The 114,906-nt window shown below is 60.6% G+C and carries 103 protein-coding genes, 1 tRNA gene and 2 pseudogenes (1 of these 106 only partly in view); 55 read left to right on the top strand and 51 right to left on the bottom strand.

The genetic code is table 11. From position 1 onward, the window contains the following. The 4 genes from CQ002_RS13555 to CQ002_RS13540 all read right to left on the bottom strand — a co-directional run. Positions 1-105 carry the beginning of a hypothetical protein gene (locus CQ002_RS13555; protein WP_034109208.1) on the bottom strand. It extends 849 nt beyond the left edge of the window, so only the first 105 of its 954 coding nucleotides appear in the window; it begins with the start codon at positions 103-105; the stop codon falls past the left edge of the window. 20 nt (positions 106-125) lie between these two features. Further along, the gene (locus CQ002_RS13550; RefSeq protein WP_034109207.1) at positions 126-1,841 is read right to left on the bottom strand and encodes a proline--tRNA ligase; all 1,716 of its coding nucleotides are present in this window, start codon (positions 1,839-1,841) and stop codon (positions 126-128) included. Between the two features lie 193 nt (positions 1,842-2,034). Further along, positions 2,035-3,567: an AmpG family muropeptide MFS transporter gene (locus tag CQ002_RS13545; protein ID WP_105162797.1), complete on the bottom strand. Its 1,533-nt coding sequence runs from the start codon at positions 3,565-3,567 to the stop codon at positions 2,035-2,037. A gap of 43 nt (positions 3,568-3,610) precedes the next feature. Continuing rightward, entirely contained in the window at positions 3,611-3,925 is a 315-nt protein-coding gene (locus CQ002_RS13540; RefSeq protein WP_052211153.1) for an MGMT family protein, read from the bottom strand. Positions 3,926-4,118: 193 nt separating this feature from the next. Here CQ002_RS13540 and CQ002_RS13535 point away from each other — a divergent pair, with 193 nt between their 5' ends. The 10 genes from CQ002_RS13535 (at position 4,119) to CQ002_RS13490 (ending at position 12,783) form a co-directional block, all read left to right on the top strand. After that, on the top strand, positions 4,119-5,126 hold the full coding sequence (locus tag CQ002_RS13535) for a DUF481 domain-containing protein (RefSeq protein WP_105162796.1): 1,008 nt from the start codon (positions 4,119-4,121) through the stop codon (positions 5,124-5,126). Positions 5,127-5,232: 106 nt separating this feature from the next. Continuing rightward, the gene (locus CQ002_RS13530; RefSeq protein WP_105162795.1) at positions 5,233-5,964 is read left to right on the top strand and encodes a HugZ family protein; all 732 of its coding nucleotides are present in this window, start codon (positions 5,233-5,235) and stop codon (positions 5,962-5,964) included. 66 nt (positions 5,965-6,030) lie between these two features. After that, positions 6,031-6,507, top strand: a complete 477-nt coding sequence (locus CQ002_RS13525) for an FxsA family protein (RefSeq protein WP_025854816.1) — start codon at positions 6,031-6,033, stop codon at positions 6,505-6,507. Positions 6,508-6,754: 247 nt separating this feature from the next. Beyond that, a complete protein-coding gene (groES, locus tag CQ002_RS13520) occupies positions 6,755-7,051 on the top strand; it encodes a co-chaperone GroES (RefSeq protein WP_003175874.1) in 297 nt (98 codons plus the stop codon). 50 nt (positions 7,052-7,101) lie between these two features. Further along, positions 7,102-8,748 (top strand): chaperonin GroEL, encoded by a 1,647-nt coding sequence (groL, locus tag CQ002_RS13515; RefSeq protein ID WP_034109202.1) that lies wholly within the window; start codon positions 7,102-7,104, stop codon positions 8,746-8,748. Positions 8,749-9,013: 265 nt separating this feature from the next. Next, the gene (gene colR, locus CQ002_RS13510; RefSeq protein ID WP_003175870.1) at positions 9,014-9,697 is read left to right on the top strand and encodes a two-component system response regulator ColR; all 684 of its coding nucleotides are present in this window, start codon (positions 9,014-9,016) and stop codon (positions 9,695-9,697) included. Continuing rightward, the gene (locus tag CQ002_RS13505) at positions 9,687-10,967 is read left to right on the top strand and encodes a HAMP domain-containing sensor histidine kinase (protein ID WP_069078240.1); all 1,281 of its coding nucleotides are present in this window, start codon (positions 9,687-9,689) and stop codon (positions 10,965-10,967) included. The genes colR and CQ002_RS13505 overlap by 11 nt, the downstream gene beginning before the upstream one ends. Positions 10,968-11,154: 187 nt before the next feature. Continuing rightward, complete coding sequence (locus CQ002_RS13500) at positions 11,155-11,835, top strand: class I SAM-dependent methyltransferase (RefSeq protein WP_034109200.1); 681 nt, start codon at positions 11,155-11,157, stop codon at positions 11,833-11,835. A gap of 4 nt (positions 11,836-11,839) precedes the next feature. Then, the gene (locus CQ002_RS13495; protein ID WP_034109199.1) at positions 11,840-12,559 is read left to right on the top strand and encodes a lipopolysaccharide kinase InaA family protein; all 720 of its coding nucleotides are present in this window, start codon (positions 11,840-11,842) and stop codon (positions 12,557-12,559) included. Beyond that, a complete protein-coding gene (locus tag CQ002_RS13490; protein ID WP_034109198.1) occupies positions 12,556-12,783 on the top strand; it encodes a hypothetical protein in 228 nt (75 codons plus the stop codon). The genes CQ002_RS13495 and CQ002_RS13490 overlap by 4 nt, the downstream gene beginning before the upstream one ends. A gap of 156 nt (positions 12,784-12,939) precedes the next feature. On the opposite strand, the gene CQ002_RS13485 is transcribed toward CQ002_RS13490, so the two are convergent. The 5 genes from CQ002_RS13485 to CQ002_RS13465 form a co-directional block, all read right to left on the bottom strand. Continuing rightward, entirely contained in the window at positions 12,940-15,975 is a 3,036-nt protein-coding gene (locus CQ002_RS13485; protein WP_105162794.1) for a multidrug efflux RND transporter permease subunit, read from the bottom strand. A gap of 3 nt (positions 15,976-15,978) precedes the next feature. Next, on the bottom strand, positions 15,979-17,109 hold the full coding sequence (locus CQ002_RS13480; RefSeq protein ID WP_069078242.1) for an efflux RND transporter periplasmic adaptor subunit: 1,131 nt from the start codon (positions 17,107-17,109) through the stop codon (positions 15,979-15,981). 146 nt (positions 17,110-17,255) lie between these two features. Further along, positions 17,256-18,353 (bottom strand): DUF1513 domain-containing protein, encoded by a 1,098-nt coding sequence (locus CQ002_RS13475; protein WP_034109195.1) that lies wholly within the window; start codon positions 18,351-18,353, stop codon positions 17,256-17,258. Between the two features lie 2 nt (positions 18,354-18,355). After that, positions 18,356-19,420: an imelysin family protein gene (locus CQ002_RS13470; RefSeq protein ID WP_034109194.1), complete on the bottom strand. Its 1,065-nt coding sequence runs from the start codon at positions 19,418-19,420 to the stop codon at positions 18,356-18,358. Between the two features lie 31 nt (positions 19,421-19,451). After that, entirely contained in the window at positions 19,452-20,879 is a 1,428-nt protein-coding gene (locus CQ002_RS13465) for a di-heme oxidoredictase family protein (protein WP_105162793.1), read from the bottom strand. 140 nt (positions 20,880-21,019) lie between these two features. Here CQ002_RS13465 and CQ002_RS13460 point away from each other — a divergent pair, with 140 nt between their 5' ends. Continuing rightward, positions 21,020-21,583, top strand: a complete 564-nt coding sequence (locus tag CQ002_RS13460; RefSeq protein WP_034109192.1) for an NAD(P)H nitroreductase — start codon at positions 21,020-21,022, stop codon at positions 21,581-21,583. A 135-nt stretch (positions 21,584-21,718) separates the two neighbouring features. Here CQ002_RS13460 and CQ002_RS28855 read toward each other — a convergent pair whose 3' ends face one another. The 8 genes and pseudogenes from CQ002_RS28855 to gap all read right to left on the bottom strand — a co-directional run bounded on the left by CQ002_RS28855 (position 21,719) and on the right by gap (position 30,674). After that, the gene (locus CQ002_RS28855; protein WP_371919454.1) at positions 21,719-22,474 is read right to left on the bottom strand and encodes a methyl-accepting chemotaxis protein; all 756 of its coding nucleotides are present in this window, start codon (positions 22,472-22,474) and stop codon (positions 21,719-21,721) included. A gap of 102 nt (positions 22,475-22,576) precedes the next feature. Continuing rightward, positions 22,577-23,716: pseudogene (locus CQ002_RS28850) on the bottom strand (HAMP domain-containing protein); the annotation flags it as partial. 280 nt (positions 23,717-23,996) lie between these two features. Then, positions 23,997-24,398 (bottom strand): YbaN family protein, encoded by a 402-nt coding sequence (locus CQ002_RS13450; protein ID WP_034109190.1) that lies wholly within the window; start codon positions 24,396-24,398, stop codon positions 23,997-23,999. A 95-nt stretch (positions 24,399-24,493) separates the two neighbouring features. Next, on the bottom strand, positions 24,494-25,102 hold the full coding sequence (locus CQ002_RS13445) for a biliverdin-producing heme oxygenase (protein ID WP_069078246.1): 609 nt from the start codon (positions 25,100-25,102) through the stop codon (positions 24,494-24,496). 132 nt (positions 25,103-25,234) lie between these two features. After that, positions 25,235-27,799: a TonB-dependent receptor gene (locus tag CQ002_RS13440; protein WP_105162792.1), complete on the bottom strand. Its 2,565-nt coding sequence runs from the start codon at positions 27,797-27,799 to the stop codon at positions 25,235-25,237. 115 nt (positions 27,800-27,914) lie between these two features. Next, complete coding sequence (locus CQ002_RS13435) at positions 27,915-28,883, bottom strand: FecR domain-containing protein (RefSeq protein ID WP_069078248.1); 969 nt, start codon at positions 28,881-28,883, stop codon at positions 27,915-27,917. Between the two features lie 74 nt (positions 28,884-28,957). After that, the gene (locus tag CQ002_RS13430; RefSeq protein WP_069078249.1) at positions 28,958-29,476 is read right to left on the bottom strand and encodes an RNA polymerase sigma factor; all 519 of its coding nucleotides are present in this window, start codon (positions 29,474-29,476) and stop codon (positions 28,958-28,960) included. A gap of 196 nt (positions 29,477-29,672) precedes the next feature. After that, entirely contained in the window at positions 29,673-30,674 is a 1,002-nt protein-coding gene (gene gap / locus CQ002_RS13425; protein ID WP_034109185.1) for a type I glyceraldehyde-3-phosphate dehydrogenase, read from the bottom strand. 221 nt (positions 30,675-30,895) lie between these two features. Between gap and edd the strand changes: the two genes are divergently transcribed. The 4 genes from edd (at position 30,896) to CQ002_RS13405 (ending at position 36,022) form a co-directional block, all read left to right on the top strand. Next, a complete protein-coding gene (gene edd, locus CQ002_RS13420) occupies positions 30,896-32,722 on the top strand; it encodes a phosphogluconate dehydratase (RefSeq protein ID WP_034109184.1) in 1,827 nt (608 codons plus the stop codon). Next, entirely contained in the window at positions 32,719-33,675 is a 957-nt protein-coding gene (locus CQ002_RS13415) for a glucokinase (RefSeq protein ID WP_069078251.1), read from the top strand. Before edd ends, CQ002_RS13415 begins: the two co-directional genes overlap by 4 nt. Before the next feature lie 153 nt (positions 33,676-33,828). Continuing rightward, positions 33,829-34,563 (top strand): response regulator, encoded by a 735-nt coding sequence (locus CQ002_RS13410; protein ID WP_105162791.1) that lies wholly within the window; start codon positions 33,829-33,831, stop codon positions 34,561-34,563. Between the two features lie 31 nt (positions 34,564-34,594). Next, positions 34,595-36,022 carry an ATP-binding protein gene (locus CQ002_RS13405; RefSeq protein ID WP_199777319.1) on the top strand — a complete coding sequence of 476 codons (1,428 nt, stop codon included), beginning with the start codon at positions 34,595-34,597 and terminating at the stop codon, positions 36,020-36,022. Positions 36,023-36,083: 61 nt separating this feature from the next. Here the strand turns inward: CQ002_RS13405 and CQ002_RS13400 are convergent, their stop codons facing one another. Then, positions 36,084-37,013, bottom strand: a complete 930-nt coding sequence (locus tag CQ002_RS13400; protein WP_034109180.1) for an AraC family transcriptional regulator — start codon at positions 37,011-37,013, stop codon at positions 36,084-36,086. Positions 37,014-37,341: 328 nt separating this feature from the next. On the opposite strand from CQ002_RS13400, the gene CQ002_RS13395 reads away from it, so the two are divergent. Both CQ002_RS13395 and CQ002_RS13390 read left to right on the top strand, forming a co-directional pair. Then, positions 37,342-37,683, top strand: a complete 342-nt coding sequence (locus tag CQ002_RS13395; protein ID WP_010208042.1) for an antibiotic biosynthesis monooxygenase family protein — start codon at positions 37,342-37,344, stop codon at positions 37,681-37,683. A gap of 45 nt (positions 37,684-37,728) precedes the next feature. Continuing rightward, the gene (locus tag CQ002_RS13390) at positions 37,729-37,974 is read left to right on the top strand and encodes a hypothetical protein (protein ID WP_034109179.1); all 246 of its coding nucleotides are present in this window, start codon (positions 37,729-37,731) and stop codon (positions 37,972-37,974) included. A 125-nt stretch (positions 37,975-38,099) separates the two neighbouring features. Here CQ002_RS13390 and CQ002_RS13385 read toward each other — a convergent pair whose 3' ends face one another. The 5 genes from CQ002_RS13385 to CQ002_RS13360 all read right to left on the bottom strand — a co-directional run bounded on the left by CQ002_RS13385 (position 38,100) and on the right by CQ002_RS13360 (position 45,245). Further along, entirely contained in the window at positions 38,100-38,732 is a 633-nt protein-coding gene (locus tag CQ002_RS13385) for a flavin reductase family protein (protein WP_034109178.1), read from the bottom strand. Positions 38,733-38,884: 152 nt separating this feature from the next. Beyond that, positions 38,885-40,204, bottom strand: coding sequence for an MFS transporter (locus CQ002_RS13375; protein WP_034109177.1), 1,320 nt, complete (start codon positions 40,202-40,204; stop codon positions 38,885-38,887). 272 nt (positions 40,205-40,476) lie between these two features. Further along, the gene (locus CQ002_RS13370) at positions 40,477-41,802 is read right to left on the bottom strand and encodes a sigma-54 dependent transcriptional regulator (protein WP_105162789.1); all 1,326 of its coding nucleotides are present in this window, start codon (positions 41,800-41,802) and stop codon (positions 40,477-40,479) included. Further along, a complete protein-coding gene (locus CQ002_RS13365) occupies positions 41,796-43,562 on the bottom strand; it encodes an ATP-binding protein (protein WP_034109175.1) in 1,767 nt (588 codons plus the stop codon). Before CQ002_RS13365 ends, CQ002_RS13370 begins: the two co-directional genes overlap by 7 nt. Positions 43,563-43,721: 159 nt before the next feature. Then, positions 43,722-45,245 (bottom strand): fumarate hydratase, encoded by a 1,524-nt coding sequence (locus tag CQ002_RS13360; protein WP_010208051.1) that lies wholly within the window; start codon positions 45,243-45,245, stop codon positions 43,722-43,724. A 229-nt stretch (positions 45,246-45,474) separates the two neighbouring features. Between CQ002_RS13360 and CQ002_RS13355 the strand changes: the two genes are divergently transcribed. Both CQ002_RS13355 and CQ002_RS13350 read left to right on the top strand, forming a co-directional pair. Then, a complete protein-coding gene (locus CQ002_RS13355; RefSeq protein ID WP_105162788.1) occupies positions 45,475-46,407 on the top strand; it encodes an iron-sulfur-binding ferredoxin reductase in 933 nt (310 codons plus the stop codon). 30 nt (positions 46,408-46,437) lie between these two features. Beyond that, on the top strand, positions 46,438-47,187 hold the full coding sequence (locus CQ002_RS13350) for an enoyl-CoA hydratase-related protein (RefSeq protein ID WP_105162787.1): 750 nt from the start codon (positions 46,438-46,440) through the stop codon (positions 47,185-47,187). 102 nt (positions 47,188-47,289) lie between these two features. Here CQ002_RS13350 and pyk read toward each other — a convergent pair whose 3' ends face one another. Further along, positions 47,290-48,741, bottom strand: coding sequence for a pyruvate kinase (gene pyk, locus CQ002_RS13345; protein ID WP_025854788.1), 1,452 nt, complete (start codon positions 48,739-48,741; stop codon positions 47,290-47,292). Between the two features lie 173 nt (positions 48,742-48,914). On the opposite strand from pyk, the gene CQ002_RS13340 reads away from it, so the two are divergent. Together CQ002_RS13340 and CQ002_RS13335 are read left to right on the top strand one after the other, a co-directional pair. Then, positions 48,915-49,289 carry a hypothetical protein gene (locus CQ002_RS13340; protein WP_034109172.1) on the top strand — a complete coding sequence of 125 codons (375 nt, stop codon included), beginning with the start codon at positions 48,915-48,917 and terminating at the stop codon, positions 49,287-49,289. 225 nt (positions 49,290-49,514) lie between these two features. Then, on the top strand, positions 49,515-49,874 hold the full coding sequence (locus CQ002_RS13335; protein WP_034109171.1) for a PilZ domain-containing protein: 360 nt from the start codon (positions 49,515-49,517) through the stop codon (positions 49,872-49,874). A 77-nt stretch (positions 49,875-49,951) separates the two neighbouring features. On the opposite strand, the gene CQ002_RS13330 is transcribed toward CQ002_RS13335, so the two are convergent. Genes CQ002_RS13330 through CQ002_RS13305 form a run of 6 tightly spaced genes read right to left on the bottom strand, consistent with a single transcriptional unit; the run spans position 49,952 to position 56,622 of the window. Then, the gene (locus CQ002_RS13330; protein WP_105162786.1) at positions 49,952-51,283 is read right to left on the bottom strand and encodes a DUF58 domain-containing protein; all 1,332 of its coding nucleotides are present in this window, start codon (positions 51,281-51,283) and stop codon (positions 49,952-49,954) included. 7 nt (positions 51,284-51,290) lie between these two features. Continuing rightward, the gene (locus tag CQ002_RS13325; RefSeq protein ID WP_034109169.1) at positions 51,291-52,286 is read right to left on the bottom strand and encodes a MoxR family ATPase; all 996 of its coding nucleotides are present in this window, start codon (positions 52,284-52,286) and stop codon (positions 51,291-51,293) included. Continuing rightward, positions 52,283-53,452 (bottom strand): DUF4350 domain-containing protein, encoded by a 1,170-nt coding sequence (locus CQ002_RS13320; RefSeq protein WP_034109168.1) that lies wholly within the window; start codon positions 53,450-53,452, stop codon positions 52,283-52,285. Before CQ002_RS13320 ends, CQ002_RS13325 begins: the two co-directional genes overlap by 4 nt. Further along, complete coding sequence (locus CQ002_RS13315) at positions 53,449-54,966, bottom strand: DUF4129 domain-containing protein (protein WP_105162785.1); 1,518 nt, start codon at positions 54,964-54,966, stop codon at positions 53,449-53,451. The genes CQ002_RS13320 and CQ002_RS13315 overlap by 4 nt, the downstream gene beginning before the upstream one ends. Next, positions 54,953-55,933 carry a stage II sporulation protein M gene (locus CQ002_RS13310; RefSeq protein ID WP_105163162.1) on the bottom strand — a complete coding sequence of 327 codons (981 nt, stop codon included), beginning with the start codon at positions 55,931-55,933 and terminating at the stop codon, positions 54,953-54,955. Before CQ002_RS13310 ends, CQ002_RS13315 begins: the two co-directional genes overlap by 14 nt. After that, complete coding sequence (locus CQ002_RS13305; protein ID WP_034109166.1) at positions 55,930-56,622, bottom strand: RDD family protein; 693 nt, start codon at positions 56,620-56,622, stop codon at positions 55,930-55,932. Before CQ002_RS13305 ends, CQ002_RS13310 begins: the two co-directional genes overlap by 4 nt. 167 nt (positions 56,623-56,789) lie before the next feature. Between CQ002_RS13305 and sbcB the strand changes: the two genes are divergently transcribed. Further along, complete coding sequence (gene sbcB / locus CQ002_RS13300) at positions 56,790-58,217, top strand: exodeoxyribonuclease I (protein ID WP_034109165.1); 1,428 nt, start codon at positions 56,790-56,792, stop codon at positions 58,215-58,217. Between the two features lie 89 nt (positions 58,218-58,306). On the opposite strand, the gene mvaT is transcribed toward sbcB, so the two are convergent. Beyond that, complete coding sequence (gene mvaT / locus CQ002_RS13295) at positions 58,307-58,681, bottom strand: histone-like nucleoid-structuring protein MvaT (protein ID WP_005790963.1); 375 nt, start codon at positions 58,679-58,681, stop codon at positions 58,307-58,309. A gap of 350 nt (positions 58,682-59,031) precedes the next feature. On the opposite strand from mvaT, the gene purU reads away from it, so the two are divergent. Both purU and CQ002_RS28320 read left to right on the top strand, forming a co-directional pair. Continuing rightward, a complete protein-coding gene (gene purU / locus CQ002_RS13290; protein ID WP_015885632.1) occupies positions 59,032-59,880 on the top strand; it encodes a formyltetrahydrofolate deformylase in 849 nt (282 codons plus the stop codon). An 86-nt stretch (positions 59,881-59,966) separates the two neighbouring features. After that, positions 59,967-60,137 (top strand): hypothetical protein, encoded by a 171-nt coding sequence (locus CQ002_RS28320; RefSeq protein WP_164403693.1) that lies wholly within the window; start codon positions 59,967-59,969, stop codon positions 60,135-60,137. 14 nt (positions 60,138-60,151) lie between these two features. Here the strand turns inward: CQ002_RS28320 and CQ002_RS28845 are convergent, their stop codons facing one another. Continuing rightward, the gene (locus CQ002_RS28845; RefSeq protein WP_371919453.1) at positions 60,152-60,916 is read right to left on the bottom strand and encodes a methyl-accepting chemotaxis protein; all 765 of its coding nucleotides are present in this window, start codon (positions 60,914-60,916) and stop codon (positions 60,152-60,154) included. Between the two features lie 93 nt (positions 60,917-61,009). After that, positions 61,010-62,041: pseudogene (locus tag CQ002_RS28840) on the bottom strand (cache domain-containing protein); the annotation flags it as partial. A gap of 204 nt (positions 62,042-62,245) precedes the next feature. Here CQ002_RS28840 and CQ002_RS13280 point away from each other — a divergent pair. Further along, a complete protein-coding gene (locus CQ002_RS13280; protein WP_069078766.1) occupies positions 62,246-63,724 on the top strand; it encodes a helicase HerA-like domain-containing protein in 1,479 nt (492 codons plus the stop codon). Positions 63,725-63,728: 4 nt separating this feature from the next. On the opposite strand, the gene CQ002_RS13275 is transcribed toward CQ002_RS13280, so the two are convergent. Beyond that, a complete protein-coding gene (locus tag CQ002_RS13275; protein ID WP_105162784.1) occupies positions 63,729-64,184 on the bottom strand; it encodes a DUF721 domain-containing protein in 456 nt (151 codons plus the stop codon). 305 nt (positions 64,185-64,489) lie between these two features. Between CQ002_RS13275 and secA the strand changes: the two genes are divergently transcribed. The 3 genes from secA to CQ002_RS13260 all read left to right on the top strand — a co-directional run bounded on the left by secA (position 64,490) and on the right by CQ002_RS13260 (position 69,531). After that, positions 64,490-67,225 carry a preprotein translocase subunit SecA gene (gene secA, locus CQ002_RS13270; RefSeq protein ID WP_034109162.1) on the top strand — a complete coding sequence of 912 codons (2,736 nt, stop codon included), beginning with the start codon at positions 64,490-64,492 and terminating at the stop codon, positions 67,223-67,225. Between the two features lie 123 nt (positions 67,226-67,348). After that, positions 67,349-68,566, top strand: coding sequence for a bifunctional glutamate N-acetyltransferase/amino-acid acetyltransferase ArgJ (gene argJ / locus CQ002_RS13265; RefSeq protein ID WP_034109161.1), 1,218 nt, complete (start codon positions 67,349-67,351; stop codon positions 68,564-68,566). 20 nt (positions 68,567-68,586) lie between these two features. Next, positions 68,587-69,531 (top strand): Nudix family hydrolase, encoded by a 945-nt coding sequence (locus CQ002_RS13260; protein WP_034109160.1) that lies wholly within the window; start codon positions 68,587-68,589, stop codon positions 69,529-69,531. A gap of 117 nt (positions 69,532-69,648) precedes the next feature. Here CQ002_RS13260 and CQ002_RS13255 read toward each other — a convergent pair whose 3' ends face one another. The 3 genes from CQ002_RS13255 to CQ002_RS13245 are packed head-to-tail and all read right to left on the bottom strand — an operon-like array spanning position 69,649 to position 73,230. Continuing rightward, the gene (locus CQ002_RS13255) at positions 69,649-70,227 is read right to left on the bottom strand and encodes a cob(I)yrinic acid a,c-diamide adenosyltransferase (RefSeq protein WP_105162783.1); all 579 of its coding nucleotides are present in this window, start codon (positions 70,225-70,227) and stop codon (positions 69,649-69,651) included. A 2-nt stretch (positions 70,228-70,229) separates the two neighbouring features. Next, on the bottom strand, positions 70,230-72,266 hold the full coding sequence (locus tag CQ002_RS13250; protein ID WP_034109158.1) for an ATP-binding protein: 2,037 nt from the start codon (positions 72,264-72,266) through the stop codon (positions 70,230-70,232). A gap of 46 nt (positions 72,267-72,312) precedes the next feature. Further along, positions 72,313-73,230, bottom strand: coding sequence for a putative 2-dehydropantoate 2-reductase (locus CQ002_RS13245; protein WP_098467306.1), 918 nt, complete (start codon positions 73,228-73,230; stop codon positions 72,313-72,315). 123 nt (positions 73,231-73,353) lie between these two features. On the opposite strand from CQ002_RS13245, the gene CQ002_RS13240 reads away from it, so the two are divergent. Both CQ002_RS13240 and CQ002_RS13235 read left to right on the top strand, forming a co-directional pair. Further along, positions 73,354-73,839 (top strand): YajQ family cyclic di-GMP-binding protein, encoded by a 486-nt coding sequence (locus CQ002_RS13240; protein WP_010208088.1) that lies wholly within the window; start codon positions 73,354-73,356, stop codon positions 73,837-73,839. A 135-nt stretch (positions 73,840-73,974) separates the two neighbouring features. Then, positions 73,975-74,817: a mechanosensitive ion channel family protein gene (locus CQ002_RS13235; RefSeq protein WP_034109156.1), complete on the top strand. Its 843-nt coding sequence runs from the start codon at positions 73,975-73,977 to the stop codon at positions 74,815-74,817. Between the two features lie 192 nt (positions 74,818-75,009). On the opposite strand, the gene CQ002_RS13230 is transcribed toward CQ002_RS13235, so the two are convergent. Further along, positions 75,010-76,308, bottom strand: a complete 1,299-nt coding sequence (locus CQ002_RS13230) for an OprD family porin (protein WP_034109155.1) — start codon at positions 76,306-76,308, stop codon at positions 75,010-75,012. Positions 76,309-77,181: 873 nt separating this feature from the next. Between CQ002_RS13230 and CQ002_RS13225 the strand changes: the two genes are divergently transcribed. Together CQ002_RS13225 and CQ002_RS13220 are read left to right on the top strand one after the other, a co-directional pair. Next, positions 77,182-77,607, top strand: a complete 426-nt coding sequence (locus tag CQ002_RS13225) for an HIT domain-containing protein (protein WP_034109154.1) — start codon at positions 77,182-77,184, stop codon at positions 77,605-77,607. A gap of 3 nt (positions 77,608-77,610) precedes the next feature. Next, complete coding sequence (locus CQ002_RS13220) at positions 77,611-77,817, top strand: SlyX family protein (protein ID WP_015885618.1); 207 nt, start codon at positions 77,611-77,613, stop codon at positions 77,815-77,817. Positions 77,818-77,886: 69 nt separating this feature from the next. Here CQ002_RS13220 and CQ002_RS28710 read toward each other — a convergent pair whose 3' ends face one another. Next, positions 77,887-78,489, bottom strand: coding sequence for a cold-shock protein (locus tag CQ002_RS28710; protein WP_025854767.1), 603 nt, complete (start codon positions 78,487-78,489; stop codon positions 77,887-77,889). A 416-nt stretch (positions 78,490-78,905) separates the two neighbouring features. On the opposite strand from CQ002_RS28710, the gene CQ002_RS13210 reads away from it, so the two are divergent. The 21 genes from CQ002_RS13210 (at position 78,906) to nadA (ending at position 97,296) form a co-directional block, all read left to right on the top strand. Beyond that, positions 78,906-79,379 (top strand): Dps family protein, encoded by a 474-nt coding sequence (locus tag CQ002_RS13210; RefSeq protein WP_034109153.1) that lies wholly within the window; start codon positions 78,906-78,908, stop codon positions 79,377-79,379. Positions 79,380-79,559: 180 nt separating this feature from the next. Then, positions 79,560-79,916 carry a ribbon-helix-helix domain-containing protein gene (locus tag CQ002_RS13205; RefSeq protein WP_080758321.1) on the top strand — a complete coding sequence of 119 codons (357 nt, stop codon included), beginning with the start codon at positions 79,560-79,562 and terminating at the stop codon, positions 79,914-79,916. 166 nt (positions 79,917-80,082) lie between these two features. Continuing rightward, positions 80,083-80,304 (top strand): FmdB family zinc ribbon protein, encoded by a 222-nt coding sequence (locus CQ002_RS13200; RefSeq protein WP_010208103.1) that lies wholly within the window; start codon positions 80,083-80,085, stop codon positions 80,302-80,304. Between the two features lie 107 nt (positions 80,305-80,411). Beyond that, the gene (gene aspS / locus CQ002_RS13195) at positions 80,412-82,187 is read left to right on the top strand and encodes an aspartate--tRNA ligase (RefSeq protein WP_025854764.1); all 1,776 of its coding nucleotides are present in this window, start codon (positions 80,412-80,414) and stop codon (positions 82,185-82,187) included. A 150-nt stretch (positions 82,188-82,337) separates the two neighbouring features. Further along, positions 82,338-83,084: a YebC/PmpR family DNA-binding transcriptional regulator gene (locus tag CQ002_RS13190; RefSeq protein WP_034109151.1), complete on the top strand. Its 747-nt coding sequence runs from the start codon at positions 82,338-82,340 to the stop codon at positions 83,082-83,084. 158 nt (positions 83,085-83,242) lie between these two features. Then, positions 83,243-83,767, top strand: a complete 525-nt coding sequence (gene ruvC / locus CQ002_RS13185; RefSeq protein ID WP_025854762.1) for a crossover junction endodeoxyribonuclease RuvC — start codon at positions 83,243-83,245, stop codon at positions 83,765-83,767. A gap of 67 nt (positions 83,768-83,834) precedes the next feature. Beyond that, entirely contained in the window at positions 83,835-84,446 is a 612-nt protein-coding gene (gene ruvA / locus CQ002_RS13180; RefSeq protein ID WP_025854761.1) for a Holliday junction branch migration protein RuvA, read from the top strand. Beyond that, positions 84,447-85,505: a Holliday junction branch migration DNA helicase RuvB gene (gene ruvB / locus CQ002_RS13175; RefSeq protein WP_034109150.1), complete on the top strand. Its 1,059-nt coding sequence runs from the start codon at positions 84,447-84,449 to the stop codon at positions 85,503-85,505. A 139-nt stretch (positions 85,506-85,644) separates the two neighbouring features. Continuing rightward, on the top strand, positions 85,645-86,100 hold the full coding sequence (gene ybgC, locus CQ002_RS13170; protein ID WP_025854760.1) for a tol-pal system-associated acyl-CoA thioesterase: 456 nt from the start codon (positions 85,645-85,647) through the stop codon (positions 86,098-86,100). A 1-nt stretch (position 86,101) separates the two neighbouring features. Then, positions 86,102-86,797: a protein TolQ gene (gene tolQ, locus CQ002_RS13165; RefSeq protein ID WP_010208111.1), complete on the top strand. Its 696-nt coding sequence runs from the start codon at positions 86,102-86,104 to the stop codon at positions 86,795-86,797. Positions 86,798-86,820: 23 nt separating this feature from the next. Then, complete coding sequence (gene tolR, locus CQ002_RS13160) at positions 86,821-87,273, top strand: protein TolR (protein ID WP_161634127.1); 453 nt, start codon at positions 86,821-86,823, stop codon at positions 87,271-87,273. Further along, positions 87,273-88,346, top strand: a complete 1,074-nt coding sequence (gene tolA, locus CQ002_RS13155; protein ID WP_034109149.1) for a cell envelope integrity protein TolA — start codon at positions 87,273-87,275, stop codon at positions 88,344-88,346. The genes tolR and tolA overlap by 1 nt, the downstream gene beginning before the upstream one ends. 17 nt (positions 88,347-88,363) lie before the next feature. Then, a complete protein-coding gene (tolB, locus tag CQ002_RS13150) occupies positions 88,364-89,644 on the top strand; it encodes a Tol-Pal system beta propeller repeat protein TolB (protein ID WP_034109148.1) in 1,281 nt (426 codons plus the stop codon). A gap of 55 nt (positions 89,645-89,699) precedes the next feature. Further along, a complete protein-coding gene (pal, locus tag CQ002_RS13145; RefSeq protein WP_003209827.1) occupies positions 89,700-90,200 on the top strand; it encodes a peptidoglycan-associated lipoprotein Pal in 501 nt (166 codons plus the stop codon). A 6-nt stretch (positions 90,201-90,206) separates the two neighbouring features. Then, a complete protein-coding gene (ybgF, locus tag CQ002_RS13140; RefSeq protein ID WP_034109147.1) occupies positions 90,207-91,043 on the top strand; it encodes a tol-pal system protein YbgF in 837 nt (278 codons plus the stop codon). A 164-nt stretch (positions 91,044-91,207) separates the two neighbouring features. Further along, a complete protein-coding gene (queE, locus tag CQ002_RS13135) occupies positions 91,208-91,855 on the top strand; it encodes a 7-carboxy-7-deazaguanine synthase QueE (protein ID WP_025854757.1) in 648 nt (215 codons plus the stop codon). Between the two features lie 16 nt (positions 91,856-91,871). After that, the gene (gene queC / locus CQ002_RS13130; RefSeq protein ID WP_034109378.1) at positions 91,872-92,546 is read left to right on the top strand and encodes a 7-cyano-7-deazaguanine synthase QueC; all 675 of its coding nucleotides are present in this window, start codon (positions 91,872-91,874) and stop codon (positions 92,544-92,546) included. A 63-nt stretch (positions 92,547-92,609) separates the two neighbouring features. Next, positions 92,610-92,685: transfer RNA gene (locus CQ002_RS13125), tRNA-Lys, on the top strand. A gap of 315 nt (positions 92,686-93,000) precedes the next feature. Beyond that, a complete protein-coding gene (locus CQ002_RS13120; RefSeq protein ID WP_105162782.1) occupies positions 93,001-94,287 on the top strand; it encodes an OmpP1/FadL family transporter in 1,287 nt (428 codons plus the stop codon). Positions 94,288-94,404: 117 nt separating this feature from the next. Then, a complete protein-coding gene (locus CQ002_RS13115) occupies positions 94,405-95,982 on the top strand; it encodes a lactate dehydrogenase (protein ID WP_234010356.1) in 1,578 nt (525 codons plus the stop codon). Positions 95,983-96,237: 255 nt separating this feature from the next. Then, on the top strand, positions 96,238-97,296 hold the full coding sequence (nadA, locus tag CQ002_RS13110) for a quinolinate synthase NadA (RefSeq protein WP_105162781.1): 1,059 nt from the start codon (positions 96,238-96,240) through the stop codon (positions 97,294-97,296). A gap of 115 nt (positions 97,297-97,411) precedes the next feature. Here nadA and CQ002_RS13105 read toward each other — a convergent pair whose 3' ends face one another. The 12 genes from CQ002_RS13105 to arcD (CQ002_RS13050) all read right to left on the bottom strand — a co-directional run bounded on the left by CQ002_RS13105 (position 97,412) and on the right by arcD (CQ002_RS13050) (position 111,907). Beyond that, the gene (locus tag CQ002_RS13105; RefSeq protein ID WP_034109144.1) at positions 97,412-97,900 is read right to left on the bottom strand and encodes an RDD family protein; all 489 of its coding nucleotides are present in this window, start codon (positions 97,898-97,900) and stop codon (positions 97,412-97,414) included. 95 nt (positions 97,901-97,995) lie between these two features. Continuing rightward, the gene (locus CQ002_RS13100; RefSeq protein WP_034109143.1) at positions 97,996-98,208 is read right to left on the bottom strand and encodes a cold-shock protein; all 213 of its coding nucleotides are present in this window, start codon (positions 98,206-98,208) and stop codon (positions 97,996-97,998) included. A gap of 395 nt (positions 98,209-98,603) precedes the next feature. Further along, positions 98,604-99,728 (bottom strand): glycine cleavage system aminomethyltransferase GcvT, encoded by a 1,125-nt coding sequence (gene gcvT / locus CQ002_RS13095; RefSeq protein ID WP_105162780.1) that lies wholly within the window; start codon positions 99,726-99,728, stop codon positions 98,604-98,606. Positions 99,729-99,767: 39 nt separating this feature from the next. Further along, complete coding sequence (locus tag CQ002_RS13090) at positions 99,768-101,144, bottom strand: L-serine ammonia-lyase (protein WP_034109141.1); 1,377 nt, start codon at positions 101,142-101,144, stop codon at positions 99,768-99,770. Positions 101,145-101,303: 159 nt separating this feature from the next. Further along, positions 101,304-104,153, bottom strand: coding sequence for an aminomethyl-transferring glycine dehydrogenase (gene gcvP / locus CQ002_RS13085; protein WP_105162779.1), 2,850 nt, complete (start codon positions 104,151-104,153; stop codon positions 101,304-101,306). Positions 104,154-104,163: 10 nt separating this feature from the next. Continuing rightward, positions 104,164-104,547: a glycine cleavage system protein GcvH gene (gene gcvH / locus CQ002_RS13080; protein WP_034109139.1), complete on the bottom strand. Its 384-nt coding sequence runs from the start codon at positions 104,545-104,547 to the stop codon at positions 104,164-104,166. Between the two features lie 395 nt (positions 104,548-104,942). Beyond that, positions 104,943-106,451: a sigma-54-dependent transcriptional regulator gene (locus CQ002_RS13075; protein WP_034109138.1), complete on the bottom strand. Its 1,509-nt coding sequence runs from the start codon at positions 106,449-106,451 to the stop codon at positions 104,943-104,945. Positions 106,452-106,635: 184 nt separating this feature from the next. Beyond that, positions 106,636-106,998: a DUF5064 family protein gene (locus CQ002_RS13070; protein ID WP_034109137.1), complete on the bottom strand. Its 363-nt coding sequence runs from the start codon at positions 106,996-106,998 to the stop codon at positions 106,636-106,638. Between the two features lie 18 nt (positions 106,999-107,016). Beyond that, entirely contained in the window at positions 107,017-107,946 is a 930-nt protein-coding gene (gene arcC, locus CQ002_RS13065; RefSeq protein WP_105162778.1) for a carbamate kinase, read from the bottom strand. Between the two features lie 172 nt (positions 107,947-108,118). After that, complete coding sequence (locus CQ002_RS13060) at positions 108,119-109,129, bottom strand: ornithine carbamoyltransferase (RefSeq protein WP_016973242.1); 1,011 nt, start codon at positions 109,127-109,129, stop codon at positions 108,119-108,121. Between the two features lie 69 nt (positions 109,130-109,198). Beyond that, the gene (gene arcA, locus CQ002_RS13055) at positions 109,199-110,455 is read right to left on the bottom strand and encodes an arginine deiminase (protein WP_034109135.1); all 1,257 of its coding nucleotides are present in this window, start codon (positions 110,453-110,455) and stop codon (positions 109,199-109,201) included. A gap of 24 nt (positions 110,456-110,479) precedes the next feature. Further along, positions 110,480-111,907 (bottom strand): arginine-ornithine antiporter, encoded by a 1,428-nt coding sequence (gene arcD / locus CQ002_RS13050; RefSeq protein ID WP_034109134.1) that lies wholly within the window; start codon positions 111,905-111,907, stop codon positions 110,480-110,482. Positions 111,908-112,353: 446 nt separating this feature from the next. Here arcD (CQ002_RS13050) and arcD (CQ002_RS13045) point away from each other — a divergent pair, with 446 nt between their 5' ends. Then, positions 112,354-113,781, top strand: a complete 1,428-nt coding sequence (gene arcD, locus CQ002_RS13045) for an arginine-ornithine antiporter (RefSeq protein ID WP_034109133.1) — start codon at positions 112,354-112,356, stop codon at positions 113,779-113,781. Then, a complete protein-coding gene (locus CQ002_RS13040) occupies positions 113,778-114,641 on the top strand; it encodes a DNA-3-methyladenine glycosylase (RefSeq protein WP_105162777.1) in 864 nt (287 codons plus the stop codon). The genes arcD (CQ002_RS13045) and CQ002_RS13040 overlap by 4 nt, the downstream gene beginning before the upstream one ends. Positions 114,642-114,906: the final 265 nt, after the last annotated feature.

Genomic DNA, 114,906 nt, shown 5'->3' with positions numbered 1-114,906 from the left:
CTCCTCGTGCTCACTGCGTTGCGACATCTGGTTGGCGCAGCCGCTGACCAGCAGGGCGCCGCACAAGGCGGCGCCCCCCAGGGCTCTGGTGTTTCGCTTGAACATGACTTCTCTTGATCTGGTTTTCAGCGACGAATACGCGCCTGAAGGAAAGACAGCACGTCAGCCACCGGCAACGGTTGGGCTTCGGCTTCGGTCCGGCTCTTGTATTCCAGATTGCCATCGGCCAGGCCGCGGTCACTGACCACGATCCGGTGTGGGATGCCAATCAGTTCCATGTCGGCGAACTTGATGCCCGGGCTGGTTTTCTTGTCCCGGTCATCGAGCAGCACTTCGAAACCAGCCGCCGTCAATTCGGCATACAGCTTGTCGGTGGCTTCGCGCACTTGCTCGGTTTCATAACGCAGCGGTACCAGGGCGATCTGGAACGGCGCCAGGGCGTCACTCCAGATGATGCCCTTCTCGTCGTTGTTCTGCTCGATGGCAGCCGCGACCACGCGGGACACGCCAATGCCGTAGCAACCCATTTCCAGGGTGATCGGCTTGCCGTTCTCGCCCAGCACTTCGCACTTCATCGCCTTGCTGTACTTGTTGCCCAGCTGGAAGATGTGCCCGACTTCGATGCCGCGCTTGATTTCCAGGGTGCCCTTGCCATCCGGGCTTGGGTCACCGGCGACCACGTTACGCAGGTCGGCCACGGTCGGAACGGGCAAGTCACGCTCCCAGTTCACGCCGAAGTAGTGCTTGTCGTCGATGTTGGCACCGATACCGAAGTCGCTCATCAGCTCGACCGAGCGGTCGATGATGATCGGCAGCGGCAGGTTCAGCGGGCCGAGCGAACCGGCACCGGCGCCGATGGCGTCGCGCAGTTCGGCGTCGGTGGCCATGACCAGCGGGCTGGCCACGCCAGGTTGCTGGGCAGCCTTGATTTCGTTGAGTTCGTGGTCGCCACGGATCACCAGGGCGATCAGCTTGCCTTCTTCTTCGGCGCGCACGATCAGGGTCTTGATGGTCTTTTCAATCGGCAGATTGAATTTTTCCACCAGGGCCGCGATGGTCTTGGTCTCTGGCGTATCCACCAGGCGCAGTTCTTCAGTCGGCGCAGGACGGGAGGTTTCCCGCGGCACCGCTTCGGCTTTCTCGATGTTCGCGGCGTAGTCGGAGCCGTTGCTGAACACGATATCGTCTTCGCCGGACTCGGCCAGCACGTGGAATTCGTGGGAACCGGCGCCGCCGATGGAGCCGTTATCCGCTTCAACCGGGCGGAATTTCAGGCCCAGGCGCGTGAACACGTTGCAGTAGGCGGTGTGCATGCGGTCATAGGTGACCTGCAGCGACGCCTGGTCAGCGTGGAACGAATAGGCGTCCTTCATGATGAATTCGCGGCCGCGCATCAAACCGAAGCGTGGGCGGATTTCGTCACGGAACTTGGTCTGGATCTGATACAGGTTCAGCGGCAGTTGCTTGTAGCTGCTCAGCTCGTTGCGCATCAGGTCGGTGATGACTTCTTCATGGGTCGGGCCGGCGCAGAAATCGCGGCCATGACGGTCCTTGAAGCGCAGCAACTCCGGGCCGTACTCTTCCCAGCGCCCGGATTCCTGCCACAGTTCAGCCGGTTGAGTGCTCGGCATCAACACTTCCAGAGAGCCGGCGGCGTTCATTTCTTCACGAACGATGGCTTCGACCTTGCGCATCACCTTCAAGCCCATGGGCAGCCAGGTGTACAGGCCGGAGGCCAGTTTGCGGATCATGCCGGCACGCAGCATCAGCTGGTGGCTGATCACGACCGCGTCGGAAGGCGTTTCTTTCTGTGTGGCGAGCAAATATTGACTGGTACGCATGGTAGGCCGTTGTCGGTTGCTTGGACTTGAAATGACCTTGGATTGTACGGGCGGTTGCTGCCGGAGTACAGGCGCGAGGTCGTAGTGTGTTTTTGTAGGGGCTGGCTTGCCTGCGAGGCCAGCGCCGCGGTGTATCGGTTACACCGCGGTGATGCTACCGCAGGCTAGCCAGCGCCCATATTGACCGGGCGTGTCAGCCTTCAGCGGGCGGGTTCAACCGGATACGCCGATTTTCCTGATACCAGTGCAAGGCAATCAGCAGCAACGTGGGTACGCCCAGCATGCAGGTGATCAGGAAGAAGTTGTGGTACCCGAACTTCTCCACCATTACCCCCGAGTACCCACCGATCAGGCGCGGCAACAGCAGCATGATCGAACTGAGCAGGGCATATTGGGTGGCGGAAAACTTCAGGTTGGTCAGGCTCGACAGGTAGGCGACGAACGCCGAGGTCGCGAGGCCGGAGCTGAAGTTGTCCAGGGAGATGGTAAAGATCAGCATCTGCAGGTCGGGGCCCATGTCCGCGAGCATCACGAACAGCAGGTTGGTGCCCGCCGATGCCACGCCGCCGATGAACAGGATCGGCAGGATACCGAAGCGCACGATCAGCAAGCCGCCCATGCCGGCGCCCAACAGCGTCATGATCAGGCCGAAGATCTTGCTGACCCCGGCGATCTGGTCCTTGGTGAAGCCCTGGTCTATGTAGAACACGTTCGCCATCACGCCCATGACGGTGTCGGACATGCGATACGTGGCGATCAGCCCCAACAACAGCAACGCCTGCCAGCGGTAGCGCAGGATGAAGTCGTTGACCGGCGTCAGCACCGGGGCCAGGCCGCGGCGCCCCATGGCCGAGAGGCACAGGGCGGTCAGGATGATATAGAGGATGGCGCGCAGGAAGGCGCGGTCTTCCATCAGCAGCTGCCACAGGCTGACCCCGTGGAAGAGCACGCTGGCAAAATCGGTGTTGAACAGTTGGGTGAACATCGCCGGTACCGACACCAGCAACACGATCAGCACAAATACAGAGACCAACTGATGCACGAAGCTGTAGCGCCCAGCTTGCAACTGGGTGCGCAATGGCACATTGGGTTCGCGCATGAACAGCGTGGTCAGCAGTGCAGGAATCATCAGCACGCCGAACAGCACATAGGTGCCGGTCCAGGCCGAGTGCTTATAGTTGAAGCCGGTGGAGCCGAACCCTTCGGCAAAAAACAGTGCGCCCGCAGTGGCCAGCAGGGCGGCGATGCGGTAACCGGACATATAGCTGGCGGCCAGCGCGGCCTGGCGGCTGTCGTCGGCGATTTCCAGGCGGTAGGCGTCGACGGCGATGTCCTGGGTGGCGGATGCGAAGGCGACGATGACGGCGATGGCGATCAGCCAGGACAAGTGTTTCTGCGGGTCGCAAAAGCCCATGCCGATCAATCCGAGGATCACCAGCGACTGGGCCAGCACCAGCCAGGAACGGCGGCGCCCGAGTTTGCCGAGCAGTGGCAGGCGCCATTGGTCGAGTAGCGGCGACCAGACCCATTTAAAGGCATACGCCAGACCGATCAGACTCGCATAGCCGATGGTCTCGCGAGCCACACCGGCCTCACGCAACCACACTGAAAGCGTCGAGAACACCAACATGTAAGGCAAGCCGGCGGCAAAGCCGAGCAACAACAGCACTAACGTCGAGGGGCTGGCATAGGCGGCGAGCGCGGCGCGCCAGGTTTTACGGGGCATGGGCTGGAGTCTGCCTCAGGTTTGCGGAAACAAAGCGCGCACTCTAACCGCTGTGCTCTACCGGGCGCCAGCCATGACGCTGAATATCCACGCGATTGTTGCGGACCGTGACGCCTTCATCGCGCAAACGCGCGCGTTGTTCGTCACCCGAGGCACTGCCCACTGGCAGACTTATCCGACCACCGGCACCCAACACGCGGTGCCACGGCAGCCGGGTGTCGTCAGGAAGCTGGCTCAGCGTGCGGCCCACCCACCGTGCCGCACGGCCGAGGCCTGCCAGGTGGGCCAGTTCGCCGTAGCTGACGACGCAGCCTTCGGGCACTTGCGCCAAGGTCAGGTAGAGCGCGGTACGGCGCATCTCGGCGGGACTTTGTGGGGTATCGGCAGGTGGGGTCACGGTGGGGCGATCCGTTTAGAATGTCGGTCAATCTGTAAGAAACGTCTGTAAACATGGCGATGAGAATTGAACTCAATATAAATACTTGAGTCAGTCCTAGCTATCTAACACGATAATCGCCCTTTTTCGCCAACCTTGAGCTCCTTATCCGCTTATGTTGTCCAGAACCCTGCTGTGCCTCGCTGTCTTCAGCGCCTCCACGCCCTTGCTGGCCGATACCGTCTGGTTGAAGAACGGTGACCGCCTCACCGGCAAGATCAAGGTCTTCGACGGTGGCAAACTGCTGATCCAGACCGATTATGCGGGGGCCATTCCGGTCGACTGGAAACAGGTGAAGACCCTGGAAAGCGACCAGGAACTGCTGGTCAAGCAGGACGCCTACACCGGCGAGAAGGCCAAGTCGCTGAAACCAGCGGAGGACGGCAAGGTGGTGCTGGCCAATGGCGAAGCCCCCAAGACCGTCGAGTTGGCCAGCATCCAGCAAATGCTCAAGCCCAAGCTTGTGATCGAAGACCTGGTTTGGAAGGGCAATGTGGACATGGCGCTGGACTACAAGCGCGCGGACAAAGACACCAACGACTACGATATCGACTTCAAGACCACGGCCCGTCATGGCCAATGGCGCCATACCGGCCAGGGTGAGTACAACCGTGAATTCCAGGACGATGTCACTACCACCGACAACTGGGCCCTGGAATACGACCTTGACCGCTTCCTGACCGAGCATTGGTTCTGGCAGGGGCGCTTGACCTACAAGCGCGACAAGGTTGAAGACCTGTCCCGCCAGCGCACCGTCGGTACCGGCCCGGGTTATCAGTTCTGGGACGATGAGTTGGGTGCGTTCTCCCTGGGGTCGCTGCTTAACCGCACCGACTACCAATATTCCGATGGTGGCAAGGACAACTTCTATTCCCTGGCCATGAAGTGGAATTACAACCGCTACCTGGTGGGCAAGACCGTTGAGTTCTTCACCAATGGCGAAGTGGGCAGGCCCCTCGGTGGGCCGTCGGCGTACTCCCTGGATGCGGAAATGGGCCTGCGCTACAAAGTCACCGAATGGGCCTCGCTCAACCTCAAGGCCGAGCGCGACATTATCAGCGGCGACTCCGACAGCAGCCTGAGCAAGACCCGCTACACCGCAGGCTTCGGAGTGGCCTGGTAACACCGCCAGGCAAAACCTGCTTGGCAACCTTTGCCGATAATGATTACCTTGCGTTGAGAGCCATTCCCATAGGCCATGGGGGGCTGAATACCCGAGGAGTCAAACGTTGAGCGCACAGGTTGCCAAGAACGCCCGAGAGCTGTTGCTCAAGGAATACCGTGGGGCGCTGTCCACACTGTCCAAAGCCATGCCTGGCTTCCCTTTCGGTTCGGTCGTGCCGTATTGCCTCGACGAGCAGGGCCGCCCGCTGATCCTGATCAGCCGTATTGCCCAACATACCCATAACCTGCAAAAGGACCCCAAGTGCTCGTTGCTCGTGGGTGAGCGTGAGGCCGATGACGTGCAGGCCGTTGGGCGCCTGACGTACCTGGCCGAAGCCGAGAAACTGCAAGAGGGCGATACCATCGAGGCAGCGGCTGAGCGTTATTACCGCTACTTCCCCGATTCGGCCAACTACCACAAGGCCCACGACTTCGATTTCTGGGTACTCAAGCCGGTGCGTCATCGCTACATCGGTGGCTTCGGCGCGATTCACTGGGTGGACCAATTGACCCTGGCCAACCCGTTCGCCGGCAAGGCTGAACGCAGCATGGTCGAGCACATGAACAGCGATCACACCAAGGCCATTGCCCACTACGTCGAACTGGCCGGCCTACCTGCCACCGAGCCCGCGCAGCTGGCCGGTATCGACAGTGAAGGCATGCACCTGCGAATTGGACAGTCGCTGCACTGGTTGCCGTTTGCAGAGTCTTGCAACACGCCGACACAAGTCCGCGAAGCCCTGGTTTTATTGGCTCACGCCGAGGTCTGGCCGAAAAAAGAGGCCGTTGACGCTTGAATTCACGAAATGGCGACGTCATCTAAGGTGGACTGGCAAGGCATTCTTGCGTTGAGGAACCATTTGATGCGCCCTTTTTTGTTGCTCTTTCTGCTATTCCCGGTGTTGGAGCTGTTCGTATTCGTTCAAGTCAGCGGTGCGATCGGGTTTTTCCCAGCCCTGCTGCTGATTATTCTCGGCTCGATGCTCGGCGTCCTGGTGCTGCGTGTCGCCGGCCTGGCCACGGCGCTGCGTGCCCGTGAAAGCCTGAACCGTGGCGAACTGCCCGCCCAGACCATGCTTGAAGGCCTGATGATGGCCTTGGCCGGTGGCCTGTTGATCCTGCCAGGCTTCATCAGCGACGTGGTCGGCCTGGTCATGTTGCTGCCCGTCACCCGCAAGCTGCTCGCCGGCAAGATGCGCCAGCGTGCCGAAGAGGCTGCGATCCGCCAGCGAGCGTTCGCCGACGACCTGCAACCCCGTGGCGGCCCGGCTCCGCGCCAACCGTTGGGGCGCGAAGGTGATGTGATCGAGGGTGAGTTCGAACACCGCGACAGCAAGTAACCGCTTCACTGGCACGGCACCTTCGGGTGCCGTGTTGCATTTATGGGTCGACGGACGCAAAAAAATTCATCCCCGACCCCTTGTAATAAGCTTATGCGCCCTTATGTAACGGTCACCGCAAGGTTTCTGGTGGCGACACCAGACAGACTTCCGCGTCTTGCTTGGCGAGGCGCGACCGGCACAGCCGGAATACAACCCGCCGGTACAGACACCGGCCGATGAAAAACACAATTAGGAGAGATCGACAATGAGCAAGCTTCGTCCTCTGCACGACCGCGTCGTAATCCGTCGCAGCGAAGAAGAAAAGAAAACCGCTGGCGGTATCGTTCTGCCAGGTTCGGCTGCTGAAAAAGCCAACCACGGTGTGATCGTCGCTGCAGGCCCAGGCAAGACCCTGGAAAACGGTGATGTGCGTGCGCTGGCCGTTAAAGTCGGTGACAAGGTTGTATTCGGCCCTTACTCCGGCAGCAACACTGTGAAAGTCGACGGCGAAGACCTGCTGGTTATGGCTGAGAACGAGATTCTCGCTGTTCTGGAAGACTGATTTCCCCGCTCATTTTCCCGTTACTACAAAGTATTTAAGGAATATCGATCATGGCTGCTAAAGAAGTTAAATTCGGCGATTCCGCCCGCAAGAAAATGCTCACCGGTGTCAACATCCTGGCTGACGCAGTAAAAGCGACCCTGGGCCCGAAAGGCCGTAACGTGATCATCGAGAAGAGCTTCGGCGCTCCGACCATCACCAAGGACGGCGTTTCCGTCGCCAAAGAAATCGAATTGGAAGACCGTTTCGAGAACATGGGCGCGCAGCTGGTCAAAGACGTTGCCTCCCGTGCCAACGATGACGCAGGCGACGGCACCACCACGGCTACCGTCCTGGCTCAGTCGATCGTCAACGAAGGCCTGAAAGCCGTCGCTGCCGGCATGAACCCGATGGACCTCAAGCGCGGCATCGACAAGGCGACCATCGCCGTTGTTGCCGAGCTGAAAAACCTGTCCAAGCCATGCGCTGACACCAAGGCTATCGCTCAGGTAGGCACCATCTCCGCCAACTCCGACAGCTCCATCGGCGACATCATTGCCGAAGCCATGGAAAAAGTCGGTAAAGAAGGCGTGATCACCGTTGAAGAAGGCACTGGCCTGGAAAACGAACTGTCGGTTGTAGAAGGCATGCAGTTCGACCGCGGCTACCTGTCCCCGTACTTCGTCAACAAGCCAGAAACCATGGTTGCCGAGCTGGAAAGCCCGCTGATCCTGCTGGTCGACAAAAAGATCTCGAACATCCGCGAAATGCTGCCAGTCCTGGAAGCCGTTGCCAAAGCCGGCCGCCCACTGCTGATCGTTTCCGAAGACGTTGAAGGCGAAGCCCTGGCGACCTTGGTTGTGAACAACATGCGTGGCATCGTTAAAGTCGCAGCCGTCAAGGCTCCAGGCTTCGGCGACCGTCGCAAGGCCATGCTGCAGGACATCGCCGTATTGACCGGCGGTACCGTCATCTCCGAAGAGATCGGCCTGAGCCTGGAAAGCGCCACCCTGGAAAACCTGGGCAGCGCCAAGCGCGTGACCATCTCCAAGGAAAACACCATCATCGTTGACGGTGCTGGCGTTGACGGCGACATCCAGTCGCGCATCAACCAGATCCGCGCCCAGGTTGCCGAGACTTCCTCGGACTACGACCGTGAAAAACTGCAAGAGCGCCTGGCCAAGCTGTCCGGCGGCGTAGCCGTTATCAAGGTTGGCGCTGGTTCCGAAGTTGAAATGAAAGAGAAGAAAGCCCGCGTTGAAGACGCCCTGCACGCAACCCGCGCAGCCGTCGAAGAAGGCGTGGTACCTGGCGGTGGCGTTGCACTGATCCGTGCCCTGGAAGCCTTGGTTGACCTCAAAGGCGACAATGCTGACCAGAACGTCGGTATCGCTGTTCTGCGTCGCGCCGTTGAATCCCCACTGCGCCAGATCGCTTCCAACAGCGGCGACGAGCCAAGTGTTGTGGTCAACGAAGTGAAGAACGGCAAAGGTAACTACGGTTACAACGCTGCCACTTCCGAATACGGTGACATGGTTGAGATGGGTATCCTGGACCCAACCAAAGTGACCCGTTCGGCGTTGCAAGCAGCCGCTTCTATCGCTGGTCTGTTGCTGACCACCGAAGTGGCGATTGCTGACAAGCCGAAGGCTGAAGGCTCGGCTGGCGGCGGTATGCCAGACATGGGCGGCATGGGTGGCATGGGCGGCATGATGTAAGCCAGCCTTACCCCTGTACTGAAAAAGCCCCGCCTGCAGTGATGCAGGCGGGGCTTTTTTATGCCCAGGTTTTGCCAGGCATAACGGGGCATTATCCTGACAACCTTTGTGTGGGCGCTGAGTGAAGCGATAGTGAAAAACGCGTGAAGCCAATGAATGGGTTGAAAAAACCTATAGAGTCGCGCCACTGCCCTAGTCGTAAGCCACACTTGGCCTTAAGCTGCGCGAGCCAACACGGCTGTTACCGCGTACGGAGACACTGCCCATGCGAATTTTATTGGTTGAAGACAACCGCGATATTCTGGCCAACCTGGCGGATTACCTGGGTTTGAAGGGCTATACCGTAGATTGTGCGCAGGACGGTTTGTCAGGCCTGCACTTGGCGGCCACCGAGCACTACGACCTGATCGTGCTCGACATCATGCTGCCTGGCATCGATGGCTACACCCTGTGCAAGCGCCTGCGCGAAGACGCACGCCGTGACACGCCGGTGATCATGCTCACCGCCCGTGACCAGTTGGACGACCGGCTGCAGGGCTTCAAGTCCGGCGCGGATGATTACCTGCTCAAACCGTTTGCCCTGTCGGAGCTGGCCGCGCGCATCGAAGCCGTGCTGCGCCGTGCCCAGGGTGGCGGTCGCCGTGCCCTGCAGGTGGGTGACCTGAGCTACGACCTCGACACCCTGGAAGTGACCCGCGAAGGGCGCCTGCTCAAGCTCAACCCGGTCGGCCTTAAGCTGCTGGCGGTGCTGATGCAGAAGAGTCCGCACGTGCTGCGCCGCGAAATTCTTGAAGAAGCCCTGTGGGGCGACGACTGCCCGGACAGCGATAGCTTGCGCAGCCATGTTCACCAATTGCGCCAAGTGATCGATAAACCGTTCGCCAAACCCCTGCTGCAAACGGTGCACGGCGTCGGTTATCGCTTGGCCGAGGGTCGAGATGGAGTTTAAGCAAAGCCTTGCTCAACGGATCATCATCGCCTTTGCCTTGATGAGTGCGTTGGTGGCGGGCGCCTTCGCCATGGGCATCGTTGCCACCGTGCACCTGGTGGAAGAGAAGTTGATCTCGGCCGGGCTGGGTGGTGATTTGCAGCGCCTGCTGTTGATGGACACGATGGAGGACTGGCGGCATCGGCCTGAGCCGGACCAGCTGTTTTATTTCAGCGGCGGGCCAGGCGACTTCGAATTGCCCAAGGACCTGCGCCACCTTGAGCCCGGCTTTCATGAAGTGTTCCGCGAGGCGTTGTCGTACCACGCCATGGTCGAAGTGATCGATGGCCGGCGCTACGTGTTGCTGCAGGATCAGAGCGATTTCGAAGAGCGCGAGCGCGTACTGTTTGCGGTCGTGCTGGTGGGCTTCGTACTCAGCCTGGCGCTGGCGGTGTTCCTCGGCTGGGTGCTGGCGCGCAAGGTGATGGCGCCGGTGGTGCGCCTGGCCCGCCAGGTACGTCACCGTGACCAGTTGCTGGGCCTGGCACCGCCCTTGGCGCCGGACTACGCGGCGGACGAAGTGGGCGAGTTGGCCGTGGCCTTCGATGCCACGCTGGGACGCCTGCGTCAGGCATTGTCCCGTGAGCAGATGTTTACCAGCGATGTCAGCCACGAATTGCGCACGCCGTTGATGGTGCTGGCCAGCTCCTGCGAGCTGTTGCTGGAAAACCCTGCCATCGACCAGCGCGGGCGTAACCAGGTGCAGCGTATCGCCCGGGCGTGCGAAGAGATGCGCGAACTGGTGCAGACCTTCCTGATGCTTGCCCGTGCCGAACACGACAACGCTTCTATGTCGCCCCAGGTGACGCTGCCGCAGGTGGCCGACGATTTAATCGGCATCTGGCGTGAGCAAATCGAGCGTAAAGGCCTGGAGCTGATCTACCAACCGGGTAACCCGTTGGACACGCGCTACAACACCACCTTCCTGCACGCGGTAATGGGCAACCTGTTGCGCAATGCTTTGCACTACACCGAACACGGGTTTATCCGCCTCACCTTGGAACCCAGCGGTTTCGTGGTGGAAGACTCCGGCGTAGGCATTCCTGAAGACAAGCGCGAAGCGATGTTCGAGCCTTTCGTGCGCGGCAACGAGAAGCGCGGTGAAGGCCTGGGCCTGGGATTGTCGCTGGTGCAGCGTATCTGCGAGAACCAGGGCTGGAGCGTGAGCCTCAGTACCATGGAGCCCAATGGCTGCCGCTTTCATGTGCAATTGAGTCAGGTCAACGCCTGACGCCAACCCCTGCCGCTATCCTGCCAGAGATCGCCGTTATTCGGCGAAGATGGCCCCGTGATATCAACTGTGTCTGTAAAGTCTTGAAATGTATGGGATTGGACAGGACAACTTTTTCACACCTGGTTGACCAGTTGCTCACAGTTCACTGCTTAAGGTTGTAGGCATCAGTAACTGGAGATCAGTGATGTCTACCCCGATCAAACTTGAGTTTTCCGAAAAGTACGACGACGAGCACGCGCAAAATTATTTGCTCAAGCATCAGGACAATCTGGCTCGCCGGCTGTCCCACAAACGCGACGAGCAATTGGCGCGCGGCGCGCTGGCCATGGCGGGTGAGCCGGGGCTGGTGTTGGACTTGCCATGCGGTGCCGGTCGTTTCTGGCCGCTGCTGGCGGAAAAGCCTAACCGCGTGATTATCGGTGCCGACAATTCGGCGTCGATGTTGAAGGTCGCGACGATCGCGCAACCGGCGGACGTGGTGAAACGGGTACGGCCCTTGCAAACGTCTGCCTTCGATATCGATTTGCCAGATAACTCGGTCGACAGCATCTTTTGCATGCGCCTCATGCACCACATTGGTGATCCGGCGCACAGGCTGGCGATATTGCGGGAGTTTCAGCGTGTTACCCGCGACAGCGTGATCATTTCGCTGTGGGTAGATGGCAATTTCAAGGCCTGGAAACGCAAGCGCGCCGAAGTCAAACGTCGTAAAAGAGGTGAGCAGGAAGGTTACCAAAACCGGTTTGTGTTACCGGCTGCTACTGTTGAAGCAGAATTCGAGGAAGCCGGTTTTCGTGTTCAGGAGTCCCTGGACTTCATACCGCTCTACGCCATGTGGCGAGTGTATGTATTGCGCAAGAGGTAACAGGATGGCAGTTGAGTGCGTAGCAGGTAGTCACGTAGCTCCCGAAGAGCGATTTGATTATTTCTGGCGCCAGCAGGGCGAGTGGGTCGAGGAGCCCAACCGTCGGCGTGGTGGTGAAAGTGGCGTGCAACGGATAATGGGGCCCAATGGCCGCTTGCTCTACAGCAAGCGCCAGACCGGGCATATCTACCGCAGTTGGTTGCACCCCTTCGGTCGTCCCACTGTGCTGCGCGAACGCGATGCCATCAAGGGCCTGCGCCTGTTGGATGTGCGTGTTCCGGAAATGGTGTTTTGCGAGGCGCGCCGCGACCCCGAGCATCAGTGGAAGGCACTGTTGGTCACTGCCGCCCTTGATGGTTTCGATGAAATCGAAAACTGGTACGCCGCCGGTGGCCGCGAGCAGTACGGCGAGGGGGTGCACGAGCGTCTGCTCAAGGAGCTGGCCTCGACCTTGGCGCGGATGCACAAGGGCCGCTGGCAGCACGGCTGCCTGTACATCAAGCACATTTTCGTGCGGGTGACGGGTGAGGGTGATGCGGCCAACGTGGAAGTGGCGTTGCTGGATTTCGAGAAATGCCGTCAGCGCTTGACCGCTTATCGGGCCGCGTCCCATGACATGCTGCAATTGCGCCGCCATTCGTCGTGGAACGATACCGACTGGAAGAAACTCAGCTACTTTTACGAGACGGCGTTTGGCAGCGCTATCAAGGGTTTAACCAGATGAAGCTAGAAATAGCACGAGGTTTGTTCCTGGTCGGGGCGTTAGGCGTTGCAGCCTTGGCGCTGGCGGCCTGGGAACAGCCTCGCACACAGGTCCTCAGTGCAACGCAGGGTGGCGGGCAATGCCTGTTGCCGCGTGTTGCCAAGGCGAGTGTGGCGGCCAAGCCTGATCATGAGCTGTTGCTGTTCATGTTTGGCATGTCTCAAGGCATGAGGCCGCAGAGTTGAAACGATTCAAACCCAAATGAAAGGGCCTCGCAGTGCGAGGCCCTTTTTTTGCGCCCGGACATGGCGTTTTACGCATGCACGCGAGGGCGCGCCGGGTTGTTGCTCGCGAACATGAATCCACCGGCATACGCGGCGTTTTCGTTAACGACCTCGCGCCTACAGCGGAATGTGTTTGTCAGGCTTGGCCAGCAACGTATAAACACAGGGCAATACAAACAGGGTGAACAAGGTTCCAATCGACATCCCTGTTGCAATCACCATACCGATATCGAACCGGCTGACCGCGCCCGCGCCCGTTGCGAAAATCAGCGGCACCATGCCGAACACCATCGCTGCGGTCGTCATCAGCACCGGACGCAGGCGAATCGCCGCAGCTTCTTCCACCGCCTGGCGGGGCGTCAGGCCCTTGTCCTTGCGCAGCTGGTTGGCGAACTCCACGATCAGGATCCCGTGCTTGCTGATCAAGCCGATCAGCGTCACCAAACCAACCTGCGTGTAGATGTTCATGCTCGACCAACTCAGGAACAGCGGAATCAGCGCCCCACAGATCGACAACGGCACCGTCACCAGGATCACCAGTGGGTCACGGAAGCTCTCGAACTGCGCCGCCAGCACCAGGAAGATAATCGCCAGGGCCAGGCCAAACGTTACCCACAGCGCCGTGCCTTCCTGGATGAATTGCCGGGACGCGCCGCTGTAGTCGAACGCATAGCCAGGCGGGGTTTCTTCAAGGGCGATCTGGCGCACGGTGTCGATGGCCTCGCCCATGCTGACAATGGGAAACCCCGAGATCAGCGCCGAGTTGAGTTGCTGGAACTGGTTCAACTGCCGAGGGCGGGCGCGGTCTGTCACGGTTATCAGGGTCGAGAGTGGCAACAACTCCGCCTTGGCGTTTTTCACGTAATAGTTGTTCAGCCACTCTGGGTTATCGCGGTAGGCACGCTCGACCTGGGCAATCACCTTGTAGCTGCGCCCGTCCAGGGTGAACCGGTTGATTTCTGCCTCCGCCAGCAAGGTTGCCAGGGTGCCGCCGAGGTCCTGCATCGACACGCCCATCTGCGCCGCCTTGGCGCGGTCGATGTCCACCACCACTTCGGGCTTGTCGAACGCCAGGTCGATATCGACGAAGGCAAACTTGCCCGACTCCATCGCGCGTTTTTTCACGCGATTGGCCACCTCGAGCAACGACTCATAATCGTTGGCTGTATTGATCACAAAGCCGAACGGCAACCCTTCACCCGTGCCTGGCAAGGAGGGCAGGTTGAAGCCGAACACCTGCAGGCCGGGAATCTGCTCCAGGCGCTTTTGCACCTCGGGCAGGATTTGCATCTGGGTGCGGTCGCGTTCGTTCCACGGCTTGAGCAGGAAACCGCCGATGCCCGATTGCACGCCGTTGAAGCCGTTGATCTGGAACGACGAGTAGTACTCCGGAAACGCTTTGAAGATCTGGATGAACTCGTCGGTGTAGGTGTTGAGGTACTCCAGGTTAGTGGGCTGCGGTGCGCTGGCAATCATGAAGATGATGCCCTGGTCTTCGTCAGGCGCCAGCTGCGTCTGGGTGAACTTGAGGAACAGCGGGATCAGGCACAGCACGATCAGTGCAAACACGATCACCACGGGCCGCGTGTTCAGGGTGCCGTGGAGCATGCGCTGGTAGCGGCGCTTGAGGCTGTCGAACATCCGGTCGAGGCGGTGTGACAGGCCTGAAGGGTTTTCATCGTGGCGTAACAACACCGCGCACATCATCGGCGACAGCGTCAGGGCGACGATGCCGGAAATGATCACCGCCCCGGCCAGGGTCAGGGCGAACTCCTTGAACAAGGCACCGGTGAGCCCTTCGAGAAAACCAATCGGGGCATACACCGCCGCCAGGGTGACGGTCATCGACACCACCGGCAAGGCAATCTCCCGCGCGCCTTCCAGCGCCGCATCCAGGGGCGTCTTGCCTTCCTCGATATGCCGGTGGATGTTTTCCACCACCACGATGGCATCGTCCACCACCAGGCCGATGGCCAGGACCATCGCCAGCAGGGTCAGCAGATTGATCGAATAGCCCATCAACTGCATGAAAAACAGCACGCCGATCATCGACAGCGGGATGGTGATCACCGGAATCACCACCGAACGCAGGGCGCCGAGGAACAGGAAGACCACCACGATCACGATCAGCACCGCTTCAAACAGGGTCTTGACCACCTCGTTGATCGACGCCTGGATAAACAGCGTGGCGTCGTAGGCAATTTCTGCCTTGAGGTTGGGCGGCAGCTGGGACTCCAGTTCCGGCATGATCTTGCGCACTTCCTTGATCACATCCAGTGGGTTGGCACTGGGGGTGGCCTTGATGCCGATGTACACCGACGGCGTCCCACCAAACGAGCTGATGGCGTTGTAGTTCTCCGCGCCCATTTCGACCCGCGCCACGTCTTGCAGCAGCACGCGGCTGTCGCCATCGGTTTTGACGGTGATCGCGCCAAAGGCCTCTGCGGACTTGAGGTCGGTGTTGGCGTTGATGCTGGTGACCACGAACTCGCCCTTGACCTCGCCAGCGGCGGAAAGGAAGTTGTAGCGGCGCACGGCGTCGGTGATGTCGCTGGCGCTGAGGCCGAACCCCGCGAGTTTCACCGGGTCGAGCCAGATACGCATGGCGAATACCTGGTTGCCGAGGATTTCCGCTTCGGCCATGCCGGGCAGGGTGGCGAGCTTGGGTTGGATCACCCGAGACAGATAGTCGGTGATCTGCGGGTTGCTCAGTTGCTCGCTGGAAAAGCTGATGTACATCAGCGCCGAGGCGTCGGCAGCCTCTTTGCTCAGCACCGGGTCCTCGGCGTCTTGCGGCAGTTTGTTCTTCACCTCGTTGGCCTTGGCCAGCAGCTCGGTAAACAGCCGGTCGCTGTTGGCGCCAATGCGCGCGTAGATCGAGATCACCGAGAAGTTCTGGCGGCTCACCGAGGTCATGTAGTCGATGCCTTCGGCGCTGGCCAGGCTTTGCTGCAGGGGCTGGGTGATATAGCCCTGGATGGTCTCGGCATTCGCACCGGGGTAGGCGGTGGTCACCGTGATCAGGGCGTTTTCCATGCTCGGGTATTGGCGCAGCGGTAGCTTGCTGTAGGCCTGGAAGCCCAGCAGCACGATCAGCAGGCTGACCACCATGGCCAGCACCGGACGGCGGATGAACACGTCTGTGAACTTCATGGCTCAGTGCCCTGCCGGCAGGTTTTTGTCCGGGCTGATGGCAATGGGCGTGCCGTTGTCCAGTTTCAACTGGCCGGCGCTGACCACCTGCTCGCCGGCGTTCAAGCCTTTGGTCACCAGCACCAGGCCACCGCGTCGCTCACCCGTCTCGACGAATCGTCGTTCGGCGATCAGCACGGGTTTGCCACTGGCATCCTTTTCCACTTCACCGCCGTCGGTTTTTTTCTCGGCCACGGCGTACACCGAGTTGCCGTAGAGGGTGTAGGTAATCGCACCTTCGGGCACCACGATCTGCGGAGCGGGATTGGGCAGCAGCACATCCAGGCTCGTGAACATGCCGGGCAACAGCTTGCCATTCGGGTTGGCCAGGGTGGCGCGCACCAGCACATTACGTGTGCTGTTCTCGACCTTGGGGTTGATTGCGCTGACGCTGCCGGGAAATTGCTCGCCAGGGTAAGCCGAGACTTCTACCTGTACCGCCTGCCCGAGGGCGACCTTCGGCACCGCGTGCTCGGGAATGTAGAAGTCGACATAGAGGCTGCTGATGTCCTGCAAGGTGGCGATGACTGTGCCGCTGGCCAGGTAGTCACCCACGTCCACCTGGCGGATGCCGATGGTGCCGCTGAACGGCGCGACGATGTGTTTTTTCGCCAGCGAGGCCTTGAGCTGATTGACCGTGGCCTTGTTCTTTTGCAGTTGCGCAGAGAGGCGGTCGAACTCGCCTTTGGAGATGGCCTGGCTACCCACCAGTTGGCTGCCGCGACCGTAATCCAGTTGGGCCAGGCCCAGATCGGCCTGTGCGGTTTCCAGCAGGGCGCTCTCCACCGCGCTGTCGAGTTGCACCAGGGGCTGCCCGGCCCTGACCTTCTGCCCGGATTCGAACTGCACGTCCTTGACTGTGCCGGCCACCTCCAGGCTCAGGTTGACCCCTTGCAACGCTTTGAGCGTACCCACAGAAGGCAAGCGCAGTTGCCAGGGCTGCTCAGCCGCCGTCGCGACGGCCACGCTGACCGGCGGTTTGGGTGTAGAGAACACCTGAATCTGCTGATAGATGGAAAAGGCTTTATAGCCTCCCAGCAGCAGGACAATGAGCAGGACGACACCCAACATGATCAGCATGCGACGGCGCAGCATATTCCGATTCCTTGGAAAAACTGGGGCAGACGAAGACAGACAAGCCCGGAACATTACTCCGAGTGTAGTGGGGATTCCAGACGGTATTCCTGGCAGGCAACGGACCTGTAGGCGCCCTGCAAGCCGCACGCCTACAAGGCATCACGTCAGATCAGATGGAGATGGTTGTCCCAGAGCCCCGCGGGCAATTCCAACGGTTTTGCTACCAGTTGTTTCTGGCGGCAATCGTAGAAACGGCAACGACCCTGGCCCGACGTCACGACAAAGCCATCCTCTACGGCACCCACACCCGCACAGTCCGGCAGCGGCCCATCCAGGCGCAGCGCACCGCTGTCCATGTCCCAGATAAAGAAGCGGTTGCCCCGCGGTGCGGTGAGCGCCACCAGGCGCAGTTCACTGTGCACTGCAACGCTGGCGGTGTAGTGCCCCATGGCCTGCAACTGCTCATCGGCCACCGGGAAGGCCACGAACGGTTGTCCCGGCCGCTTGATCGCCAGCAATTCGGAACGCTCTTGGGACGGCCCCATGAACTGCTGCCCGGTGAGGATGGTGCCATCATTGGCAATCCCCATGTGGCGCACGCTGTTCATTTGCTGGCCGAGGGTTTCCTTGCTGATCAGGCTGCCGTCGCGGTGCATCAGCACCAGGCTCGGTTCCATGGCGTTGAGGTTCATCTCCACGCGGCTTTCGGCTTCGGTGCGAATGCCGCCGTTGGCCACCACCAGGGTTTCGCCATCGGGCATCCACGACACTTGGTGCGGGCCGATACCGTGGGTGGAGATTTCGCCGCTGTGCACCAGCCGCTCGCCTTCGAACCTGTACACGCCGAGCAGGCCACGGCCGGGGTCGGACGTGTCGTTTTCGGTGGCGTACAGCCAGTCGCCGCTCTTGTGAATGACCGCGTGGCCATAGAAGTGACGATTGGCATTGGAGGTGATGGTTTGCAGCAGCGCGCCATCACGCAGGTCGATCAGGTAACTCTCGGTGCCCGGGCGACGGGCGACAAACAGTGCGATCGGCAGTGTCGGGTGGTTGATGATGTCGTGGCAGCGCTGGCCGACCTGGGTGGCAAACACCTGCTTGCCATCCAGGCGAAAGCCCACGGCGTAGTGCTTGCCGTCCGCGTCATCCCGCGCCGACAGCAACAGCGGCCCCTTGTCTTTGCCTTTGAACAGCGTCCAGCCACCCAATGTGAGGGCGCTGAGCAGCACGCTACCAACCGCCAAAGCCTGTCGCCTGAGCATCATCAGTCACCGTCGTTGGCATTGAAGCCCAATTGGATGCCCAGCGCCTTGGCCAGTTCGCCTTCGTGCAGGCGGTGGACGACGTTGAGGCTGTCGTAGATATCGTTGAGCTGCTGGCGACCGGCGTCATCGGCCAGCAGTTCATTGAGGGTGCGCTGGTTGCTGGCGAACAGTTTCAGCGACGCGGCATAGGCCGCGTCGATCTTGTCGGCCAACGGCTTCTGCTCGGACGGCAGCAGGCCACGCAGGCCTTTGTTGTCGACGCCGACCCACACGGTCTGGGCCGCTGCGAGGCTGGCCTCGAGGCTTTGCAGGGACGACTGGCTGCGCCACGCATCGGCCTGGAACGGTTGTGGAATGCCCTTGGTCTGGCGGCCCATCGGCGTGCCGAGTTTTTTCTTCAGGGTGTCCAGTGCGGTCACCTGGACGCGCAGCAGGTCGGCGATGGCTTCGTGGGAATCGGCGTAGCGCTGGTTTGGAAACTTGGTCATCTGCGCGAGCATTCCGTCGGTGCTGTTCCAACTGGCCAGGATCTCTTCGGCCAGGGCCTTCTGCCGGTCACCGATGGCCACCAACAGTGGGCAGTAACGGGCCTTCTGGGCGTCGTCGGCGAGGTCGGTCTTGGCGTCATAGAGGATGTATTCGTAGGCCGACAGGCCTTGCACCACCACGCTGGACTTGGCCAGGGCGGCGCCGTCGATCTGCGGCTGGGCGCTAACCAGTTGCTCGACCTGACGTCCTACCAGGTTCTTCTTGTCCGGCCAGAACTGTACCTGCCAGGCGCGGTTGCCCTCGGCCAGCGGCCCGATCAGCAGCGGTTGCAACTCGGCCCAGGCCTTTTGTGCGTGGAGGAAGTCGGCACGCGCGGTGTCCAGGCTTTCCTTGCCCTGGCAGTAGGCCAGGGCGCTGACGGCCAACTGGCGGTCAGCTTCGACCCAACGGCTGTAGGTTGGCAGGATCACTTGCTTGGCGATGGCCGCCGAGGTCACCGCTTGCGGGTCCTGGGGCGAGCAGGCACCGAGGGCGAGGGCGGCAAGGCTGGTGAACAACAACTTGGGACGGAACATGTCGAGCTCCCTTCTGTAATTGGGGCAAAGCTTATAAAGAATTCAGGAACGCCAGCAACTGAGCGCGCTGCTCGGCATTGAAGGACAACACATGCTGGCGCGCCGCGTGTGCTTCACCGCCGTGCCATAGCACGGCTTCGAGCAGGTTGCGGGCGCGGCCGTCATGCAGGAACTGGGTGTGGCCACTCACGGTTTGCGTCAGGCCGATGCCCCACAACGGCGGCGTGCGCCAGTCGCGGCCACCGGCCTTGAATTCGGTGCGGTTGTCGGCCAGGCCGTCGCCCATGTCGTGCAATAGCAGGTCGCTGTAGGGGCGGATGACCTGGTTGGCCAGTTCCGGTTCGGCGGCGTTGGCGGACGTGGTGAACGCCGGCGTGTGGCAACCCTGGCAGCCCGCTTGATAGAACAGGTTTTTCCCGGCCAGCACCTGCGGCGTGTTGACGTCACGGCGTACCGGCACGGCCAGGTTACGCGTGTAGAACAGCACCAGGCGCAGGATATTGTCGCTGACTTCCTGCTCGCCATCGGCGCCGTTGCCGTTGGGGGCCTGTTTGCAGGCCACCTGGGCGTCGGTGCAGTCATCGAACGGTCTCAGGGTGGTGGTGAGGCCCATATCGCCAGAGAACGCGTGAACATTTTGTTGATTGAGGTTGGGTTGCCCGGCTTTCCAGCCAAAACGCCCCAGCACGGTTTTCTGCTGGGCGTCGTCCCAGACCCAGTTGGCGCGGCCGACGATGGCTTCTTTGTCGGCGGTCTTCGGGTCGGTGTTGCGCAGGATATCGGCGTCGCTGATGGCTTCGAGCAGGCCCAGGCCGATCATCGGCGGGGCGATGCGAGCCGAGAAACGGGTCTGCGGGTGCATCGGGCCGTAGCCCAATTGAGTGATCTGCAGGTCTGGCTTTCGCAACTCGACCACGGTGCCGTCCTTGAACGTGACGTTGACCGGCGTGTAGTCGACCCGCACCTTGCCTTCGGGTACGACGCCGGGCACCGCCATGTCTTGCAGTTGCCCGCCGTAGACGGGCTCGGGTACTACCCCAATCTGCTCGATGGCCTTGGCATACGCCGGTGCATCCGGAATCGACAGGCGCACCAGCATTGACACCGCATTGGTGGCGTCGGGCAGCGGCGGGTGCCCGCGGCCGTCCTTGATATGGCAGTTCTGACAAGCGTTGGTGTTGAACAGCGGGCCCAGGCCATCGCGCGCAGTGGTGGTGGACGGCGCAATCACCCACGGGCTGCGAAAGAAACTGTTGCCGACGCTGAAGTCCAGGCGCCGGGTGGGCGACAGGTTCGCCGAGGGCAGGGAAAACGCGTTCTGGTCGCGCTTGTTTACCGTCGCAGCGCCGCCCGCCCGTGATTCACCCGGCTCAGCCTTGGTAAACCTTGGCGCGTCATCGCAGGCTGCCAGGCTCAAGGCCAGTAGCGCTGCGGACAGGCGAAGTAGCGAACGGAACATCGAGTTTCCTGGACCACGGCAGAAAATAGGGTCGCAAAGTCTAACAGGGCGGGGCTCAATGAATAAGAGCAATTATCGTTTGATGGCATCCCGATTCATTCCCGCTAGAATGACCGCACATTTTTTTCTGGAGGTGGCCAATGCAGGCTCTCGACGCTTTGCTCAACCGTGTTTCCGTGCCGCGCCTGCTGGAACCGGCACCGACCCAGGAGCAGCGCGACGTGCTGTTCGCCGCTGCCATGCGCGCGCCCGACCACGGCCAGTTGCGCCCTTGGCGTTTCCTGACGGTTGAAGGGGCTGCTCGCGAGCAGATGGGCACGCTGCTGGCCGAGGCCGCACGCCTGCAGGACGCCGACGCACCGCAAGCCGCCATCGACAAGGCCCAGAATGGCCCGTTGCGCGCGCCGCTGGTGGTGGTGGTGATTGCCCGCCTGCAAGAACACTTCAAGGTGCCCAAGTCCGAGCAACTGCTGGCTGCGGCGTGCGCGGCCCACGGCATCCTGCTGGCGGCGTATGCCCAAGGGATTGGTGCGGTGTGGCGCACTGGCGAATTGTCCTACTCGGCCCACGTTGCCAAAGGCCTGGGGCTGGCGGCGGATGAGGAAGTGATTGGCTTCCTTTACCTGGGAACGCCGCAGAACCCGCCGCGTACCGCCGCTAAAGAAGACCTGACGCAGTTTGTCAGCGCCTGGACCGGTCTCTAGACCAGCGCCAGCCTGCTCTCCGTGGGAGCTGGCTTGCCTGCGATAGCATCGACTCGGTACTTTTAGGTACACCGGCTTGCCTGCATCGCAGGCAAGCCCGGCTCGCACATGGATCTCAGTGGTTTTGCAACCGAGTCAGACCCTGAACTGATCCATCAGCTTCATCTGCTGGCTGGCCAGGGCATTGAGTTGACTGCTGATGGCCGCCGACTCGGTGGCTTGGCCGGTGAGGGTTTCGGTCACGGTGCGGATCGCCGAGACATTGCGGTTGACCTCTTCGGCCACGGCGCTCTGTTGTTCGGCGGCGCTGGCGATCTGCAGGTTCATGTCGCTGATCACGGTGACGGCATCGCTGATCTTGCCCAGGGCTTGCACTGCCTGATGGATCTGCCCGGCATTGCTCTGGGCCTGGTTCTGGCTCGAATGCATGGTGGCAACCACGCCACGGGTGCCACTCTGGATGCGTTCGATCACCACGCGGATCTCTTCCACGGAGTCCTGGGTGCGTTTGGCCAAGTTGCGCACTTCGTCGGCCACTACCGCAAACCCACGGCCGCTTTCCCCGGCGCGCGCCGCTTCGATGGCGGCGTTGAGTGCCAACAGGTTGGTCTGCTCGGCGATGCTGCGAATCACCTCCAGCACTGAGCCAATCTGCTCGCTGTTGACCGCCAGGGCTTCGACTTCGCCCACGGCCTTGCTGACTTCTTCGGCCAGGGAGGTGATATCGCGGGTGCTCTGCTCAATGATCGACATACCTTCACGCGCCGACTGATCGGCGCCGCGTGCCGCGCTGGCGGCATTCGAGGCGCTGTTGGCCACGTCGTGGGCGGTGGCGCTCATTTCATTGGACGCGGTGGCCACTTGGTCGATCTCGCGGAATTGCACCTGCATGCCTTCGCTGGTCTGGCGCGCGATGGCGGAGGACTGGTCAGCGGTGCCACGGGCTTCGGTGATGCTTTGCTTGATCTGCGCGATGGTCGGTTGCAACTTGTCGAGGAAGCGGTTGAACCAGTTCACCAGTTCGCCCAGCTCGTCCTTCTTCGCGTACGCCAAGCGCTGGGTGAGGTCGCCGTCACCGCTGGCGATGTCCTTGAGCATGGCGGCCACGCTGTTGATCGGCCGGGTGACGCCGGTGGCGGTGAGCCAGATCAGCAGCAAGCCGAGCAGGCCGGCGGCAGCGGCCACCAGCAGCGTCTTGAGGGTGCCGGCTGCCTGCGCATCGTCGAGTACCGCGTGCAGTTTGACGTTGTCGGCGAGCATCACGGCTTTGGGCAGCTTGATCACCACGCCCCAGGATTTGGCGTCGGCAATCGGCTTGACCGGGTACACCGCGCGAATGGTGCCGTCCTGTTCGCGGATCATGCGGTTGTCGCTCGCCAGCCGCTGCACGATTTCCTTGCCTTCGGCACCGAGGGTGTCGATCAGGTTCTTGCCGACCTTGGCCGGTTCACCGCTGTAGGCGGCAATCAGCCCGGTGCTGGAAAGAATCTCCAGGTGCGCTGCGCCATTGAACAGATCTCTCTGTGCGGCGTCGGTGCTGGCTTGCAAGGCGTTGAGAGCGATGTCGACACCCACCACGCCAATGACGTTACCGTCCACGATCAGCGGCAGCGAGATGGTGGTCATCAGTACGGGTTTACCGGCTACGGTGTCTTCGTACGGGTCCAGCAGGCAAGTGTTGCGGGTGTCGCGTGGGCAGGTGTACCAGATGTTGTAGGGCGTGCCGCTGAGGTTGAGGGTGGTCTTGGTCAGGTCGTCCTCGACCATGATGGTGTTCAGGCCTTCGCCACCGGCACGGCTCCAGTAGCTGGAGAAACGGCCCTTCTCGTTGGAGACGCGGGCCTTGTCATCGATGAATTCGCTGTCCTTGCCATCCAGGCCATTGGGCTCGAATGAGAGCCAGATACCCAGCACCTTGTTGTTGCGTTCGAAGGCCGTTTTCAGGCTCTGGTTGAGTGCTTCGCGCAGTGCGCCGGGTTCCAGCCCGCGTTGTGCCGCGAGCTTGCGCAGGTCCTTGATCTGGTCGGCCAGGGCGGTCACGGCCACCAGGCTGTCGCCAAAGGTTTTCTGCAACTGCACTGCTTGCTCGGCAGCCTTGGCCTGGAGCAGTTGCTCCACGCTGGCGGTGAGCATGCGCGAGCTGGCGTCGCTCACCAGGCGATCGTTCTGGTTGGTGTTGTAGATATTGATGCTGACGACCAGCGCAATCACCCCCAGCAGGCAAAGGCCGGACAACAGCACGAATTTCAAGCGGATGGAGAGGGTGTCGAACATAGGTTCACTCGCGAATGGACGTGTTGGATGGCACGCAGTGCAGGCCAAGTCCATTCAGCGCTCTGTCTGAAACATCGGCGTCACAAATCAATTCATGAGAAACAGTCGATGAGCGGTAGGAAAAAGCCTACACGCAGCGCTATATGGGCTGTGCGAGCCGCTCCGGGCGTGACCAGATCCACAGGTTGCCCAGGCTCATACCGGCAATTGCCAGGTAGATCGGCCAGCCGTGATCGAGCATCACCAGCATGAGAAAGGCGCACAGCAGCATGCTCACGGTGGCGCTGACCTTGGCCCGGCGCGCGATGATTTTGCCGTTGCGCCAATTGAACAGGATCGGCCCGAACAGCCGATGGTTTTCCAGCCAGGCGCTGAGGCGCGGCGAGCTTTTGGTGGCGGCCCAGGCGGCGAGGAGGATGAATTCGGTGGTGGGCAACCCCGGCACGACAATCGCCACCAACCCGATGCCCAGGCTGACGTAGGCCAGCAGGCCGAAGAGGATCCGGGCGATTTTCGAGGTGGATTGGGTTTTGCCGGTCATGTGCAGGGATATCACAGAAAATCAATATGAAATGAGATCTGAGTGTGGGAGCGAGCAAGCCCGCTCCCACATGTTCATCGCATTCCAACCAAGGGTCAGGCCAGTTCAGGGGCCGTAGCGTACGCCTGTTCCAGCAATACGGTGAAGCGCACGAACGCGTCGATGGCGCCTTTTTCCACTGCGGCTTCTTCTTCGGGGCTGAATTCCAGCGCATCCAGGGTGCGGGTGAAGCTTTTCCAGCCCTCGGCACGACCACCGGCCGGCTCACCCAGGTGACGGGCACCGAAGGTTTCGCTCAGGCCCAGGCCCACGGCACGCTTGATCAGGAATGCGGCGCCCAGCTTGGAGCCTTCGGACACGAACAGCCAGCCCAGGGCTTCGGCCTTGCTTGGGTTCTTCACGGCACCGGCGACCGGCGCAGGCACTTCAGTGTCCAGATCGCCCAGGTCCAGCCTGGCGGCTTCAGCGCGGCAGCGCTCGGCCAGGTCCGGCACGATCTTGATCAGTTCAGCATCGTTGTAAAGCGCTACCAGTTCCGACTGGAACAGGTACTGCGCCACCACGAAACGGGCGAAATTGGCCTGGGTTTCAAACGGGGCGTGGGCCTTGACCAGGGCGTCGAGCTTGGTGTGTGGCTCGTTGGTAATCTGGTTCAGGCGCTGGGAGCGCAGGCTTGCACGTTCTGCGGTAGGGGAAGCGGTCATGAAAAAGTCCTTGAGAAGGGAAGCGCCTTGGTGCCCGAAAGAGAGCTGTTATCAACTAGACGAACAAGAAGACGCGGCACAGTAAAAAATCCTCACCTCGTCGATGAAATTCGACGAGGTGAGTGGGCGTCGTCAAATGTCCCAGATCACGTTGATCGCAAAGTTGCGACCGGGTTGGGTCAGGCGGTCAAGGTTGGCCGGGGAGGTCACACCGGCTTCCCCGACGCCGTCGTAGCTGCGCACGTCATCCCAGTTCCAGTACTTCTTGTCGGTGAGGTTGTAGAGGCCGCCATTGACGGTCACGTCGTTGGTGATCTTGTAGAAGGCGGTCAGGTCGAGGACGCCGAAGCCTGGGGTCTTGAAGGGGGCAGTGGTGCTGCCATCAGGCGCGTGGAACGTGGTGCTGTCGACGCGATTCTGCTTCTTCACCAGGGTCCAGCTCAGCAGGCCACCGTAGTGGTCCTGGTCGTAGCCCAGGCCGAATACGCCCTTGAGCGGGTTGACGCTGTTGAGCGGTTCGCCATTGTCGTCGTTGCGGCCGTAGGTGTAGCCAACCAAACCCTGGGTGTACAGGCCTTGCGGGGCGCCGAACGCGTCGAGGTTCAGGCGCCCCCTGGCTTCGATCCCCTTGATGGTGGCGTGCTTGATGTTGTTGGCTTCGAATTGCTGTGCGGTACCGCCGGCGACGGAGGCGTCCTCGTCGATGAAGTCGCGGTATTTGTTGTAGAACACGGCGATATCAAACGAACCAGACTCGAAGTGGCCGCGAATCCCGGTCTCCACGCCTTTGCTGCTTTCCGGCTTGAGATCCGGGTTGGGCTCGACGGTGTAGCCCTGCTGCAGGTTTTCAAAGCGGCCGTACAAGGCTTTGGCGGAAGGCGTGCGGAAGCCTTCAGCGTATTGGCCAAACCAAGTGTATTGGTCGGTCAGCGCATAGGTCAGGCCGAATTTTGGCGTGACGCGGTGCCAGGTCTTTTCCTTGTCGCTGTGGGCGTAGATCCGTGTCGGATCAACGGTGTTGAGGAACTCTTCAGTCAACTTGGGCTTGAGTTGGGTGTAGTCGTAGCGAACGGCGGGCAGGAAGGTCCATTTGTCCCAGGTGATCTGGTCCTGCGCGAACAGCGAGTAAGTGTTGATGGTCGGGTCCGGGAAATCGCTGGCCTTCTTCACGCTGTCGCTGGCCGTCGGGCTGGGTGCGCCGATGGCCGTGCAACCGCCGCCGACAGCCAGGCAAGTGGCGGAGCCTTCGCGCGAGCCGGTGACTTTCTGCTGCTTGAGGGTGGTGCCATAAGTGACTTGGTGGTCGGTGTCACCGATGCTGAAGGCCTTATCCAACTGGGCATCGAAGACCCATTGTTTTTCTTCGTAAAGGGTTTCGCGCGTGCGCAAGACACGCCGCGACGGCTGGTAGATTTCGGCGGTGGACTGGTCGGTCTTGGCGATCTGGTAATTGAGGCTGGTCTTGATCTGATCGGCAATTGGCGAGTCCAGGGCGAAGCGGTTTTCGATACCAAAACGCTCGCGGGTGATGGTGTCGTTGCCCGACCGCGCACGGTAGAAGTTGAAGCCGCGCCCGCCGGTGAACGGACCACCCACGGCATTCTTAAGATTGACGTCGCGATCGTCCTTGTACTTCTCGTAGGTCAGGCCCAAGCGATTGTCATCGCCATAGTTCCAGCCCAGCTTGGCCAGCACGTTGGTCGTGCGCGCATCCTCGGGGTTGGCACCGGTGCGCGCCAGGCCCGTGGCGTTGTTGCCATCGTAGGATTCCATTTCATGGCCGTTGCGCTGGCTCAGGTGCAGCAAGCCGTCGAGGTCCTGCACGCGCCCAGCGACGGTGCCGGAGGTCAGCCAGCTGTCGTCGGCGGAGCTGTATCCGGTTTTCAGGCGGGCACCGAAGTCCTGGCCGGGCTTGATGATGTCCTCGGGGTCGAGGGTGAAGTAGCTGACGGCGCCGCCGATGGCGCTGCTGCCGTACAGGGCCGAAGCCGGGCCGCGCAGGATCTCCACGCGCTTGACGATTTCCGGGTCGACGTAGTTGCGACGGGTCTTGGCGTAGGGGCCGTTGAAGAAGTTGTCCGGCACTTCCACGCCATCGACCTGGGTGAGGATGCGGTCGCCGTCGATGCCGCGAATGTTGTAGCCCGAATTGCTCGAGCGGCCACCGGCACCGCCGACCGAGACGTTGGGTTCATAGCGCACCAGTTCACGGATGGTATTCACGTTCTGGCGGTCCAGTTCCTCGCGCTCCTGCACGGTCACGGTGCTCGGTACGCTGCTGATGTTCTGCTCGTTGCGGGTGGCGCTGATAGTCACCTGCTGCAGGTTGAGGGTGCCGCCCGACGCGCGTCTTTCCAGCACGATGTTGTTATTGCCCAGTTTGCGGTAGCTCAGGTTGGTCCCCACCAACAGCCGGTCCAGGGCCTTTTCCGGCGACAGCGGCCCGCGTGCGCCAGGGGACGACACACCCTGGCCGAGTTCCGCCGGCAGGCCGACCTGCCAGCCGGTCACGGCGGTAAAGGCGTTCAGCGCAGAGACCAGCGGTTGCTGTTCGATGCTGAAGTTGTAGTTGCCGTGGCTGCGTGCGGCAGGTTCGGCGGCGGTGGCCGTCATCACGGGCGCACCCGCCAGCAGGATGGCTGCAGTCAGCAAGGACAGGACGGGCGAAGAGGACCGGCGGTTGAAACAAGAGGACATCGAGAGCGCTCCGGGGTACGAATCTTATAGTTGCGAACCGAGACAAATAGGAATCAGTTGCATTGGCTAAGACGAGACGTACCACCGTCGGCTATCGAGTAAAAATAATTCTCATTTAGTTCAAGATCACCAGCGCCGGGTATTCCGACAGCTTGGCCGAGGTGATGTGAGCCAGTGAACGCACGACGTCCAAGGGCTGGTCGAGGCGGTAATTGCCGGTGACCGCGACGCTGGCGAGTTGGTCGTTGGTGTTGACGATCCAGCCCGGGTAATAGCGGCGCAATTCGGCGAGCACCTCGCTCATCGGGCAGTTTTCGAAGATCAGCCGACCCTGCACCCAGGCCAAATCTTTGTTGGCGTCCAGTTTGGCGGGTTGGCCGAAACCCTTGGGCCCGATGCGGATACTCTCACCGGCCGTCAGGCGCACGCGGGCATCGTCGAAGGTATTGCTCAGGTCCACATCGCCGCGCTGCACTTGCACCTGTGCTTCGCCATTGAGGTAGCGCACGGCGAAGGCAGTATCGCGCACGCTGGCGCGGACGGGGCCGGCATCGATCTCCAGGGGCGCGCCATGGCTGGGCACGATGTCGAAGAACGCCTCGCCCTGGTACAGGCGTGCGATGCGCTGGTGGTCCTTGATGCTGCTGGAAAACGCCGAGTTGGTGTTGAGCAACACCTTGGAGCCGTCGTCCAATTGCAGGCGCTGGCGTTCACCGACCACGGTGAGGTGATCGGCTTGCAGGCGTACTGGCAGGTTGCTGAAGCTGAACAGGCCGATCAACAACACGGCGGCGGTGGCCAGTGGTTTCCAATGCGGTTTGATCCGGTGCCAGGCGCTGGGTTTGCGCGGCGCGGCCAGTGCGACGGCGGCGCTGTGTACGGGCGCGCCGCCCCAGGCGGCCTGGGCCTTGCCGAAGGCGTGGACGTGGGCGGGGTCGCTGGCCAACCAGGCTTCGAATTCGGCTTGCTGTCCGGGCTGCGGGCACTGCAAGACGATCAGCCAGTCGAGGGCTTGGTCCATAGCCGTGTCTTGCAACACCTCATGAGCGAGCTCATGGGGGCGCAGTTTATTCGGGTCCGTCACGGTGTTCCTCGGGTCTTCGCCACGTTCTATTCAACTTTCCTACAGCTTGGGTCGACGTTTCTGCCGGGTGAAGCTTAAGGCCGATCCAGCCGTTCGGCCACACCTACACAGATGGCCATGATCAATTTCAGTTCCTTTTGCACGGTACTCAAGGACACAGACAGCTGATCGGCGATCTCCTGGTAACTGCAACCGTGCAGGCGGCTGAGAATGAAAATCTGCTGTTGGCGGGCGCTCAACTGGCCGAGGCTGACACTCAGGGCCTCAAGCATTTGCTCGGCCTGGGTGGCGTCTTCGGGTGTGCTGATGGGGGCGGCAACGCTTTGCAGGACGTCCAGTGGAACATCTTCCTGCAACGTGCGGGCCTGGATGCGACGCGCGCGCAGATGATCCAGCGCGAGGTTGCGCGCGGTTTGATAGACGAACGGTTCAAGGTGATCGATCGGCCGCTCACTGAGGGCCCGGGTGACGCGCAGGTAGGTTTCCTGCAACAGGTCCTCGGCGGTGCTGTGGTTGTTCACCATCCGCTGCAAGGTGCGAAGCAAAATCACCCGTTGGGTGAGAAAGACGTGGTTGAAGCGAGATTGGCTCACAGTGATACCAGACCGATTTGCAGTTAATGATAATGCTTATCATCAACTCAAATGGCAAGTGGCACTTTGAGCTGTTTTGCACAGGACAAATGTGGGAGCGGGCTTGCTCGCGAATGCATCACCTCGGTATTCAGATGAACCGAGGCGTCTGTATTCGCGAGCAAGCCCGCTCCCACACAAGCCCACTCCCATTGGATTACTCGGCGTTGCACAGCGCCAGGCAGTTATCCAGCATACGGTTGGAGAAACCCCACTCGTTGTCATACCAGGCCAGCACTTTCAGCAGTTTGCCACTGGCCTTGGTGTGATTGGCATCGAAGATCGACGACAGCGGGTTGTGGTTGAAGTCACTGGAAACCAGCGGCAGGGTGTTGTAGCCGAGGATCTTCGAGTGCTGGCTGGCTTCCTTGAGCAGTGCGTTGACTTCGTCCGCCGTGGCGTCTTTCTTCAGTTGCACGGTGAGGTCCACCAGCGACACGTTGATCACCGGCACCCGCACGGCCATGCCGGTCAGCTTGCCTGCCAGTTCCGGCAGTACCAGGCCTACCGCTTCGGCGGCGCCGGTCTTGCTCGGGATCATGTTCTGGGTCGCCGAGCGCGCGCGGTACGGGTCGGTGTGGTAGACGTCGGTCAGGTTCTGGTCGTTGGTGTAGGCGTGGATCGTGGTCATCAAGCCGCTTTCGATACCCAGCTCGCGGTGCAGCACTTGGGCCACGGGCGCCAGGCAGTTGGTGGTGCACGAGGCGTTGGAGATGATCTGGTGGGATTGACGCAAAATGTCATGGTTGACGCCGTAGACCACGGTGGCGTCCGCGCCCTTGGCCGGTGCCGAGATAATCACCTTGCGCGCGCCAGCGGTAATATGGGCGGCAGCCTTGTCACGATCGGTGAACAGGCCGGTGCATTCGAACACCACGTCGATTTTGTGCGCGGCCCAGGGCAGGTCGGCCGGGTTACGAATGGCACTGACGGCAATCCGGTCACCATTGACGGTCAGGCTTTCCTGATCGTGGGCGACCTCTGCTTCGAAAGTGCCATGTACGGTGTCGTATTTGAGCAGGTGGGCATTGATCGAACTGTCGCCCAGATCATTGATGGCGACGATCTGCAAATCCTGGCGGTAGCCTTGGGTATACAGTGCGCGCAGGACATTACGGCCGATACGGCCAAAACCATTGATTGCGATACGAAGAGTCATTGGAAAGTGCCTGTCGTCGATTTGTTGTAAGAATTACAAGATTATTCGCATAAAAATAGAAAACAAGCCTTTTTAGTGGCAATATTTTGTTCAATCTACAACGAGTGACCTGAATCAACTGGTCCGATGATCCAAACGACTCCCTGCCATCCCATGCGCTGCGGGCGTTTGATCAGCATAGACACTCAGGTCGCCACATCCGTTAGCCTGGAGTTCTAAACATGCATCCCCGCGTTCTTGAGGTCACCGAACGGCTTATCGCCCGCAGCCGCGCCACCCGCGAGGCTTACCTTGCGCTCATTCGCGGCGCAGCCAGCGACGGTCCGATGCGCGGCAAGCTGCAATGCGCCAACTTTGCCCACGGCGTGGCCGGTTGCGGCACCGAAGACAAAAACAGCCTGCGCATGATGAATGCCGCCAACGTGGCAATTGTTTCTTCATATAACGACATGCTCTCGGCGCATCAGCCGTACGAACACTTCCCGGAACAGATCAAGAAAGCCCTGCGCGAAGTCGGCTCGGTCGGCCAGTTCGCCGGCGGCACCCCGGCGATGTGCGACGGTGTGACCCAGGGCGAACCCGGCATGGAGTTGAGCCTGCTCAGCCGTGAAGTGATTGCCATGTCCACGGCGGTAGCGCTGTCCCACAACATGTTCGACGCCGCGCTGATGCTGGGCATCTGCGACAAGATCGTTCCGGGCCTGATGATGGGCGCGCTGCGCTACGGCCACCTGCCGATGATCTTTGTACCGGGTGGCCCTATGCCGTCGGGTATCTCCAACAAGCAGAAGGCCGACGTACGCCAGCGCTACGCCGAAGGCAAGGCCACCCGCGAGGAGCTGCTGGAATCGGAGATGAAGTCCTACCACAGCCCCGGCACCTGCACCTTCTACGGCACCGCCAATACCAACCAGTTGCTGATGGAAGTGATGGGCCTGCACCTGCCAGGCGCCTCGTTCGTCAACCCGTACACGCCGCTGCGCGATGCGCTGACCCGCGAGGCCGCGCACCAGGTCACGCGCCTGACCAAGGCTAACGGCAACTTCACGCCGATCGGCGAGATCGTCGACGAAAAATCCATCGTCAATTCCATCGTCGCGCTCAACGCCACCGGCGGTTCCACCAACCACACGCTGCACATGCCGGCTATCGCCATGTCGGCAGGGATCATCCTGACCTGGCAGGACATGGCCGACCTTTCCGAGGTCGTGCCGACCCTGTCCCACGTGTATCCGAACGGCAAGGCCGACATCAACCACTTCCAGGCGGCGGGCGGCATGTCGTTCCTGATCCGCGAGCTGCTCGAGGCCGGCCTGCTCCACGAAGACGTCAACACCGTGGCGGGCAAGGGCCTGAGCCGTTACACCCAGGAACCGTTCCTGGTCGACGGCGAGCTGATCTGGCGCGAAGGTCCCATCGAAAGCCTCGACGAAACCATCCTGCGCCCCGTGGCCCGAGCGTTCTCGCCGGAGGGCGGCTTGCGCGTGATGGAGGGCAACCTCGGGCGTGGCGTGATGAAAGTGTCTGCAGTAGCCCTGGAACACCAGATTGTCGAAGCCCCCGCCGTGGTGTTCCAGGACCAGCAGGACCTGGCCGATGCGTTCAAGGCCGGCCAGTTGGAAAAAGACTTCGTCGCGGTGATGCGCTTCCAGGGCCCGCGCTCCAACGGCATGCCGGAGCTGCACAAAATGACGCCGTTCCTCGGCGTGTTGCAGGACCGCGGCTTCAAGGTCGCCCTGGTAACAGACGGGCGCATGTCCGGCGCGTCGGGTAAGATCCCCGCCGCGATCCACGTCAACCCCGAAGCCCAGAGCGGCGGGCCACTGGCGCGGGTGCGCGATGGCGATATCATTCGCGTGGATGGCGTGAAGGGCACCCTGGAGCTTAAGGTGGACGCCGGAGAATTTGCAGCGCGCGCGCCTGCCACGGGCCTGTTGGGCAATAACGTGGGGGCCGGTCGCGAGCTGTTTGCATTTATGCGCTTGGCCGCAAGCTCCGCAGAGCAGGGCGCCAGCGCCTTTACCTCTGCCTTGGAGACGCTTAAGTGAAGCTAGCGCTGGTCGGTGATATCGGGGGTACCAACGCCCGTTTTGCGTTGTGGCGAGATCAAGAGCTGCATTCGATCCGGGTGCATGCCACGGCGGATTACCCAAGCCCTGAGGACGCGATCAAGGTTTACCTCGACGAGGAAGGCCTGCAAATCGGCGACATCGGTGCGGTGTGCCTGTCAGTGGCCGGGCCGGTGAGCGGTGATGAGTTCAAATTCACCAACAACCACTGGCGCCTGAGCAAGACGGCCTTCTGTAAAACCCTGCAAGTGGACGAACTGCTGCTGGTCAATGACTTCTCGGCCATGGCCCTGGGCATGACCCGCCTCAAGCCCGACGAATTCCGCGTGGTCTGCGAAGGTACGCCGGAGCCATTGCGTCCTGCCGTGGTGATAGGTCCGGGCACCGGCCTGGGTGTCGGTACCTTGTTGGACCTTGGCGCTGGCCGCTTTGCGGCGTTGCCGGGGGAGGGCGGGCATGTCGACCTGCCCCTGAGCAGCCCGCGGGAAACCCAGCTGTGGCAGCACATCTATACCGAGATTGGCCATGTCAGCGCCGAAACCGCCTTGAGCGGTGGCGGGTTACCGCGCCTGTACCGGGCGATCTGCGCCGTTGACGGCCACACGCCAGTACTGGAAACGCCCGAGGCCATCACGGCCGCAGGCCTGGCCGGTGACCCGGTGGCCATGGAAGTACTGGACCAGTTCAGCATCTGGCTGGGCCGGGTCGCCGGCAACAATGTGCTGACCACCGGTGGACGCGGTGGCGTGTACATCGTGGGCGGCGTGATACCGAGGTTTGCCGACTTCTTTATCAACAGTGGCTTTGCCAGGAGCTTTAGCGACAAAGGTTGCATGAGCGACTACTTGCGGGGCATCCCGGTGTGGTTGGTGACCGCACCGTATTCCGGCTTGACCGGGGCTGGAGTCGCCCTGGAGCAGGCTTTTGCGTAGGCAGTGAGGCTTCCCTCGCAGGCTCGCCAGCGCCCTCGTTCGACCGCATGCATCCAGTTGGAATGGGGTGGATGTGGGAGCGGGCTTGCTCGCGAAGAGGGCCTCAAGGACAACAAATGACGTAAGCTTGGCCCTAACAACAAGGAGGACCCCGTGAGCGTAATCAGTAAATCCATTCTCCTCGTCGACGACGACCAGGAAATCCGCGAATTGCTGCAAACCTACCTCAGTCGCGCCGGTTTCCAGGTGCGTGGCGTGCCGGATGGCGCGGGGTTCCGCCAGGCGATGAACGAGGCGCCGTGCGACCTGGTCATCCTCGATGTGATGTTGCCGGACGAGGACGGCTTCAGCCTTTGCCGCTGGATCCGCCAGCACCCGCGCCAGGCGCAGGTGCCGATCATCATGCTCACCGCCAGTTCCGACGAGGCCGACCGCGTGATCGGCCTGGAATTGGGCGCCGATGACTACATCGGCAAGCCCTTCAGCCCTCGCGAGTTGCAGGCGCGCATCAAGGCCCTGTTACGCCGCTGCCAGTTTGGCCAGGAGCGTAGTACGGGGGGAGACGTGCTGGTATTCGATGAATGGCGCCTGGACATGATCAGCCATCGCCTGTTCCATGTGGACGGCGAAGAAGTGATCCTCTCCGGTGCCGACTTTGCCCTGCTCAAATTGTTTCTCGACCACCCACAGCAGATCCTTGACCGCGACACCATCGGCAACGCCACCCGTGGCCGTGACCTGATGCCGCTGGACCGTATCGTCGATATGGCTGTCAGCCGCCTGCGCCAACGCCTGCGTGACACCGAAAAGCCGCCGAGGCTGATCCGCACGGTGCGCGGCAGTGGTTATCAACTGGCAGCCAGCGTGGTTGCCGGCAATGCCCACTGAACATGTGACCGAGCACCGTCGCCGCCTCCCGGTGCCGCGCTCGTTGCTGGGGCGCATGCTGATGCTGACCCTGCTGGCCGTGTTGTTTGCCCAGGCGCTGTCCAGCGTGATCTGGGTATCGCAGCTGCGCGCCACCCAGCTCGAAGGCCTGGTCACCAGCGCCCGCAGCCTGGCGCATTCGATGACCGCCAGCGTGAGTTATTTCCGTTCGTTGCCGGTAGCGTATCGGCCATTGGTGCTCGACCAATTACGCAGCATGGGCGGCACTCGCTTTGTCGTGACCCTCAATGATCGTCCATTGGACATGGCCATCCTGCCGCAGACGCCGCGTAAGCAGGCGGTGCTTGAAGCGGTGGATGAGGTGTTGAAGCAGACCCTTGGCGCCGATGTGCATATCTCGGTGGAGTTCGTCAGCGCGGAAGACCTGCGCATCTTCAATGCCGGCTTGAAACTCGATGAACTACCGCGCTCCTGGGCGCACTACGCGTTGACCCTGGAACCGGTGAACCCACCGGTGCTGGTCACCCAGATCCAGCTCGCGCCTGGCGAATGGCTGTACATTGCCTCGCTGTTGCCCGAGCCCTACACCAGCCTCGAAGAACAAGGCCTGCCGTCCCAGCAGGTGTGGTTCATCGTGCTGACCAGCGGTTTCCTGCTGCTGTTCATCGGTTTGCTGGTGCACTGGCAGAGCCGGCCGCTCAAGCGCCTGGCGCGGGCGGCACGGGACATGTCGCTGGGCGCCGACGTAGAGCCAGTGGCCGAAGGCGGTGGCAGTGAAGTGGTGGAAGTGGGCCGCGCGTTCAATGCCATGCGTGAGCGCATCAGCCGCTACCTCACGGAACGCAGCCAATTGTTCAGCGCGATCTCCCACGACTTGCGCACGCCGATCACCCGGCTGCGCCTGCGCGTGGAGTTGCTTGAAGATGAAAACCTGCAGACCAAGTTCGGCCGTGACCTGGATGAACTGGAGTTGTTGGTGAAGGGCGCGCTGCAATGCGTGAAGGACACGGATATCCACGAAAACATCGAGCAGGTGGACCTGAACCACGTGCTCGACTGCCTGGTGGAGCCGTACCTGGCGCCCAACGGCAATGGCCGCGTCACCCAGCATGGACGGGCTCTGACGACTTACCCAGGCAAGCCACTGGCGCTCAAGCGTTGCATCGGCAACCTGATCGACAACGCGTTGAAGTATGGTCAGAACGCCCACCTGTACATTGAGGACGATGGCGCGGAGTTCGTCCTGCACGTGGATGACGAGGGCCCCGGCGTGCCGGAACAGCGTCTTGAACAGGTGTTTGAACCGCACTTCCGCCTGGCTGGCCAGCAACAGGGCTACGGCTTGGGCCTGGGGATTGCGCGCAACATTGCGCACAGCCATGGCGGTGAAGTGAGTTTGCAGAATTTGCGCGAGGGTGGCTTGCGGGTGACCTTGCAGCTACCCCGCGGATTAGACTGAATTCACGCTCACCCACTGTGTGAGCAGGCAAGCCAGCTCACACAGGTTGCTCTCCAACAGGTCAGATGGTTTGGCGTAACCGGGCCAGGTCTCTCAGGGGCGGCGCGCCAAACAACCGGCTGTACTCCCGACTGAACTGCGACGGGCTTTCATACCCCACGCGATACCCTGCGGCCGAGGCTTCCAGCCCTTCGGCAATCATCAATCGCCTGGCCTCCTGCAAGCGCAGTTGCTTCTGGTATTGCAGCGGGCTCATGGCGGTGATCGCCTTGAAGCGGTGGTGCAAGGTCGAGACGCTCAGGTTGACTTCCCGGGCCAGGTCATCGATGCGCAGCGGTTGTTCATAGTTGCCGTTCAGCCACTTGATCGCCTGGCTGACCCGATGGCTCTGGCTGTTGGCCACGGCGATTTCATACAGGCGATAACCCTGAGGCCCCCGCAACAGGCGATAGAGAATCTCGCGGTTGATCAGTGGCGCGAGCATGGCGATGTCTTTGGGCGTGTCGAGCAGGCGCGCCAGGCGCAACACAGCGTCGAGCAATTGGTTGTCGATACGGTCGACGTACATGCCACGGGAGGTCGGGCGCGATGGCACGCCCATCGGTCCTGCCTCTGCGATCAGGGCCGTCAACTGCGCCGGGTCGATATTGATGCGCACCGACAGGTTCGGGTCCTCTGGCGTGGCCTCGATGATCCGGCCGGCTACCGGCATTGCGACCGAGAACACTAGGTAATTGAGTGGGTCGTAGGCAAAGATCTCGTCGGCCAGGCGCACTTCCTTGCTGCCGCTGGCAAGAATGCACAGCGCCGGTTCCACCAGGACCGGCATGAAATCACGCGGTGTGTTGTGACGGTTCAGAAACAACGTGGTGATGGCCGTACCGTAGGAACCATCCTCCCAGGTATGCCGGTGCACGATGCTGGCCAGTTCGGCGCGCTGTTTTTCCATCTCGGCATCGAGGGGGATGGAGGTATGTTCGGGCGACGACATGGCGTGTCCTCTACTGGCTACTTCGATGGGGTCCAGCTTAACGGCGGCTTTCCAAACAGTGTTACGTCGATTCTGCACAATCCTTGCCTGATCCTGCGACACATCGTGAATCAGGCAAGCGCGATAGCTGTCATCTCCCTGAAACAAGGGCTTCGTGCATGGAATACACCGGCAGGTCGAACGTCCTGCTTACGCTTCTCGCAGGATTGTGCAATAAGCCGGCAGGAATCGACTAACCGCGTCCACACCCGCGCCGTTATCTTTGATCCTGTGGCAGCACACCCCCACAGTGCTTGCCGAGCATCACTTCTCAACGGGAGAGTCGAACATGTCCACCCCCATTCCCGCGAGCCATATGGCCTTTATCCGCGCCCGCACCGGGTGCAGCACCGAACTCGGTGCACGCTTGAGCAGTTTGATCGAACCTGGCCGTCAGGCTCAGGGTTGCCTGCAATTCTCGTTGCAGCATTCCCAGGTCGACCCCGATGTCTGGTTGATCTCCGGCTTCTGGAGTAGCGAGCAGGCGATGAGCGCCTACTTCAATTCTCCGGCACTGATGATCTTCACTGAGTTGTTGAACGACATGGTCGTGCGCAGCATGGACTTCCAGACCTTCACCGACGCATCCGCCGCACATGCCTACGGCGAGTACCTGCAACTCGCCGGCTGATCAGGTTTAGAATGGCCGACTTTTCCATTGGCCAGGACCTGCAACATGGCACGTAAACAATTCGCCTACCACGAAGCCGTATCCGCCGTTGTACCGGGTGAAGGGGGCTACAGCGCCGCCGTCGCCGTCAAGGCACTCGATGGCATGGGCGCACCGCAGTTTCACAAGATCCTTGATGGACAGAAGTTCAAGACCGCCTCCGATGCCGATGATGCAGCGACTGTGCAGCTTGAGTGCTTGGTCGATGTGGATGAAGACGGCCAACTGACCTGGGCAACTGCCGACAGCTGAAGAACGCAGCCGATTCAAATGTGGGAGCGGGCTGGCGCGCGAATGCGGCGGGTCAGTCGAGAGTGCTGTGACGGATCCACCGCTTTCGCGAGCAAGCCTGCTCCTACAGTTTTATTGCATTTCAGTCAGCGCGGTGTTGCGCCTGGCCGGTACATCTTGAACAGCGCTTGCGGCCCCAACTGGAAGTAATCCGCCGGGCCACCACCCCGCAAGATCGGCTCGGCGGCGGCGGTGTCGTAGACCCCGTCCTTGAGCAGCCACTTGGCAATGTGCACCGCGACCACCTCGCCCAGCACCAGCCAGCTCGGCACCAACGCCTGGTCGGCACGTTGCAACTGGATGATTTGCGTCACCTTGCACTCGAACGACACCGGGCTCTCGCCCACCCGTGGTACGCCAACGATCTTGGACGCCACCGGCGTCAGGCCGGACAACTCGAATTCGTTCACCTCTGGCGCTACGGCGGCGCAACTCTGGTTCATCTGTTCGGCCAGCGGGCGGGTCGCCAGGTTCCACACAAACTCGCCGGTCTGTTCGATGTTGTTCAGGCTGTCTTTGCGCCCGACACTGGAAAACCCAATGATCGGCGGAATGTAATTGAACGCATTGAAAAAACTGTAGGGCGCCAGGTTCAGGCGACCTTCACGGTCGTGTGACGAAATCCAGCCGATCGGCCGTGGACCAACGATGGCATTGAACGGGTCGTGGGGCAGGCCGTGGCCGTTGGCGGGTTCGTAGAAATGGATATCGTCGGACATGGCCTGTTCTGCTCTCGGTTTCGGAGCAGACATCATAACCAATGTGGAAGCGGGCTTGCCCGCGAATACGGTGGTTCAGTCTCTACAATCGTTGACTGACACACCGCTTTCGCGGGCAAGCCCGCTCCCACATTTTGAACTGCGCTCAACGGTTAGTCGGTGGTGATGCGTGAGTGTTTGCGGGTGTCTTTCATGGTCACGTAGACCACCAACGACACTGCAATGCACGCGGTCACGTACCAGTAGTAGCCGGTTTCCATGCCGATGCTCTTGAACCACAGTGCGATGTATTCGGCTGTGCCGCCAAAGATCGATACGGTCAGGGCATACGGCAGGCCTACGCCCAGGGCGCGGATTTCGGTCGGGAACAGTTCGGCTTTCACCACGGCGTTGATCGAGGTGTAGCCGCTGACGATGATCAGCGCAGCCATGATCAGGAAGAACGCGCCCCACCAGCTCTGGATGGTGTGCAAGGTGGTGAGGATCGGCACGGTGAACAGGGTGCCCAGGATCCCGAAGGCAATCAGGATCGGCCGACGACCGACTTTATCCGACAGCCCACCGACGATCGGTTGCAGGCACATGAACAGGAACAGCGTCGCTGCCGAGATGGTGGTGGAGTCGGAAATGCTCATGCCGACGGTGTTCACCAGGTATTTCTGCATGTAGGTGGTGTAGGTGTAGAACGCCAGGGTGCCGCCCATGGTCAGGCCGACGACGGTCAACAGTTCCTTGGGGTGACGCATCAAGGTACGCATGGCGCTTTCCTTGGCTTTTTCCTTCTTGGTGAACGACTCGGTTTCTTCCATGCCGCGACGCAGGTACAGCGCGACCACTGCACACAGGGCGCCGATGGCAAACGGGATACGCCAGCCCCAGGCATACAGCTGCTCGGTGGTCAGCAATTGTTGCAGCACGATCAGTACGCCCAGGGCGATGAGCTGGCCAGAGATCAGGGTCACGTACTGGAAGCTGGAATAGAAACCACGGCGTTCCTTGGTCGCCATCTCGCTGAGGTAAGTGGCGGAGGTACCGTATTCGCCCCCGACCGACAGGCCCTGCAGCAAGCGGGCGAATACCAGCAGGATCGGCGCGCCGATACCGATGATTTCATAGCCCGGGCTCAGGGCGATCAGCAACGAGCCGAAGCACATCAGGTAAACCGAGGCCATCAGGGCCTTTTTGCGCCCGACTTTGTCGGCATACAGCCCCATCAGCCAGCCACCGATCGGGCGCATCAGGAAGCCCACGGCGAAGATTGCGGCGGTGTTGAGCAGTTGGGCGGTGGTGTCGCCTTTCGGGAAGAAGGTTTTCGCGAAGTACAGCGAGAAGGCGGCGTAGACGTACCAGTCGTACCACTCGACCATGTTGCCGACGGAACCACTGAAAATCGATTTGATCCGGCTGGAAGTGGTGCGTTCTTTCGTCGGCGCGGCCGCCGACCCCAGAGGCAAGGTGTTGGAGTTATCCATTGAAGGATCCTTCATCTAGTTGTTTTTATGGAGCGTGCTTGCGCACTGCCTGGCTGGGGCTATAGCAGGAGCTGTGCCAGGTGGATGAAGGCCCGGTCTAGAAGGGGTACAGGATTTTTTTGAGCGGAAACTCGCTGATAAATTTCATGTGATGAGCGGAATTCCGCTTATGGCTGGCGTTCCCATCGCGGGCAGGCCCGCGCCTGCCTACTAACGTGCAAACACAGTCAAATGTGGGAGCGGACTTGCCCGCGATGGCGGCCTGCTGGGGGTTAGAGGAAGGTATCGCGCACTAACCCATGGCGCTGCATCTTTTCATTGAAGGTGCGCCGTGGCAGTTGCAACTCGGCCAGTACCGCCTTGATATCGCCTTTGTGCCGGGTCAATGCAGCTTTGAGGCAGTGGGCTTCGAAGGCCTCCTGCTGCGCGGCCAGGGATTGCCCGGCCTCGATACCCTCGGGTTCCGGCTCGCCAAGGCCGAGTACCTGGCGTTCAGCGACGTTGGCCAGTTCACGCACATTGCCTGGCCAGTCATGGCTGAGCAGGCGCCCCAGTTGCGTGCCGCCCAGGGGCTCGACACTGCGGCCCAGGCGGTCGGCGGCATCCTGTGCGAAGTGATCGAACAGCAGCGGGATATCCTCGCGACGCTCACGCAACGGCGGCAGGCGCAGTTGTGCGACATTCAAGCGATAGGCCAGGTCTTCGCGAAAGCGCCCGGCGCGGGCCTCTTCCAGCAGGTCCGGTTTGGTGGCGGCGATGATACGCAGGTCCACGTGAATGCTTTGGTTGGAGCCCAGTCGTTCCAGTTTCTGTTCCTGCAGCACGCGCAGCAGTTTCACTTGCTGGGCCAATGGCATGCTTTCGATTTCATCGAGGAACAGCGTGCCACCGTGGGCGTATTCCAGTTTGCCGATGCGCTTGCCCTGGGCGCCGGTGAACGCGCCGCTCTCGTGGCCGAACAGCTCGGCCTCGAACAACTGCTCGGGAATGGCGGCGCAATTGAGCGCCACAAAGGGTTTCTTCGCCCGTGGGCCAAAGTCATGCAGGCAACGGGCGACCAGTTCCTTGCCGCTGCCGGTTTCGCCACGGATCAGCACGTTGACCGGCAGGCTCGCCAGGTCCAGCACCTGGCGGCGCAGGGTCTGCAAACCGCGCGACACGCCCAGCAAGGTTGATTCAAGCTGCGCCCGATGGTCGGCTTGTTGATGCAGGCGGCGGTTTTCGAGGATCAAGCCTCGCTTGTCCAGGGCGCGGCGCAGGCTGTTGAGCAAGGCGTCGGGGCTGAAGGGTTTTTCCAGGAAATCGTAGGCACCGTCGCGCATGGCTTCGACGGCCATCGGCACATCGCCATGGCCGGTAAGCAGGATCACCGGTAGGTCCGCATCGCGGCGCTGCACCTCGGCCAACAGTTCCAGGCCGCTGAGCCCCGGCATGCGCACGTCGCTCAGGATCACCCCGGGAAAATCCCTGGGCAATTGCGCCAGGCAGGCTTCGGCGCGGCTGAACAACTGCACCTCAAAACCTGACAGGCTCAACCATTGTTCGACGGCCGTGCGGATGCTGGCTTCGTCATCGACCACAATCACTGCGTTCAACATAGGTCGGGCGTCTCCAGCGCGATAGGCAGGGTCAAGGTAAACACCGCGCCGTCGCCACGGTTGCCGGCGATCAGGCGTCCGCCCAGTTCGTGCACGATAGCGTAGGACACCGCCAACCCCAAGCCGAGCCCGTCACCCACGGGCTTGGTGGTGAAGAACGGGTCGAACACGCTGTTCACATGCTCATCGGCAATCCCGCCGCCGCTGTCGCTGACGGTGAGCTGCCACAGCTGTTGATCGGCATGCAGACGGATTTCCAAGCGTTTGCGCGGCTTGTCGGCCATGGCGTCGAGGGCATTGCGCAGCAGATTGATCAGCACCTGCTCCAAGCGGATCGCATCACCGCGGACCCAGGCGGGGCGGGTCAGGTCCAGCACCACGCCGATGGCTTCATCGCGCAGGCGCGCGTCCATCAAGTGCAGGGACTGATCGACCACGGTGGCCAGGTCCAGGCGTTCACGCAGGCCACTCGGGCTTTTACGCGCGAAGGTCTTGAGGTGGCCGGTGAGTGCGGCCATGCGCGTGAGCATATCGTCCAATGGAGTGAGCGCTTGGTAAGCGTCGTCTATGCGACCGTGATCCAGCAGCAGGCGCAAGGTGGCCAACTGCATGCGCTGGGCGGTCAGCGGCTGATTGATTTCGTGGGCGAGGGCAGCGGACATTTGCCCCAGCGCTGCCAACTTGGCCGATTGCACCAGGCCATCCTGGGCGGTACGCAATGCCTGGGTGCGTTCTTCCACCAGTTGCTCAAGCTCTTCGCGACTGCGCTGGCGCAGGCGGGCCAGGCGCCAGCGTTGGGTCAGGAACAGCACCAGGAACACCAGCGCCAGCCAGGAGCCGGCGGCGGCCAGCCCCGCGTTACGTTGATCCTCAAAGGCGAACTGAGGCTTGCGCAGCAGGTGCAGGGTCCAGCCTTCGGCTTTCAGCGGCAGCGACTCCCAGATGTAGTTGGCACTGCCCTCCGGGCCGTTGACGCGCATCAGATGGCTGTTTTCATCAAAGCGCTGCAGCGTCTGGGTCTCCAGCGGCTGCAGTTGTTTTTTGTCGTATTGGCGGGTGGCCTTCAATTCGGCGAGGTCACTGGCCGACAACGGCCGCAGGTTGCGATAGCGCCAGCCCGGCTGGTTGGCGATAAACACGATGCCACGCGCATCACTGACCAGCAGCAGGTCATTGCCCTGGGCCCACTCGCGCTCAAGCTCCGGGAATTCCAGCTTGACCACCATGGCACCGAGGAACTGCTCGTGTTCATCGACCACCGCACTGGAGAGGAAATACCCCGGAATTCCGGTGGTCACCCCCACCGCATAAAAACGCCCGGTGCCCTGGCTGAGGGTCTGGCTGAAGTACGGTCGGAACGCGTAGTTATGCCCCACATAACTGCTCGGCAGGTTCCAGTTGCTGGCGGCGACGGCCAGGCCGGTGCGGTCCATCAATTCCAGGGTGGAAGACTGGGCTGCACCGTTGATGCGTTCGAGCTTGCGGTTGAGCAGGTCCTGGGTGCTGGCGTCCAAGGGGCCCTTCAAGGCGCTGATCATTTCTGAGTCCAGCGCCAGCACGGCGGGCAGGGCGCGGTAGCGCTCAATCAGCGTGTGCAGGGAGTTGGCATACAACGCGAGCTGCTGATTGGCACGGGCGGCATCATCCACCAGGGCTTGGCGTTCGGCGTGGCGGGTGGCCAGGGCAGCGGCCAGCACCGCGCCGGCGATGATCAGCAGGGAGTAAAAGGTCAGTCGCAGGGGGCGTGGGATCACGATCATACGGTGATGAGCAGGCACAGTAAGTGGGCGAGCACCATAGCATGAGCGGCCTGTATCGGGTGGCGAGCGGGCTGCCTGTGGTGGGCGGGCAATCGGCACGCAGAAAAAAGGCGACTGGGCCTTGGGGCCGCAGTCGCCTTTGTATTTGCAGGGAAGTGCTTACTGCACTTCTACCGCCAGGCTTTCACTGATCTTTTTCTGCCAGATCGCAGGACCGGTGATGTGGACGGATTCGCCCTTGCTGTCCACCGCAACAGTGACAGGCATGTCTTTCACGTCGAACTCGTAGATGGCTTCCATGCCCAGTTCGGCGAAGGCGACAACCCGCGACTTCTTGATGGCTTGCGCCACCAGGTAAGCGGCGCCGCCGACGGCCATCAGGTACACGGCTTTGTGATCCTTGATCGCTTCGATCGCGGTTGGGCCGCGCTCGGATTTGCCGATCATGCCCAGCAGGCCGGTTTGCTCGAGGATCTGACGGGTAAACTTGTCCATCCGCGTCGCGGTGGTCGGGCCCGCCGGGCCAACCACTTCTTCGCGCACCGGATCAACCGGGCCGACGTAGTAGATGAAGCGACCCTTGAGGTCTACCGGCAGGGTTTCGCCCTTGTTCAGCATTTCGACCATGCGCTTGTGCGCGGCGTCGCGGCCGGTGAGCATCTTGCCGTTGAGCAACACGGTTTCGCCCGGCTTCCAGCTCTGCACTTCTTCCGGGGTCAGGGTGTCGAGGTTGACGCGGCGGGCCGATGGGCCGGCTTCCCAGACGATTTCCGGGTAGGCGTCCAGCGGTGGCGCTTCCAGTGACGCCGGGCCCGAGCCGTCGAGCACGAAGTGCGCGTGACGGGTGGCGGCGCAGTTGGGGATCATGCACACCGGCAGGGAGGCGGCGTGGGTCGGGTAGTCCATGATCTTCACGTCGAGCACGGTGGTCAGGCCACCCAGGCCCTGGGCGCCGATGCCCAGTTGGTTGACCTTCTCGAACAGCTCCAGGCGCATCTCTTCGATACGGTTCTGCGGGCCGCGCTTCTTCAGCTCGTGGATGTCGATGGACTCCATCAACACTTCCTTGGCCATCACCGCGGCTTTCTCGGCGGTGCCGCCGATGCCGATGCCGAGCATGCCCGGTGGGCACCAGCCGGCGCCCATGGTCGGAACGGTCTTGAGCACCCAGTCTACGATCGAGTCGGACGGGTTGAGCATGGCCATTTTCGACTTGTTTTCGGAGCCGCCGCCCTTGGCCGCCACGTCCACTTCCACGGTGTTACCCGGGACGATGGAGTAGTGGATCACGGCCGGGGTGTTGTCCTTGGTGTTTTTGCGCGCGCCGGCCGGGTCGGCCAGGATGGAGGCACGCAGGACGTTTTCCGGCAGGTTGTAGGCGCGACGTACGCCTTCGTTGATCATGTCGTCCAGGCCCATGGTGGCGCCATCCCAACGGACGTCCATGCCCACGCGCACGAACACGGTGACGATACCGGTGTCCTGGCAGATCGGGCGATGGCCGGTGGCGCACATGCGCGAGTTGATCAGGATCTGGGCGATGGAGTCACGGGCCGCTGGCGACTCTTCGCGCAGGTAGGCTTCGTGCATGGCCTGGATGAAATCAACGGGGTGGTAGTAGGAAATGAATTGCAGGGCGTCGGCAACGCTCTGAATCAGGTCGTCTTGCTTGATCACGGTCATGAGTCGCGCTCCTCTATAAGGGAACATTCAATAAAGGTGGGCTCAGTGAAGTGCATCGGTCGGCTGAGCCCACCTTTCCAAGGCGCGTCGCCAAGAAGAGCAAGTATTGTCGGCGCGACGCTAAAAAGGCGCGGCAGTATAACCCGGCGCGGTGGCCGATACACCCGACTATGGTCAAACTGTCGCAGGCATGATTCCCTGTGCGCTCCCCTTGTGATTGAGTCCTTATATGCCTGAACTGTACGTCGGCGAACGCCATTGGTCGGTCACGGCCGGCAGCAACTTGCTGGATGCCTTGAACCAGGCGGGTGTCGCCGTGCCCTACAGTTGCCGCGCCGGCAGTTGCCATGCGTGCCTGGTGCGTTGCCAGGGTGAGGTCGATGACAAGCAACCCGAAGCCTTGAACCCCGCGCAACGCCAGGAGGGTTGGCGGTTAGCGTGCCAGTGCCACGTCAGTGGCGATCTGCGCGTCGAGGCGTTTGACCCCACGCGGGACGGTTTGCCAGCCCAGGTGGTGGGTGTCGACTGGCTGAACCCGACCGTGCTGCGCCTGCGCCTGCAACCGGAGCGAGGCCTGCGTTATCGCGCCGGGCAGCACCTGGTGTTATGGGCGGGGCACGTGGCACGTCCATATTCCCTGGCGAGCTTGCCCCAGGACGATCCCTTCCTGGAGTTCCACCTGGATTGCCGTCAGCCCGGCGAGTTCAGCGACCTCGCCCGGCAATTGCAGGTTGGCGACCGCCTGCGCCTGGGCGAATTGCGCGGTGGCGCGCTGCAATACGACCCGGACTGGCAAGCCCGGCCGCTGTGGCTGCTGGCGTCCGGCACCGGATTGGGACCGCTGTGGGGTGTATTGCGTGAGGCCCTGCGACAGGATCACCAGGGCGCCATCCGCGTGATTCACCTGGCCCATGATGCCGAGGACCACTACCTGGCCGAACCCTTGGCTGCTCTGGCTGCCCAGCATTCCAACCTGGCGGTGGAGCTGTGGACCGCGGCCGGGTCGGCCCAGGCATTGGCGCAACTGCGGCTTGTTTCGCGGCAAACTCTGGCTTTACTCTGCGGGCACCCTGCCAGCGTCGAGGCATTTTCCAAGCGCTTGTTCCTGGCGGGGCTGCCGCGTAATCAACTGCTGGCGGATGTGTTTCTGCCGCGTGGTTGAGCGCTGAACTCCACAGCCGCGAGATTCGCCATGACCGACGCCATCCAACCGCTGCGCGAACGCGGGTTGCTGATCCTGCAGCTCAATCGCCCTGACAAGAAGAACGCGCTCACCCGTGCCATGTACACGCAACTGGCCGAGGCGCTGGAGCAGGCCGATGCGGATGGGGAAGTCCGCTGCGTGCTGATCCAGGGCAGCAGTGACTGTTTCACCGCCGGCAATGACATTGTCGACTTCCTGGAGCAGCCGCCCAGCGATCTCGACAGCCCCCCGTTTTATTTCATGAAGAGCCTGCTCAACTGCCGCAAACCGGTAATTGCCGCGGTGGCGGGCGCAGCCGTGGGGATCGGTACAACCCTGTTGCTGCATTGTGACCTTGTGTACATCAGCCGCGATGCGCGGTTGCGCATGCCGTTCGTCAACCTGGGGCTGTGTCCGGAGTTTGGTTCGAGCCTGATCCTGCCCAGGTTGTTGGGGCACGCGAAAGCGGCCGAATTGTTGCTGTTGGGTGAAGGATTTACCGGTGAGCAGGCGGCTGCCTGGGGCATCGCCACCGAGGCGTTGGGCAGTGGTGAAGCGGCGCTGGCCAAGGCGCGGGAGGTGGCCGAACGTTTTGAAACCCTCGCGCCGGGCGCGGTGCAGGTGACCAAGCAATTGATGAAAAGTGTTGATCGTGAGCAGCTGCGGCAGGTGATCGAGGAGGAGGGTGCATTGTTTACCCAGCGGCTGAAGTCGCCTGAGGCGATTGCTGCATTATCGGGGTTTATCAGCAGGCGTTGAAGGCAGGTTGATGAGGGCCTGATTGCCAGCAGGTCAGTCTGATCCGAAATGCAAAAAGCCCCGCCATTCACATGGCGGGGCTTTTGTTTTTTGGCGTGTTACTCAGTACTGCGGGTCGCCCACATGCAGGATCTTCATGCCATTGGTGCCACCGGTGGTGTGGTAGCTGTCGCCCTTGGTCAGGATGACCCAGTCGCCTTGCTCTACGACGCCGCGTTTGACCAGCTCGTCGATAGCCTTCTGGCTGACTTCATTCGGTGCCAGCGAAGCCGGATCGAACGGAATGGTGTACACACCACGAAACAGTGCCGCGCGGGCCTGGGCTTCGCGGTGCGGGGTGAAGGCGTAGATCGGCACCGAGGAACGGATGCGCGACATGATCAACGGCGTGTAGCCACTTTCGGTCAAGGCGATGATCGCCTTCACGCCCGGGAAGTGGTTGGCGGTGTACATGGCCGCCAGGGCGATGCTCTGGTCGCAGCTTTCGAACACTTTGCCGATACGGTGGCTGGAGGTCTTGCTGGTCGGGTGCTTTTCAGCGCCGACGCAGATACGCGCCATGGCCTGCACGGCTTCCAGCGGGTAAGGGCCGGCGGCGCTTTCAGCCGAGAGCATCACGGCGTCGGTGTAGTCGAGCACGGCGTTGGCCACGTCGGACACTTCGGCACGGGTCGGCATCGGGTTCTGGATCATCGACTCCATCATCTGGGTCGCCACGATCACCGCTTTGTTATGGCGGCGTGCGTGCAGGATGATCTTCTTCTGGATACCGATCAGCTCGGCGTCACCGATTTCTACGCCGAGGTCGCCACGGGCAACCATCACCGCGTCGGACGCCTTGATCAGGCCGTCGAGGGTCTCGTCGTCGGCCACGGCTTCGGCGCGTTCGATCTTCGCGACCAGCCAGGCGGTACCGCCAGCTTCGTCGCGCAGTTTACGGGCGTATTCCATGTCGGCGGCGTCGCGCGGGAAGGAGACGGCGAGGTAGTCCACTTCCATTTCGGCGGCGAGCTTGATGTCGGCCTTGTCTTTTTCCGTCAGGGCCGGTGCCGTCAGGCCACCACCACGGCGGTTGATGCCTTTGTGATCGGACAGCGGGCCGCCGATGGTCACGGTGCAGATCAGCTCGGTGCCGGTGGCGGTGTCGACGCGCATGACCACGCGGCCATCGTCCAGCAGCAGCTCGTCACCGACGCCGCAGTCCTTGACCAGGTCCGGGTAATCGATACCCACGACTTGCTGGTTGCCCTCGGTCAGCGGGTGGCTGGTGGAGAAGGTGAAGGTGTCACCGATCTTCAGCTCGATCCGCTTGTTGGCGAATTTGGCGATACGGATCTTCGGGCCTTGCAGGTCACCCAGCAGTGCGACGAAGCGGCCGTGCTTGGCGGCCAGGTCACGCACCAGCTTGGCGCGAGCCTTGTGCTCGTCCGGGGTGCCGTGGGAGAAGTTCAGACGGGCAACGTCCAAACCAGCCAGAATCAGCTGTTCGAGGACTTCCGGCGAGTTGCTGGCCGGGCCAAGGGTGGCGACGATTTTGGTACGACGGACGGACATGCACAGACTCCTGAGTTCAAGCGCTGAGGAAGGCTACTATGCTCTTTCGTTGTAGTCATTGTTCGTTTGCACTACTTATCGATGATTGACTTGTTTTCGCTGCGGCTGAATACGAACATCCTTGAAGATTTTCGACGAGGGGTCGATACACTGCACAAGACAGGAGAACCGTCATGCGAATTTTGCTCATTGCTGCCCTGGCCGTCAGTGTTGTCGGCTGCACCCGTTGGTCGATGGACCACCATTTGAACAATGCCTACCGGGCCTATAAGGTCGGTGACTGTGAGCGCGTCACCCTGGAATTGTCCCAGGTCGACCGTGAAAGTCGTACCCGACGCTATGTGCAGCCAGAAGTGTCGATGTTGCGCGGGCAATGCCTGGAGCGGCAGAAGCTGTTCGTCGACGCGGCGCAGACCTATCAATTCATCATCAATCAATACCCGTCCAGTGAGTACGCCTACCGTGCTCGCGCGAGGCTCGACACCCTGCAGCAACTGGGGTATTTCCCCGGTGCGAGAGCCGCTCAACCCCGTCCTGCGTCCTTGTGATGATATTCGTCATGTCATTACTGGCCCGTCGCCAGTCTTGGGCTATCCTTTAAACGTCCGTTTGTACAAGTTTCTATGCAAGCGGATGTGGGGCCCGGACTCGGCGGCTGTCTGGCGGCATCTATTGCTTGTTGTCGCACCGAGATCCAGGGAGAGCGGGCGGTTTTGGCCCGTTCCGAATCACTGGCACGGCCGCAGTCATGGCCACTGGATGGCGATCTCACCATGTTTACCGACCGACGGATCGAGCGGCATCAACTACCTTGTTTTCTGCAAGTATTCAACCGCCTCACAGACAAGCCCATTGGGTTTTTGGGCAATGTCTCGGAAGACGGGCTGATGCTAATCAGCCAACTGCCGATGATGGTCGACGTGGACTTCGAGCTGCGCTTGAAGATTCCCGGTCCTGAAGGCGCCTTCCATCCGATTGATATAACGGCGACTTGCCTGTGGAGTCATGAGGACATCAACCCTCAGCACTACGATTCCGGGTTCAGGGTGCTCCATGCGCCTGAGGAATATGGGCAGTTGATTAGCGTGTTGTTTCACTACTTCAGTTTTGATCCCTTGCAGGCTTCAGCCTAGGCACGGCGCGCTGTCGACCCGGTTTGGGGGCCGGTTGGCCTCACCGTGGTCGTGCGCTGTTTTTGATGGCGCTTTCCTCAGAACGCGCCGGCTTTCTTCCAGCCCAGGTAGCGTGTCACCAGGGCCGGACCCAGTTCAGATGGCAAGGTGTCCAATACAGACAGGCCTTGGGCGCTGAGCCGTTCGTGAAGTTCATCGCGGGTATTGAGGTAGCCGACGGTACCGCTGTAGGCCAAGGCTTCGGGTAAGGTTTGCACGGGAGCCTGGCGCAATTGATCGAGAACTTCTTCGCGCAAGCTGGCCACCAGCACCCTGTGTTGGCGGCTGATACGCTTGACGGCCGTCAGCAATGCCTCATCGTCCTCATCCCGCAGGTTAGTCACCACAACCACCAATGCACGCCGCTTTTGCCGAGCCAGCAGTTGGCTTGCCGCAGCCTGGTAATCGGCAGTCCGACGGGTGGTGTCCAGGTCGTAGACCGCGTTGAGCAACAGGTTCAATTGACTACTGCCCTTGACCGGCGCCAGATAGCGCGGCTGGTCACCGGCAAAGGTGCACAGCCCCACGGCATCGCCTTCACGCAAGGCTACATAGCTGAGCAACAGGCAGGCATTGAGGGCGTGGTCAAAATGGGACAGCTCGTCATCCTGGCTGCGCATGCGTCGGCCGCAATCCAGCATGAAGACGATTTGTTGGTCGCGCTCATCCTGATATTCACGGGCGATGGGCGTGCGTTGCCGGGCCGTGGCCTTCCAGTCGATCTGGCGCAGGCTGTCGCCGTCGCGAAACTCGCGCAACTGATGAAACTCCAGCCCCAGTCCGCGCCGTTGACGTTGACGCACCCCCAGTTGGCTCAACCAATTGTCCACCCCCAGCAGCTGTGCACCGTACAGCCGGGCGAAATCCGGGTAGACGCGGATGGCATCGCTCACCTCGATAAAGCGCCGGGCTGACCAGAGTCCCATTGGGCTGGGCAGGTGAATTTCACAACGGCTGAACGTGAAGTGCCCGCGCCGTAGTGGGCGAAGACGATAACCCAGCTCGCTGCGCTCACCGGGGCGCAGGTCGATGGATTGGGGCAAGTTCTCTACGGTCAACCCGTCGGGGACATGATCGAAGACCTGCACTGTCAGTGGCTGTGGGAAGTCATGCTCCAGGACCAGGCGTACCTCGCCCCAGCGTCCAAGCGCCAGGCTTCCGGGCATCTGCCGCTGCGCTCTGGGGGAGGGACGGCGACGCAGGCGCACCGCATCCAGCATGGCCAGCAGCAACAGCGCCAGGAGCAACCCCCACACCACTGAGTGCAAGGTGTCGGGCACCTTGACCTGCAGCGCTGCCGCAGTGCCCAACAGAATGTCCAGGCCCAGCAATGCGCCGAGCCAGTGCAACAGCAGACGAGTCGGTTTCATGAGCGAATCATTGCCGGGGTGCTGGAATTTGATCGAGCAGTTGCTTGAGCACCTGGTCGACCTCCAGCCCGTCGATGTCCAACTCTGGCGCGATACGCACACGGTGGCGCAGTACGGCCAGGGCACACCCCTTGATGTCATCCGGGGTGACGAATTCGCCACCGCGCAACAGAGCGCGAGCGCGAGCGCCACGTACCAGGGCAATGGAGGCCCGCGGGCCGGCACCGATGGCCAGCCCCGGCCAGCTGCGGGTGGCGCGTGCCAGGCGTACGGCGTAGTCGAGCACGTGTTCGTCCAGGGCCAGGTCACTGGCAATCTGCTGCAACTGCAGCACGTCCTCGGCCTGTAATACTGTGCGCAATGGGTGTACATCCAGCATGTCAGCCCGGGACGAGCGCGTGACTTCGCGCACCATGTCCAGCTCCTGCTGCGCGTCTGGGTAGTCCATGCGTACCTTGAGCATGAAACGGTCGAGTTCCGCCTCCGGCAGGGGGTAGGTGCCTTCCTGTTCAATGGGGTTCTGGGTTGCCAGCACCATGAACGGTTGGCCGATGGGCAGCGCCTCGCCTTCGAGGGTGACTTGCCGTTCCTGCATGGCCTCAAGCAAGGCTGCCTGGGTCTTGGCCGGGGCACGGTTGATTTCGTCAGCCAGTAACAGGTGGGTGAACACCGGCCCCTTGCGCAGCTTGAACTGCTCGGTGTGCAGGTCGTACACGGCGTGGCCGGTGACATCGCTGGGCATCAGGTCCGGGGTGAACTGGATACGTGCGAAATCGCCATCGAAGCACCGCGCCAGGGCACGTACCAACAAGGTCTTGCCCAACCCCGGCACACCTTCCAGTAGCACGTGGCCACCGGCGATCAGTGCCGTCAGGACATCGTCGATCACCTGGTCCTGGCCCATGACCGCTTTGCGCAATTCAGTGCGCAGGGCCTGGGCTTGCCCGCTGGCGCGTTGCAAGGTCTCGCCGGTCACGGCAGTGGCGCTTGGAAATTCACTCATAGGGCATTCCTGAGGGTTTGCAGGCACGCCACCTGCCGGCTGAAATCGGCGCTGGAAAGCCGTTTTGCCGGGAGTGGGCCAAGGGCCTGGCTGATGACGTGAGAGGGTTGGCGTGTCAGGTGTTCAAGCACCCGCCATTGTTCTGTGTTGTCGAGACGTTCAAAGCCGGGGTGACGGCGCCGTGCTGCACGCAAGATATCGCGCTGCAGGGCATGCAACAGCGTGCCCTGGCCGCTGCGGCGCAGCAGGAAGTCCGCGCTGGCTTTCAGATGTTCCTGCAATTGTCGACGCGCGGTGGATGCCGGTGGACGGATCGGGCCTTGGCGCATCGCGGCTCGCCAAAGTGTGAGGGCGACCAGTGCAATGAGCGCCACCAACGCTTGAGGGAAATACCGCATCAGCAACGTGAACAGGTCGTCGAAGTCACTGTTGAACAGCAGGGTCACGGTGGTGCCCTGGTTCAGGTACCAGAGCAGCCAGGCATTATCGTGCTTGCCTATGTTCGGGGTTTTCCACAGGTCGCTGTCAGTGATCACCGTGACGCTGCCTTCCCCGAGGTCCAGTTGCATCAGGTGACTCGACCTTGCGCTGTTGGCGGAAAATTGCGCCAGGTGCTTGGCATCGATGAGGTTGAAGTCCGTGTCGAAACTGAAATACGCCGGTGCGGTTTCATTGTCGACATAGAGCTTGGTCAGGTCCGCAGCCTTCTTGGTACGAGGCTTTTTACTGGACGGGGCGAGCTCTTCAGGCTCGTCACTCAACGTTTGGTGGATATGCAGACGATCGAGTAGCAGGTCGCCGCTTTTGCCTGTTTCTTCATCCCATAACGCCTCGGCCACCAGTAACAGATGGCCGCCGGACCTGGCCCATCCCAGCAGTTGCTCCACCTGGCGTGGCGTCATGCTGCTGCGCTCGCCGAGCAGCAGCAGGCTGTTTTCCTTGGCCGGCAGGGTCGTCAGTCGCTCCAGGCTATTGGCGTGTTGCACGGCCAGGCCTTGTTGGCGCAGAAAGTGTTCGGCCGCCAGGTAGGGGTTGGCCTGAGCTTGCGGAGAAGGGCCGCGATCCACCACTTCGTCATAGGGAACCGCCTTGCTCCACGCGTAGTAACCAGCTGCTCCAAGCAAGCACGCCAGCAATAGCCCAACCCACAGTAACGGTCGCTTCATGGGGGGCTCCCCGCGCTGAAGAGGGTGCGCCAATCACTGCACAGTTTTTGCTGGGCCGAGAGTGGGGGCAACTGATGGCCATAGGCGAGGTTTTGCCAATGCCGGGTCAATTCATCACTGAAGGCCAGCAGGTGTGGGTGTTGCAATTGGTGTACGCGCGCCAGGACCTGGCCTTCGGTGTCGGCGTTTTTCAGCGGCAGGTTGAAGTCATGCAGCAGGCGACTGAGCAGGCCCCGGTACAGCAGGCCGAGGGCTTCCCTTGGTTGTGTGGCCCATAGGTGCTCGGCGGCAGTGGCAACATCGTCGGGCAAGGTCTCGCTACCCAGTTCAAGGCCGAACAGCTGCGTGGGCACTGGTTTGACTGTTTTGGGTTTACGAGGCCCGCGCCGACTGACGAAGGTGTGCAGCCATTCACGATACCGCCACGCCAGCATGATCAGGCCACCGATCAGAAGCCCCCACAGCAGCACTTCAACGGCTTGGGCAACGTGCTTGAAGGTAGTGCTGTTGAGATTGTCCAGCAACGCTTTCAGCCAGGCAGGAAGTTTGCCGTTGGTGCGGGCCTGGTTTTCTGCAGGGGAGGGGGCTTCGCCAAAGCGATAGCGGGTGACGGTTTCCGGGTTTTTGAATGGGGGCTTGTCCAGTATCAACTTGACGGACTGGCTGGCACTTTGGGTACTAAGCGGCGTGGCATCGGCCATGGCGGGAGGACTGAGCGGCAGCAGCATCAATCCGGTCACCAGTAATAACAACGGCGCCACGTTGCTCAGGCGCTCACGAAGGCGTCGGAAGATCAACTCCAGGTCCCAGGCCTCCAGTACGGTGCGACGGTTAAGGTAGAGGCTGAAACCGCAAGCCACATAGATGGGTTCCCAGAACACCAGGAGCAAGGCATAGAAGGCGTTGCCCAGGTGTTCGAGCCAAAGCCCTTCCGAGCTTGTCGCCAGTACCAGGCGTTGCCAGTCCCAATCCATCTCGACGTTTTGCGGAATAAATAGATAGAACAGCGCCATGCAGCCAAACCACAAGCCGATTTCCAGGTGCGTGCCAACGATGGTCAGCCAGCGTGCAGCTCCGGCATTACGTTGCTGCAGAACGCCCAGGCGTTTTTGGCGTGCAGGACCCTCCAGGCCTTCTAGCTGGCTGACCGGCATCACAAAGCTGCGACTCAGGCTGAGCCGTCGCCAGGTCAGGCTGGCCAGCAACTGGCCCTTGAGCAGCCGCGGCCATTGGCGTACTGCTTCCTTGAGGCTGGGTGTTTCGCCAAACAACGCCTTGGACAAAATGTACAGCGGCAAGCGGTCAAAGGCTGGCTTGAGCCACCAGAACAGGAATATCGCGGTAGACGGGTACTGCCACAGCAGCGCGGTGAGCAAGGCGAACACTGGCAGGGTGACCAATGCCCAACTGCCCATCAATAGCATGCGGTGTTCCCGGGTCATCAGTACGCCGAGATCCATGGCTTCCCAGGCGGTACGCGGGCGGATTACCACGCTGGCATCACTCAGGCGCATGGCGAATCCTCCCGGCAAGACTCAGGTAAGCGGCAACCAGCAGCCACAGGACGGCGCCCACCAGATATTTGACCCAAGGGGGTACGTCGGTGGTGGATGACCAATAGGCCTCGATAAAGGCCGCTATCAGCAGGAAGATCATGACACCGCACAACATCTGCACGCTTTTGCGCGCCGCCAGCCGCAGTGATTCGCCACGGGTCAATTGCCCGGGAGCGATCAGAGCCCAACCCAGTTGCAAGCCTGCGGCTCCGGCGAGGGCGATGGCGGTCAGTTCGAACGCACCATGGCCGATGACGAACGACCAGAAAGTCTGCCCGTAGCCGATTTCGGTCAGGTGCCCAGAGACCGCGCCGATGACCAACCCGTTGAAAATCAGAAAGAACACGCTGCCCAGGCCGAACAACAACCCGGCGGCGAAGGTCTGGAACGCGATGCCAATGTTGTGCATCACGTAGTAGCCGAACATCATCCAGTCTTCGCTTGATGCCCGCTCGGCGGCGCGGCCCAGGCGACTGGCGTCGGGGTCATACATGCCCTGCATCTCAGCCACCTGCTGGGGGCTGACGATGCTGTAGATCAGGTCGGGGAACAGGTACACCAGCAGCGCAATGCCTGCCAGGCTTCCAAAGAACAGCAGGCTGGCCGTCAATACGAAGCGCCACTGTTCGCGCACCAACCGAGGAAAATCGGCAAGCAAGAACCCCAGCACATTTGCCGCCCATTGGCTGCGATGCCGGTAAAGCTGTTGATGGCCGCGCAGGGCCAGTTGTTGCAATGGGTCTACCAGATAGCTGCTGTAGCCGCGTTCCTGTGCCAGCGCCAGGTGATGGCACAGGCGTCGGTACTGATGCGGGAAGTCGGCAATGTCACTGGCCTTGGCCTTGCCTTGTTCCAGCTGTTTCAGCTGTTCGGCAAACGCTTGCCATTGGGGTTGGTGACGGCTTTCGAAGAGGCTCTGCTTCATGTCGGCCCCAACAGGCCACGGGCCACGCCGTTGAGTTGCTCCACGGCGCGGGCCGGGGATACTTGCAAGGGGGTGGCGAGTATCGAGGCCAACTCGTGAACGCGTTCGGTGGACAGTTCGCCCTGGCGCTCCGCGAAGGCAAGGATGGCCCGCTGTTCGCTCAGGTCCAGGGTGAAGGGCAGGCGCAAGGCCACGGCTTGAGGGATCTGGGGGCGCACCAGGGGCTGTTCCCGATAGATCACCAGTGTGCCGGCCGCCAAGTCGCCCAGGCGTTTGAAGTGAGGGTGCTGCAGGCAACTGATAGCGCCGAGAAAATAGCCGAATGGCAGCATGTCGACGAACCGCAGCAGGTTACGGATCAGTGACGCGGACCAGCCGATCGGGGTCCCGTCATCCTGTACGACACGCAACCCCATGACCTGTTTGCCGGGCGAGCAACCCTGGTTGAGTACCTCGAACAGCACCATGTACCACCAACTGATCAGGAACAGCAGCAGCGAACCCAGACCGATACCGACGTTACCCAGCAACGCCAGCGGCACCAGCAGCACACCCATCACCACCCCGCGCAGGCCCAGGTCGAAGGCAAAGGCCAGCACCCGTGGCACCAGGCCGGCCGGGCGCAGGGGCAGGTCGATGCCCTCCGGGGTCTCGATCTGGTAGCGGGTGTCCAATGGGGCTGACGGCATCGCGATCCTTGGCAGTGCAGAGTGGCTGGGAGACACGGATGCTAGCAGTGTCGGCGATGGAAGCAACCATTCAAGGTTTTACTGGATATTTGTACAGTGCATTTGGTGCTGGTCGCGGACGCTGTCCAGCGCCTAGACTTTGTCGATCTTCAGTACAGGATCAGCCCGTGACCTCCATTTTCTGGTACGACTATGAAACCACCGGCATCAACCCGCGCAACGATCGCCCACTCCAGGTAGCCGGTATTCGCACGGACGTCGAACTCAATGAGATCGGCACGCCGGTCAATCTTTTTTGCCAGCCCAGCGACGATATCCTGCCTCACCCGGTGGCCTGCGCGATTACTGGTATCACCCCTGCGATACTCGCGGAAAAGGGCCTTGCCGAGGCAGACTTCATGACCCGTGTGCATGCTGAGCTGGCCGCTCCGGGAACGTGTGGCGCCGGGTACAACACCTTGCGCTTTGACGATGAAATGACGCGCTACAGCTTGTATCGCAATTTCTTCGACCCTTATGCGCGGGAATGGCAGGGCGGTAACAGTCGCTGGGATTTGATCGATGTGGTGCGTACTGCCTACGCGTTGCGCCCGGAGGGCATTGAATGGCCGCAGCAGGATGGGCGCGTCACGCTCAAGCTGGAGCGCCTGACCGAAGCCAACGGTATCGCCCATGGCCAGGCCCACGATGCGTTGTCCGATGTGCGCGCCACGATCGCCTTGGCCCGACGGGTTCGCGAGAAACAACCCAAGCTATATGAGTGGCTGTTTCAGCTACGCAGCAAACAACGCGTGATGGACCAGGTGCGCTTGTTGCAGCCGATGGTGCACATCTCCGGGCGCTTTTCCGCCGAGCGTCATTACCTGGGGGTTGTGCTGCCGCTGGCGTGGCACCCGCGCAATCGCAATGCCTTGATCGTCTGCGACCTCGGGCTCGATCCGCAAGGGCTGCTGGACCTGGATGCAGATGCCTTGCGCCAACGCCTTTACACCCGCCGCGACGATCTGGCCGAGGGCGAACTGCCGGTGCCGCTCAAATTGGTGCATATCAATCGTTGCCCCGTGGTCGCTCCCTTGAATGTGCTGAGGGCACAAGACCGTGAACGCCTGCACTTGGACATGGCTATTTATCAGGAGCGGGCACTGCGGCTAACTGACGCACAGGAACTTTGGCGCGATAAGTTAGCGGTCATTTATGCCGAAGAAGATTTCGCGGCGAGCGCCGACCCGGAACAGCAGCTTTACGACGGTTTTATCGGAGACCGTGATCGACGTTTATGCGAACAAGTCCGGACGGCCGAGCCTGCGCAATTAGCACGCCAGCAGTGGCCTTTTGATGATCACCGTTTGCCTGAATTATTGTTTCGCTACCGCGCGCGTAACTTCCCCGACACCTTGAACAGCGACGAACAACTACGCTGGAAACTTTTTTGTCAGCAACGTTTGTCGAACCCGGAGTGGGGCGCGCCGAATACCCTTGAGGCATTTAATCAGGCCCGGCAGGAGTTCGCCGTTAGTGCCACGCCTTTTCAGCATGGGGTGCTGGAGCAATGGCAGGAATATGCGGACACTCTGGCCGCGCGGATGAATTTGTAGTCGGCTGTCACAAAATAGGCAGGCAATAAAAAACGCCAGCAGGCTGGCGTTTTTAATGTGTCGCGTATCAGGCGTGAGCCTGGCGAGGCTTAGCCCAGCAGGGTAGCCCAACCTTCAACCACGTCACCGCCCCACTTGGCTTTCCACTCTTTCAGCGTTTTGTGGTTGCCACCTTTGGTTTCAATCACTTCACCGTTGTGCGGGTTTTTGTATTGCTTGACCTTGCGAGCACGCTTGGTGCCGGTAGTTTTCACAGCGCCGCGCGGTGCTTTAACTTTCGACTCTGGATCCAGCAGCGCGATGATGTCACGCAGGGATTTGGAGTATTCACCCATCAGGGTGCGCAATTTGCCTTCGAATTCCAGCTCGGTTTGCAGTTTGTCGTCTTGGGACAGGTTCTTCAAACGGGCTTGCAGCTCTTTGATAGCTTCTTCGGTGGCGCGGTATTCGTTGATCAGAGACATGTGGACTACCTTATGTAGAGCGCTGATTGACAGGGAGCGTGGCCCAATAATAGTCAGGCGGTTTGCCCAAGTAAACATTTAAGGTCGCATTTATGTGAATTACTTTGAATGTTTGTAGCAGGACTGCGCATTCGAGTTAATTATTAGGGCGTAGACCTAAAGATAATCTCCTTGAATTGCACGGAACAGCCGTCGGGTGACGCAGTAGATTCATATAAAGGTGGTAAAACCATAGGCTATTAAGGGGCAATGCGCGGGCCGGCGATCAGAATAAGCGTTAACGAATACTGCAGTTTTCCTGCGCAATCGCTAGAATGGCGGCCTTTGCGAAGTTCTGGAGTTTCCCCCTAATGCGCACTTTTCGGCTGGTGATTGCTTGCCCGGACCGGGTTGGCATCGTTGCCAAAGTCAGTAACTTTCTGGCCTCCCACAACGGCTGGATCACCGAGGCGAGTCATCACTCGGACAATCTCAGCGGCTGGTTCTTCATGCGTCATGAGATCCGTGCCGATACGCTGCCCTTCGGCCTTGAGGCCTTCCGCGAGGCCTTTGCGCCGATCGCCGAAGAGTTTTCGATGACCTGGCATATCACCGACACCGAGCAGAAAAAGCGCGTGGTGTTGATGGCCAGCCGCGAATCCCACTGCCTGGCCGATTTGCTGCACCGCTGGCACAGTGATGAGCTGGACTGCGAGATCGCTTGCGTGATTTCAAACCACGACGACCTGCGCAGCATGGTCGAGTGGCATGGCATCCCGTATTACCACGTGCCGGTCAACCCACAGGACAAGGAGCCGGCCTTCGCCGAAGTCTCCCGACTGGTCAAGCAGCATGAAGCCGACGTCGTGGTGCTGGCGCGCTACATGCAGATCCTGCCGCCGGAGCTGTGCCGCGAATATGCCGGCAAGGTGATCAACATTCACCACAGCTTCCTGCCCTCGTTCGTGGGCGCCAAGCCTTACCACCAGGCTTCCCTGCGTGGCGTGAAGTTGATCGGCGCCACGTGCCACTACGTCACCGAAGAGCTCGACGCCGGCCCGATCATCGAGCAGGACGTGGTGCGTGTCAGCCACAGCGACAGCATTGAAGACATGGTGCGTTTCGGCCGCGACGTCGAGAAGATGGTGTTGGCCCGTGGCCTGCGTTATCACCTTGAAGACCGCGTGCTGGTGCACGGCAACAAGACGGTCGTATTCTGACCGACGTGTTGTGATTGAAGAATGAAGGGCCTGGGCGTTAAATCGTTCCAGGCCCTTTTTCTATGCGTGTCGATGAGGATTGAGCAATGAGTGATCCGCTGGACAAAGCCACATCAAAAGCCCCGGCGACAGTGGGGGAGGGATGTCTGAGTCGGTTTGATCCGGATGACCTGGACAACGATGACGGCACCGATTTTCCCGGTGCCGCCCAATTGTGGGAGCGCGAGCGGGGCAACTTCGAGCCCGAGGGCAAGTAATCGTCCCCCCAGGATCAGATCCGGAAACTACCCACCAGTTGCTTCAATCGCGCGGCTTGCTGCTCCAGGTCGGAACAGGCGCGCAGGGTGGAGTGCAGGTTTTCCACGCCTTCCTGATTAAGGGTATTGATCTCGGTAATGTCCATGTTGATCGACTCCACCACTGAGGTTTGTTCTTCCGTGGCGGTGGCGACCGACTGGTTCATGCCATCGATCTCGCCGATGCGTTGGGTCACGCTGTTGAGGCGTTCACCGGCCAGGTTGGCAATGTCCACGCTGTCGAGGCTGTGGCGCTGGCTTTCACTCATGGTGCTCACCGACTCCCGGGCGCCGACTTGCAGCTCCTCGATCATCTTCTGCACTTGTTGCGCCGATTCCTGAGTGCGATGCGCTAGGTTGCGCACTTCATCCGCGACCACTGCAAAACCGCGCCCGGCTTCCCCGGCGCGGGCCGCTTCAATCGCGGCGTTGAGTGCCAGCAGGTTGGTCTGTTGGGAAATGCTGGTGATCACCTCGAGAATCTGGCCGATATTCACCGTCTTGCTATTGAGCGCTTCGATATTGCTGCTGGAGGCGCTGATCATCGCGGACAGCTGGTTCATCGCCTTGATATTGCGCTCTACCACTTGCTGGCCGTCTTCAGCCAGGTGCCGTGCGTCGCTGGCCTGATGAGAGGCCTGCGCGGCATTGCGTGCGATTTCCTGGGCCGCGGCCCCCAATTGATTAATCGCGGCGGCAACGCTGTTGGTTCGGTTGGCCTGCTCGTCGGAGTTGACCATCGACGAGTTGGACGCACTGACCACGCGCAGTGCCACCTCATTGACCTGTTCGGTGGCCGAGGAAACTTCGCGGATCGACGTATGAATACGCTCCACGAACCGGTTGAAGGCGTTACCCAGTGTGCCGAATTCATCGTGATTCTGGATCGTCAGGCGGCGTGTAAGGTCGCCCTCGCCGTCGGCGATGTCCTGCATGGCACGGGTCATCACATGCAACGGTTGCAGGAGTACGCGGATCAGCATGCCGAGCAGCGCGATGATGATGACCACGGCAATGATCGTGGCGATGACCGCCGAGGTGCGGAATTCGCTGAGCATGGCGAAGGATTTGTCTTTATCTACTGCAATACCGAGGTACCAGTTCACCGAGGGCAAGCCCTTGATCGGCGTAAAGGTCACGATAGTGTCCTTGCCGTTGGCTTCGACTTGGCTGAAGTCTGCACTGATTTTCGGGGTGTTGTTCGGGTACACGTCAGCCAGGGTCTTCATCACCAGGTTTTTGTCCGGGTGTACCAGTACCTTGCCATCGGCACTGACCAGGAACGCATAGCCCATGCCGCCGAAGTTCAGCGCGCCAATGTTGTCCACGAGGGTTTGCAGGCTCAGGTCGCCACCGACCACGCCGATGCTCTGGGTGCCCTGGGTGCTGGGCGTGGCAACGGAAATGATCAATTTGCCGGTGGCAGCATCGATATAGGGTTCGGTCAGGGTTGAGCCGTTGCTGCTCTGGGCGCCTTTGTACCAGGGCCGTACGCGCGGATCGAAGCCCTCTGGCATCTTGGTGTCAGGGCGGATGGTGAATGCGCCCTTGCTGTCACCGACGTAGGTTGCCATGAATGAAGAGGTCAGGGCTTTCTGTTCCAGCAGGCTGGCAACCGCGGAGGGCTCGGGGTTGATGGCGATGTTTTGTGCGGCGTTTTCCACCAGGGCAATGCGCCCGGTGAGCCAGGTTTGAATGTTGCTGGCGGTGACATCCCCCATTTCATGCAGGTAGTTGTTGAGATCGTCGCGAATCGCGTTGCGTTGCAGGTAGTCGTTATAGAGGGTAAATAGCGCGAAAGCGGCGATGACGATAAGGGAGGCTGCAAGCAGGATTTTGTGGCTGAAGCGCAGATTTTTATTCATGGCTTGTAGGGTCCGCTAAGGTCTTAATATCCGAAGCGCGTCCTTATGGGAGGCGCAAAATGGCAGCGTCAAAAAAGGTGTGATACTTCTTGTGATAGCTCTGTGGGTCCCTGTAGGAACTATCTGACCTATTTTTAGACTTTGTGGGTCTCACATCTGCCTGTATCGACCTGGCGACACTAAAGATTAACCATGGGTGACGAAATGCCTGACTCCACACAACTGCTTATCGGTGCCGACCTCTCCGGCCAGCCTATTGCCCAGGCCCTGCGCCTGGCCAACCGTCACGGGTTGATCGCCGGCGCCACCGGCACGGGCAAGACCGTCACGTTGCAACGCCTGGCAGAAGCCTTCAGTGATGCCGGTGTGGCCGTATTTGCCGCGGACATCAAGGGTGACCTGTGCGGCCTGGGGGCTGCGGCAAATCCTCAAGGCAAGGTTGCCGAGCGTATCGCCGGCATGCCCTTCCTCAATTACACGGCCAAGGCCTACCCGGTCACGCTGTGGGATATTCACGGGCAGTCCGGTCATCCGTTGCGCACCACCATCAGCGAAATGGGCCCGTTGTTGCTGGGCAGCCTGCTGGAACTCACCGACAGCCAGCAGTCGGCCCTGTACGCAGCCTTCAAGGTCGCGGATCGCGAAGGCCTGCTGTTGCTGGACCTCAAGGACCTCAAGGCGCTCCTCAACCACCTGCGCTATCACCCGGAGTTGCTCGGAGAAGATGCGGCGCTGATGACCACCGGTTCCAGCCAGGCGCTGTTGCGTCGCCTGGCGGTATTGGAACAGCAGGGTGCTGAAGCCTTGTTCGGCGAGCCGGCCCTGCAGTTGGAAGATATCCTGCAACCTGCCGGCGACGGGCGCGGGCGCATCCACCTGCTGGACGCCAGCCGGCTGGTGCACGAGGCGCCGAAGGTGTACGCGACGTTCCTGCTGTGGCTGTTGGCGGAGTTGTTCGAACAGTTGCCCGAGCGCGGTGACGCAGACAAACCGCTGCTGGCGCTGTTTTTTGATGAAGCGCATTTACTCTTCGCCGACACGCCCAAGGCGCTGCAGGACCGTCTTGAACAAGTGGTACGGCTGATTCGCTCCAAAGGCGTGGGGGTGTATTTTGTCACCCAATCCCCAGGCGACCTGCCGGACAGCGTGCTGGCCCAACTCGGCCTGCGCATCCAGCATGGCCTGCGGGCGTTCACGACCAAGGAACAGAAATCCCTGCGCGCCGTAGCGGACGGGTTTCGGCCAAACCCGGCATTTGATGCCTTGTCGGTATTGACCGAGCTGGGCACGGGGGAGGCCTTGGTGGGCACCTTGCAGGAAAAGGGCACGCCGGAAGTCGTCCAGCGCGTATTGGTTGCACCGCCGCAATCGCGGATTGGCCCGCTCAGCGACGTCGAACGCGCTGCGCTGGTGGCCAGTTCACCGTTGCAGGGGCGTTATGACAAGCCCATCGACCGCGAATCGGCTTATGAAGTGCTGATGTCACGCAAGGCGCTGGGGCCAACAGACGAGGCCAAGCCGGCCAGCGACGAGCCGAGTTTCACCGACAAAGCCGGGGCGTTCCTGGGCACGACGGCGGGCAAGGCGCTGAAGTCCGCGATGCAGCAAGCCGCCAATCAGATGGGGCGGCAACTGGTGCGTGGCTTGTTGGGGTCGCTGTTGGGCGGTAGCAAGCGCAAATAGCGGGTCAGGGCTTGGGCTTGGCGTGGGCCGCCAGTCTTTCGAGCGCCGCGCGCAAGGCTGGGTTGCTGATCCCGTCGGCGGTTGCCTGAATGGTTTCGGCCGCAGTCGTCGAAAGATCATGAGTATGTTCCACCACGCCAGGCAGGGTGGTGGGCGGCTGTACCTTGAACTGAATGCGTGTCAGCCCGGCGAATTCATCAAAGGCCATCAATTGGCGCTGCAGGCGTTTTTGCTGGTAGCGCAAACGCGTTGCCCAGTGGCCATCCGTGACAATGAGCAGCAGGTGACCTTCACGCCACGACGCCACGCGGCAATGTTCGCGCGCGGCCGGTTGCAGCTGGCTTTCGAGCAGGCGTTGCAACTGGCCCAAGCGTTTCGCATGGCCAAAGATGGCTTTCAGCGGCTTGGCATCGCGAAGCAACACGGCGGGTGCACGGGCTGTCAGGGGGCGAAGTGCCATTATTGGACACCTTAAGTAACAGAGCGGCCATCTTAGCAGAAAGCGCCTGTAGGCCCCCTGGCCATGCATCCACCGGGTGTCGTGCGTAAAATCAATAGGTAACTTCTGCGTTCCATGGGTTGAAGTTCCGGCAAAAGCCCTTATTTTAAACAAGCCCTCTCACAGCCCCATGCCAGCATCGGGGAACAACGCCACTTTCCTCACCCACGAATCCGGGTAGAATGCGCGTTCGCATGCGGCCGTGAGGGCTGCTCGGGCCACTGACGGTGCGCCCTCCATCCCTATGTGTGGAAGAACCTGCCGATATGTTTGCGCCTTTGTTAAAGAAACTTTTTGGAAGCAAGAATGAGCGCGAAGTCAAACGCATGCTCAAGACGGTGCAGCTGGTCAATGCCTTCGAAGAGCAGATGGTTGCCCTGTCGGACGAGCAATTGCGCGCCAAGACCCAAGAGTTCAAGGCCCGCATAGCCAAAGGTGAAACCCTCGACAAGCTGCTTCCCGAAGCCTTTGCGGTCGCCCGTGAAGCCGGTAAGCGTGTCATGGGCATGCGCCACTTCGACGTCCAGTTGATCGGCGGCATGACCTTGCATGAAGGCATGATTGCCGAAATGCGCACAGGTGAAGGCAAGACCCTGGTGGCAACCCTGGGCGTTTACCTCAATGCGCTGTCCGGCAAGGGCGTGCACGTTGTGACGGTGAACGACTACCTGGCTCGCCGGGACGCCAACTGGATGCGCCCGCTGTATGAATTCCTCGGCCTGACCGTCGGCGTGGTAACGCCGTTCCAGCCGCCGGAAGAGAAGCGCGCCGCATACGCCGCCGACATCACCTACGGCACCAACAACGAATTCGGTTTCGACTACCTGCGCGACAACATGGCGTTCAGCATGGAAGAAAAATTCCAGCGCGAACTCAATTTTGCCGTGATCGACGAAGTCGACTCCATCCTCATCGACGAAGCCCGTACCCCGCTGATCATCTCCGGCCAGGCCGAAGACAGCTCGCGCCTGTACACCGAGATCAACAAGTTGATCCCGCGCCTGGAGCAGCACATCGAGGAAGTGGAAGGCGTGGTGACCAAAGAAGGTCACTTCAGCATCGACGAGAAGACCCGCCAGGTCGAGCTCAACGAAGCCGGTCACCAGTTCGTCGAAGAGATGCTGACCCAGATCGGGGAGCTGGCCGAGGGTGAAAGCCTGTACTCGGCACACAACCTGGGCCTGTTGACCCACGTGTATGCTGGCCTGCGTGCCCACAAGCTGTTCCATCGCAACGTTGAATACATCGTGCAGGATGGCCAGGTTGTGCTGGTCGACGAGCACACCGGCCGTACCATGCCGGGTCGTCGCCTGTCCGAAGGCCTGCACCAGGCCATCGAAGCCAAGGAAGGGCTCAACATCCAGGCTGAAAGCCAGACGTTGGCTTCCACCACCTTCCAGAACTACTTCCGTCTGTACAACAAGCTGTCCGGCATGACCGGTACGGCCGACACCGAAGCGTTCGAATTCCACCAGATCTACAACCTGGCCGTGATGGTCATTCCGCCGAACAAGCCGTTGGCGCGTAAAGACTACAACGACCTGGTGTTCCTGACGGCCGAAGAGAAATACGCGGCAATCATCAACGACATCAAGGACGGCATGGCCCAGGGTCGTCCGATCCTGGTGGGTACTGCCACCATCGAGACGTCCGAGCACGTGTCCAACTTGCTCAACAAGGAAGGCATCGAGCACAAGGTACTCAACGCCAAGTTCCACGAAAAGGAAGCCGAGATCATTGCCCAGGCCGGTCGCCCAGGCGCACTGACCATTGCCACCAACATGGCCGGTCGTGGTACCGACATCCTGTTGGGCGGCAACTGGGAAGTGGAAGTGGCTTCCCTGGACAACCCGACGCCAGAGCAGATCGCCCAGATCAAGGCTGATTGGCAGAAACGCCACCAGGCCGTGCTGGAATCCGGTGGCCTGCAGGTGATCGCCTCCGAGCGTCACGAGTCGCGCCGTATCGACAACCAGCTGCGTGGTCGTGCCGGCCGTCAGGGTGACGCCGGTTCCAGCCGCTTCTACCTGTCGCTGGAAGACAGCCTGATGCGCATCTTCGCCTCTGATCGGGTGAAGAACTTCATGAAGGCCTTGGGCATGCAGTCCGGTGAAGCGATCGAGCACCGCATGGTGACCAACGCCATCGAGAAAGCCCAGCGCAAGGTGGAAGGCCGCAACTTCGACATTCGTAAGCAACTGCTCGAGTTCGATGACGTCAACAACGAACAGCGTAAAGTGATCTATCACATGCGTAACACGTTGCTGGCCGCCGACAACATTGGCGAGACCATCGCTGACTTCCGTCAGGACGTGCTCAATGCCACCGTCAGCGCACACATCCCGCCACAATCCCTGCCAGAGCAGTGGGATGTTGCCGGTCTGGAAGCCGCGTTGAAGAGCGATTTTGGTGTCGACTTGCCGGTTCAGCAATGGTTGGACGAAGACGATCACCTGTACGAAGAAACCCTGCGCGAAAAACTGATGGCCGAATTGCTGGCCGCGTACAACGAGAAAGAAGAGCAGGCGAGTGCCGAAGCCCTGCGCACCTTCGAGAAGCAAATCGTTCTGCGCGTGTTGGACGACCTGTGGAAAGACCACCTGTCGACCATGGATCACCTGCGTCACGGTATCCACCTGCGTGGCTACGCCCAGAAGAACCCGAAGCAGGAGTACAAGCGCGAGTCGTTCACGCTGTTCTCCGAGCTGCTGGATTCGATCAAGCGCGATTCTATCCGCGTGCTGTCCCACGTTCAGGTGCGTCGCGAAGACCCGATCGAGGAAGAAGCCCGCCTGCGTCAGGAAGCCGAGGCACTGGCCGCGCGCATGCAGTTCCAGCACGACGAAGCGCCAGGACTGGAAGCCCCTGAGGTATTGGGCGAAGAGGTCGATGTGGCCTTGGCTCAAACCCCAGTGCGCAATGACCAGAAGCTGGGCCGCAACGAACTGTGCTGGTGCGGTTCGGGCAAGAAGTTCAAACACTGCCACGGCGAAATCAACTAAGATTTTTGCCTGACGCTGCAACACCCTGCGCCGCGACCGGCCTTTGCCGTCGCGGCGTTTTGCCATTAATTACGCCGTCAATCACGCCGGCACAGACATCACCTATTTTTAAGGAGCGCATTCATGGCTGTTGGTCTTGGTCCGTTGCCCACATTGCACCCGGTTGCCGGTTTCGAACTCGGTATCGCTTCGGCCGGCATCAAGCGCCCAGGGCGCAAGGATGTGGTGGTGATGCGCTGTGCCGAAGGCTCGACCGTCGCCGGTGTGTTCACCCTCAACGCGTTCTGCGCTGCGCCGGTGATCCTGGCCAAGCAACGCGTGGCCGGCACGATCCGTTACCTGCTGACCAACACCGGCAATGCCAACGCCGGCACCGGCGAACCGGGCCTGGTGGCAGCCGCGCGCACCTGCGCGAAGCTGGCCCAATTGGCCGGCGTGGACGCCAGCCAAGTGCTGCCATACTCCACCGGCGTCATCGGTGAGCCGCTGCCTGTGGAAAAAATCGAAGGCGCACTGCAAGCCGCGCTGGACGACCTGTCTGTGGATAACTGGGCGGCCGCTGCTACTGGCATCATGACCACTGACACCTTGCCAAAAGGCGCGAGCCGCCAGTTCGTGCACGATGGCGTGACCGTCACCGTGACCGGCATCAGCAAGGGCGCCGGCATGATCCGTCCGAACATGGCCACCATGCTTGGTTATATCGCCACCGACGCCAAAGTCTCCCGCGATGTGCTGCACAGCCTGATCCTGGACGGTGCCAACAAATCGTTCAACCGCATCACCATCGATGGCGACACCTCGACCAACGACTGCTGCATGCTGATCGCCACTGGCCAGGCCAACCTGCCGGAGATCACCGAGGCCAGCGGCCCGCTGTTCGCGGCGTTGAAGCAGGCCGTGTTCGAAGTGTGCATGGAGGTGGCCCAGGCCATCGTGCGCGACGGCGAAGGCGCGACCAAATTCGTAACGGTTGAAGTCAATGGCGGCGGCAATCACCAGGAATGCCTGGATGTTGGTTACACCGTGGCTCACTCGCCGCTGATCAAGACCGCATTGTTCGCCTCGGACCCGAACTGGGGCCGCATCCTGGCAGCCGTCGGCCGTGCCGGCGTGCCGGACCTGGACGTGAGCAAGATCGACGTGTTCCTCGGTGACGTGTGCATCGCCAGCCGTGGTGCCCGTGCCGAGACCTACACCGAAGCCCAGGGCTCGGCGGTGATGCAGCAAGAAGAAATCACCATCCGCATCGAGCTGGGTCGCGGCGCGTGCAGCGAAACCATCTGGACGACCGACCTGTCCCACGAATACGTGAAGATCAACGCGGAATACCGTACCTGACAGCCAAGAGGAAAAGCGCGGTGAAACGAGTGCATGTAGCAGCAGCGGTGATCCGCGGTGTCGACGGCAGGATCCTGCTGGCGCGCCGTGCCGATACCCAGCACCAGGGCGGCCTCTGGGAGTTTCCCGGGGGCAAGGTGGAGGCCGATGAATCGGTCGCCAGTGCCCTGTCCCGCGAACTGCAGGAAGAACTGGGGATCCAGGTCACTACCGCGCGGCCGCTGATCAAGGTGCAACATGACTACCCGGACAAGCAGGTGTTGCTGGATGTCTGGGAAGTCTCGGCCTTTACCGGCGAGCCCCATGGTGTCGAAGGGCAGCCGTTGGAATGGGTTGCCCCTCGGGATCTGCTCAACTATGAGTTCCCGGCGGCCAACGCGCCGATCGTTGCGGCCGCGCGCCTGCCTGCCGAGTACCTGGTCACGCCGGGCGAGCTGGAACCCCCGACGTTACTGCGCGGTATCCAGAAAGCCATTGCTGGCGGCATCAAGCTGGTGCAACTGCGCGCGCCCAACGGCTATGACCCCAAGTACCGTGACCTTGCGGTCGATGCGGTGGGGCTGTGCGCGGGCAAGGCGCAACTGATGCTCAAGGGGCCGTTTGAATGGCTGGGGGATTTTCCAGCAGCGGGTTGGCACATGACGGCCGCGCAACTGCGTAAATACGCCAGCAAGGGACGGCCACTGCCAAAAGATCGCTGGCTGGCGGCCTCGTGCCACAACGCTGAGGAACTGGCATTGGCGGAAATGATGGACGTGGATTTTGTCACGCTGTCGCCGGTGCAGCCGACCCAGACGCATCCCGATGCGCAACCGTTGGGTTGGGAGCAGGCGGCAGAATTGATCCGCGGGTTCAGCAAGCCGGTGTTTCTGCTGGGCGGGGTAGGGCCGGCTGATCGGGAGAAGGCTTGGGAAACCGGGGCTCAGGGTGTCGCAGGGATCCGGGCGTTCTGGCCTGAGGTTTGATGTTGTTCTGAAGGGCCTCTTCGCAGGCAAGCCAGCTCTCCCATTTGACGTGTGAACACATTCAAGTGTGGGAGGGGGCTTGCCCCCGATTAGGCCCTGTCATTCAACTCAAAAACATCAGTGTGGCTTGGCGGCAGCTTGCCACAACACTTCGGCCACACCCTGGCGCCTGGCGATCACCCTGGCGGCCACGAACAATAAGTCCGACAACCGATTGATATACGCCAACCCCACGCCCTCCAACGGCTCAATCGCGTTCAAATGCTGGCACCTACGCTCTGCACTGCGCGCCAGGCTGCGGCACACATGGGCTTGGGCGATCAACGCCGAGCCACCGGGCAAGATGAAGTTCTCCAGCGGCCCCACTTCCTCATTCCAGCGGTCAATCGCGGCCTCCAATCGATCCACCTCTGCGGCATTCAACGCCTTGTACACCGGCATTGCCAGCTCACCGCCAAGGTCGAACAAGCGATGCTGGCAAGGCGTCAGCACTTCGATCACATCCTTGAGTGCTGGATGCTTGCCGCTCTGTTCTTCCAGAGTGGCCAGCAACAATCCCAGCTGACTGTTCAGCGTGTCCACTTCACCAATCGCTTCCACCCGTGGGTGGTCCTTGGGCACGCGACGGCCGTCGCCCAGGCCAGTCTCGCCTTTGTCACCGGTGCGGGTGTAGATCTTCGACAGGCGAAAGCCCATGGTCATTGCTCCAGTTGCGTGAGTTCGTAAGGTGGCAGTTGGCTGCCGGCCAGGGGCAGGCGCAGGGTGAAGCAAGTGCCTTGGCCGAGGGTCGAGTGCACTTCCATCTGGCCCTTGTGGTTGTTGGTGATGATGAAATACGACACCGACAACCCAAGCCCTGTGCCCTGGCCGATTTCCTTGGTGGTAAAGAACGGCTCGAAGGTGCGTTTGCGCACGTTTTCGCTCATACCGATGCCATTGTCTTCCACTTGTATCTCCGCCCACGGCGGGTTGAGGCGAGTACGCAGGATAATGCGCCCCGGCTCGCTGTCATCTTCACGCAGGTGGATGGCCTGGGCGGCGTTTTTCAGCAGGTTGAGCAGGACCTGTTCCAGTTCGTTGGCGGTGCCAGGTACCGGGCCCAGTTGGGGATCGAACTGGCGGATGATCGCCTGGCCCTTGAAGTCAAAGCCAATGGTCAGGTCGAAGTCGTTACCGGCGATTTCCACCGCCTGGTCGATCAGCGCCGGTAAGTCGCACGGTGCCATCTGCCGATTGCTGCGGCGACTGAAGCTGAGCATGTGGGTGACGATTTTCGCCGCCCGTGCCCCGGCTTGCTGGATGCCATCGAGCAGTTGCGGCACTTCGCGGCTTTGCAGGTAGTGGTTGACCGTCTCCAGCGCGATGCCTGCCTGCTCAGCGTGTTCCAGGTTCTTGGGCAGGTCGGGAGACAGACGGCGGCGAATGTTCTGCACGTTATGCAGGATCGCCCCCAGCGGGTTGTTGATCTCGTGGGCCATGCCGGCGGCCAGGCCCCCCACGGAGAGCATTTTTTCCGACTGCACCATCATTTCTTCCAGGGACAACCGCTGGGTGATGTCATCGATACGGATCACCACGCCACGCCCGGCGCCGCCCATCAGTGGGTAGAAGGTGAGCGCGTAGTGCTTGGCTTCGTCGTCCTTGAACCATGTGACCCGCTCGATCCGCTCCACGGTGTGTTGCTCGACCGCTGCCCTGATCTGCGGCAAGTAAGGCTTGAGCGGCTGGAACGCCAGGTAGATAGGCTGGTTCAGGGCTTCGTCCAGGCGTGTGCCGGATAGCGCACTGGCTTCCTGGTTCCATTGGGTGACGTAGAGTTGTTCATCCAGGGCGATCAGTGCCGAGGGCATCGAGTCGATGATGCTGTTCAGGTAATTCTGGAAACCGGTGAGTTTTTTCTCGATCTTGCTGCGAACCTGGACTTCAAGCTCCAGCTTGCGGTTGGTGTGGCGCGTCTCTTCGGCCAAGCCTTGTGCCTGGTCATAGGCCGCCTGGGAGTCATCCCGTGCGCGCTTGAGCTGCTGCTCGCGGGCTTCGATGCGCGACAGCATGGTGTTGAAGGCTTCGGCCAGGCTGCCGATTTCATCGTGGTTGCCACGGCCGGCGCGCAGGGCGTAGTTCTCTTCGCGGGTGACCTGGCGCGACAACTCTTCCAGTTCGTGGATCGGCCGGGTGATCAGGCGTTTGATCTGGCGGGCGATGACCAGCCACAACAACACGCTGAAAATCAGGATGCCCAGGCTGGCCGTCAGCGTGCCGGTATAGAACGCCACCGGCAGCTCGCTACTGGCCACCAGCAGCAGATGCCCGGACGGCTGCCCTGCGCGGGGCAAGGTGATGATCTGGTTGCTGCGAAACTCAGTGACACGCCAGGCTTCGATATGCCGGTAGTTGTCGGGCAGGTGCAGGCGGTCGCCGTGTTGCATCTGCGCCAGGCGGTTGCCTTCACCGTCGTACAGGGCGGCGGCGCGCAAGGGGGAATAACTGGTCAGCTCATTGAGCAAGGCTTGCGCCTTGGCGGGCGACTCGAGGGCTTCGGCGGCGAGCGCGGGGTTGGACACCAGGCGACCAATGGCCTGCAAGGCCTGGGGGGCCATGCTTTCCTGGGAGATCCAGTAGGCGGCGCTGATAAAGGTCAGGTTGGCCACCAGCAGTACGGTGGTCAACAGCACCAGCAGGGCGGCCAGCAGTTTCTGCCCGACCGGTAGGTTTTCAAGACGCTGGCGCAGCGGCATCAGGTTTTTCCCAGGTGATAGACAGGCGGGCAGGGTAGCGCGTGGCTCAGTCGCGGGGCAATCCGCGTGCGAGCAACTGCTCGACCAAGCGCACTTGCAGCTGTTGCAAATGCGGCAGGTTCAGTTGGTGGCGGGCGGCCGCCTGGCAAGCATAGCCCAATAGATAGCTGATTTCGGTGCGCCGGCCGGCGGCCACGTCCTGGTACATGGAGGAGTAATTGGCGGCTGTGGCCTGGATCACCCGTTCCACTTCGTGCTGCAGGTCCAGCGCGGCAGCGGGCTGGCCGCAGCATTGCAGCAGTTCAGCCAGTTCTGCGCACAGGGTGGCGACTTCGCAGTGATGGGCTTGCAGTGCTCCGTTGCGGCACTGGTACAGCACCGTCAGTGGGTTGATGGCGCAATTGAGTGCCAGCTTGCGCCACAGCCGCGTGAGGATATCGGCACTCCAATCGTGGGGGATGCCTGAGGCGTGCAAGTCCTCCAGCCACAGCGGCGGGGTAGGGTGGCTGGCGTCCCCCAGCCAGGTGTAGCCATGGCCGGCAAACACGACGCGCCACTCGCCATCGCGAAACGCGCCTTCGGTGCTGGAGGCAAAAATGCAGCGGGCCTGGGGCAGTTGCGCGGCGACCGCATCCTGGCTGCCGAGGCCGTTCTGTAGCAGGACCAGCTCGGCATCGGGTGCCAGTCGGTGTTGTAACTGTGCGACGGCGCCTTGGGCGTCGTAGGCCTTGCACGCCACCAGCAGGCGATGAATCGGCTCTGGGCTGTCAGGCGTTTCTGCGATCACCGGGTAGGTGTGTGCGACACCGTGCTCCACCAGCGTCAGCCCGTTGGCCGCCTGATAGCTGGCCAGGCGTGCCGCATCACGCAGGATCAACCGCACGGGCACGCCCGCACGCGCCAGACGAGTGGCCCAGAGTGTGCCCAGGCTGCCGGCGCCGAGAATATGCCAGGTGGTCGACATCTGTTTGTGCTCCTTGGGGTCGCTCACAGTGAACGCGGCGAAAGAACCGCTATAATGCCCCGGCATTTTAGCTCGGGCGCGCTCCATCTCTACTGAGCCCGCCCCTTATATTGGAGAAATGACATGCCTTCGTTCGACGTGGTATCCGAACTGGACAAACACGAAGTCACCAACGCCGTCGAGAACGCCGTCAAGGAACTGGACCGTCGCTATGACTTGAAAGGCAAGGGCAGCTTCGAATTCAAGGAAAAGGAACTGACCGTCAACCTGACCGCTGAAGCCGATTTCCAGCTGGAAGCGATGATCGAGATCCTCAAACTGTCGCTGGTCAAGCGCAAGATCGACGCGCAGTGCCTTGAGATCAAGGACGCCTACGCCTCCGGCAAGCTGATGAAGCAGGAAGCCATCCTCAAGGAAGGCATCGATAAGGAGCTGGCGAAGAAGATCGTCGCCCACATCAAGGACGCCAAGCTCAAAGTCCAGGCAGCGATCCAGGGCGAGCAGGTTCGCGTTACCGGCAAGAAACGTGACGACCTGCAAGAGGCCATCGCGGCCCTGCGCGCCAAGACGTTCGACATGCCGCTGCAGTTCAATAACTTCCGCGACTGATGGCACTTTGGGGAACCCGCGGGCGTTTTTGACGTCCGACGCCCCACAACCTGCGCCCACCATTGAGCCCTACGGGGCTCAATTGCATTTAGGGCCACTCAATATGCCGAACATCCGGTAAACAGGAGAATGTAGATGGATTTGAACGCTGAAATGGATCACCTGATCAAGACCTCGGAGTCGTGGTTGCCGATGATCATGGAATACGGCAGCCGGTTTTTGCTGGCGGTGATCACCCTGGCCATCGGTTGGTGGCTGATCAACGTGTTGACCCACCGAGTAGGGCGTTTGCTGGCACTGCGTAATGCAGACCTGGCGCTGCAACACTTCATTACCAGCCTGGCGAACATTGCGCTCAAGGTCATGCTGGTGGTCAACGTGGCCTCGATGATCGGCGTGGCAACCACGTCGTTCGTTGCCGCGATCGGTGCCGCCACCCTGGCCATCGGCCTGGCACTGCAAGGCAGCCTGGCGAACTTCGCGGGCGGCGTGCTGATTCTGTTGTTCCGCCCGTTCCGCATTGGTGACTGGATCGAAGCCCAGGGCACTTCCGGCACCGTCGACAGCATCCAGATCTTCCACACCGTGTTGCGCACCGGCGACAACAAGACTGTGATCATCCCCAACGGCAGCCTGTCCAACGGCCTCATCACCAACACCAACCGTCAGCCGACCCGCAAGGTGGTGTTTGACGTGGGTGTCGACTATGAAGCCGACCTGCAGAAAGCCCGTGAAGTGCTGCTGGAATTGGCGAAAGACCCGCGCGTACTGGCAGATCCGGCCGCTGTGGCAGTGGTTTCGACCTTGGGCGACAGCTCGATCACCGTCTCCCTGCGTTGCTGGACCAAGACGGCGGATTATTGGGACGTGGTATTCATGTTGAACGAACTGGCACGCGACCGTTTGAAAGCCGCGGGGATTGATATTCCCTTTCCGCAACGGGTTATTCGCGTGATGCAGGAAACAGTCGCCAAGTAACGCGAGCCAATAGTCTGGAACTTGGCCGTTAGGTCAGGTTCCAGTTGCAAGCGCCAATCTAGTTAGTTAGCTTGCTAGTTATTCTCGTGCTGAAACATTACAGCCATAAAAAAGCCGCTCCCTTGATTAACAAGAGAGCGGCTTTTTGTTTAAGGCCGAAGCCTTAACCCATCGTTGTAATTAAACCGTCAATTACAAGATGTTCAGCGGGTAGTTCGCGATCAGACGCAGTTCGTCGATCGAAGGCGAACCGTAGTACACGCCATCGCCGGAGCGATAAGTGGCTTGACGCAGACGCAGGCTCAGGTTTTTCGCTGGGCCGCTCTGTACCACGTACTTGGCTTCGATGTCGCGTTCCCACTCTTTACCGTTCGAGGTGGTGGCAGTGTTGGCGCCGCTACCGGTGACATAACGAGTCATGAAGCTAAGACCAGGAATGCCAAAGGTCGCCATGTTGATGTCGTAGCGAGCCTGGTAGGACTTCTCGCCTTCGGCGTTGAAGTCGGAACGGGCAACGGAGTTGGCCAGGAACACGCTACCGCCACCGTCTACGCCGTAGCCATAGTCGCCGTCGCCGGTGACTTTCTGGGCTGCCAGGGTGAAAGTGTGAGCACCGATGGTGTATGCGCCCTGCAAGCTGAACGCACGGTTGTCGAGCTTGGTGCGGTCTGCGAACGGCAGATCGCTGTCTTTGGAAGCACGTTGCAGGCCTTCGCCTTCGCTCTTGGTGTCGTAGATGTTGAAGTCCAGGGCGAAGGACTGGTCGTCGCTCAGCGCGTGGGTCCAGTTCAGGTTGCTGTAGTACTTGCGGAAGTAATCTTCGGTCTTCGCGTAGTACAGGCTGCCGGTGAACTCAGGCGTGAACGAGTAGACACCACCGACGAAGTCGGTTTTGGTCAGGCCAAGGCTGTCGTGGTAGGTCTGGTTCTGCGCAACGCTGGAAGTGAAGTGACCGCCTTCCAGTTTCAGGCCCTTGATCTCGCTGCTGGTGATCGAGATACCTTGTGGCAGCTCTGGCAGCAAGCGGCTGTCGTCAGAGGCGAACACAGGAGCCGTGGTGTACTGGTCACCGACTTTCAGGACCGTATTGGAGATACGGAACTTAACGGCACCGCCGCCTTTGGAGTAGTCGTCTTGCGAGCGACCGTCGGAACCGGTTGGGAACAGACCGGTACCGGCACGACCCTTGCCGCTGTCGAGCTTGACGCCCAGCAGGCCGATCACGTCGACGCCGACGCCGATGGTGCCCTGGGTGAAGCCCGATTCGTACAGGGCATTGAAGCCCAGGCCGGTTTCTTCGGCGCGGCTCTGGGAGTCTGGGCCCGACGGGTTGTTGCGGAAGTCGCGGCTGAAGTACAGAGCGCGAGTATTAATGCTGAAAGTGCTGTCTTCAACAAAGCCTTTGGAATCGCTTTGGGCGGACGCCATTGCGAACTGCGAGGTGCCTGCTGAAACAGCCAGGGCGATCATGCTCCACTTCATCACGCGCATCGTGATTTGCTCCTTTGGTTTTAGGAAGAGTACTGCCGTCCCACCTGTATTTTTGTCTGGGCGGCTCTTTCTTTTTTGTGTCGGCGCAAAGTTATATCACGCTGACAATATTGGCGATACGTGCCCAACTTTCCTTTCAGCTTCTTTACGAGCTTGTCGTAGATTGCTATATCCATGTCGCAAATTCACAGCCTCCCTGTAACGAGGCTGACAACTTCAATACTGTTTCAAACCCTGTGAAAGAACGTAAGAAACGTTACGTTAAAAGTTTGAAATCGTCCTTGGCGCGCATTGAACCGCTGCTGTTTTTCATCGCGAAACACCTGCTTCCCTTGTGGTGCCGTTGCCGACGATAGGGGGATGAATGCAGCAAGCGTGCCCAAACCCATAATTGAATGTCATTTTTTTGTGAAAAGCGTCGTGGATTCGTGAAAACCGCATAAGCACGGGGTTTTTACGCCGTTTGGTTTTGGCTCGATGCACGCTCCGTGTGTCGGTCGGGCGGCGCTCACATCCTGGATTTTGCAAAAACGTTACCGGTTCACCCCGTTCAGTGGGTACTCGGCGGATCTCTTTGAGGCACAAATGGGTCATTTTGGTGCAGTGCCCCAGATATCGGTCGATCGCAGTGATGGCTCAATGCCTCAATTCGTGAGGCCTCTGAGTCGCGGGTCTCGTCGACATGGGTTGATCAGTGCTTGGCCAATCGCCGCTTGATTGGTCATTGAGCGTAGCCCAAATATTCACTTGTCTCGAAATGGTGCGTTTTTTTTCAATGCGCCTTGCCGGGGCGCGTGAGGGTTGGCGTGAAGCGACTGCGATTCGCAGGTATGCTGGTGCCTTGAACCTGACCTGCCGAACGGAGTGCCTGCGGTGTTCGCTTTAGATCAACGTCTTCAACAAGACACGCTGGCCATTGGGGATTTCCCCCTGTGCCGCCTGCTGCTGTCCAATGATTCGAACTACCCTTGGTTCATCCTGGTGCCGCGTATCAACGGTATCAGCGAAGTGTTTCAACTGGATGTCGCCGATCAGCAACAGTTGTGGCAAGAGACGACGGCCCTGGCGCAACGGTTGAATGAAGGGCTGGCGGCCGACAAGATGAACATCGGCGCCCTGGGCAATGTGGTGAGCCAGTTGCACGTGCATGTGATCGTGCGCAAGCGCGACGATGCTGCCTGGCCGGCGCCGGTATGGGGCAAACATCCGGCGCAGCCATACACCGATGAACAAGTGGCGGCCATGCGCGCCCGTCTGCGCGAGCTGTTGCCCGCCGACTTCATCTTTACCCAGGGCTGAATCATGGATCTGCAAGACCGCGTTACCGACCTGGAAAGCCGCCTGGCTTTCCAGGATGACACCATCGAGACCCTCAATGACATCCTCGTCACCCAGCAGCGGGCGGTCGAGCGCCTGCAATTGCAGATGACCGCGCTGCTCAAACGCCAGGAAGAGATGGGCGGCCAATTCGAAACCTCCGAAGAAGAAGCGCCCCCGCCCCACTATTAATAGCTGTGCATAAAAAAACCGCGACCCAGCCAGGCTGGATCGCGGTTTTTTTTGCTGCGAAGGCTGGTATCAGCGACGCGGCAGTGCAGCGATCACGTCTTCGGCTTGCAGGCCTTTATCGCGATTCATGACGGAGAATTCCACGCGCTGGCCTTCTACCAGGACGCGATGGCCTTCGCCGCGAATAGCCCGGAAATGGACGAAGATATCGTCGCCCGAATCACGGGAAATAAAGCCGAAGCCTTTGGACGTGTTGAACCACTTGACGGTACCGGTATCCCGATTGGTCATGTCGTAGGTTTGCGACGAGGCCGCAGGGGACGAACGGTAGAAGCTGATGGCCAGGTGAAGAACGATGGCGACCACAGCAATCACCAGGCTTAGCAGGATGGCCGGGTGGCCACCCACTTCAGGCATCGGTGCCAGGAGGGTGAGGGTTTGTACGACAACGGTCAGTACCAGCAGCGCGCTGACCAGGTTTTGCAGTTGATGACGTGTGCCTTTGTTCCAGTAAGGGATCACCGGTGCCAGCGTCAGGTTAAGAAGGCCGAACAAGGCCAGGTACAGAGCGTCGTGTTGTTCCAGGTAGGGAGGACTTCCCTGTTGCAAGCTCGGTATAAAGGACAGCAGCAAAGCTGCAACGCCCGTTAGCAGGTGGACGATTTTCAACATTTTGATTAACTCACGTTAAGACGGATCACAAGGAAGAGCTGACTGGCACGGTTCGCTTCTGAACAATGGGAGGCGTTGGGCACGTGCGCGGGGTATCAGCCTATGCCGCTGCCGCAGAAAGTAACGGCGACGACACGTCGCCTATTTAACAGCAAAGGGTGTGCCTACTCAAATCAAGCATTTCGGGGCGTTGCAAGGGTGATGGCATTTCTGCGCCAAACGCTTGTCCTAGACACATGCGGGCTTTTCAAGCGGCTTGCAGGGATATTTCCTACTTGAGTCCTTGGCTCGGGCCGCACCGTTTCACGCACCAGACACCGGGGCGAATTGCCGCGCCGGGCTGCGCATCGCCGGGACTCTTGCTAGAGTGGTCCTGCACCTGATCAATGAATGCTTGTCAATTGAAGGGGATAAACATGGCAATCGATATCGGTATCAGTGAAGAAGATCGTAAATCCATCGTCGACGGGCTTTCGCGACTGCTTTCCGATACCTATGTACTGTACCTGAAGACCCACAACTTCCATTGGAACGTCACGGGTCCCATGTTCCGTACGCTGCACCTGATGTTCGAGGAGCAGTACAACGAACTGGCCCTGGCGGTGGACTCCATCGCCGAGCGCATCCGTGCCCTGGGGTTCCCGGCGCCGGGTGCCTACTCGATCTACGCCCGCCTTTCGTCCATCAAGGAAGAAGAAAGCGTGCCCAGCGCGGAAGAGATGATCAAGCAATTGGTGGATGGCCAGGAGGCGGTCACTCGCACCGCACGTGGCATCTTCCCTCTGCTCGACAAGGTCAGCGATGAGCCGACTGCCGACTTGTTGACCCAGCGCATGCAGGTTCACGAGAAAACCGCGTGGATGCTGCGCTCACTGCTGGAAAATCAGTAAACGCCTGCCCTGAGTGGCGCCGTCGTGGCGCTGCTCGCTTGTTTCCGCGCATTTCCTGGCGTTCTCCTACGCCTATCAACTCCGCGTCTTCTGGCTGCCTGCGTCTCCCTGCTGTTTTATAGGGGCATCGCCCAATGGGACAACCCATGGGCTGCTGTTTGGCAATGGAGTGTCAGGTGTATGTCACGCGGAGTGGGTAATGGAGTGATGGAAACCGCTGGTTTTCATAAGATAAAGGTCGATCCCTTTGCGAAAGGGTTCGACATGGGACTGGCCAAGCCATTGTCCCGGTCGGTAAGGCTCAACGGGTTTTCCACTTGCCTGCGGCTGGAGCAGATCTATTGGAATATCCTCACGGAAATAGCCAGGATCAATGCCTGTTCAGTCAGTGCGTTGCTGTCTTATGTTGATCGGGAAGTGCACTTGCGTCATGGCGGTGTGAAAAACTTCAGCGGGTTGGTCAGGGTGGTGTGCGTGGTTCACGTCTTGAAAGGACGTATTGAGCCTTCATGTTCCCTGGGACAGTCCCCGGTATAGTCACCGGGCTTCGGGGCCGGCCCTCCATCAAGGTGGGCGAGGCTCCAGGCAGAAAGCCGGCTGCACTGCCTCGATTTACCAGATATAATCCCGCGCTTTGCTACGCATGCTGCGGACCCGTAGGGCAGGCGTGGCGCAGTAATGATCTGATCGCCGAGACATCTCCATGCCCATGTACGACTATCAATGTGCTTCCTGTGGTCATCAGTTGGAAGCCATTCAGAAGATCAGCGCAGCGCCGCTGGTCGATTGCCCAGCCTGCCAGGCACCGGAGCTCAAGAAGATGTTGTCCATGCCGGGCTTCCGCTTGAGCGGCAGCGGCTGGTACGAGACCGACTTCAAGACCGGCTCGAAGAAGAACCTGGCGGGCGGCGACAAAGCAGACTGAGTTGAACTCTACGCGCAGGCTCCTGCATTATCCGTCCCCTGCTTTAATGTACGGTGACGAGGCGGGCCTCCACCGAATTTCGAATTACGAGAAGTGAAACCACTACCATGATGCGCAGCCACTATTGCGGCCAACTGAACGAGACCCTGGAAGGTCAGGAAATCACCCTTTGCGGATGGGTTCACCGTCGCCGCGACCACGGCGGGGTGATCTTCCTCGATATCCGTGATCGTGATGGTCTGGCCCAGGTGGTGTTCGACCCGGATCGCGCCGAGAGTTTCGCCGCGGCCGACCGCGTGCGCAGCGAGTACGTCGTGAAGATCACCGGCAAGGTTCGCCTGCGTCCGGCCGGTGCCGTCAACAAGAACATGGCGTCCGGCGGCATCGAAGTGCTGGGCTATGAACTGGAAGTGCTGAACGAGTCGGAAACCCCGCCGTTCCCGCTCAACGAATACTCCGACGTCGGCGAAGAAACCCGCCTGCGTTACCGCTTCCTGGACCTGCGTCGTCCGGAAATGGCCGAGAAGCTGCGCCTGCGCTCGCGCATGACCACCAGCATCCGCCGCTTCCTGGATGAAAACGGCTTCCTGGACGTCGAGACCCCGATCCTGACCCGGGCCACCCCGGAAGGCGCGCGTGACTACCTGGTGCCTAGCCGTACCCACGCAGGCTCGTTCTTCGCGCTGCCGCAATCGCCACAGCTGTTCAAGCAACTGCTGATGGTGGCCGGCTTCGACCGTTACTACCAGATCGCCAAGTGCTTCCGCGACGAAGACCTGCGCGCCGACCGCCAACCGGAATTCACCCAGATCGACATCGAGACCAGCTTCCTCGATGAAAAAGAGATCATGGGCCTGACCGAACAAATGATCCGCAACCTGTTCAAGGAGGTGCTGGACCTGGAGTTCGGCGACTTCCCGCACATGACCTTCGAAGAAGCCATGCGCCGCTACGGTTCCGACAAGCCAGACCTGCGTAACCCGCTGGAACTGGTGGACGTGGCCGACCAGCTCAAGGACGTCGACTTCAAGGTGTTCAGCGGCCCGGCCAACGACCCGAAATGCCGCATCGCCGCCCTGCGCGTGCCTGGCGGCGCGAGCATGCCGCGCAAGCAGATCGACGACTACACCAAGTTCGTCGGCATCTACGGTGCCAAGGGCCTGGCGTACATCAAGGTCAACGAGCGCGCCAACGGTGTTGACGGCCTGCAATCGCCGATCGTGAAAAACATTCCGGAAGCCAACTTGAACGTGATCCTCGATCGCGTCGGTGCGGTCGACGGCGACATCGTGTTCTTCGGTGCCGACAAGGCCAAGATCGTCAGCGAAGCCCTGGGCGCGCTGCGGATCAAGCTGGGTCACGACCTGAACCTGCTGACCTGCGAGTGGGCCCCGATGTGGGTCGTTGACTTCCCGATGTTCGAAGAGAACGACGACGGCAGCTTCAGCGCCTTGCACCACCCGTTCACCGCGCCGAAGTGCTCGCCGGCCGAGCTGGAGGCCAACCCGGCTGGCGCCCTGTCCCGCGCCTACGACATGGTCCTCAACGGCACCGAGCTGGGTGGCGGTTCGATCCGTATCCACCGCAAAGAGATGCAGCAAGCGGTCTTCCGCCTGTTGGGCATCAACGAAGCCGAACAGGAAGAGAAATTCGGCTTCCTGCTCGACGCCCTCAAGTACGGTGCGCCGCCGCACGGTGGCTTGGCATTCGGCCTGGACCGCCTGGTGATGCTGATGACCGGCGCCCAGTCGATCCGTGAAGTGATTGCCTTCCCGAAAACCCAGAGCGCTGCGGACGTCATGACCCAGGCTCCAGGTGTGGTGGACGCCAAGGCGCTGCGCGAGCTGCACATCCGTCTGCGCGAGACGCCGAAGGCTGAGTAAGGCTGCTGCGTGAAAGCGCACTGAGGTTTACGCAGTCTAAAAAGGCGCATCTTCGGATGCGCCTTTGCGTTACAAGGGTTGCGATTTAAAGCGAGAGGTCCTGCCTGGGGCGGGATTGACAAGGTTTCTACAGAATTTCGGAGTTGTGTTATGGCTGGCCATTCCAAGTGGGCGAACATCAAGCACCGCAAAGAGCGTCAGGATGCCAAGAAAGGCAAGATCTTCACCAAGTGGATCCGCGAGCTGACCGTGGCTGCCCGCCAGGGCGGTGGTGACCCGGGTTCCAACCCGCGTCTGCGCTTGGCACTGGACAAGGCCCTTGGCGCCAACATGAGCCGTGACATCATCGACCGCGCCGTGGCCCGCGGGGCCGGTGCTGCCGATACCGACGACATGGTCGAGCTGAGCTACGAAGGCTACGGCCCGGGCGGTGTGGCGGTGATGGTCGAGTGCATGACCGACAACCGCAACCGCACTGCGGCAGCTGTACGCCATGCGTTCAGTAAATGCGGTGGCAACCTCGGTACCGATGGATCGGTGGCCTACCTGTTCGAGCGCAAGGGGCAGATTTCCTTCGCGCCGGGCACGGATGAAGACGCGCTGATGGAAGCGGCGATGGAGGCGGACGCCGACGATGTGGTGACCAACGAAGATGGCTCCATCGACGTATTCACCTCGTTTGCCAGTTTCTATGCCGTACGCAACGCGCTGGAAGCCGCCGGCTTCAAGGGCACCGACGCAGAAATCGTCATGCTGCCCACCACCAGTGCCGAACTTGACCTGGACGGTGCACAGAAAGTGTTGAAAATGCTCGATATGCTCGAAGACCTGGATGATGTGCAGAATGTGTACTCCAACGCCGACATCCCGGAAGACGTAGCTGCACAGCTAGGCTGAGGTATGACGTAGGTCAAAATGTGGGAGCGGGCTTGCCCGCGAATGCGGTGTGCCAGTCGCTCCAGGCGTTGGCTGACCCACCGCCTTCGCGGGCAAGCCCGCTTTTACATTGGATTTTCTCTGTATCAAAAATTGTGTTTACCCAACCCGCAGGCGTTATGACTTTAATCCTAGGTATCGACCCCGGTTCGCGCATCACCGGTTTTGGCGTGGTGCAACAAACCCCCCGCGGCTGTGTCTACGTCGCCTCGGGCTGCATCCGCACCGGCGCTGGCGAGCTGGCCGAGCGCCTGCAGATCGTCTATCGCGGCGTGCGTGAAGTGATCCAGACCTACGGGCCGGTCACCATGGGCATCGAAAAGGTGTTCATGGCGAAGAACGCCGACTCCGCGCTCAAACTTGGCCAGGCCCGTGGCGCCGCCATCGTGGCCGGCGCCGAAGAGGGCATGGAGATCGCCGAATACACCGCGACCCAGGTCAAGCAGGCAGTGGTCGGCACCGGCGCCGCCAACAAGGAGCAAGTGCAGATGATGGTCATGCATATGCTCAAATTGACTGCCAAGCCGCAGATTGACGCCTCCGACGCCCTGGCTATTGCCATTTGCCATGCACACACTCGCTCAAGTTTACTGCCGCATGGCCTGGGCACGGCACGCAGTCGTGGCGGGCGCCTGCGTCTCTGATAGCATCAGCGCACTCGTTGTTTCCGGTCAGGCCTTGATCTGACCCCAAGCTTTAAGGATCTGAACCGTGATTGGACGCTTGCGCGGCACTCTGGCTGAGAAACAGCCGCCGCATCTGATTCTGGATGTAAATGGGTTGGGGTATGAGCTGGAAGTGCCCATGACCACCCTGTATCGCCTACCGTCGGTCGGCGAACCGCTGACGCTGCACACCCATCTGGTGGTGCGCGAAGACGCGCAACTGCTCTATGGTTTCATTGGCAAGCGCGACCGCGATTTCTTCCGCGAACTGATCCGCCTCAACGGCGTGGGACCAAAACTGGCCCTGGCCTTGATGTCCAGCCTGGAAGTGGATGAGCTGGTGCGTGCCGTTTCGGCCCAGGACACCTCGGCGCTGACCAAGGTGCCAGGCGTTGGCAAGAAGACCGCCGAGCGCCTGCTGGTGGAGCTCAAGGACCGCTTCAAGGCCTGGGAAGTGGTGCCGAGCATGTTTGCGCTGGTACCGAACCAGCCGGACATGCCGGCGGGCCAGGTCGCCAGCGCCGAAAGTGACGCGGTCAGCGCGCTGATTTCCCTGGGCTACAAGCCGCAGGAGGCCAGCAAGGCCGTATCGGCCATCAAGGACAAGAACCTGAGCAGTGAAGACATGATCCGCCGAGCCCTGAAGGGAATGATTTAAGTGATTGAAGCTGATCGTCTGATCGCGGCCACCGGCCCGCGCGACCGTGAAGAAATCCAGGACCGCGCCATCCGTCCCCTGAGCCTGGCCGAATACATCGGCCAGCCCACGGTGCGCGAGCAGATGGAGTTGTTTATCCAGGCCGCGCGTGGGCGCAGTGAGTCCTTGGACCATACGTTGATCTTCGGCCCACCTGGCCTGGGTAAGACCACCCTGGCCAATATCATTGCCCAGGAAATGGGCGTGTCGATCAAGTCCACGTCCGGGCCGGTGCTGGAACGCCCGGGTGACCTGGCGGCATTGCTGACCAACCTGGAGCCGCACGACGTACTGTTTATCGACGAGATCCACCGGCTGTCGCCGATCGTCGAAGAAGTGCTGTACCCGGCGATGGAAGACTTCCAACTCGACATCATGATTGGCGAAGGCCCCGCAGCCCGCTCGATCAAGCTCGACCTGCCGCCGTTCACGCTGGTGGGCGCCACGACCCGCGCCGGGATGCTGACCAACCCGCTGCGAGACCGTTTCGGCATTGTTCAACGTCTAGAGTTCTATAGCACGGCAGACTTGGCGACTATCGTCAGTCGTTCGGCGAGCATTCTCGGCTTGCCCCTGGACCCGGAAGGCGCGTTTGAAATTGCCCGTCGGGCCCGCGGCACACCACGGATTGCCAACCGCTTGTTGCGTCGCGTGCGAGACTTTGCCGAAGTGCGGGCCAAAGGGCATATCACCAAGGCCGTGGCCGACCTGGCCTTGAACCTGCTGGACGTGGATGAGCACGGCTTCGATCACCAGGATCGACGTCTACTCTTGACCATGATCGAGAAGTTCGACGGTGGCCCTGTGGGGGTCGACAGCCTGGCGGCGGCCATCAGTGAAGAACGCCACACCATTGAGGACGTGCTGGAACCGTACCTGATCCAGCAGGGCTATATCATGCGCACACCCAGAGGGCGGGTCGTGACGCGGCATGCCTATTTGCACTTCGGGTTAAACATTCCGTCACGATTGGGGGAGATGCCCGTGGTAGACGAATTTCTCGATGCAGTGGACGATTAAAAGCTTCACGCAAGTCGATTTATTCGATGTTTGTGCTGTCCTAGTGGCTGGCGTCGTCATTCAGTCACTGGAAATGTTTCAGCGGATGAAAAAACAGTTGCCCAGCCGGATTGGCAACCTGAGGAGTAAGCACTAGAGTATGCGCGCGCAAAACGGGGATCAGTCGTTCGCACATCGCTGTCGCGTTTATTACGAGGACACCGATGCCGGCGGCATCGTGTATTACGTCAACTACCTCAAGTTCATGGAGCGGGCTCGAACCGAGCGGCTACGGGAGCTGGGCTTTGCCCAATCCGAGCTGGCAGGGGAGGACCTGTTGTTCGTCGTGCATTCCAGCGAGGCGCGGTATCACGCGCCGGCGCGGCTGGACGACGAGTTGTTGGTAAGCGCTGAAGTAATCGAATTGAACCGTGTCAGCCTGCGTTTCAAGCAGCAGGTCAGGCGGGCAACGGATGCAACGCTGCTCTGTGAGGGGCAGTTCCTGGTGGCCTGTGTGCGCACCAATAGTTTGAAACCCCGGGCCATTCCCGAAGCTCTACGTGCGGCCTTTGCCGACGTAAGCGGCGCGGGTAAACAATCAAAGCAGGAGATTTAGCGTGGAACCTACCGTCGTCGACCATTCCTCCATGTGGAGCCTGGTCAGCAATGCCAGTGTTGTGGTTCAACTGGTCATGCTGACCCTGGTAGCCGCATCGGTTACCTCTTGGGTCATGATTTTTCAGCGCAGCAACCTGCTGCGTGCCGGTCGACGTGCCCTGGAGAGCTTTGAAGAGCGCTTCTGGTCGGGTATCGACCTGTCCAAGCTGTACCGCCAGGCCGGCAGCAACCCCGACCCGGATTCGGGCGTCGAGCAGATCTTCCGCGCGGGCTTCAAGGAATTCTCCCGTCTGCGCCAGCAGCCAGGCGTTGACCCTGAAGCGGTCATGGAAGGCGTGGCCCGTGCCATGCGCGTTGCCATCTCCCGTGAAGAAGAAAAGCTTGAGCAAAGCTTGCCGTTCCTCGCCACCGTGGGTTCCGTGAGCCCATACATCGGCCTGTTCGGTACCGTTTGGGGGATCATGAACTCCTTCCGTGGCCTGGCCCAGGCCCAGCAAGCCACCCTGGCCACCGTGGCCCCGGGTATTGCCGAAGCCCTGATCGCCACCGCGATCGGTCTGTTCGCTGCTATCCCCGCAGTAATCGCCTACAACCGTTTTGCCGCCCGCGGCGAAAACCTGATTGGCCGTTACTACACCTTCGCCGATGAATTCCAGGCGATCCTGCACCGTAAAGTGCACACCAGCGAAGAATAAGCAGGTACCTCCCGATGGCTTTAATCACTCGAGCTCGAACCAAGCGCAAGCCGGTCGCCGAGATGAACGTAGTGCCTTACATCGACGTGATGCTGGTGCTGCTGGTTATCTTCATGGTGACCGCGCCGATGCTCAACCAGGGTGTGAAGGTTGATCTGCCCAAGGTTTCCAGCGAAGCCTTGCCCCAGGACAACAACACCCAGGTGCTGACTATTTCGATCAAGTCCGACAAGACCTATTACTGGAACCTTGGCAGCGAAGTCGACACTCAGAAGCAGCAGGACAAGGCCCTGACCTTGCCGGCCATGACCGATGCGGTGACCAAGATCATTCGCTCCGGCAACGAAGGCGGCAAGCACACCCAGGTCTTCATCCGCGGAGACAAGGCGGTCGACTACGGCTCCGTCATGGGCGCCATGGGCGGGCTGCAGAAGGCCGGCGTGGGTAACGTTGGCTTGATTACCGAGGCGCCCTGATGCAGCAACAGCGAGAGCCGTCCGCCTCGGAGAGCTACTTCTGGCCTAGCGTCTGGGCAATTGCCCTGCACGTCCTGGTGTTTGGCATGCTGTTCGTCAGCTTTGCCATGACCCCGGACCTGCCGCCAGCCAAGCCGATCGTGCAGGCGACCCTGTATCAGCTGAAATCGAAAAGTCAGGCCACCACCCAGACCAATCAGAAGATTGCGGGTGAGGCCCAGAAGTCGGCTGCGCGCCAGACTGAAGTCGAGCAGATGGAACAGAAGAAGGTCGAGCAGGAAGCGGTGAAGGCTGCTGCGGAACAAAAGAAAGAAGAGGCGGCTCAAAAGGCCGAGGAATCGAAAAAGGCTGACGAAGCGAAGAAGGCCGACGAGGCGAAAAAGGCTGATGAAGCCAAGAAAGCCGAGAAAGCTGCCGAAGCTAAAAAGGCCGAAGAGAAACAATTGGCTGATATAGCCAAGAAGAAGTCTGAAGAAGAAGCCAAAAAAGCGGCTGAAGAAGAGGCCAAGAAAAAGGCCGCTGAAGACGCCAAGAAGAAAATAGTCGAAGACGCGAAGAAGAAAGCCGCCGAAGACGCCAAGAAAAAAGCTGAAGCAGACGAGGCGAAGAAGAAAGTCGCCGACGACGCGAAGAAGAAAGCTGCCGCCGACGCCCAGAAGAAAAAGGCCCAGGAAGCAGCACGTAAATCCGCCGAAGAGAAAAAGGCCCAGGCCTTGGCAGATTTGCTCTCCGACACGCCGCAGCGTCAGCAAGCCTTGGCCGATGAACGTGGTGATGAAGTCGCGGGCAGTTTCGACGACCTGATTCGAGCGCGGGCAGCGGAAGGCTGGACACGTCCACCTTCGGCACGCAAAGGCATGACAGTAGTGCTGCAGATCGGCATGTTGCCGGACGGTACGGTGACTTCGGTCAGCGTGGCCAAGTCCAGTGGTGACGGTTCGTTCGACAGTTCGGCGGTTGCCGCGGTCAAGAACATTGGCCGGTTGACCGAGATGCAGGGAATGAAACCAAGCGACTTCGCTCCCTATCGTTCATTCAAGATGACATTCACACCTGAGGATCTAGCCTTGTGAGAAACCTTCTTCGAGGAATGCTTGTCGTTATTTGCTGTATGGCAGGGATAGCGGCGGCGGATGAAAAGAACATCCTGGTTACCAGCGGTAGCGATCGGGCCACCCCGATCGCCGTAGTACCGTTCGGCTGGCAGGGCGGCAGCGTGCTGCCGGACGACATGGCCCAGATCGTCAGCGACGACCTGCGCAATTCCGGTTACTACGCACCGATTCCAAAAGGCAACATGATCAGCCAGCCGAACCAGGCCAGCGAAGTCGTGTTCCGTGACTGGAAGGCGGTGGGTGCGCAGTACCTGATGGTCGGCAATATCACGCCGGCCGGCGGTCGCCTGCAGATCCAGTACACGTTGTTCAACGTGGCGACCGAGCAGCAGGTCCTGACCGGCAGCGTCTCGGGCACTGCCGAGCAGATCCGCGACATGGCCCACTACATCTCGGACCAGTCGTTTGAAAAGCTCACCGGCATCAAGGGTGCTTTCTCGACACGCATGCTGTACGTAACGGCTGAGCGTTTCTCTGTAGACAACACTCGTTACACTTTGCAGCGTTCGGACTACGACGGTGCACGTGCCGTGACCCTGTTGCAGTCCCGTGAGCCTATCCTGTCGCCGCGCTTTGCGCCGGACGGCAAACGCATCGCCTACGTGTCTTTCGAGCAGAAGCGTCCGCGTATCTTCGTCCAGCACATCGATACTGGCCGTCGTGAGCAGATCACCAACTTCGAAGGCCTCAACGGTGCACCGGCCTGGTCGCCGGATGGTTCGCGCCTGGCATTCGTGCTGTCCAAGGACGGCAACCCGGACATCTACGTGATGAACATGGCCTCGCGCCAGATCTCTCGCGTCACCAGCGGCCCGGGTATCAATACCGAACCGTTCTGGGGCAAGGATGGTTCGACCATCTACTTCACCTCTGACCGAGGCGGCAAGCCACAAATCTATAAGGCGAGCGTGAGCGGTGGTGGTGCAGAGCGCGTTACTTTTATCGGTAACTACAACGCCAACCCTAAACTTTCGGCTGATGAAAAGACGTTGGTGATGATTCACCGTCAGGATGGTTTCACTAATTTCCGGGTTGCGGCCCAGGATTTGCAGCGCGGAACCGTAAAAATCCTCACAGATACCAACCTTGATGAGTCAGCCACTGTTGCGCCCAACGGCACCATGGTAATCTACGCCACCCGCCAGCAGGGCCGGGGAGTCTTGATGCTCGTGTCCATTAATGGACGCGTAAGGCTCCCACTTCCTACCGCACAAGGCGAAGTCAGAGAACCATCCTGGTCCCCTTACCTGAACTGACGCGGCGCTACAAAAAGATTTGCTTAACACACTGGGGTTCATTAGGAGTTTCACGATGGAAATGCTGAAGTTTGGTAAGTTTGCTGCTCTGGCTCTGGCTCTGTCCGTAGCCGTTGGTTGCTCGTCTAAAGGCGGCGACAATGCCGGTGAAGGCGCAGCTGTTGATCCAAACGCTGGTTACGGCGCTAACACTGGTGCGGTTGACGGCTCCCTGAGCGAAGAAGCTGCTCTGCGCGCTATCACCACTTTCTACTTCGAATACGACAGTTCGGACCTGAAGCCAGAAGCCATGCGCGCTCTGGACGTTCACGCGAAGGACCTGAAAGCTAACGGCGCTCGCGTTGTTCTGGAAGGTAACACCGACGAACGTGGTACTCGTGAGTACAACATGGCACTGGGCGAGCGTCGTGCGAAAGCCGTTCAGCGCTACCTGGTACTGCAAGGTGTTGCTCCAGGCCAACTGGAACTGGTTTCCTACGGTAAAGAGCGTCCAGTTGCTACTGGCCACGACGAGCAGTCCTGGGCTCAAAACCGTCGCGTCGAACTGCGTAAGTAATTCGTCATGCGAACGTGCCGTCGTGCTCTAACTGTATTGGCTCTCAGCCTCGCACCGCTTGCGGTGTGGGCTGCGGTTCCTGTGGAAGATAGCAACTCTGGCTATAACAATAGCGGGAGCAGTTATCCGCCAGCGGGTTATGGCACGAACGGCGCCTATGCGGGGGGAGCGGCTACGTCCGCTCCCTCGGCACAGGGCGAACTGTTCAACCAGCTGCAACGCATGCAGGATCAGATCGCGCAGCAACAAGGCGCCATTGAAGTACTGCAAAACCAAGTGAACCAGCTGAAGCAAGAAGGCCTGGAGCGTTACCAGGACCTTGATCGACGCATTGGAGCCGGTGTTACACCTGCCGCAACTCCTGATAATTCTTCTGCCGGTGGCGCGCCTAGTGCTGCTGCCGGTGGTGCAGCAGCAGGGGCCGTGGCGGCAAGCCAGGCCCCTGCCGCAAGCAGCGAACCGGGTGATCCGGCGAAGGAAAAGCTGTATTACGATGCAGCCTTCGACCTGATCAAAGCCAAGGACTTCGATAAGGCCAGCCAGGCATTTACCGCATTCCTGCGCAAATACCCGAACAGCCAGTACGCGGGCAACGCCCAATATTGGTTGGGTGAAGTTAACCTGGCAAAAGGTGATCTACAGGGTGCAGGCCAGGCATTTGCCAAGGTCAGCCAGCTGTACCCCAAGCATGCCAAGGTGCCGGATTCGCTGTACAAACTCGCTGATGTAGAGCGCCGCCTCGGTCATACCGACAAGGTCAAAGGCATTCTGCAGCAGGTTGTGGCCCAGTATCCGGGGACTTCTGCTGCCCAGTTGGCCCAACGAGACCTGCAGCGCTTGTAAGCGAAGCAACCCGTTTGGAAGAAACCCGCGCCTGGCGCGGGTTTTTTCGTTAGAATCCACGCCCTTTTATGAAACACGCTTTTTGGGGCCTACGCGTTGGCGGGGTCCTTTAAAGTGCCTGACGGAGGCGGACAGCCTGTTTAGCTGTTACGCCCGTGGCGACTATGCAAGACACATTACGTATTACCGAAGTTTTTTACTCGTTGCAGGGTGAAACGCGGACGGCTGGCCTGCCCACAGTATTTGTGCGCCTGACCGGTTGCCCCTTGCGTTGCCAATACTGTGACAGCGCCTACGCCTTCAGTGGTGGCACGGTGCGCACCCTCGATGACATCCTGGAGCAGGTCGCCGGCTACAAGCCGCGCTACGTCTGCGTGACCGGCGGTGAGCCGCTGGCCCAGCCCAATGCCATCCCGTTGCTCAAACAGTTGTGTGATGCCGGCTACGAGGTCTCCCTGGAGACCAGTGGCGCCCTGGACATCTCAGCGGTCGACCCCCGTGTAAGCCGCGTGGTTGACCTCAAGACCCCAGGCTCCAAGGAAGCGCATCGCAACCGCTACGAGAACATCGAACTGCTGACGGCCAACGACCAGGTCAAGTTCGTCATCTGTTCCCGAGATGACTACGACTGGGCGAATTCCAAGCTGATTCAATATGGGCTGGACCGTCGCGCAGGCGAAGTGCTGTTCTCGCCAAGCCACCATGACCTGAATGCACGTGACCTCGCCGATTGGGTGGTTGCAGACAATCTACCGGTGCGCCTGCAATTGCAGCTGCATAAATACCTTTGGAATGACGAGCCAGGACGCTGATATGACTGAACACACCATGGATCAAAAACGCGCGGTAATCCTGCTGTCTGGCGGACTCGACTCCGCCACGGTGGTTGCCATGGCACAAGAGCAAGGCTACAGCTGCTACACCATGAGCTTCGACTACGGCCAGCGCCACCGCGCCGAGCTGAACGCCGCGGCCCGTGTCGCCCGTGACATGGGGGTGGTCGAGCACAAGGTGATCGGCTTGAACCTCAACGGCATCGGCGGCTCCGCGCTGACCGATAGCAGCATCGATGTGCCGGAAACGCCTGGCGAAGGCATCCCGGTGACCTACGTGCCGGCACGTAACACGGTGTTCCTGTCCTTGGCCCTGGGCTGGGCAGAAGTGCTCAACGCCCGCGATATCTTTATCGGCGTCAACGCCGTGGATTACTCCGGTTACCCAGACTGCCGACCAGAGTTCGTCGAGTCGTTCGAGCGCATGGCTAACCTGGCCACCAAGGCCGGTGTAGAAGGGCAGGGCTTCCGCATCCTGGCCCCGCTGCAAAACCTGAGTAAGGCCGATATCGTGAAGGCTGGCGTAGGACTTGGCGTCGATTATTCGCTGACCGTTTCCTGCTATCAGGCAGACGATGACGGCCGTGCTTGTGGGAAATGCGACAGCTGCCGACTGCGCGCAGAAGGCTTCCAAGCCGCCGGAATTACTGACCCAACGCGTTATTTCTGATTTATTTCAAATAAGGTGTTGAATAATCCTTAGAAATCAGTATTATACGCGCCACCACACAGCGGGTCGTTAGCTCAGTTGGTAGAGCAGTTGGCTTTTAACCAATTGGTCGTAGGTTCGAATCCCACACGACCCACCATTTTTGGCGGTTTAGAAAATCCGGAAGGCCCACGCAAGTGAGGATTTCCGGGTTTTTTTTTGCCCGTTTGAAAAACAGTAAGCCCCAGGCGATTGAAAAGCCTGGGTTTTTTGTATCTGCGGCTGGGTGAAACAATCACCGAAACCAAGCGGTCATACTCGGGTTTTGCAGTCATTGCTGGAAACGAAAAAGCGGCTGAAGTCTTTGAAATCCATAGGATTGTCCGACAATCTAGCGCATGAAAAACTCTTCATAAACCGCCCGCTCGAACGTTGGTAGCTTCCTCGTCGCTGCCCCATCATTCGAGTCCTAATAATGAATAACAAAACTCTTAAAGGCGCCTTGGCGCTCGCCGTTTCCCTTGCCTCGACCCAACTGTTTGCCGGTGGTTTCGCGCTCAATGAACAAAGTATCAGTTCAATGGGCACGGGCTACGCCGGCCGCTCCTCGTCGGCCGAGGACGCGAGTACGGTGTTCGGCAACCCCGCAGGTATGTCTCGCCTGAAACAAAATGAAGTCAGCCTCGGCGCGACCTACCTCGATGCCAAAACCAATATCAAGGACGCCAGTTCCTCACAGTTCGGTGCCGACAACCCCGGCACCAACAAAGGCGACATGGTGCCTGGCATTGCCGTGCCGATGGGCTACCTGGTCACGCCCATCGATGAGCACTGGGCGTTTGGCCTGGGTATCTACGCGCCTTTCGGCCTGGTCACCGACTATGAGCACAGCTTCCAGGGCAATGGCTTTGGCAGCAAGAGCAAGGTGTCAGTCATCACCGTGCAGCCGACGGTCAGCTACGCCTTCAACGACACGGTGTCGGTGGGCTTTGGCCCGACCTTCAACCGCATCACCGGCGAGTTGGACTCCACTGTGCCGCTGGGGGGCGGCGCGGGCGAAAGCGTGAAGGTCAAGGGCAACGACAGCGCCACCGGGTTCAACGCCGGTATCCTCGTGCAGCCTCTCGACAGCACGCGCATCGGCGTGACCTACCACTCGCAGGTGGTGTACCACCTCAGCGGCAAGACCCATGCTTCCGGCTTGATTTCCGATGCATTCGACGGTGGGCCGCAGAAGTATGACGCCAGCCTGGATGTGACTACGCCTTCGTCGGTGGACTTTTCGGTAACCCATCAACTGAACGACGATTGGACCCTCTACCTCGGCAGCACCTACACCCGCTGGAGCCAGTTGAAGAAGATCACCATCAACAACGACGGTGTATCCGACCTGACCGCTCAATTCGGTGGCCTGGGCTCCATCACCGAGCAACAGCACTGGCATGACACGTGGTCCCACGCCATCGGCGCGGCGTATCGGGTCAACAAGGAACTGGTGCTGCGGACCGGTTTCTCGGTGGATCAGACGCCGACCAACAACACTGATCGGTCTGTGCGAATTCCTACAGGGGACCGCACGGTTTTCAGCCTGGGCGCCGGCTGGACGCCTGTCGACAACCTGACCTTCGATGTGGCGTATTCCTACCTCAAGGAAGAGCCGATCAAGGTGCGACAGAATCTTTCCCAGGTTGGCCTGACCTACGATGCCAAGTATGAAAACAGCGCCAATGGCTTTGGTGGGTCGGTGACTTACCGTTTCTAGGCCAGACACGGCAGCAAAGAGTCAGCTTTTTGGCAGGGCTCTTTGTTGCCTAGGTGCTGTCATTCGATGGAGGTGTTGGTTAGATTAGACCGTGTTCAGATCAAGACAGGGACCGTCATGACCACGCTTTTGCCGATCAAATCCGCCAATACCCTTATCGTCCGCCCGGCCGAAACGTCGCCCGTGCCCCACACGCAAAACACGGACGTCAGCGTGACGCGTCCCTCCTCGGTGGTCAGCCTGGGCAATGGGGTAGCCGACACGCTCTCCGATACCTATTCACGCCGTGGGCAACTGCCCGGTCAAGAGACAGTGCGTGCGTGGGAAAGCGACAACCAGGATGCACTCAGCAAAACCCTCAACGCCAATTTCAATTCGCTGTCGACGGCCAACCGCTTCAGTGGCCTTGGCGCAGGCCTTATTGCGCAGTTTGCCAAGGGCGGCGGGGTGGGGCTTTCCCAGTCCGTGCTGTATGCGAGTGCCGATCGGGCGCAAAATTCCGGCGAAATCAAGCTCGATCAGAGCCTCTTGCACACTAAGGCCGACAACCTGGTCAGCCTCAGCATCAAGACCGCCAGCGGCAAGACTGTCACCTTCAGCCTCTCCAGCCAGACCGATGGCCTGGGCGTACAGGCCACGGTAGACGGTGGCACCTTGAGTGATGAGGAACTAGAAGCGGTCGGTAAACTGGGCAGCGCTTTCCAGTCTGCCGTGGATGGGTTGACCGCGACGCCGCCGAAGCTCGACCTTAGCGGGCTGACCCGGTTTGATTCCAGGCTGCTGGCCTCGGTGGACCTCAATGCCAAGGTCAAATCCCCGGACGGTCAGGACCTGAGCCTGGCCTTCCACGCCGACAGCCAGAGCCGCACCACTCGCATGAGTGGCCCGCTCGGCGAGCTGAACCTGGCAGTGGACTTGAAAAACACCGCGATCCTCGGCGATGCCAGGCAACAGGCCAAGGCGCTGGACAGCTACCTGGCCCAGTTTGACCGGGCCCAGGAGCGCGGCAGCGCCAAGCCGGAATTGATGGCGATGTTCAAAGATGCTTTCAGCGCCATGAACAGCAACTATCCACAGGGGCTGTCCCTGCCAAAAGCGCTGACGCGCAACCCGACCGACCAGGGCTTGCTGACGGGCCTGGCGGATTTCAAGGCCTCGATCAAGCAGGCTACCGAGTCCTCCAACCCGATGCGCCCGTCCGAAGTGGACAGCTTTGCCTATGAGGTCTCGCAAAGGACCCGTGTCGGCGGCAACAGTGCGTTAGACCGCAGTGTCAGCCAGGACCAGCAGTCGAGCCTGTCCGCAAGTTTTCATAAAGGCCTCAAGGGCGGCAAGGCTCCGGCCCTGGACACCCGCGCCGAGTCGCAGAATTATCTCTATGTGCAAGTGCGCGACAAGGCCAGCAGTTCGGCGCATCTCTCGTATAAGGATGGCCTGCTGTCCAACGCCTCTGTGTCGCAAGAGGCCAGCCAGGAGACGCGCACGCAGAAGTACGTGATGGGCAAGCTGGTAGACGAGACGTTTGTGCCCAGGCAGGCGGCGGTCAAGCGCGATTACCTGGTACTCCTTGAATATGCCGCCAAGGAAAGCAAAAAGTCCAAGGACGCGCTGGAGGAGTCCACCTTGAAGGATGCCTTGTCCAACATGCATGACGCGGTGATCCTGCAGGAGGATCCCTCGAAGCTCGTGCGCTGACCTTTCTTATTCAGCCGGGCTTGCCGGCGATGGCGTCTCCAGGAGCGCCGTCTCCAGCAAGTCGGCTCCCGCCCGTCATCCCCATCCCCGCCCCAGATTAGGCTTTTGAAAACCTTGGATATTCTGTAGCCTTGCGCAGCTTCATCCCAAACCGTGCTTGATGAACACAATCACTTCGTCCGGCGGCGCCCGATGGGCTCCAGAGCCGGTGGTACACTCGACTTTCGCGCAACTGCGCCTGCAGGTCTTGCGAACATGACGCAAATTTCCGAACGCCTTCTGGTTCAAGCCCACCTCGACGCCAAGCAGCCCAAGGCCCTCAGCGCCAACGAAGAGGCGAGCCTGCGCACCGCCATCGCCGCCGAGCTCAAAGCTCAGGACGCGGTACTGGTTGCCCACTTCTACTGTGACCCCGTCATCCAGGCCCTGGCCGAAGAAACCGGGGGCTGTGTGTCCGACTCCCTGGAAATGGCTCGCTTCGGCGCTGCCCACCCGGCCAAGACCGTGCTGGTCGCCGGTGTGCGTTTCATGGGCGAGACCGCCAAGATCCTCACACCCGAAAAACGCATCCTCATGCCGACCCTGGAAGCGACCTGTTCCCTGGACCTGGGTTGCCCGGTCGATGAGTTTTCGGCGTTCTGCGACCAGCATCCTGAACGCACCGTGGTGGTGTATGCCAACACTTCGGCGGCGGTCAAGGCACGGGCGGACTGGGTAGTGACCTCCAGCTGTGCATTGGAAATCGTCGAAAGCCTGATGGACAACGGCGAGACGATCATCTGGGGGCCCGACAAACACTTGGGCACCTACATCCAGCGCCAGACCGGGGCCGACATGCTGTTGTGGGACGGTGCGTGCATCGTTCACGAAGAGTTCAAGTCCAAGCAGCTGGAGGACATGAAGGCGTTGTACCCGGATGCCGCTATCCTGGTGCACCCTGAGTCGCCGACGTCGGTCATCGAACTGGCGGATGCCGTGGGGTCGACCAGCCAGCTGATTGCGGCGGCCCAGCGCCTGCCGAACAAGACCTTTATCGTCGCCACCGACCGCGGCATCTTCTACAAGATGCAGCAGCTATGCCCGGACAAGGTCTTTGTCGAAGCACCTACCGCCGGTAACGGCGCGGCTTGCCGCAGTTGCGCACACTGTCCGTGGATGGCCATGAACACGCTGGAGCGCACGCTGCAGTGCCTGCGTGAGGGCAGTAACGAGATTTTCGTCGAGCCTGCGGTGATCCCGCACGCGGTGCGACCGCTCAAGCGCATGCTCGACTTCACCCAGGCTGCACGCCTCAAGCTCGCTGGCAACGCCTGATTAAACGGTGGGAGCTGGCTCGCCTGCGATAGCATCACCTCGGTACATCACAAGCACCGAGTCGCCTGTATCGCAGGCAAGCCGGCTCCAACACTGATCTTGAGTGTGCCGGGGCTTATTTTTTCTGCTTGGGAATCCGCACCAGCTGCGTATCCGAATAGATGTCGTGCCAGCTGCGTTTGCGCTTATCAAACAGCGACCAGATAAACCCCAGCCCCACGCACGACCACGACGCAATCGACACCACGAAGCGCAACAGCGCCTGCCACAGGCTGATCCGCGAGCCGTCGGCGTTCTGTACGCGCACGCCCCAGACCTGCATGCCCAGGGTCTGCCCGGAATGGGTCCAGAACTTGGCAAAGAAGCCAAACAGCACAAACAACAGGATCGTCGACAGCAACGGATCGCCGTCCAGCGCGCCGGATTCGGTGAGGGTGCGCATCTTCGCTTCGCCGACAAATGCGATCCAGATCAACTTGTAGATAAACGCAGTGACGATCAGCAGGGCAGTGCACAACAGGAAGTCGTAGAACATCGCTGCCAGGCGGCGGCCCAGGCCAACGGCGGGGAATTCGCCTTGGGGGCTCAGCAGGGGTTTGGACATGGCAGGGCTCTCTTGTCAAAAAAGCCATTTTACGAGTAAACGCACATAAAAAAGCCCCTGATGTCACCATCAGGGGCTTTTTGTCGCAGGAAGGATCAGCCTTCTGCTTGTACTTCGTCAGCCTGCATGCCTTTCTGGCCTTGCACGGCTTTGAAAGTGACCTTCTGGCCTTCTTTCAGGCTCTTGAAGCCGTTGCCCTGGATAGCGCGGAAATGCACGAACAGATCCGGACCGCTTTCTGGAGTGATAAAACCAAACCCTTTTTCGTCGTTAAACCACTTGACGGTACCGCTCTGACGATCAGACATTTTCTTCTTTCCTTTGACGCTAAAAATTAATGACAGCCCCTTTCACATGAAAGAGTACTGGGCTGGGTTGCAGGAAAGTAAGAGACGTCGAACGGGTTGTAGCACAACTACTTCAGCTACTGCCCAGGTCCAGGTTCCAAGCGACCCATGCAAACACAGTGAACAAACTCTACGCCAACTAATAGAGAAAAAACAAGCCCTGCCAAAAGCCCAGCGTTTGCTGGGCCTTGTGACACTTGGGTGACTGTTAGGGGGGGCGGGTTATTCGATAGAGTTGATCACTTGTTATAGGTTGTTACCTATAAAAAAGGCTATCGATAGTGCACTGTTTTATGGCGGTTGCGTTACAGATTAGTGCACGTTGACGCAACCGCGTTACTTATAGAAACAACCAATCAACCGCGGAAGTAACGTTGCGGTACAAATGGCATTTTACTTACACGAAGGGGCACCTTTTTCCCACGTACCAGCGCCGAAACTTCGGTATCCAGTGCGATGAAGGCGCTGTCCAGGTAACCCATCGCCAACGGGCCGCCCAGGGTCGGGCTGAAACCACCGCTGCACACACTGCCGATCACGGTGCCGTCTGCGTCGACAATTTCCGCGCCTTCACGCACAGGCGTGCGTTCCTGCGGCAATAAGCCTACCCGTTTGCGGCTCACGCCGGCTTGTTGCTGGGTGAAGATCTTGTCGGCACCCGGGAACCCCCCAGCGCGAGCACCCTCGGCACGACGGGCCTTGGAGATCGCCCACAGCAGGCTGGCTTCGATCGGTGTGGTGTCGGTGTTCATGTCGTGGCCGTACAGGCACAGGCCGGCTTCCAGGCGCAAGGAATCGCGGGCACCCAGGCCGATCGCCTGTACTTCGGTCTCGGCCAGCAGGCTGCGCGCCAGGCTTTCGGCATTGGCGGCGGGAACGGAGATTTCGAATCCGTCCTCGCCGGTGTAGCCCGAACGGCTGACATAGCAGTCCACGCCCAGCAAGCGCAGGGAGGCGAACTGCATGAAGGTCATCTTGGTGACTTCCGGTGCCAGGCGCGCCAGTACCTTGACCGCCGCCGGCCCCTGCAGGGCCAGCAAGGCACGCTCTTCGAACAACGGCTCGATGGTGCACTGGTCGCCGATATGCTGACGCAGGTGCGCCAGGTCCTGGTCCTTGCAGGCGGCGTTGACCACCAGGAACAGTTCGTCGTTACCCAGGTTCGCCACCATCAGGTCGTCGAGAATCCCGCCCTGGTCGTTGGTGAACATCGCATAGCGCTGCATGCCTACCGGCAGGTCGATGATGTCGACCGGCACCAGGGTTTCCAGGGCCTTGGCGGCATTCGCGCCGGTCAGGCGGATCTGGCCCATGTGGGACACGTCGAACAGCCCGGCCTGATCACGGGTGTGCAGGTGTTCTTTCATCACGCCCAGTGGGTATTGCACCGGCATGTCGTAACCGGCGAAGGGCACCATGCGCGCGCCCAATTCGATGTGCAGGGCGTGCAGAGGGGTTTTCAACAGGGTTTCGGTGGACATATTCAGCTCCTGAAAAACGTGCTGGCGCGCCTTTAGGCGTCAGCACTCGATAATGTTGACCGCCAAACCGCCACGGGCGGTTTCCTTGTATTTGCTTTTCATGTCGGCGCCGGTCTGGCGCATGGTGCGAATGACCTTGTCCAGCGAGACGAAGTGCTGGCCGTCGCCACGCAACGCCATGCGCACTGCATTGATGGCCTTGACCGAGCCCATGGCGTTGCGCTCGATGCAAGGCACCTGCACCAGCCCGCCAATCGGGTCACAGGTCAGGCCGAGGTTATGTTCCATGCCGATCTCGGCGGCGTTTTCCACCTGGGAAACGCTACCGCCCAGCACTTCGCACAGCGCGCCGGCCGCCATTGAGCAGGCCACGCCGACCTCGCCCTGACAGCCGACTTCGGCACCCGAGATCGACGCGTTTTCCTTGTACAAAATGCCGATGGCGGCGGCGGTGAGCAGAAAGCGCACCACGCCGTCTTCATTCGCGCCGGGGATAAACCGCATGTAGTAATGCAGCACTGCCGGCACGATCCCGGCCGCACCGTTGGTGGGCGCCGTCACCACGCGCCCGCCGTTGGCGTTTTCTTCGTTGACCGCCAGGGCGTAGAGGTTGACCCAATCGAGCACCGACAGCGGATCGCGCAGCGCCGATTCCGGGTTCTTGCACAACTGGCGATGCAAGGCCGCGGCGCGACGCTTGACCTTCAAGCCGCCGGGCAGGATCCCTTCGTTACGGCAACCCGCGTCCACGCAGTCCTGCATCACTTGCCAGATCTTCAGCAGGCCGGCGCGGGTTTCCGCTTCCGGGCGCCAGGCACTTTCATTGGTCAGCATCACTTGGCTGATGGACAGCCCATAGGTGGTGCAGTGGCTCAGCAGGTCCTTGGCGTGCTTGAACGGGAAGGTCAAGGGCGTGGCGTCCTCGACAATCCGGTCGGCACCAGCCGCGTCTTCATCCACCACAAAACCGCCGCCGACCGAGTAGTACTCGCGGCTGCGGATCTGGATATTGGCGGCGTCGAAGGCGCGGAAAATCATGCCGTTGGGGTGATAGGCGAGGGGTTTGCGAATCATCGCCAGGTGTTCTTTCTCGTTGAACGCAATGCTGTGTTCACCGAGCAGGTTGAGGCGACCGTCGCCGCGCATTTGCGCGAGGCGTGCCGCCACGGTTTCGGTATTCACGGTGTCCGGGTGTTCGCCTTCCAGCCCAAGCAGTACGGCCTTGTCGCTGCCGTGGCCTTTGCCAGTGGCGCCAAGCGAACCATAGAGTTCCACCTTGATGCTGGCGGTTGAACTCAGCAGGTTGTCGCGCTTGAGGCCTTCGACGAATCGGGCAGCGGCGCGCATCGGGCCGACGGTGTGGGAACTGGAGGGGCCGATGCCAATCTTGAACAGGTCGAACACGCTTAAAGACATGAGTTGTTCTCCGGTTTCTTATTATTTTATGAGGACCGACTCGGTCAATGTGGGAGCCGGGCTTGCCTGCGATGGCGGTGGTTCAGACAACGTCAATGTCACTGATACACCGCTATCGCAGGCAAGCCAGCGCCTACACTGGCCGCGTTTTCAGCCCGGTTATGCGTAGCTCTCGATCGACGGGCACGCACACACCAGGTTGCGATCGCCAAACACGTTGTCGACACGGCCCACCGGCGGCCAGTACTTGCCTTCGATCAACGAAGCAACCGGGTACACCGCTTGCTCGCGGCTGTAAGGATGGCTCCATTCGCCCACCAGTTCCGCCGCGGTGTGCGGGGCGTTCTTGAGTGGGTTGTCGTCCTTGTCCAGGGTGCCGTTTTCCACCGCGCGGATTTCTTCGCGGATGGCGATCATGGCGTCGCAGAAGCGGTCCAGCTCTTGCTTGGATTCGCTTTCGGTCGGCTCGATCATCAAGGTGCCGGCCACCGGGAACGACATGGTCGGTGCGTGGAAGCCGAAGTCGATCAGGCGCTTGGCCACGTCGTCCACGCTGATGCCGCTGCTGTCCTTGATAGGGCGCAGGTCGAGGATGCATTCGTGCGCCACCAGGCCGTTGCTGCCGGTGTAGAGCACTGGGTAGTGCTCCTCGAGGCGACGGGAGATGTAGTTGGCATTCAGGATCGCCAGTTGCGAAGCGCGCTTGAGGCCCGCGCCGCCCATCATGCTGATGTACATCCAAGTGATCGGCAGGATGCTCGCGCTGCCGAACGGCGCCGCGCACACCGCGCCTTCCTTGCGTTCCATGGCTGCGTGACCTGGCAGGAACGGGGTGAGGTGCGACTTGACGCCGATCGGGCCAACACCCGGGCCGCCACCGCCGTGAGGAATGCAGAAAGTCTTGTGCAGGTTCAGGTGGGACACGTCGCCACCGAACTTGCCCGGTGCGCACAGGCCGACCATCGCGTTCATGTTGGCGCCGTCGATGTACACCTGGCCGCCGTTGTCGTGGATGATCCCGCAGATTTCGCGGATGCCTTCCTCGAACACACCGTGGGTGGACGGGTAAGTGATCATCAATGCTGCGAGGTGATCGCGGTGCTCGAGGGCCTTGGCGCGCAGGTCTTCAATGTCCACGTTGCCACGTGCATCGCAGGCGGTGACCACCACGCGCATGCCTGCCATGTTGGCAGTGGCTGGGTTGGTGCCGTGTGCCGACGATGGGATCAGGCAGATGTCGCGACGCTCATCGCCACGGCTCTGGTGGTAGGCACGAATGGCCAGCAGGCCCGCGTACTCGCCCTGGGAACCGGCGTTCGGTTGCAGCGAAATCGCATCGTAACCGGTGGCCGCGCAGAGCATGGCCTCCAGGTCTGAGGTCAGTTCCAGGTAGCCGGCGCTTTGTTCGGCCGGGGCGAATGGGTGCAGCGCACCGAACTCGGCCCAGGTCACCGGGATCATTTCACTGGCGGCGTTGAGCTTCATGGTGCACGAGCCCAGCGGAATCATGGTGCGGTCCAGCGCCAGGTCCTTGTCGGCCAGCTTGCGCAGGTAGCGCATCAGCTCGGTTTCCGAATGATAACGGTTGAACACCGGGTGGCTGAGGATCGGCGACTGGCGCAGCAGGGCGGCCGGCAGGGTGCTGTCCACACTGTTGGCGAGGACGGCGAATTCCGGCAGGGCCGTGCCCTCGGCGAAGATCGCCCAGAGGGTGTCGATATCGGCCTGGGTGGCGGTTTCATCCACCGACACACCCAGGCGCTCGGCGTCCACCACGCGCAGGTTGATACGTTGGGCGCGGGCCTTGTCGTGCAGGGCGGCGGTGTTGACGCCGGTGTTGAGGGTCAGGGTGTCGAAGAAGTGTTCCTGCTCGACGTTCACACCAAGCGTGGTCAAGCCCTTGGCCAGGATCGCGGTCAACTGGTGCACACGTTGGGCGATCTGGGTCAGGCCCTTTGGACCGTGGTACACGGCGTACATGCTGGCGATGTTGGCCAGTAGCACTTGGGCGGTGCAGATGTTGCTGGTGGCTTTTTCGCGGCGGATATGTTGCTCGCGGGTCTGCATGGCCAGGCGCAGGGCCGGCTTGCCGAAACGGTCGACGGAGACACCGACCAAACGGCCTGGCATGTCGCGCTTGAACGCATCCTTGGTGGAGAAGTACGCCGCGTGTGGGCCACCGAAGCCCAGTGGCACACCGAAGCGCTGCGCGCTGCCGATGGCCACGTCGGCGCCGAACTCACCCGGAGGGGTCAGCAGGGTCAGGGCCAGCAGATCGGCGGCCACGGCTACCAAGGCGTTGGCGGCTTGGAAACGCTCGGTCAGCTCGCGGTAGTCGAACACATCACCGTTGCTGGCCGGGTATTGCAGCAGGGCGCCGAAGAAGGCGCTGACGTCGGTCAGTTCGCGCTCATCGCCCACCACCACGTCGATACCCAACGGCTCGGCACGGGTGCGCAATACGTCGAGGGTCTGCGGGTGGCTGTGGACCGAGGCGAAGAACGCATTGCTGCTCTTGTTCTTGCTCAGGCGCTTGCAGAACGTCATGGCTTCGGCAGCGGCGGTGGCTTCGTCGAGCAAGGATGCGTTGGCGATCGGCAGGCCGGTGAGGTCGCTGATCAGGGTCTGGAAATTCAGCAGCGCTTCCAGGCGACCTTGGGAGATCTCTGGCTGGTACGGGGTATACGCGGTGTACCAGGCCGGGTTTTCCAGCAGGTTGCGCAGGATCGGCGACGGCGTGTGGCAGTTATAGTAGCCCTGGCCGATGTAGGTCTTGAACAGTTGGTTCTTGCCGGCGATGGCCTTGATCTTGGCCAGGGCCTCGGCTTCGCTCAGGCCGTCTTCCAGGCCGAGCACGCTGGTGCCCTTGATGCTTTCCGGGATCACACTGGCGCTCAGGGCTTCCAGGGACTCGAAGCCAAGGCTGGCAAGCATGTGCTGCTCATCTTCCTGGCGCGGGCCGATGTGGCGGGCGATGAATTCGTTGGCGGTGGTGAGATTAACGGTCATGGCGCGCTCCTCAAGCTTCAGCGTTGGCTTTGATCAGGCGGTCGTACGCATCCTGATCCAACAGCTTAGCTACTGCACTGGCATCAGCGGGTTTAAAGCGGAAGAACCAACCTTCGCCCATCGGGTCTTCGTTGACCAGCTCGGGGCTGCCGTCGAGTTTATCGTTCACTTCGAGTACTTCGCCGGCCAGAGGCATGTACACACCGCTGGCGGCCTTCACCGACTCCACGGTGGACGCTTCAGCGCCCTTGTCGTAGGCCTGCAACTCCGGCAGTTGCACGAAAACCACATCACCCAACGCGTTCTGCGCGAAAGCGGTGATACCCACGGTGACGCTGCCATCGGCTTCGGCGCGCAGCCATTCGTGATCTTCAGTGAAACGCAACTCGCTCATGGAAACTCCTCAGGGCCAGATTCGTCTGGTGGACGGGATTGGAATAATGAGGAGTTGCTTAGCAATATCGCGGCCAACGTTATTAAGTCTTTATAAATCAATAGCTTGAATAAAATGGTTATGATGATATGAATTTCAGCTGTAGCGAATTCGCTACACTCGGGCGCGTGAAAAAAAGCCTATGTGGATCAAAGCCTTGCATGGCGCGTAAAAAACAGGGTTGTAGCGATATCGTTCCACTGTAGCGCTTTCAGTACACTGAATGTCGTTCCTGAACCAAAACCTAAAGGTCGGCGTGCAATTCTTGTGGGAGCTGGTTTGCATGCGATAGCGGTTTGCCTGACCCAGCGCTATCGCAGGCAAGCCAGCTCCCACCTGTTGATCGGTGCTCGGCTTCAGGATTTGTTGGGGATACCGTACTTGCGCAGGCGATGGGCGATGGCCGTGTGGGAGGTTTGCAGGCGGCTGGCCAGTTGTCGGGTCGACGGGTAGTGGGTGTAGAGCTTTTCCAGCAGGCCGCGTTCGAAGTCTTCGACGGCCTGTTCCAGGCTGTCGATTTCACCGTCGCTCTGGCGAGCCACCGAAGTGCCGGCGATGTCCAGGTCGCCGATGTCCACCAGGCTGCTTTCACAGATGGCGGCGGCGCGAAAGATCACGTTCTGCAGTTGGCGCACGTTACCCGGCCAGCGGTTACCCAGCAGCGCCGGGTACGTGCCGGGCGCCAGGCGGCACACCGGGCGCTGGATCTGCGCACAGGCCTGCTGCATGAAATAACGGGCCAGCAACAGGATGTCCTGGCCGCGTTCGCGCAGCGGCGGCACTTCGACATTGAGCACGTTGAGGCGGTAGAACAGGTCTTCGCGAAAGGTGCCCTCGCTGACCATCTTTTCCAGGTCGCGGTGGGTAGCGCTGAGGATGCGCACATTGACCTTCACTTCACGGTCGCCGCCGACCCGTCGGAAGCTGCCGTCATTGAGAAAGCGCAGCAGTTTGGCCTGCAAGTACGGCGACATTTCACCGATCTCATCGAGAAACACCGTGCCCTGGTTGGCCAACTCCATCAGCCCCGGCTTACCCCCGCGCTGCGCACCGGTAAAGGCGCCCGGTGCATAACCGAACAGCTCGCTTTCGGCGAGGTTTTCCGGCAGCGCCGCGCAGTTCAAGGCCAGGAATGGCGCGCTGTGGCGCGCGCTGATGGCGTGGCAGGCGCGTGCCACCAACTCCTTGCCGGTGCCGGTTTCGCCCTGGATCAACAGCGGTGCATCCAGCGCCGCCACGCGCTGCGCGCGCGCCTTGAGGGTGCGGATCACCGGGGACTCGCCCAGCAATGCGTCAAACCCTTCGGCATGGTCGTGGTGCAGCGCCGACAGTTGTTCGCCGATACGGTTGGGTTGGTAGAGGGTCAGCAGGGCGCCCGCGTCGGTGATCGGCGTGGCGTCCAGCAGCAGGGTCTGGCCGTTGACGCTGATCTCGCGCAAGGGCAGGCGAAAGCCGTGTTCCAGCAAGGTGTCCAGCAGCGCCGGGTCATTGAACAGCTCGCTGATGCTTTCCCCGGCCGGCTCGCGACCGTACAGCGCAATCAATGCCGGGTTGGCCAGCAGGATCTTGCCCGCGCTGTCCAGTGCCAGCACCGGGTCGGTCATTGCCGCCAGCAGGGCGTCGAGCTGCAGGTGACGGCGTTGGCCGGGGAGGATGTCCACCACCGTGACCGCCTGCACGCCGTGCACGCTGAACAGGGCATCGCGCAGTTCTTCGAGGACCTCGGCGCTCAGCGTCGGCGCGTCGATATAGACGTTGGGCGGCACCATTTCCACCGCATCCAGGTTGAGATTGCGCCCACCGAGCAAGGCCAGGACTTCCTGGGTGATGCCGACGCGGTCGATGAAGCTGACGTGGATACGCATGGGGCGGTTGTTGGTTCTGGCGTACTGAGGGTGGCCAGTATGCCTGACAGGTGATGGAGATCAAAAATGTGGGCGCGGGCTTGCTCGCGAATACGGTGGGTCAGTGAAAAAGTTGCTGACTGACACACTGCATTCGCGAGCAAGCCCGCTCCCACATTTGATTGTTGGTGCCTGGGAAATCGGGTTATTCGAGGTGTTCGGGCTTGACCGGATCGCCTGCCTTCACATCCAACTGGTGCCGAACATCCTCGAACATCAAGTCGTACTGCTTGTGCATCGAGCCATTCAACACGGCAACCTTGGGCATGCCGTATTTCTGCGCAATGTTCATCGCATGCCGCGCAAAGTCGAACGCCTGGTCCTTGGGCAAGAAAAACTCCTCCTTGAGGTCCTTGCCCTGCACCGAGCCATGCAGCTTGAACAGCATCCCCTTGCCTTCCTTGGGGTCCTGGCTGACTTCGTAGTCGATGCACAGGTTGTAGCTGTAGTCCTGGGTATTCAGCGCGTGACGTTCAACGTGCAGGTGACCCGGTTCAAAGGTTGCCATAGGCGTATCTCCTCTACTTTACAGATAGGTGATGCCAGGTGTTGCCGTGCTGATGCGCGTACCGGCGCTGCCCTGGACGATGGCTTCGATGTCCGAGAGTGAACCGATGACCGCGGTTTTTCCAGTCTGGCGCGCGAACTCGCAGGCCGCTTGCACCTTGGGGCCCATGGAGCCGGCGGCGAAGCCGAGTGTCTCGATTTCGTCAGGGTGGGCCTGGCCGATGGCTTTTTGGGTTGGCTTGCCGAAGTCGATAAAGGCCGCGTTGACATCGGTGGCGATCACCAGCAGGTCGGCGTCCAGTTGCGCCGCCAGCAAGGAGGAGCACAGGTCCTTGTCGATCACCGCTTCAATGCCCTTGAGCTTGCCGTCCTCGCCATACATCGTCGGGATGCCGCCACCGCCGGCGCAGATCACGATGGCGCTTTTTTCCAGCAGCCACTTGATCGGACGGATTTCAAAGATGCGCTTGGGCCGTGGACTGGCCACCACGCGGCGGTACTTGTCGCCGTCCGGGGCGATGGCCCAGCCTTTTTCAGCGGCGAGTTTTTCTGCTTCGGCTTTGGAATACACGGGGCCAATGGGCTTGGTCGGGTTCTGGAAGGCCGGGTCCTTGGCGTCCACTTCGACCTGGGTGAGCAGGGTGGCGAACGGTACTTCAAAGTCCAGCAGGTTGCCCAGTTCCTGTTCGATGATGTAGCCGATCATGCCTTCGGTCTCGGCACCGAGCACGTCCAGCGGGTACGGCGACACCTGGGTGTAGGCCGCCGCCTGTAGCGACAGCAGGCCGACCTGCGGGCCATTGCCATGGGCGATGACCAGCTCGTTGCCGGCATGGATCTTGGCGATCTGTTCGGTGGCGATTCGGATATTGGCGCGTTGGTTGTCCGCGGTCATGGGTTCACCACGGCGGAGCAGGGCGTTGCCGCCCAGGGCTACGACGATGCGCATACAGAATGTCCTTCTGAAAGTTCTGATGAAGGAACGCGGTCAATGTGGGCGCTGGCTTGCCTGCGATAGCATCACCGCAGTCTGCTTGATAGACCGAGGCGCCTGCATCGCGGGCAAGCCCGGCTCGCACAAAAAGCAGCGCCCACATTGATAGCATTACCAAGGCGAAGGGTTAGATATCCGCGAGTGCCGACACCAGAATCGCCTTGATGGTATGCATGCGGTTCTCCGCCTGCTCAAAGGCAATGTTGGCCGGCGACTCGAACACGTCCTCGGTCACTTCCACACCATTGGCCAGGTTCGGGTACCGCGCGGCGATGTCCTTGCCCACCTTGGTTTCGCTGTTGTGGAACGCCGGCAGGCAGTGCATGAATTTCACGCGCGGGTTGCCCGAGGCTTTCATCATCTTGGCGTTGACCTGGTAGGGCAGCAGTTGCTCGATGCGCTCGTCCCACGCTTCCACCGGTTCACCCATGGACACCCAGATATCGGTGTGGATGAAGTCCACGCCCTTGACCGCTTCCTTGGGGTCTTCGGTAATGGTGATACGCGCACCGCTTTCTTCGGCAAACGCCTGGCATTGCTTGATGAAGTCCTCGTGCGGCCACAGCGCTTTCGGCGCGCCGATGCGCACGTCCATGCCCAGCTTGGCGCCGATCATCAGCAGCGAATTGCCCATGTTGTAGCGCGCGTCGCCGAGGTAGGCGTAGCTGATGTCATGCAGCGGCTTGTCGCTGTGTTCGCGCATGGTCAGGGTGTCGGCGATCATTTGGGTCGGGTGGAACTCGGCAGTCAGGCCGTTGAACACCGGTACGCCGGCGAACTTGGCCAGCTCTTCGACGATCTCCTGCTCGAAGCCACGGTACTCGATCGCGTCGAACATGCGTCCGAGTACGCGAGCGGTGTCTTTCATGCTTTCCTTGTGGCCGATCTGCGATGACACCGGGTCGATATAGGTGACGTGCGCGCCCTGGTCATGGGCCGCGACTTCGAAAGCGCAGCGGGTGCGAGTCGAGGTTTTTTCGAAGATCAGCGCGATGTTCTTGCCCTTCAGGTGCGGACGCTCGGTGCCGGTGTATTTGGCGCGCTTGAGGTCGCGGGACAGGTCCAGCAGGTAGTGCAGCTCGCGGGTAGTGTGGTGCATCAGCGACAGCAGGCTGCGGTTGCGCATGTTGAAAGCCATGATGGATCTCCTTCTGTTTAGGTTATCCCCTTGGCCGGCGCCTTATGGGCGACGGCCAAGGCCTGGAAATTAATAGTCGATTGGGTCGCGGATGATCGGGCAGGTCATGCAGTGGCCACCGCCCCGGCCGCGGCCGAGTTCGCCGGCACTGATGGTGATGACTTCCACGCCGGCCTTGCGCAGCAGGGTGTTGGTGTAGGTGTTGCGGTCGTAACCGATCACCACGCCAGGCTCCACTGCGACCACGTTGTTGCCGTCGTCCCACTGTTCACGTTCGGCGGCGAAGCTGTTGCCGCCGGTCTCGACCACGCGCAGCGCCTTGAGGTTGAGGGCAGCGGCGACGGTTTCGAGGAAGTTGGTTTTCTCTCGTTGGATGTCGATGCCATGCGGCTTGCTGTCATCAGGGCGCAAGGTGAAGGGGACGATCTGGTTGACCACTTCAGGGAAGATGGTCACCAGGTCGCGGTCGCAGAAGCTGAACACGGTGTCCAGGTGCATCGCCGCGCGGGATTTCGGCAGGCCGGCAACGATCACGCGTTCCACGGCTTTGTTTTTGAACAGGTTACGCGCCAGTTGGCCGATGGCCTGGTGGGACGAGCGTTCGCCCATGCCGATCAGTACGACACCATTGCCAATCGGCATGACGTCGCCGCCTTCCAGCGTGGCGGCGCCGTGTTCCTGGTCGGGGTCGCCGTACCAGATCTGGAAGTCTGCGTTGGTGAACTCAGGGTGGAATTTGTAGATGGCCGAGGCCAGCAGGGTTTCCTGGCGTCGCGCCGGCCAGTACATCGGGTTGAGCGTCACGCCGCCGTAGATCCAGCAAGTGGTGTCACGGGTGAATTGGGTGTTGGGCAATGGCGGCAGGATGAAACTGGCGTGGCCTAGGAAATCGCGGAACATCTCGATGGTCTTGCCACCGAAGCTGCTCGGCAGGTCATCAGCCGACACACCACCGATCAGGAACTCACTGATCTTGCGCGGCTCCAGGCTGCGCAGCCACGAGCTGACTTCATCGACCAGGCCCAGGCCCACCGTATTGGCAGTGATCTTGCGCTCCAGGATCCAGTCCAGCGCTTCGGGGATGGCGACGATGTCGGTCAGCAGGTTGTGCATTTCCAGCACATCAATGTCCCGCTCGCGCATCTTGGTGACGAAGTCGAAGTGGTCGCGCTTGGCCTGGGCTACCCACAGCACGTCATCGAACAGCAGTTCATCGCAGTTGTTGGGGGTCAGCCGCTGGTGGGCCAAGCCTGGGGAGCACACCATGACTTTGCGCAGTTTGCCGGCTTCGGAATGTACGCCGTATTTCACTTTTTCCGTGGTCATTACAGATCCTCCAGTGAACAAGAGTTACAGGGTCAGGAAGCCGTCGTAGAGCCCATAGGCCGCCACCAGGGCGCCAATGACCACTGCGGCGAAAATCAGCTTCTCGACGTGGGTGAAAATCGGTTTGCCCAGTTCATGCTTGGCCTTGGCGAACAGGATCACGCCGGGGGCATACAGCAGGGCGGAAAGCAGCAAGTATTTGACACCGCCGGCGTAGAGCAGCCAGACCGCGTAGATCAGCGCGACGGCGCCAATGAACAGGTCTTTCTTGCGCTCGGCCAGGGCGTTTTCGTAAGTCTCGCCGCGCACCGCCAGGAGCAGGGCGTAGGCCGCCGACCACAGGTAGGGCACCAGGATCATCGAGGTGGCGAGGTAGATGAGCGACAGGTAGGTGCTGGCGGAAAACAGCGTGATCACCAGGAAGATCTGCACCATCGCGTTGGTCAGCCACAGGGCGTTGGCCGGCACGTGGTTGGCGTTTTCGCGGCGCAGGAACTCCGGCATGGTGTGGTCCTTGGCGGCGGCGAACATGATTTCTGCACACAACAGCACCCACGACAGCAATGCCCCCAGCAGCGAGATGATCAAGCCGACACTGATCAGCACCGCGCCCCAGTGGCCCACGACATGCTCCAGCACGGCCGCCATCGACGGGTTCTGCAGTTTGGCCAGTTCCGGTTGGGTCATGATCCCCAGGGACAGCACGTTCACCAGCATCAGGAACAGCAGCACGGTGATAAAGCCGATCACGGTGGCCTTGCCGACGTCGGAGCGTTTTTCCGCACGGGAGGAGAAGATGCTCGCACCTTCGATGCCGATGAATACCCACACGGTGACCAGCATCATGTTGCGCACCTGGTTCATCACACTGCCCAGGTCGGGGTTTTTCACGCCCCAGATATCCGCTGTGAAAATATCCAGCTTGAACGCGAACAGCGCGATCAACACAAACAGCACCAGCGGCACCACCTTGGCGACGGTGGTCACCAGGTTGATGAACGCCGCTTCCTTGATGCCGCGCAGCACCAGGAAATGCACAGCCCACAGCAGCACCGACGCACCGATCACGGCGGCCGGCGTATTGCCTTCGCCAAAGATCGGGAAGAAGTAACCGAGGGTGCTGAACAGCAATACGAAGTAACCGACGTTGCCCAGCCACGCGCTGATCCAGTAACCCCAGGCGGATGAGAAGCCCATGTAGTCGCCAAAGCCGGCCTTGGCGTAGGCATACACGCCGCCGTCGAGGTCGGGCTTGCGGTTGGCCAGGGTCTGGAAGACGAAGGCGAGGGTCAACATGCCGATCGCGGTAATGACCCAACCAATCAACACGGCGCCGACGTCGGCACTGGCGGCCATATTTTGCGGCAGTGAGAAGATCCCGCCGCCAATCATCGAGCCGACGACAAGTGCAACCAGTGCGCCCAATCGAAGTTTTCCGGGAGATTCAGACATCGCATAACTCCAATGCAGGAGAAGAGAGACCACAGAATAAATCCGTGCGCTAATCAAACAGCTGACTCAGATCACTTCATTGGCACATTCCATTGTGAATTAATGACTTGGGATGGAAAGTTCTGGGCAATAGTTTTTCGCGCAAAGGTGCTTTCCAGAGCATTCCCTGCGTATTGGTTAATCATTTAGTGCTACGTATGGACGGTTTAAGCTAGACCGTTTTCCCAAATGTGCAAACTTTTCGGTAAGGCGACAGCAAGTAACGTTAAAGCGACAGATGACCGACGGTATTTAAATTATAAATAAGCCTAAACTATATAAACGGTCATGCCGTTGGGTTATGAACAGGGTGTTTTTATCGCAGTCACTCATAAACGCTACACTCGCTGGATTAAGGCGTTGAGTGCACAGTTTTAGCTAAAAAGTTCATATAATCAGGAGTGTCCATGTCCCAACCGGCCCAGAAGCTACGACTCAGTGCCCTGATCGCCTTGGTGGTAGGGTCGATGATCGGTGGGGGGATTTTCTCGCTGCCGCAGAACATGGCGGCGCGTGCCGAGGTCGGGGCCGTATTGATCGGCTGGGCAATCACCGCGGTCGGTATGCTGACCCTCGCCTTCGTGTTCCAGAGCCTGGCCAATCGCAAGCCCGAGCTGGATTCGGGGGTGTATGCCTACGCCAAGGCCGGCTTTGGCGACTACATGGGCTTCTCATCCGCCTGGGGTTACTGGATCAGCGCGTGGATGGGTAACGTTGGTTACTTCGTGTTGCTGTTCAGCACCCTGGGTTACTTTTTCCCGGTGTTCGGCCAGGGCAATACGCCGGTGGCCATCGGTTGTGCATCTTTGCTGCTGTGGGCCGTGCATTTTCTGGTGCTGCGTGGGATCAAGGAGGCCGCGTTCATCAACCAGATCACCACTGTCGCGAAGATCGTGCCGCTGCTGATGTTTATCGTGATTGCTTGCGTGGCCTTCAGGGCCGAGATCTTCACCCGTGATATCTGGGGTGCAGGTAACCCGAACCTAGGCAACGTGGTGGACCAGGTGCGCAACATGATGCTGGTCACTGTGTTTGTGTTTATCGGTATCGAGGGCGCCAGTGTGTATTCGGCGCGGGCCGAGAAACGCTCGGACGTGGGCCGCGCCACGGTGATCGGCTTCCTGGGCGTGCTGGCGTTGCTGGTGCTGGTGAATGTGCTGTCCTTGGGCATCATGAGCCAGCCCGAACTCGCGCAATTGCAGAACCCGTCACTGGCGGGTGTGTTGGAACATATTGTCGGCCCGTGGGGGGCGATGGCGATCAGCATCGGCCTGGCGGTGTCGCTGCTCGGTGCCTTGCTGTCCTGGGCGTTGCTCTGCGCGGAAATCCTCTATGCCACGGCCCATGACAAGACCATGCCGGCTTTCCTGAAAAAGGAAAACGCCAACCAGGTGCCGGTCAACGCGTTATGGCTGACCAATGTGATGATCCAGGTCTTTCTGGTGATCACTCTTTTTTCCCACAGCACCTACACCACCCTGATCTACCTTGCCTCATCGATGATCCTGGTGCCGTACCTGTGGTCGGCGGCCTATGCGGTGCTGTTGAGCGGGCGCGGCGAAACCTACGAAGGCGCCCACGGCCAGCGTATGAAGGACCTGCTGGTAGGCCTGGTCGCCCTCGGCTACGCGGTGTGGCTGCTCTACGCCGGCGGCTTGAAGTACCTGTTGCTGTCTGCGCTGCTCTATGCCCCCGGCGTGATCCTGTTTGCCCTCGCCAAGCGTGAGCAGGGCCGGCCCGTGTTTACCCACATGGAAAAAGGCATTTTCAGCTGTGTGATCGCCGGCGCCGGGCTGGCGGCGTATGGGCTGTACAGCGGGGTGTTGTCGTTGTGAGACTGACGTTTGAGCCTCCCTATGACTGGGCAGCGATGGTGGGCTTTTTATCGGCACGGGCGATCATGGGGCTGGAAACCGTAGAGGCGGGTGTCTATCGGCGCAGCATCAGCATCGATGGGCAGCACGGCTGGATCAGCGTTGCGTCGGGGGCGGGTGACTGGCTGGACGTCACGGTGGGCTTCCCTGATGAGGCCGCCTTGCCCGAGATCGAGCGGCGCCTGCGCAGGATGTTCGATCTGGACGCCCAGCCCCGGTGGATCAACGCGCAACTGGCGACCGACCCGCTGATGGCGCAGTTGGTTGCTGCGCGGCCCGGCCTGCGCGTGCCGGGCACTTGGGACGGGCTCGAACTGGCGATTCGTGCCGTGTTGGGCCAGCAGATCACAGTGGTGGCGGCCATCCGCCTGGCGAGCAAGTTGGTGGTCCGCTACGGTCAACCGCTGCAAACGCCGCACGCCGGTATCACCCACGTGTTCCCCGGGCCCGAAGTCTTGGCCGCGACGGATTTGACCACACTGGGAATGCCCAAGGCACGTGGGCGTACGTTGTCGGCTGTCGCCCAGGCGTTGCTGGATGATCCGGAGGTGTTCGAGCCCAAGGCCAGTCTCAAGGAGGGCGTGGCAAGGTTGGTGGCGTTGCCGGGGATTGGCGACTGGACGGCGCAGTACATCGCCATGCGTCAGATGCGCGAGGCGGATGCATTTGCGTCGGGGGATATCGGTTTGATCAATGCATGGGTGGCGCTGGAGGGTGGGCCGGTTTCAGCGCGGCAGTTGCTGGCGCGGGCCGAGGCGTGGCGGCCGCTCAGGGCCTATGCTGCGCAGCATTTATGGACGTCGTTGAGCCGGGTGGATTGAGGGCGCCTGTATGGGCCTCATCACAGCATAGGCGGCGCGGGGCCTGACATGCGACCGCTATCTGACTTTAAATCCGCGATCCAAATGTGGGAGCGGGCTTGCCTGTGAAGGCGGCCTGACAGCCGACCGCAATCTACCGGTAAGGCCACGATCCAAATGCGGGAGCGGGCTTGCCTGCGAAGGCGGCCTGACAGCCGACCGCAATCTACCGGTAAGGCCACGATCCAACTGTGGGAGCGGGCTTGCCCGCGAAGGCGGCCTGACA

Source organism: Pseudomonas sp. MYb13 (genome assembly GCF_002980075.1).
Classification (GTDB): domain Bacteria; phylum Pseudomonadota; class Gammaproteobacteria; order Pseudomonadales; family Pseudomonadaceae; genus Aquipseudomonas; species Aquipseudomonas lurida.
This window is presented reverse-complemented; position numbering and strand designations above follow the sequence as displayed.

Bases quoted from the DNA above. Each gene is read 5' to 3' on its own strand.
- CQ002_RS13105 (WP_034109144.1), bottom strand. From the start codon at position 97,900: ATGTCCAAACCCCTGCTGAGCCCCCAAGGCGAATTCCCCGCCGTTGGC.
- CQ002_RS13350 (WP_105162787.1), top strand. From the start codon at position 46,438: ATGACCGACGCCATCCAACCGCTGCGCGAACGCGGGTTGCTGATCCTG.
- CQ002_RS13100 (WP_034109143.1), bottom strand. From the start codon at position 98,208: ATGTCTGATCGTCAGAGCGGTACCGTCAAGTGGTTTAACGACGAAAAA.
- CQ002_RS13280 (WP_069078766.1), top strand. From the start codon at position 62,246: ATGCCTGACTCCACACAACTGCTTATCGGTGCCGACCTCTCCGGCCAG.
- CQ002_RS13205 (WP_080758321.1), top strand. From the start codon at position 79,560: ATGTCACGCGGAGTGGGTAATGGAGTGATGGAAACCGCTGGTTTTCAT.
- CQ002_RS13210 (WP_034109153.1), top strand. From the start codon at position 78,906: ATGGCAATCGATATCGGTATCAGTGAAGAAGATCGTAAATCCATCGTC.
- purU (WP_015885632.1), top strand. From the start codon at position 59,032: ATGCGCACTTTTCGGCTGGTGATTGCTTGCCCGGACCGGGTTGGCATC.
- CQ002_RS13200 (WP_010208103.1), top strand. From the start codon at position 80,083: ATGCCCATGTACGACTATCAATGTGCTTCCTGTGGTCATCAGTTGGAA.
- CQ002_RS13395 (WP_010208042.1), top strand. From the start codon at position 37,342: ATGTCCACCCCCATTCCCGCGAGCCATATGGCCTTTATCCGCGCCCGC.
- CQ002_RS28710 (WP_025854767.1), bottom strand. From the start codon at position 78,489: ATGTTGAAAATCGTCCACCTGCTAACGGGCGTTGCAGCTTTGCTGCTG.
- CQ002_RS13255 (WP_105162783.1), bottom strand. From the start codon at position 70,227: ATGGGCTTTCGCCTGTCGAAGATCTACACCCGCACCGGTGACAAAGGC.
- CQ002_RS13475 (WP_034109195.1), bottom strand. From the start codon at position 18,353: ATGCTCAGGCGACAGGCTTTGGCGGTTGGTAGCGTGCTGCTCAGCGCC.
- groL (WP_034109202.1), top strand. From the start codon at position 7,102: ATGGCTGCTAAAGAAGTTAAATTCGGCGATTCCGCCCGCAAGAAAATG.
- CQ002_RS13545 (WP_105162797.1), bottom strand. From the start codon at position 3,567: ATGCCCCGTAAAACCTGGCGCGCCGCGCTCGCCGCCTATGCCAGCCCC.
- CQ002_RS13060 (WP_016973242.1), bottom strand. From the start codon at position 109,129: ATGGCTTTCAACATGCGCAACCGCAGCCTGCTGTCGCTGATGCACCAC.
- tolA (WP_034109149.1), top strand. From the start codon at position 87,273: ATGCAGCAACAGCGAGAGCCGTCCGCCTCGGAGAGCTACTTCTGGCCT.
- ybgF (WP_034109147.1), top strand. From the start codon at position 90,207: ATGCGAACGTGCCGTCGTGCTCTAACTGTATTGGCTCTCAGCCTCGCA.
- CQ002_RS13465 (WP_105162793.1), bottom strand. From the start codon at position 20,879: ATGTTCCGTTCGCTACTTCGCCTGTCCGCAGCGCTACTGGCCTTGAGC.
- CQ002_RS13250 (WP_034109158.1), bottom strand. From the start codon at position 72,266: ATGCCGCTGCGCCAGCGTCTTGAAAACCTACCGGTCGGGCAGAAACTG.
- arcC (WP_105162778.1), bottom strand. From the start codon at position 107,946: ATGCGCATCGTCGTAGCCCTGGGCGGCAACGCCCTGCTCCGCCGTGGT.
- CQ002_RS13275 (WP_105162784.1), bottom strand. From the start codon at position 64,184: ATGGCACTTCGCCCCCTGACAGCCCGTGCACCCGCCGTGTTGCTTCGC.
- gcvH (WP_034109139.1), bottom strand. From the start codon at position 104,547: ATGAGCGAGTTGCGTTTCACTGAAGATCACGAATGGCTGCGCGCCGAA.
- CQ002_RS13390 (WP_034109179.1), top strand. From the start codon at position 37,729: ATGGCACGTAAACAATTCGCCTACCACGAAGCCGTATCCGCCGTTGTA.
- CQ002_RS13235 (WP_034109156.1), top strand. From the start codon at position 73,975: ATGGATTTGAACGCTGAAATGGATCACCTGATCAAGACCTCGGAGTCG.
- CQ002_RS13070 (WP_034109137.1), bottom strand. From the start codon at position 106,998: ATGGCAACCTTTGAACCGGGTCACCTGCACGTTGAACGTCACGCGCTG.
- CQ002_RS13330 (WP_105162786.1), bottom strand. From the start codon at position 51,283: ATGAAACCGACTCGTCTGCTGTTGCACTGGCTCGGCGCATTGCTGGGC.
- CQ002_RS13550 (WP_034109207.1), bottom strand. From the start codon at position 1,841: ATGCGTACCAGTCAATATTTGCTCGCCACACAGAAAGAAACGCCTTCC.
- CQ002_RS13310 (WP_105163162.1), bottom strand. From the start codon at position 55,933: ATGAAGCAGAGCCTCTTCGAAAGCCGTCACCAACCCCAATGGCAAGCG.
- CQ002_RS13315 (WP_105162785.1), bottom strand. From the start codon at position 54,966: ATGCGCCTGAGTGATGCCAGCGTGGTAATCCGCCCGCGTACCGCCTGG.
- CQ002_RS13375 (WP_034109177.1), bottom strand. From the start codon at position 40,204: ATGGATAACTCCAACACCTTGCCTCTGGGGTCGGCGGCCGCGCCGACG.
- pal (WP_003209827.1), top strand. From the start codon at position 89,700: ATGGAAATGCTGAAGTTTGGTAAGTTTGCTGCTCTGGCTCTGGCTCTG.
- gap (WP_034109185.1), bottom strand. From the start codon at position 30,674: ATGACTCTTCGTATCGCAATCAATGGTTTTGGCCGTATCGGCCGTAAT.
- CQ002_RS13505 (WP_069078240.1), top strand. From the start codon at position 9,687: ATGGAGTTTAAGCAAAGCCTTGCTCAACGGATCATCATCGCCTTTGCC.
- pyk (WP_025854788.1), bottom strand. From the start codon at position 48,741: ATGTCCGTCCGTCGTACCAAAATCGTCGCCACCCTTGGCCCGGCCAGC.
- CQ002_RS13355 (WP_105162788.1), top strand. From the start codon at position 45,475: ATGCCTGAACTGTACGTCGGCGAACGCCATTGGTCGGTCACGGCCGGC.
- mvaT (WP_005790963.1), bottom strand. From the start codon at position 58,681: ATGTCTCTGATCAACGAATACCGCGCCACCGAAGAAGCTATCAAAGAG.
- ybgC (WP_025854760.1), top strand. From the start codon at position 85,645: ATGCGCGCGCAAAACGGGGATCAGTCGTTCGCACATCGCTGTCGCGTT.
- edd (WP_034109184.1), top strand. From the start codon at position 30,896: ATGCATCCCCGCGTTCTTGAGGTCACCGAACGGCTTATCGCCCGCAGC.
- CQ002_RS13360 (WP_010208051.1), bottom strand. From the start codon at position 45,245: ATGACCGTGATCAAGCAAGACGACCTGATTCAGAGCGTTGCCGACGCC.
- tolB (WP_034109148.1), top strand. From the start codon at position 88,364: ATGCTTGTCGTTATTTGCTGTATGGCAGGGATAGCGGCGGCGGATGAA.
- CQ002_RS13325 (WP_034109169.1), bottom strand. From the start codon at position 52,286: ATGAGTGAATTTCCAAGCGCCACTGCCGTGACCGGCGAGACCTTGCAA.
- CQ002_RS13305 (WP_034109166.1), bottom strand. From the start codon at position 56,622: ATGCCGTCAGCCCCATTGGACACCCGCTACCAGATCGAGACCCCGGAG.
- CQ002_RS28855 (WP_371919454.1), bottom strand. From the start codon at position 22,474: ATGCAGGTGCAATTCCGCGAGATCGACCAAGTGGCCACCGCGTCCAAT.
- CQ002_RS13470 (WP_034109194.1), bottom strand. From the start codon at position 19,420: ATGTTCCGTCCCAAGTTGTTGTTCACCAGCCTTGCCGCCCTCGCCCTC.
- CQ002_RS13340 (WP_034109172.1), top strand. From the start codon at position 48,915: ATGCGAATTTTGCTCATTGCTGCCCTGGCCGTCAGTGTTGTCGGCTGC.
- CQ002_RS13500 (WP_034109200.1), top strand. From the start codon at position 11,155: ATGTCTACCCCGATCAAACTTGAGTTTTCCGAAAAGTACGACGACGAG.
- CQ002_RS13460 (WP_034109192.1), top strand. From the start codon at position 21,020: ATGCAGGCTCTCGACGCTTTGCTCAACCGTGTTTCCGTGCCGCGCCTG.
- CQ002_RS13190 (WP_034109151.1), top strand. From the start codon at position 82,338: ATGGCTGGCCATTCCAAGTGGGCGAACATCAAGCACCGCAAAGAGCGT.
- nadA (WP_105162781.1), top strand. From the start codon at position 96,238: ATGACGCAAATTTCCGAACGCCTTCTGGTTCAAGCCCACCTCGACGCC.
- CQ002_RS13385 (WP_034109178.1), bottom strand. From the start codon at position 38,732: ATGTCCGACGATATCCATTTCTACGAACCCGCCAACGGCCACGGCCTG.
- gcvT (WP_105162780.1), bottom strand. From the start codon at position 99,728: ATGTCCACCGAAACCCTGTTGAAAACCCCTCTGCACGCCCTGCACATC.
- CQ002_RS13335 (WP_034109171.1), top strand. From the start codon at position 49,515: ATGTTTACCGACCGACGGATCGAGCGGCATCAACTACCTTGTTTTCTG.
- CQ002_RS13540 (WP_052211153.1), bottom strand. From the start codon at position 3,925: ATGCGCCGTACCGCGCTCTACCTGACCTTGGCGCAAGTGCCCGAAGGC.
- arcD (WP_034109133.1), top strand. From the start codon at position 112,354: ATGTCCCAACCGGCCCAGAAGCTACGACTCAGTGCCCTGATCGCCTTG.
- CQ002_RS13400 (WP_034109180.1), bottom strand. From the start codon at position 37,013: ATGTCGTCGCCCGAACATACCTCCATCCCCCTCGATGCCGAGATGGAA.
- CQ002_RS13440 (WP_105162792.1), bottom strand. From the start codon at position 27,799: ATGTCCTCTTGTTTCAACCGCCGGTCCTCTTCGCCCGTCCTGTCCTTG.
- CQ002_RS13370 (WP_105162789.1), bottom strand. From the start codon at position 41,802: ATGTTGAACGCAGTGATTGTGGTCGATGACGAAGCCAGCATCCGCACG.
- queE (WP_025854757.1), top strand. From the start codon at position 91,208: ATGCAAGACACATTACGTATTACCGAAGTTTTTTACTCGTTGCAGGGT.
- ruvC (WP_025854762.1), top strand. From the start codon at position 83,243: ATGACTTTAATCCTAGGTATCGACCCCGGTTCGCGCATCACCGGTTTT.
- CQ002_RS13525 (WP_025854816.1), top strand. From the start codon at position 6,031: ATGCGCCCTTTTTTGTTGCTCTTTCTGCTATTCCCGGTGTTGGAGCTG.
- CQ002_RS13075 (WP_034109138.1), bottom strand. From the start codon at position 106,451: ATGCGTATCCACGTCAGCTTCATCGACCGCGTCGGCATCACCCAGGAA.
- secA (WP_034109162.1), top strand. From the start codon at position 64,490: ATGTTTGCGCCTTTGTTAAAGAAACTTTTTGGAAGCAAGAATGAGCGC.
- CQ002_RS13320 (WP_034109168.1), bottom strand. From the start codon at position 53,452: ATGAAGCGACCGTTACTGTGGGTTGGGCTATTGCTGGCGTGCTTGCTT.
- arcA (WP_034109135.1), bottom strand. From the start codon at position 110,455: ATGACCACGGAAAAAGTGAAATACGGCGTACATTCCGAAGCCGGCAAA.
- CQ002_RS13230 (WP_034109155.1), bottom strand. From the start codon at position 76,308: ATGCGCGTGATGAAGTGGAGCATGATCGCCCTGGCTGTTTCAGCAGGC.
- CQ002_RS13480 (WP_069078242.1), bottom strand. From the start codon at position 17,109: ATGCTGCGCCGTCGCATGCTGATCATGTTGGGTGTCGTCCTGCTCATT.
- CQ002_RS13450 (WP_034109190.1), bottom strand. From the start codon at position 24,398: ATGACCGGCAAAACCCAATCCACCTCGAAAATCGCCCGGATCCTCTTC.
- CQ002_RS13090 (WP_034109141.1), bottom strand. From the start codon at position 101,144: ATGTCTTTAAGCGTGTTCGACCTGTTCAAGATTGGCATCGGCCCCTCC.
- gcvP (WP_105162779.1), bottom strand. From the start codon at position 104,153: ATGACCGTTAATCTCACCACCGCCAACGAATTCATCGCCCGCCACATC.
- CQ002_RS13120 (WP_105162782.1), top strand. From the start codon at position 93,001: ATGAATAACAAAACTCTTAAAGGCGCCTTGGCGCTCGCCGTTTCCCTT.
- CQ002_RS13490 (WP_034109198.1), top strand. From the start codon at position 12,556: ATGAAGCTAGAAATAGCACGAGGTTTGTTCCTGGTCGGGGCGTTAGGC.
- CQ002_RS13365 (WP_034109175.1), bottom strand. From the start codon at position 43,562: ATGATCGTGATCCCACGCCCCCTGCGACTGACCTTTTACTCCCTGCTG.
- colR (WP_003175870.1), top strand. From the start codon at position 9,014: ATGCGAATTTTATTGGTTGAAGACAACCGCGATATTCTGGCCAACCTG.
- CQ002_RS13535 (WP_105162796.1), top strand. From the start codon at position 4,119: ATGTTGTCCAGAACCCTGCTGTGCCTCGCTGTCTTCAGCGCCTCCACG.
- aspS (WP_025854764.1), top strand. From the start codon at position 80,412: ATGATGCGCAGCCACTATTGCGGCCAACTGAACGAGACCCTGGAAGGT.
- groES (WP_003175874.1), top strand. From the start codon at position 6,755: ATGAGCAAGCTTCGTCCTCTGCACGACCGCGTCGTAATCCGTCGCAGC.
- CQ002_RS28845 (WP_371919453.1), bottom strand. From the start codon at position 60,916: ATGGTCAACTCCGACGAGCAGGCCAACCGAACCAACAGCGTTGCCGCC.
- arcD (WP_034109134.1), bottom strand. From the start codon at position 111,907: ATGTCTGAATCTCCCGGAAAACTTCGATTGGGCGCACTGGTTGCACTT.
- CQ002_RS28320 (WP_164403693.1), top strand. From the start codon at position 59,967: ATGAGTGATCCGCTGGACAAAGCCACATCAAAAGCCCCGGCGACAGTG.
- CQ002_RS13240 (WP_010208088.1), top strand. From the start codon at position 73,354: ATGCCTTCGTTCGACGTGGTATCCGAACTGGACAAACACGAAGTCACC.
- CQ002_RS13495 (WP_034109199.1), top strand. From the start codon at position 11,840: ATGGCAGTTGAGTGCGTAGCAGGTAGTCACGTAGCTCCCGAAGAGCGA.
- CQ002_RS13445 (WP_069078246.1), bottom strand. From the start codon at position 25,102: ATGACCGCTTCCCCTACCGCAGAACGTGCAAGCCTGCGCTCCCAGCGC.
- CQ002_RS13220 (WP_015885618.1), top strand. From the start codon at position 77,611: ATGGATCTGCAAGACCGCGTTACCGACCTGGAAAGCCGCCTGGCTTTC.
- CQ002_RS13485 (WP_105162794.1), bottom strand. From the start codon at position 15,975: ATGAAGTTCACAGACGTGTTCATCCGCCGTCCGGTGCTGGCCATGGTG.
- CQ002_RS13245 (WP_098467306.1), bottom strand. From the start codon at position 73,230: ATGTCGACCACCTGGCATATTCTCGGCGCCGGCAGCCTGGGCACACTC.
- CQ002_RS13115 (WP_234010356.1), top strand. From the start codon at position 94,405: ATGACCACGCTTTTGCCGATCAAATCCGCCAATACCCTTATCGTCCGC.
- queC (WP_034109378.1), top strand. From the start codon at position 91,872: ATGGATCAAAAACGCGCGGTAATCCTGCTGTCTGGCGGACTCGACTCC.
- argJ (WP_034109161.1), top strand. From the start codon at position 67,349: ATGGCTGTTGGTCTTGGTCCGTTGCCCACATTGCACCCGGTTGCCGGT.